104 protein-coding genes (1 of these 104 cut by a window edge) are annotated in these 115,343 nt (G+C 42.9%); 37 read left to right on the top strand and 67 right to left on the bottom strand.

The window, feature by feature from the left end:
- The 23 genes from EDI28_RS04180 to tagH form a co-directional block, all read right to left on the bottom strand.
- On the bottom strand, window positions 1–315 hold the 5' portion of the coding sequence (locus EDI28_RS04180; protein ID WP_128782554.1) for a carboxymuconolactone decarboxylase family protein. The gene continues 30 nt to the left of window position 1, outside the view; the window shows 315 of its 345 coding nt (coding positions 1–315); it begins with the start codon at window positions 313–315; its stop codon lies off the left edge, out of view.
- A 110-nt stretch (window positions 316–425) separates the two neighbouring features.
- Entirely contained in the window at window positions 426–689 is a 264-nt protein-coding gene (locus tag EDI28_RS04175) for a hypothetical protein (RefSeq protein WP_128782553.1), read from the bottom strand.
- 2 nt (window positions 690–691) lie between these two features.
- A complete protein-coding gene (locus tag EDI28_RS04170) occupies window positions 692–4,987 on the bottom strand; it encodes an RHS repeat-associated core domain-containing protein (protein WP_128782552.1) in 4,296 nt (1,431 codons plus the stop codon).
- Between the two features lie 19 nt (window positions 4,988–5,006).
- The gene (locus tag EDI28_RS04165) at window positions 5,007–5,954 is read right to left on the bottom strand and encodes a hypothetical protein (protein WP_128782551.1); all 948 of its coding nucleotides are present in this window, start codon (window positions 5,952–5,954) and stop codon (window positions 5,007–5,009) included.
- A gap of 7 nt (window positions 5,955–5,961) precedes the next feature.
- Window positions 5,962–6,249, bottom strand: coding sequence for a PAAR domain-containing protein (locus EDI28_RS04160; RefSeq protein WP_128782550.1), 288 nt, complete (start codon window positions 6,247–6,249; stop codon window positions 5,962–5,964).
- 110 nt (window positions 6,250–6,359) lie between these two features.
- Window positions 6,360–8,318, bottom strand: coding sequence for a type VI secretion system tip protein TssI/VgrG (gene tssI, locus EDI28_RS04155; RefSeq protein ID WP_128782549.1), 1,959 nt, complete (start codon window positions 8,316–8,318; stop codon window positions 6,360–6,362).
- Window positions 8,319–8,386: 68 nt separating this feature from the next.
- The gene (locus EDI28_RS04150; protein WP_128782548.1) at window positions 8,387–8,872 is read right to left on the bottom strand and encodes an Hcp family type VI secretion system effector; all 486 of its coding nucleotides are present in this window, start codon (window positions 8,870–8,872) and stop codon (window positions 8,387–8,389) included.
- A gap of 210 nt (window positions 8,873–9,082) precedes the next feature.
- Complete coding sequence (gene tssH / locus EDI28_RS04145) at window positions 9,083–11,722, bottom strand: type VI secretion system ATPase TssH (RefSeq protein WP_128782547.1); 2,640 nt, start codon at window positions 11,720–11,722, stop codon at window positions 9,083–9,085.
- A gap of 33 nt (window positions 11,723–11,755) precedes the next feature.
- Window positions 11,756–12,742, bottom strand: coding sequence for a type VI secretion system baseplate subunit TssG (gene tssG / locus EDI28_RS04140; RefSeq protein ID WP_164918468.1), 987 nt, complete (start codon window positions 12,740–12,742; stop codon window positions 11,756–11,758).
- On the bottom strand, window positions 12,739–14,568 hold the full coding sequence (gene tssF / locus EDI28_RS04135; RefSeq protein WP_128782545.1) for a type VI secretion system baseplate subunit TssF: 1,830 nt from the start codon (window positions 14,566–14,568) through the stop codon (window positions 12,739–12,741). The genes tssG and tssF overlap by 4 nt, the downstream gene beginning before the upstream one ends.
- A 2-nt stretch (window positions 14,569–14,570) precedes the next feature.
- Entirely contained in the window at window positions 14,571–15,044 is a 474-nt protein-coding gene (tssE, locus tag EDI28_RS04130) for a type VI secretion system baseplate subunit TssE (RefSeq protein WP_128782544.1), read from the bottom strand.
- 20 nt (window positions 15,045–15,064) lie between these two features.
- Window positions 15,065–15,865, bottom strand: a complete 801-nt coding sequence (locus EDI28_RS04125) for a type VI secretion system accessory protein TagJ (protein ID WP_128782543.1) — start codon at window positions 15,863–15,865, stop codon at window positions 15,065–15,067.
- A 16-nt stretch (window positions 15,866–15,881) separates the two neighbouring features.
- A complete protein-coding gene (tssC, locus tag EDI28_RS04120) occupies window positions 15,882–17,414 on the bottom strand; it encodes a type VI secretion system contractile sheath large subunit (protein ID WP_128782542.1) in 1,533 nt (510 codons plus the stop codon).
- A 60-nt stretch (window positions 17,415–17,474) separates the two neighbouring features.
- Entirely contained in the window at window positions 17,475–18,965 is a 1,491-nt protein-coding gene (gene tssC / locus EDI28_RS04115; protein WP_128782541.1) for a type VI secretion system contractile sheath large subunit, read from the bottom strand.
- Window positions 18,965–19,474: a type VI secretion system contractile sheath small subunit gene (gene tssB / locus EDI28_RS04110; protein ID WP_128782540.1), complete on the bottom strand. Its 510-nt coding sequence runs from the start codon at window positions 19,472–19,474 to the stop codon at window positions 18,965–18,967. The genes tssC (EDI28_RS04115) and tssB overlap by 1 nt, the downstream gene beginning before the upstream one ends.
- 62 nt (window positions 19,475–19,536) lie before the next feature.
- Window positions 19,537–20,631 carry a type VI secretion system protein TssA gene (tssA, locus tag EDI28_RS04105; protein ID WP_128782539.1) on the bottom strand — a complete coding sequence of 365 codons (1,095 nt, stop codon included), beginning with the start codon at window positions 20,629–20,631 and terminating at the stop codon, window positions 19,537–19,539.
- 44 nt (window positions 20,632–20,675) lie between these two features.
- Complete coding sequence (locus EDI28_RS04100; protein ID WP_233353263.1) at window positions 20,676–21,485, bottom strand: PP2C family protein-serine/threonine phosphatase; 810 nt, start codon at window positions 21,483–21,485, stop codon at window positions 20,676–20,678.
- Window positions 21,485–22,177, bottom strand: a complete 693-nt coding sequence (tagF, locus tag EDI28_RS04095; RefSeq protein ID WP_128782537.1) for a type VI secretion system-associated protein TagF — start codon at window positions 22,175–22,177, stop codon at window positions 21,485–21,487. Before tagF ends, EDI28_RS04100 begins: the two co-directional genes overlap by 1 nt.
- Entirely contained in the window at window positions 22,159–25,710 is a 3,552-nt protein-coding gene (gene tssM, locus EDI28_RS04090) for a type VI secretion system membrane subunit TssM (RefSeq protein ID WP_128782536.1), read from the bottom strand. Before tssM ends, tagF begins: the two co-directional genes overlap by 19 nt.
- A gap of 17 nt (window positions 25,711–25,727) precedes the next feature.
- The gene (tssL, locus tag EDI28_RS04085) at window positions 25,728–27,035 is read right to left on the bottom strand and encodes a type VI secretion system protein TssL, long form (protein ID WP_128782535.1); all 1,308 of its coding nucleotides are present in this window, start codon (window positions 27,033–27,035) and stop codon (window positions 25,728–25,730) included.
- 30 nt (window positions 27,036–27,065) lie between these two features.
- The gene (gene tssK, locus EDI28_RS04080; RefSeq protein WP_128782534.1) at window positions 27,066–28,391 is read right to left on the bottom strand and encodes a type VI secretion system baseplate subunit TssK; all 1,326 of its coding nucleotides are present in this window, start codon (window positions 28,389–28,391) and stop codon (window positions 27,066–27,068) included.
- 37 nt (window positions 28,392–28,428) lie between these two features.
- Complete coding sequence (gene tssJ / locus EDI28_RS04075; RefSeq protein ID WP_128782533.1) at window positions 28,429–28,899, bottom strand: type VI secretion system lipoprotein TssJ; 471 nt, start codon at window positions 28,897–28,899, stop codon at window positions 28,429–28,431.
- The gene (gene tagH / locus EDI28_RS04070; protein ID WP_164918467.1) at window positions 28,899–30,215 is read right to left on the bottom strand and encodes a type VI secretion system-associated FHA domain protein TagH; all 1,317 of its coding nucleotides are present in this window, start codon (window positions 30,213–30,215) and stop codon (window positions 28,899–28,901) included. Before tagH ends, tssJ begins: the two co-directional genes overlap by 1 nt.
- A 329-nt stretch (window positions 30,216–30,544) precedes the next feature.
- Between tagH and EDI28_RS04065 the strand changes: the two genes are divergently transcribed.
- On the top strand, window positions 30,545–32,611 hold the full coding sequence (locus EDI28_RS04065; protein WP_128782531.1) for a serine/threonine-protein kinase: 2,067 nt from the start codon (window positions 30,545–30,547) through the stop codon (window positions 32,609–32,611).
- Between the two features lie 68 nt (window positions 32,612–32,679).
- Window positions 32,680–33,042, top strand: a complete 363-nt coding sequence (locus tag EDI28_RS04060; RefSeq protein ID WP_128782530.1) for a hypothetical protein — start codon at window positions 32,680–32,682, stop codon at window positions 33,040–33,042.
- 81 nt (window positions 33,043–33,123) lie between these two features.
- On the opposite strand, the gene EDI28_RS04055 is transcribed toward EDI28_RS04060, so the two are convergent.
- A complete protein-coding gene (locus EDI28_RS04055) occupies window positions 33,124–33,429 on the bottom strand; it encodes a DUF496 family protein (RefSeq protein WP_128782529.1) in 306 nt (101 codons plus the stop codon).
- Between the two features lie 479 nt (window positions 33,430–33,908).
- Between EDI28_RS04055 and cspE (EDI28_RS04050) the strand changes: the two genes are divergently transcribed.
- The 3 genes from cspE (EDI28_RS04050) to EDI28_RS04040 all read left to right on the top strand — a co-directional run bounded on the left by cspE (EDI28_RS04050) (window position 33,909) and on the right by EDI28_RS04040 (window position 35,796).
- The gene (gene cspE / locus EDI28_RS04050) at window positions 33,909–34,118 is read left to right on the top strand and encodes a transcription antiterminator/RNA stability regulator CspE (protein ID WP_036824165.1); all 210 of its coding nucleotides are present in this window, start codon (window positions 33,909–33,911) and stop codon (window positions 34,116–34,118) included.
- A gap of 412 nt (window positions 34,119–34,530) precedes the next feature.
- Complete coding sequence (gene cspE / locus EDI28_RS04045; RefSeq protein ID WP_128782528.1) at window positions 34,531–34,740, top strand: transcription antiterminator/RNA stability regulator CspE; 210 nt, start codon at window positions 34,531–34,533, stop codon at window positions 34,738–34,740.
- Between the two features lie 321 nt (window positions 34,741–35,061).
- Entirely contained in the window at window positions 35,062–35,796 is a 735-nt protein-coding gene (locus EDI28_RS04040; protein WP_128782527.1) for a DNA/RNA non-specific endonuclease, read from the top strand.
- 337 nt (window positions 35,797–36,133) lie between these two features.
- Here the strand turns inward: EDI28_RS04040 and EDI28_RS04035 are convergent, their stop codons facing one another.
- The 4 genes from EDI28_RS04035 to EDI28_RS04020 all read right to left on the bottom strand — a co-directional run bounded on the left by EDI28_RS04035 (window position 36,134) and on the right by EDI28_RS04020 (window position 39,786).
- Entirely contained in the window at window positions 36,134–37,165 is a 1,032-nt protein-coding gene (locus EDI28_RS04035; RefSeq protein ID WP_128782526.1) for a lipase family protein, read from the bottom strand.
- A 228-nt stretch (window positions 37,166–37,393) separates the two neighbouring features.
- Window positions 37,394–37,834, bottom strand: coding sequence for a thioredoxin family protein (locus EDI28_RS04030; protein ID WP_164918466.1), 441 nt, complete (start codon window positions 37,832–37,834; stop codon window positions 37,394–37,396).
- Window positions 37,835–38,669: 835 nt separating this feature from the next.
- On the bottom strand, window positions 38,670–39,176 hold the full coding sequence (locus EDI28_RS04025) for a GNAT family N-acetyltransferase (protein WP_128782524.1): 507 nt from the start codon (window positions 39,174–39,176) through the stop codon (window positions 38,670–38,672).
- A 151-nt stretch (window positions 39,177–39,327) separates the two neighbouring features.
- Entirely contained in the window at window positions 39,328–39,786 is a 459-nt protein-coding gene (locus tag EDI28_RS04020; protein WP_128782523.1) for a MaoC family dehydratase, read from the bottom strand.
- A gap of 270 nt (window positions 39,787–40,056) precedes the next feature.
- Here EDI28_RS04020 and EDI28_RS04015 point away from each other — a divergent pair, with 270 nt between their 5' ends.
- Window positions 40,057–40,764: an SDR family NAD(P)-dependent oxidoreductase gene (locus EDI28_RS04015; protein ID WP_128782522.1), complete on the top strand. Its 708-nt coding sequence runs from the start codon at window positions 40,057–40,059 to the stop codon at window positions 40,762–40,764.
- A gap of 118 nt (window positions 40,765–40,882) precedes the next feature.
- Here the strand turns inward: EDI28_RS04015 and EDI28_RS04010 are convergent, their stop codons facing one another.
- The 3 genes from EDI28_RS04010 to EDI28_RS04000 all read right to left on the bottom strand — a co-directional run bounded on the left by EDI28_RS04010 (window position 40,883) and on the right by EDI28_RS04000 (window position 42,744).
- Window positions 40,883–41,173, bottom strand: coding sequence for a YciI family protein (locus EDI28_RS04010; RefSeq protein WP_128782981.1), 291 nt, complete (start codon window positions 41,171–41,173; stop codon window positions 40,883–40,885).
- A 181-nt stretch (window positions 41,174–41,354) separates the two neighbouring features.
- On the bottom strand, window positions 41,355–42,140 hold the full coding sequence (locus EDI28_RS04005) for an alpha/beta fold hydrolase (protein ID WP_128782521.1): 786 nt from the start codon (window positions 42,138–42,140) through the stop codon (window positions 41,355–41,357).
- 145 nt (window positions 42,141–42,285) lie between these two features.
- The gene (locus EDI28_RS04000) at window positions 42,286–42,744 is read right to left on the bottom strand and encodes a hypothetical protein (protein ID WP_128782520.1); all 459 of its coding nucleotides are present in this window, start codon (window positions 42,742–42,744) and stop codon (window positions 42,286–42,288) included.
- A gap of 277 nt (window positions 42,745–43,021) precedes the next feature.
- On the opposite strand from EDI28_RS04000, the gene EDI28_RS03995 reads away from it, so the two are divergent.
- Entirely contained in the window at window positions 43,022–43,234 is a 213-nt protein-coding gene (locus tag EDI28_RS03995; RefSeq protein WP_128782519.1) for a hypothetical protein, read from the top strand.
- Window positions 43,218–43,538, top strand: a complete 321-nt coding sequence (locus EDI28_RS03990) for a helix-turn-helix transcriptional regulator (RefSeq protein WP_128782518.1) — start codon at window positions 43,218–43,220, stop codon at window positions 43,536–43,538. Before EDI28_RS03995 ends, EDI28_RS03990 begins: the two co-directional genes overlap by 17 nt.
- Before the next feature lie 103 nt (window positions 43,539–43,641).
- Here EDI28_RS03990 and EDI28_RS03985 read toward each other — a convergent pair whose 3' ends face one another.
- From EDI28_RS03985 to EDI28_RS03945, 8 genes are all read right to left on the bottom strand, one after another.
- The gene (locus tag EDI28_RS03985; protein ID WP_128782517.1) at window positions 43,642–44,430 is read right to left on the bottom strand and encodes a hypothetical protein; all 789 of its coding nucleotides are present in this window, start codon (window positions 44,428–44,430) and stop codon (window positions 43,642–43,644) included.
- Window positions 44,431–44,579: 149 nt separating this feature from the next.
- Entirely contained in the window at window positions 44,580–44,945 is a 366-nt protein-coding gene (locus EDI28_RS03980; RefSeq protein ID WP_128782516.1) for a hypothetical protein, read from the bottom strand.
- Between the two features lies 1 nt (window position 44,946).
- On the bottom strand, window positions 44,947–45,381 hold the full coding sequence (locus tag EDI28_RS03975; RefSeq protein ID WP_128782515.1) for a hypothetical protein: 435 nt from the start codon (window positions 45,379–45,381) through the stop codon (window positions 44,947–44,949).
- A 167-nt stretch (window positions 45,382–45,548) separates the two neighbouring features.
- On the bottom strand, window positions 45,549–46,184 hold the full coding sequence (locus EDI28_RS03970; RefSeq protein ID WP_128782514.1) for an HNH endonuclease: 636 nt from the start codon (window positions 46,182–46,184) through the stop codon (window positions 45,549–45,551).
- Window positions 46,174–47,589 carry an AAA family ATPase gene (locus EDI28_RS03965; RefSeq protein ID WP_128782513.1) on the bottom strand — a complete coding sequence of 472 codons (1,416 nt, stop codon included), beginning with the start codon at window positions 47,587–47,589 and terminating at the stop codon, window positions 46,174–46,176. The genes EDI28_RS03970 and EDI28_RS03965 overlap by 11 nt, the downstream gene beginning before the upstream one ends.
- Before the next feature lie 107 nt (window positions 47,590–47,696).
- Window positions 47,697–48,581 (bottom strand): hypothetical protein, encoded by an 885-nt coding sequence (locus EDI28_RS03960; RefSeq protein WP_128782512.1) that lies wholly within the window; start codon window positions 48,579–48,581, stop codon window positions 47,697–47,699.
- 131 nt (window positions 48,582–48,712) lie between these two features.
- Complete coding sequence (locus tag EDI28_RS03950) at window positions 48,713–50,287, bottom strand: hypothetical protein (RefSeq protein WP_128782511.1); 1,575 nt, start codon at window positions 50,285–50,287, stop codon at window positions 48,713–48,715.
- 185 nt (window positions 50,288–50,472) lie between these two features.
- Window positions 50,473–51,660, bottom strand: coding sequence for a tyrosine-type recombinase/integrase (locus EDI28_RS03945; RefSeq protein ID WP_128782510.1), 1,188 nt, complete (start codon window positions 51,658–51,660; stop codon window positions 50,473–50,475).
- 202 nt (window positions 51,661–51,862) lie between these two features.
- Between EDI28_RS03945 and sbcB the strand changes: the two genes are divergently transcribed.
- From sbcB to EDI28_RS03910, 7 genes are all read left to right on the top strand, one after another.
- Complete coding sequence (sbcB, locus tag EDI28_RS03940; protein ID WP_128782509.1) at window positions 51,863–53,284, top strand: exodeoxyribonuclease I; 1,422 nt, start codon at window positions 51,863–51,865, stop codon at window positions 53,282–53,284.
- Between the two features lie 255 nt (window positions 53,285–53,539).
- The gene (locus EDI28_RS03935) at window positions 53,540–54,061 is read left to right on the top strand and encodes a winged helix-turn-helix domain-containing protein (protein ID WP_128782508.1); all 522 of its coding nucleotides are present in this window, start codon (window positions 53,540–53,542) and stop codon (window positions 54,059–54,061) included.
- Window positions 54,062–54,151: 90 nt separating this feature from the next.
- Complete coding sequence (locus tag EDI28_RS03930; protein WP_128782507.1) at window positions 54,152–54,490, top strand: CidA/LrgA family protein; 339 nt, start codon at window positions 54,152–54,154, stop codon at window positions 54,488–54,490.
- A 2-nt stretch (window positions 54,491–54,492) separates the two neighbouring features.
- The gene (locus EDI28_RS03925; RefSeq protein WP_199287376.1) at window positions 54,493–55,170 is read left to right on the top strand and encodes a CidB/LrgB family autolysis modulator; all 678 of its coding nucleotides are present in this window, start codon (window positions 54,493–54,495) and stop codon (window positions 55,168–55,170) included.
- 205 nt (window positions 55,171–55,375) lie between these two features.
- Complete coding sequence (gene cdd, locus EDI28_RS03920; protein WP_128782505.1) at window positions 55,376–56,263, top strand: cytidine deaminase; 888 nt, start codon at window positions 55,376–55,378, stop codon at window positions 56,261–56,263.
- Between the two features lie 145 nt (window positions 56,264–56,408).
- Window positions 56,409–57,311 (top strand): DMT family transporter, encoded by a 903-nt coding sequence (locus EDI28_RS03915; protein ID WP_128782504.1) that lies wholly within the window; start codon window positions 56,409–56,411, stop codon window positions 57,309–57,311.
- A 152-nt stretch (window positions 57,312–57,463) separates the two neighbouring features.
- Window positions 57,464–58,432, top strand: coding sequence for a TAXI family TRAP transporter solute-binding subunit (locus EDI28_RS03910; protein ID WP_128782503.1), 969 nt, complete (start codon window positions 57,464–57,466; stop codon window positions 58,430–58,432).
- A gap of 86 nt (window positions 58,433–58,518) precedes the next feature.
- On the opposite strand, the gene EDI28_RS03905 is transcribed toward EDI28_RS03910, so the two are convergent.
- Window positions 58,519–58,917, bottom strand: coding sequence for a hypothetical protein (locus EDI28_RS03905; protein ID WP_128782502.1), 399 nt, complete (start codon window positions 58,915–58,917; stop codon window positions 58,519–58,521).
- Window positions 58,918–59,134: 217 nt separating this feature from the next.
- Here EDI28_RS03905 and purT point away from each other — a divergent pair, with 217 nt between their 5' ends.
- A complete protein-coding gene (gene purT / locus EDI28_RS03900) occupies window positions 59,135–60,310 on the top strand; it encodes a formate-dependent phosphoribosylglycinamide formyltransferase (protein WP_128782501.1) in 1,176 nt (391 codons plus the stop codon).
- Window positions 60,311–60,365: 55 nt separating this feature from the next.
- On the opposite strand, the gene EDI28_RS03895 is transcribed toward purT, so the two are convergent.
- Together EDI28_RS03895 and EDI28_RS03890 are read right to left on the bottom strand one after the other, a co-directional pair.
- Window positions 60,366–61,007, bottom strand: coding sequence for a thiopurine S-methyltransferase (locus EDI28_RS03895; protein WP_128782500.1), 642 nt, complete (start codon window positions 61,005–61,007; stop codon window positions 60,366–60,368).
- A 357-nt stretch (window positions 61,008–61,364) separates the two neighbouring features.
- Window positions 61,365–61,658, bottom strand: a complete 294-nt coding sequence (locus tag EDI28_RS03890) for a hypothetical protein (protein ID WP_036826689.1) — start codon at window positions 61,656–61,658, stop codon at window positions 61,365–61,367.
- Between the two features lie 302 nt (window positions 61,659–61,960).
- Here EDI28_RS03890 and EDI28_RS03885 point away from each other — a divergent pair, with 302 nt between their 5' ends.
- On the top strand, window positions 61,961–62,353 hold the full coding sequence (locus tag EDI28_RS03885) for a nitrous oxide-stimulated promoter family protein (RefSeq protein ID WP_128782499.1): 393 nt from the start codon (window positions 61,961–61,963) through the stop codon (window positions 62,351–62,353).
- Here EDI28_RS03885 and EDI28_RS03880 read toward each other — a convergent pair whose 3' ends face one another.
- On the bottom strand, window positions 62,354–62,737 hold the full coding sequence (locus tag EDI28_RS03880; protein WP_233353262.1) for a spore gernimation protein: 384 nt from the start codon (window positions 62,735–62,737) through the stop codon (window positions 62,354–62,356). It lies immediately after the preceding gene.
- Window positions 62,738–62,967: 230 nt separating this feature from the next.
- Between EDI28_RS03880 and EDI28_RS03875 the strand changes: the two genes are divergently transcribed.
- Window positions 62,968–64,443, top strand: coding sequence for a multiheme c-type cytochrome (locus EDI28_RS03875; protein WP_233353261.1), 1,476 nt, complete (start codon window positions 62,968–62,970; stop codon window positions 64,441–64,443).
- Window positions 64,444–64,524: 81 nt separating this feature from the next.
- Here EDI28_RS03875 and EDI28_RS03870 read toward each other — a convergent pair whose 3' ends face one another.
- From EDI28_RS03870 to EDI28_RS03860, 3 genes are all read right to left on the bottom strand, one after another.
- Window positions 64,525–66,033: a peptide MFS transporter gene (locus EDI28_RS03870; protein ID WP_128782498.1), complete on the bottom strand. Its 1,509-nt coding sequence runs from the start codon at window positions 66,031–66,033 to the stop codon at window positions 64,525–64,527.
- A 278-nt stretch (window positions 66,034–66,311) separates the two neighbouring features.
- Complete coding sequence (locus tag EDI28_RS03865) at window positions 66,312–67,820, bottom strand: peptide MFS transporter (RefSeq protein ID WP_128782497.1); 1,509 nt, start codon at window positions 67,818–67,820, stop codon at window positions 66,312–66,314.
- Window positions 67,821–68,022: 202 nt separating this feature from the next.
- Window positions 68,023–68,775, bottom strand: coding sequence for an MBL fold metallo-hydrolase (locus tag EDI28_RS03860; protein ID WP_128782496.1), 753 nt, complete (start codon window positions 68,773–68,775; stop codon window positions 68,023–68,025).
- A gap of 178 nt (window positions 68,776–68,953) precedes the next feature.
- On the opposite strand from EDI28_RS03860, the gene EDI28_RS03855 reads away from it, so the two are divergent.
- Window positions 68,954–69,607, top strand: coding sequence for a glutathione S-transferase (locus EDI28_RS03855; RefSeq protein ID WP_128782495.1), 654 nt, complete (start codon window positions 68,954–68,956; stop codon window positions 69,605–69,607).
- A 14-nt stretch (window positions 69,608–69,621) separates the two neighbouring features.
- Here EDI28_RS03855 and EDI28_RS03850 read toward each other — a convergent pair whose 3' ends face one another.
- From EDI28_RS03850 to EDI28_RS03840, 3 genes are all read right to left on the bottom strand, one after another.
- Window positions 69,622–70,425 carry a class I SAM-dependent methyltransferase gene (locus EDI28_RS03850; protein WP_128782494.1) on the bottom strand — a complete coding sequence of 268 codons (804 nt, stop codon included), beginning with the start codon at window positions 70,423–70,425 and terminating at the stop codon, window positions 69,622–69,624.
- A gap of 151 nt (window positions 70,426–70,576) precedes the next feature.
- The gene (gene trpS / locus EDI28_RS03845) at window positions 70,577–71,617 is read right to left on the bottom strand and encodes a tryptophan--tRNA ligase (protein ID WP_128782493.1); all 1,041 of its coding nucleotides are present in this window, start codon (window positions 71,615–71,617) and stop codon (window positions 70,577–70,579) included.
- A 250-nt stretch (window positions 71,618–71,867) separates the two neighbouring features.
- Window positions 71,868–72,398 (bottom strand): GNAT family N-acetyltransferase, encoded by a 531-nt coding sequence (locus EDI28_RS03840; protein WP_128782492.1) that lies wholly within the window; start codon window positions 72,396–72,398, stop codon window positions 71,868–71,870.
- Window positions 72,399–72,520: 122 nt separating this feature from the next.
- On the opposite strand from EDI28_RS03840, the gene EDI28_RS03835 reads away from it, so the two are divergent.
- Window positions 72,521–73,762, top strand: a complete 1,242-nt coding sequence (locus tag EDI28_RS03835; protein WP_128782491.1) for a leucine-rich repeat-containing protein kinase family protein — start codon at window positions 72,521–72,523, stop codon at window positions 73,760–73,762.
- Window positions 73,763–74,406: 644 nt separating this feature from the next.
- A complete protein-coding gene (locus EDI28_RS03830; RefSeq protein WP_128782490.1) occupies window positions 74,407–75,855 on the top strand; it encodes a chitinase in 1,449 nt (482 codons plus the stop codon).
- Window positions 75,856–75,904: 49 nt separating this feature from the next.
- On the opposite strand, the gene EDI28_RS03825 is transcribed toward EDI28_RS03830, so the two are convergent.
- The 6 genes from EDI28_RS03825 to EDI28_RS03800 form a co-directional block, all read right to left on the bottom strand.
- Complete coding sequence (locus EDI28_RS03825; RefSeq protein WP_128782489.1) at window positions 75,905–76,405, bottom strand: GrpB family protein; 501 nt, start codon at window positions 76,403–76,405, stop codon at window positions 75,905–75,907.
- Window positions 76,398–76,682: a hypothetical protein gene (locus EDI28_RS03820; protein ID WP_128782488.1), complete on the bottom strand. Its 285-nt coding sequence runs from the start codon at window positions 76,680–76,682 to the stop codon at window positions 76,398–76,400. Before EDI28_RS03820 ends, EDI28_RS03825 begins: the two co-directional genes overlap by 8 nt.
- A gap of 150 nt (window positions 76,683–76,832) precedes the next feature.
- Window positions 76,833–77,678, bottom strand: a complete 846-nt coding sequence (locus EDI28_RS03815) for an enoyl-CoA hydratase/isomerase family protein (protein ID WP_128782487.1) — start codon at window positions 77,676–77,678, stop codon at window positions 76,833–76,835.
- Window positions 77,679–77,788: 110 nt separating this feature from the next.
- Window positions 77,789–78,484, bottom strand: a complete 696-nt coding sequence (locus tag EDI28_RS03810; protein ID WP_128782486.1) for a hypothetical protein — start codon at window positions 78,482–78,484, stop codon at window positions 77,789–77,791.
- Window positions 78,474–78,881 carry a hypothetical protein gene (locus tag EDI28_RS03805; protein WP_128782485.1) on the bottom strand — a complete coding sequence of 136 codons (408 nt, stop codon included), beginning with the start codon at window positions 78,879–78,881 and terminating at the stop codon, window positions 78,474–78,476. The genes EDI28_RS03810 and EDI28_RS03805 overlap by 11 nt, the downstream gene beginning before the upstream one ends.
- Before the next feature lie 3 nt (window positions 78,882–78,884).
- Window positions 78,885–79,664, bottom strand: coding sequence for a hypothetical protein (locus tag EDI28_RS03800; protein WP_128782484.1), 780 nt, complete (start codon window positions 79,662–79,664; stop codon window positions 78,885–78,887).
- A gap of 187 nt (window positions 79,665–79,851) precedes the next feature.
- On the opposite strand from EDI28_RS03800, the gene EDI28_RS03795 reads away from it, so the two are divergent.
- Window positions 79,852–81,456 carry an ABC-F family ATPase gene (locus tag EDI28_RS03795; protein ID WP_128782483.1) on the top strand — a complete coding sequence of 535 codons (1,605 nt, stop codon included), beginning with the start codon at window positions 79,852–79,854 and terminating at the stop codon, window positions 81,454–81,456.
- A 216-nt stretch (window positions 81,457–81,672) separates the two neighbouring features.
- On the opposite strand, the gene EDI28_RS03790 is transcribed toward EDI28_RS03795, so the two are convergent.
- Complete coding sequence (locus EDI28_RS03790) at window positions 81,673–82,440, bottom strand: alpha/beta hydrolase family protein (protein ID WP_128782482.1); 768 nt, start codon at window positions 82,438–82,440, stop codon at window positions 81,673–81,675.
- A gap of 685 nt (window positions 82,441–83,125) precedes the next feature.
- On the opposite strand from EDI28_RS03790, the gene EDI28_RS03785 reads away from it, so the two are divergent.
- Both EDI28_RS03785 and EDI28_RS03780 read left to right on the top strand, forming a co-directional pair.
- Window positions 83,126–83,599: a cell division inhibitor SulA gene (locus tag EDI28_RS03785; RefSeq protein WP_128782481.1), complete on the top strand. Its 474-nt coding sequence runs from the start codon at window positions 83,126–83,128 to the stop codon at window positions 83,597–83,599.
- Between the two features lie 196 nt (window positions 83,600–83,795).
- Window positions 83,796–85,202 carry a basic amino acid/polyamine antiporter gene (locus tag EDI28_RS03780; protein WP_128782480.1) on the top strand — a complete coding sequence of 469 codons (1,407 nt, stop codon included), beginning with the start codon at window positions 83,796–83,798 and terminating at the stop codon, window positions 85,200–85,202.
- Between the two features lie 90 nt (window positions 85,203–85,292).
- On the opposite strand, the gene EDI28_RS03775 is transcribed toward EDI28_RS03780, so the two are convergent.
- The 3 genes from EDI28_RS03775 to EDI28_RS03770 all read right to left on the bottom strand — a co-directional run bounded on the left by EDI28_RS03775 (window position 85,293) and on the right by EDI28_RS03770 (window position 88,716).
- A complete protein-coding gene (locus EDI28_RS03775; protein ID WP_128782479.1) occupies window positions 85,293–85,697 on the bottom strand; it encodes a hypothetical protein in 405 nt (134 codons plus the stop codon).
- A gap of 651 nt (window positions 85,698–86,348) precedes the next feature.
- Window positions 86,349–86,507, bottom strand: coding sequence for a hypothetical protein (locus EDI28_RS26860; protein WP_164918465.1), 159 nt, complete (start codon window positions 86,505–86,507; stop codon window positions 86,349–86,351).
- Between the two features lie 229 nt (window positions 86,508–86,736).
- Window positions 86,737–88,716: a methyl-accepting chemotaxis protein gene (locus EDI28_RS03770; RefSeq protein WP_128782478.1), complete on the bottom strand. Its 1,980-nt coding sequence runs from the start codon at window positions 88,714–88,716 to the stop codon at window positions 86,737–86,739.
- 634 nt (window positions 88,717–89,350) lie between these two features.
- On the opposite strand from EDI28_RS03770, the gene EDI28_RS03765 reads away from it, so the two are divergent.
- The gene (locus EDI28_RS03765) at window positions 89,351–90,298 is read left to right on the top strand and encodes a TerC family protein (RefSeq protein ID WP_128782477.1); all 948 of its coding nucleotides are present in this window, start codon (window positions 89,351–89,353) and stop codon (window positions 90,296–90,298) included.
- A 73-nt stretch (window positions 90,299–90,371) separates the two neighbouring features.
- Here EDI28_RS03765 and EDI28_RS03760 read toward each other — a convergent pair whose 3' ends face one another.
- Window positions 90,372–92,039 carry a L,D-transpeptidase family protein gene (locus EDI28_RS03760; protein ID WP_128782476.1) on the bottom strand — a complete coding sequence of 556 codons (1,668 nt, stop codon included), beginning with the start codon at window positions 92,037–92,039 and terminating at the stop codon, window positions 90,372–90,374.
- Between the two features lie 467 nt (window positions 92,040–92,506).
- Here EDI28_RS03760 and EDI28_RS03755 point away from each other — a divergent pair, with 467 nt between their 5' ends.
- Window positions 92,507–94,042, top strand: a complete 1,536-nt coding sequence (locus EDI28_RS03755; protein WP_128782475.1) for a YjjI family glycine radical enzyme — start codon at window positions 92,507–92,509, stop codon at window positions 94,040–94,042.
- Window positions 94,008–94,904 (top strand): YjjW family glycine radical enzyme activase, encoded by an 897-nt coding sequence (locus tag EDI28_RS03750; RefSeq protein ID WP_128782474.1) that lies wholly within the window; start codon window positions 94,008–94,010, stop codon window positions 94,902–94,904. Before EDI28_RS03755 ends, EDI28_RS03750 begins: the two co-directional genes overlap by 35 nt.
- A gap of 69 nt (window positions 94,905–94,973) precedes the next feature.
- Here the strand turns inward: EDI28_RS03750 and EDI28_RS03745 are convergent, their stop codons facing one another.
- Together EDI28_RS03745 and folE are read right to left on the bottom strand one after the other, a co-directional pair.
- The gene (locus EDI28_RS03745) at window positions 94,974–95,906 is read right to left on the bottom strand and encodes a LysR family transcriptional regulator (RefSeq protein ID WP_128782473.1); all 933 of its coding nucleotides are present in this window, start codon (window positions 95,904–95,906) and stop codon (window positions 94,974–94,976) included.
- Between the two features lie 80 nt (window positions 95,907–95,986).
- Complete coding sequence (gene folE / locus EDI28_RS03740; protein ID WP_128782472.1) at window positions 95,987–96,640, bottom strand: GTP cyclohydrolase I FolE; 654 nt, start codon at window positions 96,638–96,640, stop codon at window positions 95,987–95,989.
- A 204-nt stretch (window positions 96,641–96,844) separates the two neighbouring features.
- Here folE and moeA point away from each other — a divergent pair, with 204 nt between their 5' ends.
- Window positions 96,845–98,077, top strand: coding sequence for a molybdopterin molybdotransferase MoeA (moeA, locus tag EDI28_RS03735; RefSeq protein ID WP_128782471.1), 1,233 nt, complete (start codon window positions 96,845–96,847; stop codon window positions 98,075–98,077).
- A gap of 23 nt (window positions 98,078–98,100) precedes the next feature.
- Entirely contained in the window at window positions 98,101–98,847 is a 747-nt protein-coding gene (moeB, locus tag EDI28_RS03730; RefSeq protein WP_128782470.1) for a molybdopterin-synthase adenylyltransferase MoeB, read from the top strand.
- 79 nt (window positions 98,848–98,926) lie between these two features.
- On the opposite strand, the gene EDI28_RS03725 is transcribed toward moeB, so the two are convergent.
- The 3 genes from EDI28_RS03725 to EDI28_RS03715 all read right to left on the bottom strand — a co-directional run bounded on the left by EDI28_RS03725 (window position 98,927) and on the right by EDI28_RS03715 (window position 102,260).
- A complete protein-coding gene (locus EDI28_RS03725) occupies window positions 98,927–99,445 on the bottom strand; it encodes an OmpA family protein (RefSeq protein ID WP_128782469.1) in 519 nt (172 codons plus the stop codon).
- Between the two features lie 240 nt (window positions 99,446–99,685).
- Complete coding sequence (locus EDI28_RS03720; protein ID WP_128782468.1) at window positions 99,686–101,302, bottom strand: peptide ABC transporter substrate-binding protein; 1,617 nt, start codon at window positions 101,300–101,302, stop codon at window positions 99,686–99,688.
- 118 nt (window positions 101,303–101,420) lie between these two features.
- On the bottom strand, window positions 101,421–102,260 hold the full coding sequence (locus tag EDI28_RS03715; protein ID WP_128782467.1) for a CvfB family protein: 840 nt from the start codon (window positions 102,258–102,260) through the stop codon (window positions 101,421–101,423).
- A gap of 327 nt (window positions 102,261–102,587) precedes the next feature.
- On the opposite strand from EDI28_RS03715, the gene EDI28_RS03710 reads away from it, so the two are divergent.
- Window positions 102,588–103,931: a hypothetical protein gene (locus EDI28_RS03710; protein ID WP_128782466.1), complete on the top strand. Its 1,344-nt coding sequence runs from the start codon at window positions 102,588–102,590 to the stop codon at window positions 103,929–103,931.
- A gap of 183 nt (window positions 103,932–104,114) precedes the next feature.
- Window positions 104,115–105,599: a protein adenylyltransferase SelO gene (locus EDI28_RS03705; protein WP_128782465.1), complete on the top strand. Its 1,485-nt coding sequence runs from the start codon at window positions 104,115–104,117 to the stop codon at window positions 105,597–105,599.
- Window positions 105,600–105,718: 119 nt separating this feature from the next.
- On the opposite strand, the gene EDI28_RS03700 is transcribed toward EDI28_RS03705, so the two are convergent.
- Complete coding sequence (locus EDI28_RS03700) at window positions 105,719–106,609, bottom strand: putative PEP-binding protein (RefSeq protein ID WP_128782464.1); 891 nt, start codon at window positions 106,607–106,609, stop codon at window positions 105,719–105,721.
- Between the two features lie 509 nt (window positions 106,610–107,118).
- Here EDI28_RS03700 and EDI28_RS03695 point away from each other — a divergent pair.
- From EDI28_RS03695 to EDI28_RS03670, 6 genes are all read left to right on the top strand, one after another.
- The gene (locus tag EDI28_RS03695) at window positions 107,119–108,174 is read left to right on the top strand and encodes a 3-deoxy-7-phosphoheptulonate synthase (RefSeq protein ID WP_128782463.1); all 1,056 of its coding nucleotides are present in this window, start codon (window positions 107,119–107,121) and stop codon (window positions 108,172–108,174) included.
- A gap of 113 nt (window positions 108,175–108,287) precedes the next feature.
- Window positions 108,288–108,770, top strand: coding sequence for a YajQ family cyclic di-GMP-binding protein (locus tag EDI28_RS03690; protein WP_128782462.1), 483 nt, complete (start codon window positions 108,288–108,290; stop codon window positions 108,768–108,770).
- A 238-nt stretch (window positions 108,771–109,008) separates the two neighbouring features.
- On the top strand, window positions 109,009–110,244 hold the full coding sequence (locus tag EDI28_RS03685) for an HDOD domain-containing protein (RefSeq protein ID WP_128782461.1): 1,236 nt from the start codon (window positions 109,009–109,011) through the stop codon (window positions 110,242–110,244).
- 677 nt (window positions 110,245–110,921) lie between these two features.
- On the top strand, window positions 110,922–112,214 hold the full coding sequence (locus EDI28_RS03680) for an HAAAP family serine/threonine permease (protein WP_128782460.1): 1,293 nt from the start codon (window positions 110,922–110,924) through the stop codon (window positions 112,212–112,214).
- Window positions 112,215–112,432: 218 nt separating this feature from the next.
- Window positions 112,433–113,053, top strand: coding sequence for a DNA-J related domain-containing protein (locus tag EDI28_RS03675; protein WP_128782459.1), 621 nt, complete (start codon window positions 112,433–112,435; stop codon window positions 113,051–113,053).
- Window positions 113,054–113,184: 131 nt separating this feature from the next.
- Window positions 113,185–114,027: a pirin family protein gene (locus EDI28_RS03670; protein ID WP_128782458.1), complete on the top strand. Its 843-nt coding sequence runs from the start codon at window positions 113,185–113,187 to the stop codon at window positions 114,025–114,027.
- 164 nt (window positions 114,028–114,191) lie between these two features.
- Here EDI28_RS03670 and lpxL read toward each other — a convergent pair whose 3' ends face one another.
- Window positions 114,192–115,118, bottom strand: coding sequence for an LpxL/LpxP family Kdo(2)-lipid IV(A) lauroyl/palmitoleoyl acyltransferase (gene lpxL, locus EDI28_RS03665; protein WP_128782457.1), 927 nt, complete (start codon window positions 115,116–115,118; stop codon window positions 114,192–114,194).
- Window positions 115,119–115,343: the final 225 nt, after the last annotated feature.

The following is a 115,343-nucleotide window of genomic DNA, read 5'->3' as shown; positions in this document are numbered from 1 at the left end:
ACCTGACTCTATTTTCTCATCAGCCCAACTCAATGCTGCCATCACACAAGGAAAACCTAAAGTACTGGTTAGAAGGATAAGTACATGACGAATTTCTTCTGCGCTTGCACCGGCTTCTAGCGCTCTTTTGGTATGGCTGTGAACTGCACCTTCCGAACGAATTGCAGCCGCTGCCGCCAACTGAATGAGCTGTGCTGTTTTCTCATCAATTGGCCCTTCCTGCCTAACCGCCTGACCAAGTGTCTCGACGGCACTCAGCAAACCAGGATGACGCTTTTTCACTTTAAGGTACTGATTAGACGGATTATCAGCCATGAGTCTTTCCTCGCATAATGAAGTTAATCATTAGTATAGCCAGTTAGAAAATCAATACGCTGGCTTTCGGTGATTTTGGCACACCTTCGCTCGTCAGCTGGGCTCAAAATCTAAGCGCTAACCAACTGCCAATGACCACTCCTAGCTTCTTCTGGAGATAACAAAACAGTATCACTCGTTTCAAAAGCCCTATGGTCAAGCTTATCCCTCTTATGTAGCATCTTCCTTTCGCCAGTTATCGTCAATGTTTGCCTTATTTCACCGTCCAATATCAGAGCTAACTTTTTACCAACAACTTCGCAACCAGGCTCATAGCCAGTACATGCTAAGATTGTGACACCACCAGATAAAACAAACTTCTCTGTTATTTTCATTCTCACAGCCCTTTATCTCTGAGTATCTGCAATATCTTTATATCTTCGTCACTCAGGCCTAGCATACTCTGATGCCTAATCATAAAGTCTTTAACGTGCGTCTCTGCACTTCCAAAGCCACTAGTACCTAAGCGTTCAGTGATTCCTAACTTCACCTGAGTACCGTGAAGAAACTCTTCTAACAGTGCCGGTTTACTTGGGTTTTCTCTAAGAAGAATATGAGTATTATCAACTCCCCCTACCGACGCTTCTGCTCCAAAGTAATCAAGCATACGGAGTTCTTCTGAATCAGACTGGGCTATCACTACGTCACGCTTTCGTGATACTGCCGATATTAGTTCGGGTGATGCGGGCTCAACCCCCATTAATTCATCAGGGCTCCACATGTTAATTTTGTTTGGAACAAAGTCATCAAATCCGCCAGGTAATTCTCGCACAACTCTTGAAGAACTTGCTAGCTCTACACCTTCTGGTACTACATTTTTTGCGAAGCCTGGAGCTAATTTTCCAGTAGCTGAGCCCAAGCCTGCTGTAATCGTATCAAAGACTGCTGTCTGCTCATCAAGAGGTGTTAACTGGTTTCCTGTGAAAGGATTTAACTTCAGCCCATCTTCTCGTAACCCACTACGATAATAGCCAATTTGGTTACCAATACCTTCTAAAACATCTCCCACTAATGGGACATCTTCAACTATTGAGTTGGCCGTATTTAGTAAGAACCCTCTATCTACAGGCTTTGAGGTTACAATATTTTCTAACGGATATATCACCTTTCCACTTGGTAATGTAATTCCATTTGAAGCCTTCCCCTCCTTACAACTCAACCCAAGCGGATCTACCCATTGCACAGGATTGGGGGCATATTGATACGGATTTATTCCGCCGAGTAGCCCTATCGGATCTTGGTGGATAAACCGTCCGGCTTTTGGATCGTAGTAGCGAAATCGGTTGTAGTGCAGGCCCGATTCATCGTCATAATACTGGCCCTGAAAGCGCAGCGGGTTGTTGATGCTTTCAATCACTGGCGAGGCCAAACCTTCAATGCTGTATTCGGCCTGCCAGACGGTTTCACCTCTGCTGTCGGTGAGTGTTAACGGTGTACCAAGGTGATCAAGGTGGTAGTAGTAAACTTGCCCCTTCTTGATCAGGGCGACAGGCCTAAAGCTGTTTGGCTCGTAGATGTACCAATTATATTGATCGTTGCAGTGTTCGCCGATGAGCTGATCACCATCCCACAGAAAATCAATACGCTGGCTTTCGGTGATTTTGGCGCTTCTGCGCCCGAGGGCGTCGTAATAATACTGAGTATATTTACTGTTTTTTTTCAGGCTAGTCAGTTGGTTAAAGCCGTTGAACCGGCGCTGTTCATTGCCTTGTGGGGTATGACTTTTAGTTTGGTTGCCAAAACGGTCGTAACTATAGTGGGTGTCTTGCCATTGCAATAGCCTGTCACGGCTGACGTGTATGTCTTTGTTACCTTGTTGGCTACTTTGTTCACTCTGAGGATTACCGAAGCTATCAAAGTTAAACAGCTCTTCTGGATGGTGCGGTAACTGGCTTTGAGTAAGCTGATCGAGTTGGTCGAACTGGTAATGGATCTCGCCCTGCTCGCTGTCATGAATACCGACAAGCTGATCGGCTTGGTTATATCTGTATCCCCGTTGCTGCTCGGTATGGGCATGTTTCCAACACTGCTGTTGTAATCGCCCTTGAATATCAAACGATTGTGAAAACGTGACACCGTTACTTTGTAGGCGGCTGACTTCCCTCCTGCTGGTATCAAACTGACGATCAATTAATGGCTGCTGATCCCAATCAATACCCGCTAGTAACCCTTGTTTGTTATAGCGGTAATGTATCTGATGATTGTCAGGCAGCTGAGTGCAAGTACGACGCCCGGCGGTATCGTATTCATGCTGTAGCTGCCAATTGTCTTGCCAGATCTCACTTGGATGGCCGCTAAGGTGGTAACGAATACTGAGCTTGCGCCGAGCATTATTGGCGCGAAGCAAGCGGCCGAGATTATCATATTGAAAATGGTTCGACAGCGAGATACCCGCAGCACTGCAATGTTGTTCAATCACTCTGCCACAGTTATCGCGCCGAAGCTGGATGAATCGTTCACCCTGCTCGGCAAGGCTGATTAATAGCCCTTGACCATCATACTGATATTGCTGGGTACGCCCATCAAAGCCTACCGTCTCTCGAATCAACTCTTCACTGTCATAGTCAAGCTGATAGGTGACACCGTCACTACGTTCAATGGCTGTGAGGTTACGCTCTTTATCGTATTGGAATTTCAGCCAACTGCCATCAGGACGGATATGTTGTACTGGCTGCGCTAATCCTTGATAGACAAAGGTATGCGCTCGCCCGATAGAATCCATGAATACCGTTGGCCGCCCAGCCCAGTCATAGTCGATACGCTGACTTCGCTGTTGTTCAGGGTTTGTTTGAGGGTATTCGGCGATCTCGACTATCAGGCCTGAACGCTCTCGTTTGTATTGCGTCACCCAGCCATCAGAATTAATTATCCCGTTAATTTCACCCAATTCATCATAGCTGTAACGAGTTATCGCCTCACCATCTTGTGCTGCCGCCAGCAAACCGTGTTCATTCCACCAATATCGTTGGCTACGACCGTTCGATTGTTCAATGTGGATAACGCGTCCGTGACGGTCATAATGGAACTGCTTGAAGACTCCAGCCGGATCTTGCTGGCTCAGCAGGCGACCAAAACTGTTGTAATCATTACGCCATTCACGATTTTCGCCATCGACAATACGGATTACCTGTCCCATCCGATTGTAGCTATAGTGCGTTACGCTATTATCCGGTGCTTGTATCTCGCTTAGCTGGCCATAATGATTGTAACGAAGATTCGTTGTCGCACCACCGGGAGTAGTTTCAGCAACTTTTCGGGATTTGGCATCATAGCGATAGCGCCAAACATGTCCTTTGGGCGACACTTTTCGAATCAGTTTCCCTTGAGTATTATGTTCATAGCGCCATTGATTTCCCATGCTGTCGGTACTAACAGCAGTGTGATTAGCGATATCATAATCAAAACAATATTGGTAGTTACCCTCATCTCCCCATTGGGTAATGCATCTAGACGATGAACCCTTCCCCTGCCACTCAAAATAATGACTAAAGCCTGACGGGCGGATTCTCCGTGTCAACAGATGTTCTGTGTATTGGTAACTCTCGACTTGCTGCTGACGATTACTCGCCTCACATAAATCACCCTCAGTACTGTAGTGATAATGTGCCAGTACTGTCGGCGTACTACCTATTCCTACGAGGAGTTGCACCTCTATGAGGTTTCCGCCGACATCATAACGTAATTCAAACGTCTGACAGCCATTGGCTACGATACTTGTTAAACGACCTGCACTGGAGTAGCCGAAACGATACTGAAGTGTCTCATTTTCTCGTAATCGTTCAAGTAGCCACCGCTGATGCTGGTAGACAAAGCGTAATTGGCGGCCATCACTGAGTGTCAGTAAGTAATATCCGTGAGGGTCATGAAATAACGCAGCACCAGCTGTCAGCTGATAACTAACCGCCCCAACAGCAATATCATCAAACGCTAATATACTGCCTTTGTTGTCAATAAAGTGCCATTGTTCTCCTTCCCCGTCAGCCAATTGTATTTTTGTTAGTTCAAAGTGAAAATTGCTGCGCCAGCCGTAACCCAAGCCAACATTTTGCTGGCAAAGACTTGAACGATATAAGCGCTGCCAACAAATAGGCATACTGCCCGACAAGGTGATATCTGTTAGCTGTAGGATCTCTTCACCGGTGGCCATGGATACCGGGTCGCCGCAATACTCCATTTCATCTGGGCAGACAGGTATTGGGGCATCGCTAACACTACCTTTTCCGACAGTCCGTTTTTCTTCCTTCCCCCCTTGTGTCGCAACTTGTTTTGTCGTTTGGACTCCTTTTTCAGCAAACGACGGTTGGTGTACAACAACGGGCTCGATGGCCGGAACTTCATGTACCCTAAGCTTTCCATCAAATAGTGCTTTTGCCAGTATCTCCCGTGCATTTGCAAAGGATCTTCGACCACCAGTTCGGGCCTGAACCTCTGCAGGAAAATCTAGCATTCCCAACACTGCCAGTAAATCGGCTCCTTGCTGAGGTCTTAATCGCGCAAATTTATCGATATGCAGGCGAGCTAATTGCAGCGTTTCAAAACGGGATGACACCTGTTTTGAGTTGTTATTAGCGGTAGTAAATTGATATGCCTTGCCATCATTGGCTTTAAGCTGTAATTGCTTGAGTTCGTCCATGTTATCCCACAATCATTCACTATTGATGCCAGGCATACGATGCTGCACCTCGATACTGCTTTTTAGATATCTCAAGTTGCAACGTACTATGTAGGTAGTCACCACGCTGATAGCGCGTATAAAGATGTAATAGGTTATAGAGTCCGCTGCAGGCACCTAACTCACCAGTGACGGCTCCCGTCATCACAACCTGTGTACGAGTTCCAACAAATGGATACAGCAGGTGATAGGCATTCGCCCACTCTTTTACCCGCTCACTATTCCCGTTATACGGGGCATAAAACTGCTGGACTCCTTTTGCGTATTCCTTGGAATATCGTTCAAACACAGACTCTATGACGTTATTTTTTGCTATGTCTTTATTTTGTACTTCATGAGTAAACCAATTTCGTATTAGCCCTGATCCCGAGATACTGACTTTGACCAAAATGACACTCTCAGCAGCGATCCCACTCGGTAACCAAGCGTCATTGTTTTGTTCGTTTACGGATAATCGTTGGCTAAGGCGCGGATCACTGTCTATTGCCAGAATCCAAACATAAGGTGCTTTTTGCTCATGCAGTAAATGTTCAAGATGACGCCATGCAAAGATCAGAGCATTATTCCCATAGGGAAACAGATAACATTCAGAATGGAAGGTTAAAGCAGGAGCTGCTTGGCAAAGATTTGAAAACAACCGCTGGTAATACTCATCGTCTAGGCCTTCCTGTTCAGGTAAAAGTATTAACACCGGAGCAGACTGCCAATCCACCTCATGCCCCGTCAAAGCAATTTCTAACACTGTCGACAGACGCTGAAAATAGTCCTCATTTGAATAAGGGATTATCGGCAATGACAAGAAATTCTTATTAGTATCAACCTCGACTAACTGTGCTTGCAGGCGCTTTAAGGGATCCAGACCTAACACCACGTTATGATCGGTATCCTCACCTATCCGTAGGCACTCAAACTCAATATCTATAGGCATATTACATTCACCCAATGGTCACGGTAGGGTTACCAGCAACTATTTTCCCGTCATGGTTGGTTGAATCGCCCATCCGCGCCGCAGGTTTACCGTTGATTGATACCGACGAAGACCCTGCTTTAATACTGTCTGGCGGACCAATGCACACCAACATGTCACCTTTTCGTGCTGCGGGAAGGCCACCTATTAGAACATTACCTGAACCGGCTGCCACCGGTCCGCCGATATGAGGAACTTTTGCTGTTGTTTTAGGACACATATGAAAACAACTAATCGTTGCTGCTGGTTTTCCCATCTTTTTTCTTGCCGCAAGATAATTCTGAAATTAGCCCGGCACTCCCTACAATTCGAACCCAATTTGCACTTTTCAAACGGCAACAACACTATGCTTTAACGCCACTGAATCTAATTCAGAGCAATCGATCCAGCTTTCAGTGCAATGGTGCTTCCATTCACCTTAATACTTGATCCCTTAATATTTACCGAACCATCACTGGACAAAGTAATTGAGGCTCCACCAGCTTTGAGGACGATCTCCTTACCAGCGTTAATCACTAGTTCCTTAGCAATTTTGGCTTGAAGATTATTGTCGACCTTCAAGGTATAATCATTGGTAACGGTTTGATTGCAGTTATTCTCTACAGTGATTTGGTGGTCATTTTTGATGGTTTGTTGGCTGTTATTCTCAACCACAAATTGATAGTTATTCTTAATTGTCTGCCGATAATCATTTTCGACTAATAACTGTTTGTCGTTATTAACCGTCTGCCGACAGTCATTTTCAATCAGCTGTTGATAATCATTTTCAACCATCAAATGATGATCTTTTTCAGCATGGATAGAGAGCAGTTCATTGCCTTTATCGTCATCAAAACGGATTTCGTTAAAGTTATCCTCAGTTGCTTCTTTAGTTGAACGCGTTTTTACGCCACTTTGTGTTTTTTGGCCTGGCAAGTCATAAGGCGGCATTTGATCGCCGTTATACAATGCCCCGCTGATAATCGGCTGATCCGGGTCTCCATCCAGAAACTCAACTAACACTTCCTGACCGACACGCGGGAAGAAAAAAGCCCCCCACCGATTGCCGGCCCAGTTTTGAGCAACTCGTATCCAACACGAGCTGGTACTATCTGATACCCCTTCACGATCCCAGTGAAATAACACCTTTACACGGCCATATCTATCTATATAGATTTCGTCTCCGTCATCACCAGTGACACAAGCCGTTTGCGCACCATAAATACGTGGTTTTGGCGTTAGTTGTACAGGTCGATATAGCGTTTCCTTTGGAACACAAGAAAACTGATTTAGGATGGTTTGATACGCACTTTTGCTCGATCCCGTCTGGTTAGTGATCGCCACTTCCATATTCGTTTGGGTAATCAGAAAACTCTTGCCTTCAAGCCGACTGTCTTCATGGGATTTAAAAGTAAAGAACTGACCAGCACTAAAACTACGGCAATTACTTGCACCCGAGCAAAGCTCTGTATCTCTCTGAAGAGACTCAAGAGACGCATTAGCAATGTCTTGAGCGCGACTATTAAATTCAGATCCAGCTTGATACTCAAAAACCTCTAATGCAGATTGTTGCGTCACTAAACCCGCATCAGCATGCTCACCAGACAGTTTATCTGTTGGTGTAATGAAGTCATACCCCAGTTTAACACTGCTGCCCGGTGTCACCTCAAGCCCACCAGACCATGCATGAATATGCGCCTCCGATAAACTACCGGTTGTATAAGCGACCTGATTTTCTGCACACTCCCTATAAGCGGTTATATCATCCGCCAAAACAAGATAGTGGTTAGTCTTGTCATGCTTAAAAAAATAGAATATCCCTTCTTGTTCAAGCAAGCGGTTTACAAATGCCAAGTCTGATTCATGGTACTGAACTTTATAATCATATACCGGGTAAGTTTTTTGTAGCTCACTCTGAATTTTCACACCATGTTCTGAAAGTATTGTTTTTACAATATCTTCAACGTTGAGCTGTTGGAATATCCGACAATTGCTGCGCTGAGAAAGAAAAGAAAAACTTGGACTGATATCTAAAATATAATCTTGGTATTTGTCACCTTCCGCTACCGACGGCATTCGACTACCCGTAGAGCGTATTGCCGTAACATAGCCATTAAAAAACCGTTCCGACACGCTACCAGAAAGGTTATACAATAAAGTAATAGTTACAGACTTGCCAATAATATTCTTGGCATCGATTAATTGACCATTTGTATAAACATAAGCTTGAGTAGAAAAAAGCGTAGAAATCCCTTCCTGGATTTCTGCTTTTGTAATGTGTAAAACATCTTTCCCTAATGGGGTGTCAATACGGAGGATGTTTTTATCTTGTGTTGCTTTTTCCATTGTTATCAAGCCAATTTTTAATATTTAAAAACGGGATAGCACCACTATCCCGCAGCACTTTAAAGGGCTTAAGCACCCACACCAGTTTGGCCATTGTACTTATAAACAAATTGTGTCTGATCAAGTACATTTTTATCATCTGAAGGCGTCACAAGCATCTCCATTGCTGTATATGAAATGGTCAATGTTTCAACAGGACGATCATCCTGAATAGACACACTAAAATTTGAAATCATGGCATCTGTAAGTGTGATTTTCATGATTTCTTCAACACCTGGTTTACCTTGCTTGGTTATATAGAAAATTGCAGGTACACCTTGTCCGATGGTTGCTTCTTTAAACAATAATGTAGATGACTTATCCTGAAGTTTAGTAATTGTCATATCATAAAGACGCGCAGCGCTAGCTTCACGGTCATGTGAAGTACCTGTATATGAGGTAATTTCACGGCCTATACTCCAATCAACAGACAAGAGAGTGATCTTACCTGCAAACTTCGCAGCAGTTGCCTCCCCTTGAATCCCATTATAATCCAAATAAGTATTTGATTGCATGCTAATCTCCTAAAGCAGTATTAGTTCCTCTAAAAAGGAACAGTTTATTAAGCCGTCAAGTTTTATTGATATCTTTCAAATCACCAAGTCTCATTTAAATATCACCATGACATATAAATCTCATTTGAATTGGTAAGTATATAAAAATAACAGGTCAAATTATCACATATAAAACCAATTGATATTAATCACGATAAATCGAACTATGAATTACGTCGCATTTAATTTATCAGAACAAACAATTTCATTAAAAACAAATTCATAATTATTATCAACCACATCGACATAAATACTTTTAATCTCTTTCTTTGTGGCAATTAGTTCTAAAATTTCACTTGAGAGGAGAGGTAACAATATATTTTGCAGATTACTTTGAATCGCCCTTGCCCCTGAATTAATATCGCAGCAATGACAATTCAAATAATTTACAACTTGAACAGTATAATTAAAGGAAGCATCATAATGAGATTCGACACGCCTAGCGATACGGCGCAATTGTAAATGAATGATTCGCTCTAAAACATCAGAACTTAACGGTATATAAGGGATAACATTAATCCGCCCCAAAAAGGCCGGTTTGAATTCTTTCAGCATGTCACTTTGTAACGCTTGCTTTAGCCCATCAATTGAAGGGGCTGTATCTTCGTCTTCATGAAGATCCAATGTCGTCTCGGTGCCAACATTTGATGTCATGATAATGATCGTATTTTTAAAGTCGACATCCCGACCTTCACCATCTTTCAGCGTTCCCTTATCAAATACTTGATAGAAAATATCCTGAACACCCGGGTGAGCTTTTTCCATCTCATCAAGCAATACGACACTGTACGGCTTCCGCCTCACTGCTTCAGTGAGAATTCCCCCGTCCCCAAATCCGACATAACCAGGAGGCGACCCAAGTAATAGTGAAACCTTATGCTCTTCTTTGAATTCAGACATATTGATAACAGTGACATTATCTTCACTACCATAAACCTGTTCAGCGAGAGCAAGGGCCGATTCAGTTTTACCAACACCACTTGGGCCTGTCAGTAAAAATACCCCATCAGGTTTACGTTCGTCACCAAGATGCGCACGAGCGGTCTGAACGACATTTGCAATCTGGTCAAGCGCGTGATCTTGCCCGATAACACGCTCTTTCATTCTCTCACCTAAGCTCAAAATCGTCTCGATTTCGTCGCTCTGCATTCGACCTAAAGGTATACCCGTCCAGTCAGAAACAACCTCAGCAACTAACACTTCATCAACCTGAAGAAAAACCATCGGCTCGCTGTTTTCACTCAGTGAGTACTTTATCTCTTGCAGTTGCTGTTTATCTTCATCAGCAATGTCATCGACACCGGAAATCAACTTATGCGACAGCTCCTTTGCTTGCACCACCAAGCCAACTTCATCACGCCACCGGTTTTCAACCTGATTAAGATCGAGATCCGTTTGGCGCAATGTTTCCGTCAGCTTTTTTAATTTGTCGTTATGGTCAGCACCGGTAATATCTTCCCTTTCCAATACTGCTATTTCATCATTGAGCTGTTGATGGTAACGGATTAAATCTTCCATTTTTCCCGGTGTACTCACCTGGCTCATCGCAACCCGAGCACAAGCGGTATCCAGTAAAGCAATGGCTTTATCCGGAAGCTGACGTCCATTAATGTAACGACTCGATAATTTCACCGCTGCCTGTAGAGCCTTGTCAGTGATAGTGACATTATGATGTGCTTCCATCACCGGCAACAAGCCTCGCAACATCACCACGGCGGTCGCTTCATCAGGCTCTTCCACTTTGACCACTTGGAATCGACGGGTAAGTGCAGCATCTTTCTCAAAGTATTTTTTATATTCAGCCCATGTCGTCGCAGCAATCGTACGCAACTCCCCCCGTGCTAACGCGGGTTTCAATAAATTTGCAGCATCATTCTGTCCGGCCTGCCCGCCGCTACCGATTAGGGTATGAGCCTCGTCAATAAATAAGATGATCGGCATTGGGGATACCTTCACCTCTTTAATGATACTTTTCAGGCGGTTTTCAAACTCCCCCTTCATACCTGCACCAGCTTGAAGCAGGGCCAAATCCAACACTCGAATCGAAACCGCCTTCAGAGAATCAGGTATATCTCCTTGAGCAATACGCTGTGCCAAGCCTTCTACAACCGCCGTTTTACCGACACCAGCCTCTCCGGTCAAAATAGGGTTATTCTGTCGCCTGCGGGTCAAGATATCGATCATTTGGCGAATCTCACTATCTCTGCCTAGTATCGGATCGATTTCACCAGCCCGTGCCTGCTCGGTCAGGTCAACAGTGTATTGTGCTAACACTTGTGCAGATCGACTCTCCAGCCCTGTTCCCGTTTCAGCGTTAAGTGGTAATGCCTTAGTTTCATCTGAATTCTGAACGATAGAAGGCCAAACAAAAAGTAACTGTGCAGGATCAATTTTTTCCAGCTGGCTGGCATCGTGGGTCACTAGAGAGACCAGACTTTCATCCTTGAGCAACGCATAAATTAAATGGGCAGTACGTATTTGATCGTCACCGAAATCGATAGTCGCAGCCATCCAGGAAGCGCGCAATAATGTCACGATATGGGGAGATAACCCCGGTGTATTGCTGTTTCCCGTTTTCAGCCTTTCTAGCCCTTGCTGTAACTCATTTTGAAAATCCGGCAAACTTATATCGAAGTGATGCGCAATCACGCATAAGTCTCCCCTCGGCTCATCGATCACAGCCGATAACCAATGCTGGATTTCAACACTGAAATGACTACGGCTATTACATAATGCAGCCCCCGCTTCCAACATCGTTTTACAACTAGGCGATAATTTATCGACTAACGATTTCAACGTCATTGTTGACATGCAACGTTCCTTTATTGAATTAATATACTGAGCTCAACCCACCGGAATGCTGAGCTTTTTATCCATTAAATGGCGACTGATCATCAGTGCGCCCCCCAGACCTAACCCCGGACTGTTATCGGCAAGACTCGCGATAGGAAGATTTCGATATGTCGTTGTTAAACGCCACCTAACCTGGATACAAGAAGGAACATAATGTGCAACGACTTGCTTTAAAATTTGCATCAATCGCCCCTGACTCATCACAGCCCTGGCCATATCACGATTATTGACTTGTAGATCAACCTCAATGGCAGAAGATATATCCCAGACTTTCTGTCCGACAATGGTACTCATGCCCAGTTGCGCATGCTGCCCTTCAGGTTGCACTCGAGAACCAAGTTGGGTCTGGTCAGATTCGTCAAGTACCATCCAACGGCCGACAAATTCTCGGATCTCCACATCACATCCACTTAACAACTCAAGTATCTGACGTAGACTTTGAGTATTTCGGATTGGCATAGCAAGTAATCCACCCAGAAACACATCCAAGTTCTGACTTGCCCCTGTAAGGGCTTTAAGTACATCATCAATAGATGTGTTTTTTCCTGTCAGATAGTATTCATGCTGGATGGGAAATTGATATTTCTCCCACGCTCTATAATTCAAAGTAATTAACCGGTGATTAAACAAATCGAAAAACTCGCGAATAGCAACATCTTTCAATCGAGTTCGTTGCATAACCAATTCGGTGTAATGACGGGGCAAGGCACCACTTGGGCCAGTTAGCCCCATAAAATTAACATATACTTCTAGTCGTTTTATGCCATCATCACCTGTTACATCATTGATTGACTCTATAGCAGATCCCGGGAACCCCAAGTTTTGTGGCACTTTAAAACGAATCCGTTCGTTTTTTGGCAAAGTATCAGACCCTAATTCACTCTCCATAGAGCAACCGGCCAAAAAACGCTGCAACGTATATACGGCGCGATAAAAATCACTTTTATTAATTGCTTTGACTAACCGTTTAATATTCAAAGTAATACTTTTCCTCCAGCACAAGCCGGCCAACGGTGTAACCAATCTGATTGACCACGAATTCGAATGTTTAATCGAGTAAAGCTATTGATCGTCGTAAATTGAGCGAAAAAGTGAGACAAGACGCAACCGAAGAAAAATACATCGGTTCCCGACAGCTCGTTGTTACTAAATTCGAGCTCAATATCAGAGCCATGACAAAACCCCACTCGTCCGTTTTGAACTACTCTGGCATTAACTGGGGTAATCGTCATTGTGGTAATAGCATCAATAAGTACTTTACTTTGCGGTGTCTGCTCAAAGTCATAGAGCTTGAGTGTTTCTTTTAACGTTTGTAAACCATTGTCGCTGGAAAATTGATTCAGTGTTAAATGCTTGGCAAACTGCCAGCGTGTACTTTCTAACAGTTTTGGACGAATAGGGTTTGTTGGAGCGGTTAAGCAGCGAACTTCTTTCAAAGAGTCAGTTCGAAGAACAACACTCATGGCAGGCTGACCTCCGCCATAAGGCAAACGAACGGGTAAGTTCCGGTTGCTACAAAGGGCATTAACCGTCACAAGCCAATGCTCATACTCATCAACCTCAATACACTTTGCATCAGGATCAACTATCGTCAAATAACTATCACACCCCGGTTCATCATGCCCCCCCGCCCAATTCGATTGCTCGCGGCGCAGAGTCCAGAACATTTCATTTTCTGTCAGATAATTTGACTGTCCGCCACCGTAGAAAGGTGATACATCTACACGATTATCGTGTTGGTCAAAGGCCTTCACTTCCCTGATTTGGATTACTTCGCAAATATCCGCCTCGTCATAACGTGGGATCAATTGATGTTCGCTTTGTGTTAATTGCAAAGAAATCGGTTCAAGCTCTTGCTCAAATAGATTAATGATTGGAGTACAGCCTAACAGTATATTTTCGGCAGTTAATTGTTTCGGTAAAAAGTCATCGGTCTCTTCAAAATAGATATATAAATCGATCTCATGCTCGTCGCCGAACCATTCTGGTTCAAGATCTTGCAATTCAAAAAACAAAAATTTTTCTGGAAATAAAAAATGCTCAACCAATAACCGATAACCGCTAAAACTCTGTTTTTGATAAGGTACAACTTCATCCCTATCATCAAAGCCCACACTTGCAATATGACGAGATTGCAAATAATGACTGGCAATTGACTCCCCCCTGGGTGCAATAGATACACCTATCGTCGTTTGAAACAACAATTGGTAGAGTTTATAACTCAACTGAGCTTGCCCATTAAGATAAAACCGAAGATTATTAATACCCAATTCGCTCAATTGGGTATTGTCAAACTCGCAGCTTAATGTCAGTTTCAGTACCGACTTCGCACTTTGTTGAAAATTAGACCTAGGGGCTATAAACGGGGCATTTTCAAAGGTAGCGTGCGTCACTTCTACCGGCCATAACTGTGTATCGTAACTCGTCGTAAAGTGACAAGTCTTAAATCCATCAACACGGCTCTCAACAGCGCTACCCCGAGGGAGCTCAAACCCATTATCATTGATACTCTGCGTGGTCATTTTAATAATAGCCATCGAGGGTATCGTTGCATGATAATCAGGATACATCTGCCCAATCAAACCTTCGGTAAGTTCGGGAAAACTATCATCCAAACAACGGCGGGTTTGCGCTGTCAACAAAGCAAAGCTTTCTATGAGCCTAGATACATGCGGATCTTCCACATGCTCATCACCTAACCGAAGTCTGCCTGCCACTTTGGGATAACGTTTGGCGAAATCAGCCCCCATATGACGGATGAACGCTAATTCACGGTTATAATATTTTAATATTTCATCACTCATAGTTACGACTCACTTATTCGAATGCCTAAACAAACCGGCTCTACTTCCGAATCAAAAATCACTTCTTCCGGTTCCGGAGTTGCATGGAATAATGCATATATTCTCAGCCGCAATATCCGGTCTAGCGGCTGTTCCTCACTAACAACCGTGACCGTCACATCAAGAAACCTAGGCTCAAATTTCCTGATAGTTTCTTCAATAATACGACATAATACTTGTCGCCCATTCGTACTACTTAGCGGCATCGCCGAAAAGTCCGGCAATCCATAAGCAAATATCGAGCAGTCCAACTCTTTGCACCATTTCGGCCAGACAAGCCAACTCACTTTTGCATTCAACAAATTTTCCAAATCACGTCGGACGCTATGGCGCATGTCTTTCCACGTAAAAGGCTGAATAACATCCTTCCCCAGCTCCGGGGAGTCATCAATCAATCGATCGAGTAATGAGGGCAATAGCTGTTGACTTGATTTCATGGCTCCTTACTTCCTCAAATTTACACCAGAGCTACATCTGTAGTGTGCAGGTGATTTATCTGAGAAAGAGCCAACGCATCATCACCAAACAAAAACATTTTCTGACCGACACCAACACAAACATCGGTATCATTCACTGTCAGCCAATCCGTTTCTTTGCCCAGTTTTTGTGCATCAGTATTACTGGCTATATAAGTCATCGGAACAAAAGCTTCACCGCTCAATCCACCTTCGATATCAATTTCGACCTTGCGCCAAATTTGCTCAATCAAAGAGGTGACAGGCTTAAGCTCCAAGCTAATCAATGCGTCAAACGGTACTAAATAATATTGACCATTAGTTCCAAAGACTTCGAGGTAACCAGCTAATGTATCGTCTAAGTCACGCAGCCTTTCGCGTTCTATCTCATTGATAACTATTGCAACATCATTGCGGGCTTCTTCTAATTGCCTCGCACTTTCAACTAACAATCGATCATCATTCTCATTCACCGCCAATCGCAATTTAACCAAAGCAGCAAACGATTCATCGGCCTCCTTTACCAGTGAGGCAGTTGCAGCACCATTTTTAAAGTCTAATCGCGCTTGAGCAGCCCTGATCAACTGCCTTACATTGTTTACGCCAACAAGATACTCAGGGTTCTGTTTTACGAGCACATTTAGCTGCTTATCAGCTTTCTCTAACTGCCCATGAATACACAACACTTCAACAAAGCGGCTACGTAAATCCACATCCTTTGGCCTTTCCTGCAATTGACTCGCGAGATATTCGATAGCTTCCACTAACTTTGCCTGTTGAAGCAAATCATTTAGATTTTTCATATATGTTTCACTCTTATTAACTTAATTTAGGAGAAAGCTCAGTTATCAAACGAATAGTTGAAACCATTTGGTCTAATTGAAAATGTGGCCGAAGATGAATAACCGAATAATAATGCCCTGGTTGCCCGGATTTTTCCTTTATTTGAATGCGTGCTTCATTCAATGGATAACGAGAGGACATTTCATCCGAGACACCATCAGAAGACATTGTGTAATTTAACAGCCATTGCTGAAATTCTCTTTCCAGGCTTTCTGCAGTTGAAAATCCTCCCAGCCTATCTCGTCCCATCACCTTGATATAATGTGCAAACCTTGACACACACATTACGTATTGCAACATTGATGATATTCGTGCATTAACTTGCACTCCCTCCAATTCATGGTTCTCTGGCTGATTCACCGATGAATTACTTAAAAAAACCAAGTTTTCAGTATGTGGAACTGGCGAAACCGGAATAAATCCGCAATCAGAAAGCTGTTTTTCCAGCCGATCTCCAACCTGTAAATCAACAGAGGGTTTGCTCTGCTGAATTCGCCTTGTAGAACTAAAGCCACAGGTCGGAATATTAAAAAGCAGTCCTCTTTTATACTGTCCTGGCTCTTGACCACGGATCTGGCTAAACCAACCGGACGCTGTAAATGCTTTTAAGGCCACAGCGGCAAATCCATAAGCGCCATTCCCCCACAGATGATCTGACTGAGAATCAACAATTTTCTCTTCGAAATAAAATCCTTCTTTACGTGAACCATTTTGTTTGTAAGGTTCGCGCATCAAAATATGTGGAATCGTCAGCCCTAAAAAACGGGCATCTTCCATTTCTCTTAATCTTTGCCAACTTTGATAATCCACTTGCGAAAATTGTGATTGAATATCTGCTACATTTGCAAGTTCAGAATAATAATCAACACCAAACAATGATGGCTCTGCCGCTGTAATAAAAGGGGCAAAAGATGCAGCCGCTGTCTGGCAAATACCTCTTAACGTGTCAACACCATTAAATGGAAGGCCTGATGTTGGTTTATGCGATATTTTGTAGTCACCAATCAACAAACCAAAAGGCTCACCACCAGGCATGTTGAATTCATTATTATAAATCAACTTAAAAAATTCACTCTGATCAAATTCAATCGAACGGTTAATATCGCGATTCAATTCTTTCCATGTAAGATTCAATATCTTGATTTTACAACTCTGCTCACTATCGAATATAGCCAATTGATCAGTTAAATAACATAACCCGCGCCAACTTGCCTCCAACTTTTGAAACACATCATGATGGATAATTGCATTGACTTGATCATTAATTCTGTCATCAAGTGCTTTAATGGAACGTAACAATACAAGGCGAACACTCTCGCGGACATATGAAGACTGACAAAAGTCGTTATTGTCTTTTTCAAGCCAAATTCGTAATGCCCAATAGTCATCACTATTACTCAGAAATTGCTCAATAAGATCTGTTTGGGCATACCATGCTGAATCAGCAGCATTAGTGTTAATGCCTGAATCTAACTGTTCGGTATCTATAAAACGAAGTGTTGATTGCATCAATCCAAAATCCTAAAGAATAGAAAGTTAGCCTACCGCCAACTTTCTGAAATTTTCCTATCAACCAATTTCTGGAATTTTTGCAACCAAACGCAATGACGATGTCAGCTCTTCCATCTGCAACCAAGGGCGAAGCCATGCAATCGCATTATAGGCCCCAGGCTGGCCAGGAATCTCTTTAACATGAACTTTCGCAGCCGCTAATGGGTACTTGGCTCTGATTTCCTGCCCTCCTCCCTCTGACGAATTCACATACGACATGATCCAACGATTTAACCAAGCTTCAACATCATCAGCCTCCACAAAACTGCCTATTTTGTCACGAGCCATTACCTTAAGATAATGTGCAAAGCGTGAGGTGGCCATCATGTAAGGCAAGCGGGAGGAAATTGCCGCATTCGCAGTTGCATCTGGCTCATCATGGATTTTAGGTTTTTGGCAAGTTTGCGCACCGAAGAACACTGCATAATTGGTATTTTTATAATGGCATAAGGGCAAGAAGCCCAATTTACCCAGTTCTGCTTCTCGACGATCAGTAATTCCGATTTCAGTTGGGCATTTTAAATCTGGATCACCATCATCACTGACAAAAACATGTGATGCTAAGTTATCTACACGACCACCACCTTCTGCACCACGAATCGCAGTACAGAAACCGTATTTGGAAAATGCATCGGTTAATCTTGAGCCAAGTACATACGAGGAGTTCATCCAGCAGTAATCTTCATGATCGACATTTATCGCAAGTCCAGATGCAGCGTCAACACTGAATTCCTCATAACGGAATGCTTCGGTCTGCAATGAGTTTTTACCGTAAGGCATACGAGCCAAAACTCGTGGCATAGTTAGAGTAACAAAACGAGAGTCCTCACTTTCTCTAAATGAACGCCACTTAGTGTACTCTATCGATTCAAAGACCTTCTCCAAATCACGAGGCTTACTTAACTCGGCCCAATCATCAAAGCCAAATAACGCCGGAGAGGCGGCTGATAAAAACGGCGAGAAACCTGCGGCTGCCACATTCGACATCAAGCTAAGGGTTTCGATATCTTCCGGATGGTTGGTAAACTCATAGTCACCGATGAGTGCACCATACGGCTCTCCGCCCGGTGTACCAAACTCGGCTTCATAGACTTTTTTAAATACTTGGCTTTGATCAAACTCGACCGCTTTACTCAGATCCTTATGCAGATCTTTTTTAGTCATATTGAGCATTCGGATCTTCAAAGTTTGACCGGTATCTGTATTCATCACAAGGTGATTAACTCCGCGCCAACTACCTTCTAATTTCTGGAATTGTTCATAGTGCATGATTTCCGCAAGTTGAATTGAAATAGCCTTATCCAAAGCCGCTATAGCTTCTCTAAAAGTCACCGTAAGGTTCTTATTCCAACTCACCGTTCCTTTTAGAGCCTCTTCGGTTAATGTACGTAACAACTCTTCGGCACGTGAGCTTTCAGTTTGCTTAGTAGCAAAAATAGCCTGCTCCAATAGTGAACCAGTATTTTCTTCGGTTGCTGCATCAAGGGTCTCAGAAGTTTGCATATTCATTATTTTTTCTCCTTTGTACCTTGATTTAATTCATCCGATAACTTCTGTAAATCATTGGTATTGTTTAAAACCGTCTCTAGCAGATTCTCCAGATCTTCGGAGCGATCAACTTTTGTCATAAGATCCCGAAGCTTATTGCGTGTCTCCATCAACTTTCGTAATGGTTCTACTTGATTAACAATAGCGGCAGGTTCAAAATCCGCCATTGATGAAAACTTAAGAGACACATCCAGCTGGGTATTATCATCAACTAATTTATTATCAACTTTAAATTTCAGTTTCGGATTCATTCGATTTATAACATCATCAAAATTATCCCTATCAATCTGAATAAACCGACGATTTTTAAGTGGCTTTAAACTGTCAACATTTTGTCCGGCGAAATCACCCATTACACCGATAACGAAGGCAAGCTCTTTTTTAACACTCGACCCTTCAGTTTCAACATCATAGGTAATATGCACCCTTGGTTTACGTACCTGTGATAATTTCCCGTGGATACTTCCCATACTATTCTCCATTTTATTAATTCAAACCAGGATAATTCATCCTCATTATAGGATGTTAATTGTTACTCTTTATTTTCCAACGATATTCCGACAAGCTGGAAATACCCTTTTCTCGCTTCACCGTCCGATATAAGCTCTTCTAATAAATCGGGTAATGCCATATCACTCCAACGCACTACCTGGTCAATTGCGTATGCCATGGGAGAATGGGGCTCTGTTTTTTTAAAGAAGTCGGCTATTTCCATTAAGTTCTTAATCGCTTCTTTGCGCGAGCTTAACTGCTTAAAAAGTACTGACGCTTCCTTCTCATCCGCCATATTTCCGCTTGGTAATATTTTCACTTCTTCAAGCATTGGTTCTTGCAACTTATCATCCGCTAAGTAAGCAACAGCATCTAAGCAGGCCTGCAATCTTTTGGAAATTTGAGTCGTCGGTAAAAGAACACCACATGCGCTGTCCATTAAATCTACTAAGGTATCATAGGCTTGAATACTCTGTTGAATCTCTTGATACAGCTTTTGATAAAATTCCGACTTAGAAGAATGAACCGCATCAAGTACTTTTTCTAGTTCAATTCCACCCGCATTAATACGCTGCTTTTTCTTGTCTTCATCCAAACGGTCTATTTCTAGGGCTTGTTCATACTCCCACAAAGAATAAGCTTTCTCACCATTATGTTCGGTTATTGGTATACAAGCTATCGGCATTAACAAGGTGCCTTCACCTTCAACCCCATTCAAACCCACAAGGGGTGCAATGCGCGTTTCCACCCCATCTTCATCTGGCATCGGATATAAATCCTGCCAGAATTCGTCGATCAATACTGCTGCGGTTCTAAAACCAGTCATCAGGCCTCGAAAACCATAATTTCTCGCCAAAGCTTCAATTAACCAAGCAGTAAATTCTAGGTCCTTGCATTGTGAGATCAATAATTCTGGAACTTGTTCTAATATGTCACGCCATTGATAAGCATAATTAAGCAATGGTTCATTATCGACCAATGCATTTCTCTCTGCTGCTCGCGCTTTATTTCTCACATCTTTAAGTAAGAAATAAGGTGAATTAGGAGAAGTATCGGTGCGCGGATCTTCTCCCGTTGGTTGAAATTCTAATATTGGTGCTTTTAATGCATCAAAATCAATTAACTCATCGTCCATGATTAACCTGTGATTATGTATAAACAGTATTGGGATGTTTTTATTTATTGCCTAGCGTAGTTAAACAGAGGAACGGTATCATCACTCTCTGTTCCTTGCTGGTTATCCCCCCCTGTATTAGTGGCTCGAACTAATACACAAGTCACATTGTCTGAGGCTCCTCTCACGAGTGCGGAATGCATTAAAGCCAAGCCAGAATCTGAAATTATGTTCGATTGCATGCAGTGCGCCATATGAGCATCTGGTAACTCTTTAGTTAGCCCGTCAGTACAGAGCAGAAACTGATCTCCCCATACCAACTCCCCGGAAATTTGGTCAATCACGATATCAGGGCCAACACCAATAGCCCGAGTGATCACATTTGCCATAGGGTGATTTTCTGTTTCATATGCTCGAATTAAGCCCTGCTCGACCATATCCATAACCTGGCTATGATCTCTAGTTTTTTGCACTAACTGTTGATTTCGCTGCAAGTACAAACGACTATCTCCCACCCACAGGCAATGATATCGCCCATCTTGAACAAATAGCAGAACGGCTGTTGTCCCAATCGTTTCGCCCTGAAGATAACGTTGCGAATAGTCAAAGATTCTGCTGTTTGCTTCATCAAGTGCTTTTCGCATGTAATCAATACCTAGTGACTCCCGAGGTAACTCTTTGACGAACTGCTGCACAGTATCGACCAACATCCTGCTGGCAACATCACCAGCTTTATGCCCCCCCATACCGTCGGCAACAACCCAGACACCTTCAACTGTGCACTCCAAATAAGCATCTTCGTTATAAGGCCGTACCTTACCGGCATGGGTTTGTGCAAACGAAAAAAAACGCCAGTTTGATTCTTTTGATTTCATTACCATCCCCATTGCTCCCAGTTGCCATCTAACATGGCCGAAAACTGACTGACTAATGGCAAGCCTTTTGTCACCAGCGTACATTCAGGTATCTGCTCAGAGCCGGAGGTCCACCAGATACAATAACGATCAAATTTTTCCCGGAAAGCCTTATGCTGCAAGTGATCTGAATGAAAATCTTGTCCACCCAGCAATACCAACTGCTCACTATTACTCGTATCTATCATTATTACAGGGCGTTCAGGCTTCTCTTCAAGAAACCCGTCGGCCGTATTTAACGTTGAAATCCATTGCTTTAGATCGATCGGTTCATCTAATAGTTTCAAAACATGATCTTCTGTATTTTGGCTCCACTGCTGTCGAAGCCAATAACACACAGCAGGCCTATCCACTTCTGCCGCCACGGTAAAATAGAAATGCCGCCCGACTTGGTCAATGCTTGGCATGAACGTGCCAACCATCCCGCTATCACCGCACACCCCCGCTGACAAAGAGAAATGCCACACCGGACTCGTCAAATAATAATCAAGCCACTCTTCTCCGAGCTGCTCACGACTAACTGCAAGGGTTGCCTGGAGCCATTCATTCCAAGGTTTAACAAAATCAGGCGAGATTTGATCTTGTATGAAGTCTCCTCGCTCGGGAACCTTGCCAAAATACCCAAGTGAGGGCTTTACAGTTTCATCGGGCACGAAAACCTCTCAAGATCTTTTAACCAAAATGGATGGGCCACGCTACTCGGCAATAATTGAAGCTCAGCTCTATTTCCTTTGACTTCAACCTTCACGAGATGATCTTTACGGGTTTTGCTTCGGTGCCTTGCTGCCTCATCCAGCATTCTGAATAGCCCCCAGCTGCCAGCATAATTCTTAGTAATCGAATGGCCTGACTGTGGTGGCGTAAAGACCAAACGGACTTTTGAAGACTCGCCCTTCCATGGCCAAGTAAATTGCATAACCCGCGTAGGCCCGTGGCGGTACATCATTGATTGACCACCAAGTTCGAACTTGAAGTTACTGATATGCTGATCCAGATACACTGACTCGATACCAAACTCGACCCTTGGAAACTGACTTTCAGGTTCAAAAAATACATCCCGGATCCGCCTTGCTTGCTCAAAAGCACGCAACGAGGCCTTACTCACACCAATACTTTTTGTAAACCGCCAATTACGCTTCGATGTATCCACAAAGGGCTCAAGATAAGCCGTGAAAAATGTATCCATCGTACCGCCGTAGCCAAAGAATCGACCGAAATCTTTCAGGCGGACTTCCTTCCTCGCTCGACTACTAAACGGATATTTCCCTTTTATAGCCGCCTTATATTCACGAACAACAGTATCTTGCCAAATTGTATTAAGGTGTATTTTCGAACCTTGCTTTGCCAGCTTCCTCGTTTGGCGTTCTAACTGATTAACCCATTGATTAAACGGCAATGGCAGGTGATCTTTCACTTGGCTTAACGCACTGTTTAAGTCACCCTGGGTCTCTCCCCTCAATAAACTTTTATAAGCGGCACTGTCTCGATCGCCCGTTGCTCTTAGTTCTGCCAAATAATTATGCAATAACACTAAAGATTCGTTTAGCGCACTGAGATCGTTTTCGTTAAGTGCCAAGAATTCAGAAAACTTATTTTCTATTTCCTTACCTGGTAACTCTAACTCTACAACTGGCATCTCATTTGGCAGGTAACGTGCAATTCTTGATTTTCTTTGCTCAAGCGCAACACTCGCAGCATTACCAGCTATCGCTCCGGCAACTTTGGCGTTCTTACTAACGGGTAATGTCGTTAGGCGAAGTTGTTTCTGTACACCAAGAATCAAACTTTCTAACGGCTGCTCAGATCCAGCGAGTACTTTTGCCTGCGCCAGTCCATCCTTTGCATTGCTATAAGATTTCAGCCTTACATCACCAAGTAGCTGAGTCCACTCATAGACATAGTCTCGGTAATATTTATCATTGACAGATTGGGTTACCTGTTTGCGAGCTGACTCGCCAAGTAATAGCTCATCACCATATACCCAGCTATCCTCCATAAGATTTTTAACAATTCGCTTATTCTCAAGCTGAAAAATGCCATGAAAACCACTGTAGGTGTATAGGCCAGAGATCCCCTCGGAGAGAGATTTACCACTACGCCGTTCGAAAATACCGTGGCTTTCAGCTCCCAGCACATCAGTCAATCTAAAATCAGGTACATGGCTATCGATATATTCAATTTTCAACCGCTGATAGGCTCGCTCAGACAACGGCATTTGTGTCAGTATGTTTCTTGCCGTTTGTATCGCATCGTCATCAGCGCCAACACCCGTGATTCCACTCTTAAGTACATTCTTTGTATGCTCCATTAAAGATTGACGAAGCGGTATATTGACTTCTCCCGGAAACATTCGCTCAAAAAAAACGGAGAACCAGCTAGTTACCTGATCTTCTTCATAATGCTCAGCATCAAACAACATCAAGTACGTTTTCAATGTCTCGTAAAGGTATTCAAGATAACTGTCATTGGTTGCCATTTCTTGCTGTAGAGAGTTAACTAGGTAAGGTGCAAAATATCCTTGCAACCCACGCTCGTAGGCTGCTTTCGCTGGCTGCCCTATCTTATCTCCCTGATACAGACCAACACGCTCAACCTCATCAGCATCAAGCATCCTTTCGCTATAACCAGCTGGAATATTCTTTAGCTGGTCTAGCGCATGTACCAATGTCACTACATCAGTGTCCTCACTCAGTTCAGGTGAAATAAGTTGCTGGTATTCATCAACAGCGGCGCTGGCCTGAGTGATAAGCGCTTTATTCCATCGATAACTATTAAGCCAAAGAGCACTGGCTACTGACATCGAGACAACACATGACGCTAGTACGCCGCGTCTTAACCACAGGTTCTGTTTTTGATGATTTCGATTATCGGTACCAAGATACTGTTCAGGAAATATGACTTCTTCAAACAAGCGCTTGATGAAATAACCTTTTGTATCAGAACCTGGCTGCTGTAGGGGGATCTGACCTAAACCCAATCCCCCTGAGTTTTCGGCCACAACCCGGTCGATTGGCATACCTTCCTGGGTTGCACTTGCAATAAAGACGCCACGCAGCATTGGCGCTTCCTCAAACGTATTGGGTGTAAATACCTCTTTGAGAAAATCATCGGCTGCCGCCTGAAGGGACCTAAGCTGTTTCGGGAATTCATAAACCAGTGTCCGCTTATCTATATCTCGTACGCTTTGCATGCGAGTATTCATTCTTTCCACAAGGCGTCGGAGCATACAGTGAAACTCACGATTAAACAGCGCAACAACACCCCGCTCAGGATCATCAGCTTTTTCAGGGAAGGTCATGCCCCACACTTGTTCACGATCTTCATGACTTAAATCAGAAAAAAATTCACTAAAACCGGCGACTAAGTCTGCCTTGGTCAAAACCACATATACAGGGAAATGCATCCCAAGCTGATTTTGAAGCTCTTGAATTCGATGTTTGATAGCACGAGCATGAAGGGTCCGCTCTGTTCGAGTTTGTGTCAGCAAGCTAGCGAGGCTAACTGTCACAATCGCGCCATTGATCGGCCGACGAGTACGATATTTCTTTAACAGGCCGAGAAAACCAAGCCAAGCCCTCGAATCTTGCTCACTATTGCTATCTTGTGTCGTATACCGACCAGCGGTATCTATCAGCACAGCCTTGTTGGTAAACCACCAATCACAGTGTCGAGTGCCACCAATACCAGCTAGTGGGTCATTTCCCAATTTATCTTTTAATGGAAACTCCAAGCCTGAATTATTGAGTGCTGTGGTTTTACCTGTTCCAGGCGGACCAATAAGGATATACCAAGGTAGTTGATAAACACTTTGTCCCCGAACGAGCGAGGAGCTATTCAATACTTCTAGTGCCTGCACAATTCGAGAGCGAAGTGTATCGATCTCTTTCTTAGATGCGGAATCTGCATTATTCGACTTGTCGCCATCTAACAAAGTTTTGACAGCATTTTCATTCTGTTTCTTACTTTTCGTTCGAGAGCCAATGTTTATCGCTCCCCACAATAGCGCAAGAACAAGCAAAACAGTCAATCTTGATACCGGGCTAGACAATGGCTCAGATCCAGCCACCGCAACCAACGGGCCACCGAACCAAATCAATAGCGAAATGGCTAATAGCCCCAGCAGCGAAATAGCCCATTTAGAACAGAGAATATCTCCGAGCCACTTAAAAAATCCCTTCTTGAACATTAGTACTGACCAATCCTTTATTGTAAATACAGTAAGTCAATCTCAACACGACGATTACTCGCCCGATTGTCAGGACTGTCGTTCGGTTTTCTTGGCTTTGAATCTCCTAACCCTTCAGGCCATAAGCGACCATGTAGATCAGTTCCCAATGCCATTGAATTGGCAACTGCAGTTGCTCTGGCTAAAGACAGATGCCAATTCGAAGGGTATCTGCTGGTAAAAATAGGCTGATCATCGGTATGGCCTGTAATCAATATCCGACCACGTGTTGACTCCAGCGTCCTAGCAACTTTAGAGAGCAAAGGAATTAAAGCCTCTTGCACTTCGGCACTACCAGATAGAAATAACTCGCTAGATTTAATAATGACTCGTACACGATCGGGCAACTCGACCAGCTCGAGCACTCCTCTTTCAACTTCGCTTTGCAATAGCTGCTGCAAATATAATGAGTCTGGAGCGCTTGATGGCTGTGCTATAGCTTCTTTCGGTTCCCACCGGACCAAGGTATTTATCGCATTAAAAGTCAGATTGGATTGGGTATTAATTGTGTAGCTAAACGCCATATAAATCGCCAGCGTCATGGCAGCAATCACAGATACAAGTACCCATAAAGGAATTCCATTTTTTGGTTCCGTGCCATGTATAACTGAAGCACTCCACGCAGGAGAGAGATCTGTCTCCACTTCGCCCTGAAGACTAAGCAAAGCCTGATAAATTTTTTCACGATAGGTCTCAAGCTTCTCTATACCACGCTCTTCAACGCGCATCTTGCCAACAAACCCCAACGACAAGCATAGGTACTGCAGTTCGAGTAACTGCGAATTAGCTTGTGGCTCGGTCAGTGCGCTATCCAGAAGGGTATAAAAATACTCACCGCCAAACGTTTCTGCATGAAACGTTGAGAGTAAACTCTCTGTCGACCAATTGGACTGCTCTCCCCAAACGGTATTTAGGACTGTTTCATCAATAAAAGAGCAAATACAGTATCTTGCTGCCTCAGTTTTCTCACTCGCTATCGATAAGTGGCGTAACCGAGCCTCATAGTCATGTACCAAATCAATACAGCACTGCTGAAAAAAAGACACATCACTATGATCAGCGGTAGAGCGAATTTGGCCAACAAGAGATAACAGCGATCCCGCCTCTTCGATCAGCGGGTTATCACCCAAAGGCATCAACCCGCTAAACTGATTACCGGTCTTAATCTTTGTTAGCACGACGGTTTGTTCAGCAGTATGGGCATGATCCGGCTTCGCCGCGTTCTTGGCTTCAGCTGTCTTGCCTCGCCCCCCTGGACGAGGTTTAATAAACGTTGCCTCTGACATTATCCTAATCCTTTAACCACACTCTTTTTCTTAATTTATTGCCCATAACTGCATATCTAAATCTGGATATTTCCCTGACAAATGCAGAGCTATACCGCCACTGGCACTCAATCGTTGCCAATAGTCGTTACTTTTATCTAATTGAAAATAGTGATAACCCGCATGGTAAGGTATTTGCCGAGGTGCCACAGGCAAAGCAGTCGTCGCAATACCTGGCAGCTGGTTATTGACCAAATCACGTATATGTTCCACCGGCCCAATTTTCACTTGAGCCGGGAACCGCCGGCGCAATTCTTCATTTGGAATATCCGCTTTGACGGCAAGCACGAACATGGATCGCTCTAACAGCCCTTTATCAGGAACAGCAGCAACACGAATGCCAAACTTTGTCGCTTCGATAGGTAGCTGTATTGCCGTTTGTTCAAGAACAGCGCTCATATACTGATTTAACACTGTCATGAGATTGCCCAGTACCATTGTTAGATCATCATGTAGGTACACCGGCAATTCAGGCGGGCGCTTGGTATCGCCAGAAAAAGTAGCCAACTCTCCTGCCATTGAAAGTAAATAACGGCAAAGCGTTTCTGGATGTAAGCCGTCGGTGACTTCAAAATGATTTAGCAAAGGTTGATAACGATTCAGTAACTGAAGCATTAGAAAATCAGCGATTGAACTTGCCGTTCCCTGTCCTTGGCTTAACCGACCGGCAACACTGTCTGCCCGTAGCTTGACCATTCCACTTAACTCGGTTAGGAATCGTTTTATAACCCTATTACGCTGAACATTTAGGCATGGCGGGATATATTTTTCGTCAAGGATCACCCTTCCTTCATCATTTATTTCAATAACGCGAGCAATTGGCAGCGTGACATAGCCAGACAAGCTGTCACTGGACAGCTTCAATTCAAGCGCTACTTTAGCGAGCTGCAATACATCCGTCGCATCACTTCCGACATTAAAGTCAGCGACTTCATGATCTTCAAAACGATACCGTGTCACCTGTGAACTGTCGGAAGCTGCGATATTCATCCCGCCAACCTGTTCGATCGGGATAGTCAGATAGACAATTTGTTCTCTAACGCTTTTATCGAGTTGAAGAGGTAGAGGTAATGCATCGCGCTTAGGACTAATGATTGCACTTCCATCTTGCATCCGAGCGTAAATGCTTTCGAATCCAAGTTTGCCATGGTTCAATAGAGCTTCATCTACGGTCAACTCAAAAAAACCCCATGAATAACTAGAAGCTTGGCTAACAAGTTCATTCAGTTCATTCAGCATGAAGCGCTCTTGCTGTTGAAAATGCTGTGGGCGCAGAAACATCCCCTCGCTCCAGACAACTCGGCTATAATCGCTCATATTTGCATATTCCTTGCAACTGCAATGTTGTTATTGGCTATTTTATAAATACCGCTAGCTCACCAACATTGATGTGTACTGTTCGATATTCACTTGAATCGATTTCAACAACTTCACGCCAACGCGCATTTTCGATATCTCGATATGCCACTAAAATACCCGCATAACGACTTCCCGGAGCCAAGCTCAGTTCATATTTATGTTCAGAGCCAGGAGCGAGTTCAAACTCATTTTTCAAAATCAAGTCAGGGCCAAGATAATTTTCCGGATCGTCATATAATGCAAAGAAATCCCGAGTCTCAAATATTGTTTTTGAAGACAATTCAAATACTTTAACCACTACGGGTGATGATCTGCCTTTCAAGTCGGGATTTACATCATGAGAAACATCAAATTTTAGTATTGTATAAGCAGGAACAACATAGTTTGCAACTGTACAGGCATTAACAAATAATAAGAGAACAGTTACAAACATCAACTTACACTTTATTGTTTTCAACAAATTCATTATTTAACCTCTCGTAAACTTGCTTCATATGATTTAACAAAATCATCCCAACAATAAATTTCACTCGAATTTTCAAGATCATTTTCAAGGCGCCTGTACATTGCTTCGTATGCATTCCAACTTTTTATCTTTGAACTACCCGGAGAAAATCGAAACCATACATTTTGATCGGCGCCTATCTCTACAATGGATTCTGGAGAAAGTGTTTTCATTATTCCTCCCACCGCACCATCTACTCCAGCCAGCAATGCTTTCTCATGTTTTTCTATATCCAGAAAAGCTTCTTTGATTGCTTGTTCCGGTGGTAAAAAGCTAGTACTTTTCCGGCTGAATAAATTATGAATGGCATCTTCGAGCGTGGCAGAAAATTTCAATGGATTGTTTTCTTGGCGTTTAAAGTGTGTCTGATTCAAACGGCTGGTTTGCTTAAATGCTGCACGCTGATGCAAAGAGTCCATAAGTCCGGTCATCAGGTACTGCATTGAAACACCCAACTCATACCACCATTGTTCATCAGTTTCTGGTGAGATCATGCCCTGACTAATGCCAAGTCCACGGATAAAAGCATCTAAGCCATCAGGCATATCATCGGGCCCACAGTTCACCTCATTAGTAGACCGACTATTATTCGCCAATAGGCCATCCTCAAAGGCATCTTCATGGCGCCTCTCTGGCTGGTTCAATGCGAGAACACCTGATTGCAGCTCTACGGGCTCCGTCGTTAACATAGCGCTCCAATCTTCAGGAATAGGCAAGTCATGAAGTAACTCCGGCAGCGGTGCTTCAGTAGAAGGCGCGATAAAACTGTCTTCGGCGTGAGTAGAAAATACGGTTAACGAACTTGCCATCTCTGAGTTTTCAAAATGGCTTTCATTAGATTGACTTAAACGACTTAATTCACTGGTAGAAATACCAAAGTCACAATCATCCTGAAACTTTTTATTTCCAAAGCTCAATTTTTCATTCGGAGCAGTAACGTGAATATGATTAATTAACACATCTATTTCATAATCACCAAATGCAATACAATCACCATCAGCAAGGATATGAACGGTTTTTCTCCCTAATGGTTTAACTGATCTGTTAATAAATACACCGTTGGTAGACATATCAACAATTACCAGTTTCTCTCCCTGCTTCTCAATATAAGCATGCTTACTTGATATAACACGTTCAGGATCCGGAAGGAACCAATCACACTGTTCAGAGCGCCCGATAACAAACGTTTGTTGTTTATCATTAAACAACAAAGTCTTTTTCGATTCAAAATCTGAAGTGAAGCGATGATAACTCACAACCGAAAATGTTATTTCCATAGCAAAACTGCCAACCATTAAAATATATTGATAAAACTAATTTAAAACAAAACGTAAAAACAGATTTGTAATTTAAGTGTCATGCCACTATAAAGCGTTTCTTTACCGCGATACTAAAAATAACCTTTTGAAATAGCAACGAGAGGTTTTTACTCAATTTTATTTATTCCACACACATCATAAAATCAAGTTCAACACTGTTGCATTGAGTGTGAATAACTCAGTACTTCACCGCATTCCTCTTATTATCAAATAGGAAGATAATAGTTTCATTGTTATTCAGGACGCCATACAACGGCTGAAATAGATTGTGTGGGGAAATCATCGACATGGAAAACACTGATAAAATTAACATTTCTAAAATAAAAGATGCGGTAACAGACCAGCAAGGTGCAGATAACTCAGCGTCCGATAAAACACGTGTGTCAACCAGAACTACACGGCAAACAGGAGATTTATCCTCTTCACAATCACCAGCAATATCAAATAACATCTCCCTTAAAGGAAATATTATTAAGGGCCGATACAGAATTGAAGCGCTTATTGGCCACGGCGGGATGTGTGATGTCTATCAGGCAACCGATTTATTATTAGAAGCATCAGGAAGTTCCGCTCCCTATGTGGCACTCAAAATATTACAAAGGGAGTATCTAAACCAACCCGGCGCCGCCAAAATACTCATTCGTGAGGCACAAAAAACCCAGCAGCTAAGCCATCCCAATATTATCCGTGTCTATGATTTTGGTGGCGAAAAGCAAGCCCACTACCTCGTTATGGAATGGCTCGATGGCGAAACGCTCGAAGAAGTTATCCGTCGCTCCCGCCCGAACGGGTTAAATTACAAAAGCGCGGCCAAAGTTCTTAATCAGGTAATTGCGGCACTCAAGTATGCCCACAGCCAAGGGGTCGTACACGCCGACTTGAAGCCAAGCAATATAATGCTAACCCGTGACGGAACAATTAAGCTATTCGACTTTGGTGTATCCAGAGCATTTAATCTACATGCTGACGATTACTCGACAGAAGTTCAAAATGAAACCAATGCACTAAGCGGTTATACCCCAACTTACGCGTCGCCCAACCTATTACAGGGTAAAGAACCTGAGGCAAAAGATGATATTTTTGCCTTTAGCGCCATCGCCTATGAGCTATTAACCAGTCAGCACCCCTTTATGCGCAAACCTGCCGATCTTGCGCAAAAGTCCCAAATGAAAGCAAAAAAACCTCGGCATTTAAGCCCCTACAAATGGTACATTCTTCGCCAAGGGCTACATTTTCAGGCTGATTCTCGGCTGGAAAGTTTCTCAGATCTGGACAAACGTATCAATATCCACTTCGGCCCTGTTGTTACTGCCTTGGTCGCGGCATGCTGTGTTGCCGTTACTATCGGATATGGTTACCAACAAAATAATATTAAAATTGAACAGCTTTCCGCCAACTTACAACAATCTAAGCAAACCGTCCTGGATGTTCAAAAACTCACCAAGCTCTCGGCTTCCGAGCTCCTTACTGTGATTCCTACTTTATCCAAGCAGAAGCCTTTGTTGATCGATGGCCTACTTCGCCACAAGCAGCAACAAGTGCTGACGATATATGAACATCGTATTAATACAATCCTAAATAATCGAAAAGAACGCTATCCTGACTATTATGCTGTAGAAAAAGAACTCCTGGCGGCACAGGCTCTCTATCCAGATTCAAAAACATTACAGGCAATCTCAGAAGATATTAGTACCAGTTGGCAATCCACTGTTGAAATGCTAGTACAGCGGCTCAACGCAGCACTAGAAAAAGGGCAATATCAGCCATCTGATAATACTGATATTCACCAGCTCCTTGCCGATTTGACGTTAGTGAAAAGGAACTACCAGTTTAAGCCGACAGCCAAAGCTCACGAGACTTTTTCAAGCGCTTTTGATCATGCCACTAAAATGCTCGATTTATTAGCCCTCAAACAGCTAATCAATGTTGGTGAATTAATATTTGCTAACAGCCCGACTCAACAGGAATTACTGGCATCAGGAAAAAAATTGAAGGGTTCGATTCAGATCCTGGCTGACTATCAAGCCCAACTCAATGAAGGTTATACCCCTGAGTTTCCATACAAAGCCGCCGCTCTGTATTATAAAAACAGCTTTGATGAATTAAATGAAAAACTCAGCAAAATCAAAAACGTCACACAGCTAGACTCCTTGAACAAAGACGTAGAAACCCTTGCCGGAAACTTGCCGAATGACTTCTCTCATCTCATTCAAATGCGCCTTTCGTTGGCTACCCAGTACCTAGACTTTTCAGAAAATCTCCTCAAGGCCAATAAAGTACGCACAGCGAACATGGTAATGAAAAAGGCCAACAACCTATTTACAGAAGTTGAAAAAGCACGCTCGGCATATTAACGCTCGAACATTGTTTCACTAAACAAGATATTAAGGGACTTATATGCGGGCTTTAGGGAGATTCGACCGTGCACTTTGATACTTCACTAACCAGCGCCAAATTCAATCAAACACTACTGGTTGACGCTGTGGGGTTCTGTTATGTCATCGCTCCTGTCCACCGGGCAGTAGACGGCGATCTGGGTCTCGCAAAAGAGCAGTATAAAAACAAGTACTGGGCAGACCGGTTACTACGAACCCACTGTAATAGGTGGGGTTATCGCTTTAATTTACATCGGTTATATCGCCAGCTTTGCCCCAACCCACTTCAGCACCATAAATCCAGTGACGAGATGATCAATGAGCTGAGTGATCGTATGGCGCACGGAGAGTTTTTAGTATTCTGCGTTGATAACTTGATGCGATCACCAGCTGGTAATAACACCACCTAAAGCTACCAATACAGATGTACCTATTGACCGATACAAAAAAAGCCCGACCTAAGTCGAGCCTTTCAAATTGACCAGCAGAAATTAGTGCTTAGCAATCTCTGTTTTCTTCAGATCTTTAACGTTCTTGCTCACTTCGCGACGCTCTTTAGATAGCTCGGCACTGATGATAATGTGATCATCAACGCGATCTTCGTAGTCGCCTTTCATATTCTCTACGATTTCAACGATTTGATCGTGAGTCATGTCTGCTTTGATGTAATCAAGCAGGTTTTCTAGCAGCTCAACACGCTTGCGGTTATCACGGACCTTACGATCGTTATCCAGGATTTCACGTTTCAGTTTGTTTTTGCGGCGTGTCTGGCGAACAAGCTCTAGGATAGTGTTCATTATTTGTCCTTTTATGAATCTACAAAGCCTAACTGACTTTGTTATAACAGAAAAATATGTTGTTACTCAAGTCACATTACCAACAGAAAAAAATTATCAACGATTCTTTGATTTAATGCAGCAAAGTGCTAGGTAGGAAAACTTCATCATTCCCACTTATCGTTACAATATGCGCAATGTCTCAAACGTAAGAAAACGCTTTTAATTCATCTGTCTATTGATTGAGAACGAGGTCCCGATTTCAGCTAAATCCTGTGAATCGGACCACAAATTTATCACTTAACTATTTGCAATTAGCATATCAGTGCCTACTCTTTCATTAGACCAGTAGTGTTTGGCAATGATGCAACAATGTAACGAAAACTCTTCATGTATAGGCTCTTGTTTAAGAATGTTGTACTGAAGCAATCTGTTTCAATTGTCACCAAAGTTAAATAGTTATTGGCGCTTATTGTTGATGTAGAAATTCAGGAGACAACATGTCTAAAGCAACAGGTACCGTTAAGTGGTTCAATGAAGAAAAGGGTTTCGGTTTTATCACTCAAGATAACGGCGGTGCTGACGTATTCGTTCATTTCCGTGCTATCACTGGCGACGGATTCAAAACACTTGCTGAAGGCCAAAAAGTGGCTTATGAAACAGAGCAAGGTCCAAAAGGCTTACAAGCGGCAAACGTAGAAAAGATCTAATCTATCTTCTACTTATGCAAGTAAAAGGGCTATTTGGCCCTTTTTTAATCTGTGCAATTTGTTTTTATATAATTTTCTTTTTCCCCCGCTATCAAGTCATTTGTCACTAACACATTGTAAAAACCAGAGATTATCCTACGCACGAATGATACCGATATCACATTTTCTTCGATAAGCACTTAAAACTTAAAGTAATTGCTTGCCCTGACCTATCCCTTATGGCTTAATAGTCTCCGGCCTGTAATGCAGACCTATTTATGCAACAAATTGAAATAGAAAACTTCGTTCCACCGCTTTGCAAAAAGCGCAGTTGTCCTGAAGAGCTTCATTATTCTTTTGTCCATAAGTAATACATTATGTTGGCTTAAGTACGCAAAAAGCGTAATTTTAATTTTTTTTCAGGAGACATGTCATGTCTAAAGCAACTGGTATTGTTAAGTGGTTTAACGACGAGAAAGGTTTTGGTTTTATCACTCAGGACAATGGCGGCGCTGACGTATTCGTTCATTTCCGTGCTATCGCTGGTGACGGTTTCAAATCTCTAGCTGAAGGCCAGAAAGTATCTTTCGACGTTGAACAAGGTCAGAAAGGTCCTCAAGCTGCTAACGTTGAGCGTATCTAATTTGATACCAAGCGTTTAAGCTTTGAAGAAAGGGTGTCTTAGGATGCCCTTTTTTGTACCTAAAATTTATATTCACTGTCCCCTCCTCTCTGATGCCTTCTTTGTATTAGTCGATTAATATCTCAGTTTCAACACTTCATGTAAGTCACTCAATAATCATTGCTCTAAGTGATTAATATTGTTGATAAAGTGCTTTATATCCCACGCTATTAACTCGATTAAAACACTAGTCACAATTTATCTATTTATCAATACAGTTTCATTCGCCAGGCTAATAATATCTTTCGTCCTATAAATACAAACAATAAGGACGACAAAATAATGAAACACATCCTTTTCGCGATAATAAGCCTTGCTCTTTCGACATCGGCCGCAGCGGCAACCTGTAATCAACACCTAGATGTTGGTACACCGAATCAAAGCGATCAGATCCTCTGCAGGGATGGTTATGCCGCAGGTTACAACTACCAGAACAAAGTTTCTAATTGGGTGGCGTATCACATCACCGAAGAAAGCGTGAATGCCTTCTACGAACGCTCTAACAGCTTCCGTACTGATGCTGAAATTCCAACCGCCTATCGTGCAAAAAGCAGTGATTACACGAAAACTGGCTATGACCGTGGCCACCTAGCTCCTTCTGGCACCATGGATTTCTCGCAAGAGTCAATGCAGCAAAGTTTTCTGATGTCTAACATGGCTCCTCAACTACCGGGTTTTAACCGCGGAGGCTGGAAAGCCCTTGAAGAAAAAGTGCGCGAGTGGGCCAATACCTATGATGAACTATATGTCATCTCTGGCCCGATATGGGACGGTAATGAAACCTATATTGGCAATGGTGTATATATTCCAAATAGCTTCTATAAAGTTATTCTGGATCCAGCCTACAACGATGCAATTGCTTTCATCGTTCCGCACCGCAAGGTGTCATCTTCTGAGCTTTCAGGGTTCATCACAACAGTTGATGAAATTGAGCAGCTAACCCAGCTAGATTTCTTCAGCGCACTGCCAGACAGTGTAGAGAATGAAATTGAAGCCGTTCAGTGGGAAATGTGGTAACAGTACACATATAGAATAAAGCTCGTCATCTGGCGAGCTTTAAGTAAAACCCGTTAGTTGTTCAATTCACAGAAACGACAAACTCATAGCCCCCGTAATAACGCCATGAATGGTGGGCTTTAGTGTCTTCCTTGCTATGATTTTCTTGATGCATATCATCCGTCAAGTTGTTAATCTATAGCCTCTATTAACCTGTCTGGTAATCGTCATGGAAACCCTCAACCTATGGTTAGAGTTCATCAATGAACTCCTAAAGCTAATCAGCTAGCTACCAAAACAAGGCTTCATGTGCCGGTAGCTACTGTCTCAGCCTAGGAGCAGTAATCGCTGAGTGTGCTTAGTTAACGATAGGGCCCAATATCTCGCGTATCATCCTAGGAAGCGGCAGTAAATCTTCTAGGGGTATATCATCTTCCATCCCCATTAGTTCCGGGTAGCCCTGTACGTGCTGATAAATCGCCTGAATGATGTAAGGTACTGCCAGAATCTTATATTTTCCTTCCAAAGGTGGCTCACTGGCATTAATCTGCATATATTTCTTACCCTTGGATTCACGGATCATTCTGCGTAAAAACACGGCTAGCGGAAGACTGGGCACAAGCGGAAAGTACAAGCAATAAAGTTTCTTTAACGTTTTAGTATTCCAGGCGTGGGGGACAATATCTAACGAGTTAGCAATTCGATCACATTGATCACCAAGTCTCTGGTCGGAATACTCAGCAAAATCTTCATTTCCCGCAGTTGGCCCCGCAAAAGCCACCGTTGAGATATTGGCATTTTCAGATAATCCTGTCCCTTGAATGTCTTTCAGCCATAGCGCCATAGTTGGAGACAGTGCCCCACCCAAACTATGACCAGTTATGCAAATATCCCCTTTTCCATCAGCTCCCAACTCGCTATTGAGAAACTCCAATATTGTTTTCTTCGCTCCCGGCATTCCAGATTCTGGTCGGAGTGCTTGTAGGATCATGAGTCCAAAATTGGTGCTTTCAGAAATTTGAGGTACTAAATGTTGCGGGGGATTACCAAAGGGCCAGTCCTTTAAGTTTTTTGCTTGAAAGTCCCATATCACCCAATTTGGTATTGAAACAGGGTTCGTCCCCCGAATAGCGATAACATACTTGGAAGGGTCTTCAATATTACGAACAGCATACATTAAGCTATCGTCAAATTTAGTTCCTGGGAGAGCAAAAACTGCAGGCCCCCAAACAACTTCCCATTGATTTTTGATCGGTTTCCATGATCTTAAGGCTTCATTGAATTTTGTTAGGATTATTTCGGCATTTTTCTTATCAGTCCCTTCCAGAGCGAAGCCAAAATAAGACATATAGCTAAATGTCAGCATAATTTGTTGTTTTGTATAAGACATACTCATTCCCTGAACATCATTTTAATAACTCCGCTAGTCGGTATGCTATTTACAATACCAATCAGCATTTAATCTTAATCAAGGGGAATAATAGTAAATCAGATATGCACCGTGGTGACTATGGTCACACAAAGCACTTTTACAGCTAAATATGCAGACTAACTAACGTTTTCATTTGTACCAATGTTTGAAGCATGTAATCGTTACGCGATGCTCTTGGTCATCTCGCTAGGCACTTTTCTCGATAGTATATTTCGCTAACAACCTCTTAAATTCATCTTCAGTAGAAGGAACAGGAGTAGACTCAAGTAGCTCCCCATTTGCCGAAACAATCATAATGTGAGGAAAGATATGTATATCAGGAAACAATGAAAAGAAGCCCTCGTTATAGTTCTCTTCACTGTAATTGACCTTAATAAGGACAAAGTCGTTTTCTAATACCTCATCAAGTGAAGCATCCTTTAAGTTCTTCTCAAATCGATGACAATAGCTGCACCAATTACCACCCGCGATAACAAATATGTTTTTTTGTTCAACAGAAGCCGAGGTTAATGCGCTCTTGAAATCACTTAATGCGTCCCTTGATGGATCGTAAATATCATCAGGCTGAGCAATCGTAACAAATGAAAACAGTAACAAAGGCAACAGTAAAACTCGTTTCAACAACACAATTCGTTTCCCTCTAAAAATATAACGCACCAAGCCCATGCAAAATTTAAATCTAACAACGATCATAACCAATAGCGAATTACTTAAAGTGGTGAGTTGTCCTCGTAACCATCAAATTTATTTCCACACCTTGAACACTTATAATGACTAGTTTGCGTTGAGCTACTTAACATTTCCGTAAACAGGCCAATTACCATATTCATCGCTTTCAGATAGATATTCGATGAGCCTATCTCTTTGGGCTCTAAACGTTCTGATTCAATTTCATCATGTGGGGTAACCATTTCACATTCTGAGCAATACAAGCGATATTGGTACTTCTGCACTATGATTTCCTTTAAAGAGAATTTCTACTATCGACAAAGAAACACAAACGAATTCAAACCAGTGAAGCCACTATGCTCCAGAATAAAAACACATCACTTTTAATAACTGGCCTTAGTTTAGTTCTAACAATATAAATAAAAATGGAATGCCAATGATTGGGCGGAACACCATGTTCTGTAAACCCTGCTCTCGCATCGCTCATTTATCCATCGATATACGAAGAAGTATATTGATCTAAATTCAGCAATATACGACCAATAACATTTGTCATACACATATTAAAAGCAAATGATTATGCATATAAGCATATGAAATGTAAGGTGTAAATAACTTCCTTGCTATTTATACCTAGACGTTCTGACAACTCACCAGCATATAACCAATATGCATCACGTCGCTATTCTCACCCCTTTTTTTATTGTAAATACAACCCATATTTTTGATAACGTCGAGCATGAGGTGCGCTACTGAACCTACCAGGTGTAACAGGTCCACTTGGTTGCCTTTGTTATGTGCATTTTGCTAATACTGATGTGTTTCTTGATCCTACTGTTCTTTTTTCGGGATCATAAAATGTATCAATAATCTCAAAACCAGCCTTACGCATCATCCCCGCTGAAGGCGCGTTCTCTTCATGCCTTTCGACAAATACTTTAACCGCATTCCGGCTACGGGCTATACGGACACACTCTTGAAGTAATTTACTGCCCACGCCCTGACCGCTCTGACATTTACTAACCACGACTTCCTTCACGTAAGCGATGCCGGAGAAATCCGTGTATTTTGCCAATTTAGCGGGAAATGCATCACTATGAATAACTACTGCAAAACCTATAATTTCGCCCTCATTAACTTCAGCCAAAACAGCTGATGCTTTCCCTTCATCGATCAATGAAAATTGGGTGGATATACTTTCTTCAGTAATGTAGTTCCAATTATTGACCCCGTCTCTTATCAGGAGAGACCTCATATTCAAATAATCAATTTTATTCAGTTTTCGACAATGTATTTTCATTTCATACCTACTCTTTGACACATAACACCTGCAATAAGGTATCCCCCACTGAACCAGCAACGCACGCAAAACTCTAAACTGAAACCACCGAGCGTTGAGCGTCACCCTTAATCGCTTTGTTATATGTTTAAAGCGATATTACTTCTGTCAGCTAAGATACAATCTGCATGGCTAACCACACGGCCATTAACGCAGGCTTTTTTTCACCTTCAATTTCAACGACAACTTCCGTCTTAAATGTATATTGACCAGGGCTCTTTTCTTCTACACCAATCAATTTAGCATGAGCACGAATACGGCTATTCACTTTTACAGGATGAATAAAGCGCACTTTATCAAACCCATAGTTGACACCAATATTAGCGCCCTCCAGAAGATAGCCAAAACTCTCGGCAAAATATGGAAGCATTGATAAAGACAATAAACCGTGTGCAATCGTAGACCCAAACATTGTACCCTGCGCTTTTACTGGGTCCGTATGGATAAATTGATGGTCTAAGGTACAATCTGCAAATTGATCAATCTGCTCTTGATTTACGACAAACCAATCTGTCGGCTCAATATCAACACCAATATACTTTTCAATATCATTCTTCGAAATAACTTTCATGACTTCCTTCTTAAGTTGAACTCGAGTTCTGTAAGTCACCAAGTGTATCAGACGAGCATCACTTAACTGGAATGACTTCGAGTATATATGCTAATCGAGGGATACTCTGACATATAACGCCTGCAATAAGATCTTCCTCACTGAACCAGCATAGCGCACCGAACTCCATACCAAAACCGCCAAGTGTAACAAGCCACTTTGAAGCTTTGTATGGCTGTATCTGCGCCCATACCCTATGCTTAGTGGATATAAATCATATCGGTAAACTCGTTGAAGATACTAATTATCGGTGGCTCAGGCGGTATAGGTGCCGCTCTTGTAAAGCTGTATCTAGCATCAAAGCCTGAAGCTATTATTCATGCCACTTACCGGGCCCATAAACCAATATTAGAAAACACCCGTGTTAACTGGTTCAAACTAGATGCTGCTTCAGAGCAAGATGTTCGCTCACTAGCCGATAGTATTCCTAGTCTTGACATATTGATTAATGCAGCGGGAATTCTACACTTACCAAACCGTAAACCAGAAAAGTCTGTTAATGATTTTAACCCTGACTTTTTTCATCACAATCTTAACTCAAACGTTGTACCGACCATTAATCTTGCTAAGTACTTTGCTAGCCACCTGAAATCGAAGCAAAACACTTATTTCATCGCACTTTCGGCGAGAATCGGGAGTATAGAAGACAACAAAATCGGGGGATGGATTAGTTATCGATGCTCTAAAGCTGCACTGAACATGGCAATCAAAACCATTAGTATTGAATGGAAGCATAAAGCACCTAACTGCTGTGTACTCGCATTTCAGCCAGGAACAACCGATACCCGTTTATCTAAGCCATTCCAAAAAAACGTCCCTTCAACCAAACTATTTACTCCTGATTATGTGGCTCATTGTTTACTAGATCTATTAGATACAGTAAAACCAACAGATTCAGGTAGGTTCTTCAGCTATGATAGAACAGAGATACCATGGTAGCGTAGAAAGACAGCTAACGCTTGGGATCAGCTGCTACACACTGAACTAACAAAGCATACTAAACTTCAAGCCAGAACCGCCGAGTGTAACGCATCACCCTTGATTGCCTCGAATGAATCTACTGCTGACGAAGAAAATCGAGTTCTTTTGATGTTTTAGATGGAATAAATTCTGTGACTTCATATTCGGCTAAACCGTGCTGCTTGAACGGGTCATCGTCTAATATTTGGGTTAACTGCTCTAGGCTATCAACGTTGGCTAAGATTACACCACCAATTCTTGGAACCTTCCGACCAGAAGCAATAAAAGAACCTTTCTTATATTCTTTTTCTAGATAGTCAATGTGAGCATCTAAGTACTTCTCTACTTCACTCATTTCACAGACATATGTTAACGAAACTACAAACATCACTTTACCTCCATTGATATAAGTAAGCATACTGCACTTGTTGAATATTAATCGCAAGTCGGGTGATTGTTATCTTTTCTATAAGGCTAAATTTCGTAAAGGTCACAGCGCCTGCAATAGGTGCACCTCACTGAACTAGCAAATCCCACCAGACTCCATACCAAAACCGCAGTCAAACGCATTACCTTGAAACCTTTGTTAGGTTGATAGCAGCAGTAATTGCCGTAGCCAGCCCTTCTGGATTCTCCCATGCCATTGAATGTCCAGCACCTGGTACAATTTCAATATTGATATTTTCTCTCTCTAATTCCATTAGATCCGGATCTGGTAACGAGTGATTACCGAATATGAACGTTTTAGTAGCCTTTAACGAATAAAGCACCTTTCGCCAACTTGGTGATTGCCCTTCTATTAAGGATATAGATTCTCTATAGATAGCTATCGGTGAACTCATTGATAAGCTTGCAGCCCAACTTTCATTTGACTCTTTTTTACTCTCTTGGATTATTTTATTATGCCCAACATTCAAATACTCTTTCTCATTATAAGAGGCAATACTTTTACTGAAAAAACCACCGCCAGAGTCAAGGTTTGCCTCACTAAGAATTAGCCCCTTCAATCGAGTTTCATCAAATCGAGCTGCTAGATTTATGGATATAGCACCACCCATACTGTGTCCATATATGAAAAACTCACCGATATCTAAATGGTTGATAAGCTGTTCAAGATAATCTGCATGTTCTTCTATGGAATAGCTAAATTGATGAGGCTTATCACTAAATCCAGAGCCTAATAGGTCAACAAGTAATCTTCTATGTTGTTCAAGGCCGCACATTGACGCGACTTGGGGATAATCAAAAGAAGATGCACACCCTAAACCATGTATGAAAATAATGGGAATTCGATCGCCAGGTAAGTCATGATACCGAAGTTTTGCATTATCTTTTTCTACTATATATTCCTTCACAAATGTTCCTTCAATACTTTATACGGCAACAAGCAACCTAACGCCTGCAATAAGGTGTGCCCCGATGAACCAACAAAGCACACCGAACATCAAACCAAGACCGCCGAATGTAACGGATCACCTTGGTTACTTTGTTATACGGAATTTACTCTTCAAGAAATATATCTGAATTCAAATTTATACCTTGTATCAAGTAACTTGAACCAATGCGTACTAGAGTAAAGGTTAATACACCGTCACCATTCTCAAATTTTGCTTTAACTGTGAAAATTGCAATAGTACGACCTTTACCACTGGTTGAAGCCGTCGATGTTGACTTAACGAATATAGGCTCATCAAAACTCTTTAAACTACCAACTTTCGATATATACGCAATTATTCTTCGCCCCTTCTCACTTTCGAAACTAGCTAAACCTTCTGGGCTAACTAAATGCTTAAATTTGTCGACGTCCCATGTAGCAATCAAAGGCATACTTGTTTCTATGAAAGGAGTTACTTCTGCTGTTAACTCGTCAGTTTCAGATGCTGACCAATAGAGCAACCCGCTAAAAAAGATCATAAAAACAACGACTAAGATTCCTACAACCTTTAGAAACTTCTTCACATATTCTCCTTTTCATATAACGTCATATTATATTCTGCGAACTCAGTTCATCTATCTTCCGGATACCCAAAAAGGATTAACGTACAGAATGGTTTGGTATGAAACCATACACGCCAGAAGGTGTAAATAGTTTCCCGTCATTAATGCCTAGTAAAGCCGTCAATTTTTCTGATTCGTAACCGAGTTCGGGGGTAGCGCGAAATAGCGACCACAAGAAGCATTCGACTTTTAACCAATTTACCTGACCAGTAAATTTTCAAATCGGGAAAACATTGCAATGAGTAAAACACTAAGACCACGCTGGCTAACCTGCACCGTTTGCGACAGTAGCCAAATCGAAGTAACCACCGAACTTGGCAATGACGAATGGCTATATGACGGAGATATAGCCAAGTGTCTCGACTGTTGCGCCACTGGATTTATTGAAACAGATGGCGTAGATGCCTGGTTCGAAGCTGATGAGGAACAGAAAAATGCACAATTACACTAACTACCCTACTGTTGATGTCTCTTATAGTGTCAAATCAGACATTAACGTGACACCGTCACAGTTAAAAACTGAAGAAGTAACAACACAATCGGAGCCAACAGTATCAACCTTAGATGAACAGTCATCAACGCTATTGATCAGCCATAAAGAAGTGTTGGAGATGTTCCAAGTTTCCAGCAAAGCCACCATCTACAAATGGCGTAAGTCACGCGGCTTTCCAGATCCAGTTACGATGATGCCACTGCGGTGGTTGAGATCGGCGGTTGAGGAATGGAAAGAAGGTATCGGGGGATGTGGGCGGTGATGTGGACAGCGGCCGGGTGGCCGCTTTTTATGATGCTAGTAAAGGTGTGTGCAAGCAATATCGATCCTTATACAAACTACCTTAATCACTAAACACAACGTTCTCAAGTGAGTTTCATACTTGTGGTTCTTTTCAGTAAAGCTAAGATATCTGGACGAACTTCAGATAACACATTATCCACCATTTCCTGAATGAACGAAGCAACCCAATGCTGGCTTCCTTCCGGTGGTGACATACTCGCGTCCAGATAATCTATATAAACCGAAGACATCATGTAGTGCTCATTAATTATAAACAAATAAGCTATATTCAAGATAAATACATCTCGAATATCACTCCTAAGCTGCTCCAAGTGATGGATACGCTCCTTCATATGAATTTTACCTTCATTGAGCATTAGCAAAGCGAAGTAATTATAATGCATATTGTCATTACAACGATCTCTTACACCATCATAACGATCATCCGAATTAAACAACTGATTCAATTCTGATAAAAGCGGGGATTTCTTTAGGTACGTGGACATTTTTTTCATTCTTGGCAACGCTTTTCTACCATGGAGCCAGTCATTGATTTCTTCAATAAAAAATCCTTTTTGCCCTGCATGATCATTAATGTATAGGTTTGTGTATGCGTTGATCATGGCTGAGTCATAGTACTTTCTTAGTAAGGCATATGCATCATTCAACTTGCCATCTTTCAACACCAAATGAATAGACTCAATAGTTCCTTTCATCGACATGAAAACATAGGTATCAATGTTCATTATCGCAGTAGTTCCAGTTGTCGAAAAACTCATAACAGAATCCGACAAATACTCATAAAACTTCGCATAATAGGTCAGCTCACTAAATACTTTATGAGAGACATATCTATCGTCTGTTGATTGCACAATATACTACCTTTTTATACCTACCTAACGCCGCATTAAGATGTGAGCAACGCTGCCACCTACCTACACCATTAGGCCGTAAACACGAAATTCAACCTTGAACTGAAAATGCCAAGCGTAAGGAATCACTCTTAAATGCTTTGTTATAGCTATTTACGCTTTAGAATGTCGTTCATAAAACCATCAATATCGACATCACGATACTGTATTGCTTTAAGTAGGTCCCAAGAATTTGAAGTTTGAGGAAATTCAAAAATTGAATCCTCACCGTCAACGAAGTCAATAATTGTTCTATTCTGCCAATGATACTCATCTTCATCTGTATAGTATTTATACAACTCTTCATATATACGCAAATTTTTATTATTATATTCGGTTGTGTATACATGCTTTACCTTACTTCCATTGATCATCAATGAACTAGGCGCTTCTTCTCGTAACCAAGTAATTGTTTTTTCTTGGGTAAGCTCAATCAAATGGTCTACTAATTCTACAAATTCTTTTAATGTTGCCATATCATTTCCCTGCCATTAATTCTCTTTTAACATTCTGAAGCTCAGCAACTACAACATTGAGACTTTTGGATACATTTCGAGCATGCTTTGATTCAGGTTTGAATCTTCCACCCAAAAAATCTCTAATCTTATAAATTCTTGTTTGTCTTCGTGCTTTTGTGAGATCGGAATTCAAATCACCTGATGCACCTTTTTGGACAGAACGTAAAGCAACGTCCGCTAATGCAACTAATTCATCTACCTTATCTTTATTTAAATCGTATGAATTCAAACACGATGTTATATCAGATGAGATTATTGTTAATCTATCTCCAAATTCTTCCACCCTAGAGCGAAAGAGAAATTTCTTTTTAATATAAAACATCATTATTAAGGTAAACCCTGAAATAGCGATTCCAAAAATTGATGCCAAGCTACCATAATCCGATAAAGACATACTAGTTAATTCGTTCCAACTATACATTTTGATAGGCACTATAATAAACCAAGAAAATTATACTCATAATCTAAAAAACCAGCTAAAACTACAGATAGATATAACGCTAACAATATGGTGCGCCACGATAAATACATCAAAACCGCCGAGTGTAACGCGTTGCCTTGTTATACTGCACCTCTAATAGCAAGCTCTGCAATATTTCGCCGAATTTCTTTCTTTAGCACTTCACTTTCCACTTTTTTCAATTGCTCAGACAATAAGAATATACGGTCATCATCTTGCACACTCGCCCCAAACTCTGAGAACTCATAAAACCTATTAAGCTTGCAGACCTCAATCGTTTTTTCACCTTTTTTCTTCAATGCAACATAATAAAATCCCTCCTTAATTACAAGTATGTTATCATAATATTCATCGAAGTGAGGGTGGATAATTAGATAACAAGAACAATTTTTAGGATACTTTTGTTTGGCTCTGCTACTTGTAACTTTCTTGTCAGATTTAGCTGAATTACAATCTACACAGGACATACATAAATTAAGAGGTTCAAACATAAAATTTGGTACACTTGAACGTGGAATAATATGCTCAATATCCCAGTACCTACCATGGTTTGATTTTATTTTTTGTCTGCAGTATGGACATGTGTTTTTCTGTTCACTTAAGTAATGACCCTTTATTTTTACTTTTATATTAGCAATATCATCATCTGACCAGCTTTCAGATGAATAATTACTGTCACTAATTTTATTTCTTATCTGTTTATTTTCTTCATCAGTAAACTCTACCCTATTTAGCATTTTTTGATACCTTACTCCATGCTAAACTTAGAATGTCGATAAGTTCTTTTACGCTATCTCCTTCATCCATCCCCTTTGAAAATCTCACTAAAGCGTCAAGCTTTAATTTGTCTGTTTTGTCAAGATTTCCACTTTTACTTAATTTTGACAATAATGAAACAACGATCCTATTTAGGTACTCATTATTGTTCCCTGAAATACCAAATACTTCTGCCAATTGGTAATCAGAAGACATATTTTTATATTCATTAGCTTTCTTAGCTAAACCAATATCCATATTTAATATAAAACAGTTCTCATTTGACAGTTCAGAAATTATTAAAGGCGAGTGTGTTGCAATAATAAAATGGCACTTTTTAAAATCACTAAAAAATTCTATCAAAATTTTCATGAACTCTTTTTGCCATCGAGGATGCAAACTAATTTCAGGTTCGTCTATACAAACAATAGAGTTATCAGAAATTGAACCTGAAATATTCAAAAGCGTAAGAATCATACACTTTTGCCCAGAACTTAATTCAGATATTTTTATGACTTTATTTTTGCTATCTGTAAACATAATGTCAGAAGCATTGATCAGTCCAATATCTAATAGAAGAATCAAATCATTCTTAGGTACATTTCTATTTTCTGGATTAATTGGGCTTGAAAGAAATGGATAACAATTAACATAAGCATTATATGCTTTTGATATGAGCCCATTAACCTTATCTAATTTCTCATAAATAGTAAAATGATTGCGAATGATAAAATTAACAAAGTAACCTTCATCTAAATTCTGAAGTTCAATCTTTCTGGTTTTATAGTTATACTCCATAAAATCTGAATTTTTTGTGGGAAGTTTTGCTTTCATTTGCATGCTTGTTTTTGCATTCAAGTTAAGTAATGAAAATAACTTCTTATTTTTGAAAATCCGATCACTTGATAACATGGAACGAGACAACAAATTAAGGTAATTAGATTGATTTAGAGAGTTCTTTGACACCTTCAACCCTATATAAGTATATCTATGATCATCATGATATCTGTATGTCTCATTACCTTTATATTCGATAGGGAACTTATCAAAAGGAGTGGTGGTAACAGCTATAACTTTTATTTCACTATCAATTGAATTTACTTCCTTCTTATTCGTACTAACAAATGACTTTGACTCACTCACTGGCGAATAAAAGCTTGCTTTGTAACCATCAAGATCAAAATCCAATTGTCTGCTATAATTTTTTGGGATCCTACTATCTTCAATATTTACATTTTTTACATTATTAACAATTCGTTTTAGCAATCTACTTTTTCCAGTACCATTACTACCTACAATTATAGTAAAAGCATTATTTTTATTACAATATTCCGTATCAACTAGCTTATATCTTTTTTTATCTAAAAGCACCGAGTTAATAATCATTTTCTACCTATAATTTATATAACGTCTAACATAAGGTGCGCCACACTGAACTAGCCAAGAACAGAGAGCTCCAAACCAAAACCTCCGAGTGTAACGCATCACCTTGATTACTTGTATGCTTCACTTAACCAATGGTAATACTCTTGTTCATCCATTTCTTCATGAGCCCGCCGCTCTTCTATTTCCTGAGCAATTCGAGTTGCACACTCAGAACAAGCCATTAAATCATCATAGCCATAAGAATTATAAATAATTGCCTGTCCTTCACAGTAGTCTATGTCTAAGCTGTTATGAATAGACTCTAGTTCTTCTTCAAAGCACAATTCTTGGCAATGAGGACACTGCTTTACTGATTCTGTATATGTGCACACATAACAAGTATCTATCTCGTCGTGAACGACAAATGTATCAGACAAACAATTTGGACACGTCCAAAGCAGATGATCTTCTATACCTTCGTCTTCCACCCTTTGAAGAGCATTACTTATCAGTATTTTTTTGGATTTCTCGATGACAACGAGGCTCTCGATTGCCTCAACTGACAAGATATCTTCCACTTGGATATCAAAATGTCTTCTTTGCACTGTTGCTATTAATGAAAACACCTTAAAGAACTGAGCTTGTGCATGATCAACTGATAATTCAAATTCAGAATGGGTAATTTGATTTCTTAGCTTTATGGCTGATTTCATTCCTTTCTTTTCATTTTCAGTAAACGATATATTCCCTATCTTTGGGTTTGATAACCGCTCAATGGTTTTAGTAACACTTACAGTATTTTTTGGATTATCGATATTCTCGTAAATAAATAGATGGTGAATATTTTTCAATATAAGTTTGAGACTCAACTCTAAAGATTGCACCAAATTTAATATTGCAAACTGCCAATGACGAACCTCATCTTCCGCTCCGATAGCTTTATCTACAGCCTCTACTAAAAAGGACTGACTATTCTCCAAAAGATTTAGTTTTACTGATTTATTTATTGCCAAGATATTTCCCTTATACTACTAAAGCATAACGCCTGCAATAAGGTGTGCCCCACTGAACTAGCAAAGCACACCGAACTTCATACCAAAACCGCCGAGTGTAACGCATCACCTTGATTGCCTTGTTAGGCAAATTATTCAACTAAGCTTTTTAAGCCATACCACTCACAATTCCAATTTCCAGACTTAATGTTAATCGTTACAACGTTATAATCTTTATTCGGTACCGGTAAATATTGACGGCTATTTAACAAGTCAGCGACACTGCTTAAACTGGAGCAACTTTTGATTAAACTCATTAAATTACCAACTTTAATCACCGGAATCTCTTCATCTTGAATCCCATCTGCACCAATCCAGTTGAATGAACCGACTATTGAATAGTAGTTATAACTACTGTCAATTTTTAAAATATTACGATACAAGTTTTCATCATTCGATTCTAGTAGAGAACGAATAACCTTTGCTTGCTTAATACCTTTTTTGATTTCTTGTGATCTTTGATTTACCTCCCGAATTTCCGCAGGCTCGATAAACCACTTTAGTTCTACTGTTAATACGAATTTATTTTTATCATCAATTATTGCCATATCTAAGTCTGTGCCTGAAACCTTTCCAGACTCACACCTATACCCAAATATAGCTAACTCACCTTTAAGTTCTTCAAACAGGATTTTCTCTTTATCATCGACTAAAGATGAATAAATAGCTTTATCTTCCACTATTTGATTAAAAAGAGCACAAGCATTTCTCTCAACATCTGAATTAATGAATAGGAACGGTGATATAGCAAGATTACCATCTTCAAGATCAAACAGAGGCTGAGTTGCAGCATCAGGATAATTAATACCCTTAGAACCAAATGTTAAGTATTCTAAAACACTTATAACTGTAGCTTTTTCCAATTCTGTTGACTCAGTTAAAATTTTAATCAGTTCATTTTTTGAAATAATCCAAACTCTTTGCGAGTATCCATTTTCAGGAAATTCTTCAGCGCTTAAAGTTGTTATGGCATAGCGAGCATAGGATAGAGCAGAGATTGCGATAGCAATTTCACGAAACTCACCAAATGTGAACCGTGAAAACTGCCAAGATTCAGGTAAATGATATCTAGCCGCTTGAGAGCCTTTAAATATATTTATTACTAATTTTGACAAAGTCGCAGTCCATGATATCGCCAGTTTATTTCCAATGTAAAATGTGTGCTCTCTGACTGCATCTAGAATTGCTAACGTATCCACATTAGATCTTTCATTCGCACCAGTCTTATGAACAAATCTATTATAGGCTTCGTATGGGACACCTTGAGACAAATCTTTGTTGGTTTTTAAATCGTAGCCTTCTATATCAAGTGAGAGCTCTTTTCTATGAACAAGCGGAAAAATAGAGCAGAAATGATTGTAATCATAAGCTCTTCCATACCATTCATGAGCTGCATTCGCGTTGGACTGTGAGTAAGCAGCTTTAAGTGCATACTTTCTTCGAGTACACGTCTTAAAACAGACTCTTAGTGGATGAGTTATAAAGTTAATCATATTATCAACACCAGCTGACTTGTCATGAATAGATCCTTCCATAACTGACAATTCATAATGCTTATGTTCTAAGTATGACAATAGTTCCCAAATTGATTGGGAGTAAGGTATTGATGTAAGAATATTATCTTCAAATGCAGAATCTATTTCATATTCTATTTTTCTTATGTTCACTCAATTGTCCTCAATTTGCCTAACATTATGTTCTACGGACTCAGTTCATATGTCTTCCTGATATCCGGGATAAACGAAGAAGAATAATGTTAAGCATTCGCATAGCACCAACCGGCTACGGCTAGAAATATACCTCAACCGAATAGCTCAGTATGAAACCATATGAAAACTAAGGTGTAAATATTTTAACCGTCATTATTGTCTAGAAATGCTGTCAACTTATCAGCATATCGTTCATATGCCTCTAACTGGCCGTCTAACCAATCATGCTTGTTGTAAACGGCCAGTACGCCGCCCAGCTCATGACCTAGCATCTTCTCTACTACGTGTGGCATTACACCGAGTTCAGAGGCTCCTGTGGACAACGAGCGCCTGAAATCATGCGTTCGCCAGTGTTCTAGTGGCAGGTTCTCACGGATTCGCCGTATATAACGGTTGGCTGCTGCGATACTGATTGGGGTATTGAGGTCTTGCCCTGGGAATAGCACGTCGTCGTATGTCGCCATAACGCGTTCTAAGATGGATCTAACTTTGGTGGGGATTGGGCGACGGATTGGCTTGTTGGTTTTACTGAGCTCTTTGGGGACGGTCCAAATGCCCGCTTTCATATCGAAGTGGGAACGGCGGGCAAGGCGCAGCTCTGATAGCCGGTTGCCCCATAGCATGGTGAGTTGGTGAAGGGTTTTGTTAGAAGTGCTGGCTCGGCTACGTTCTATCGCTAGCCAGATTTGGGCTAATTCAGACCAAGTAGGAACGCGGCTGCCATTTTCTGGCCGCATACCGACGTTCTGTTTCTTGATTCGATCCAGGTCGGTTCTTTCAATGATGAATTTGCTTTTGCAGAAGTTAAGGCAGGCGCGGAGTGTGGTGAAGATGGAATTGGCTGTTTTGGGCTTTTCGGCGCTGATTGAATCTAACCACTGCATCCATTCTCGGGCGGGTATGGTTTCAACGTTTCTGTCGGGGAAGGTGCCAAGGAAGTAGTTGTTAGAGAAGGAACGGTACAATGCTTGTGTCCCCTTCTTTAAGCTGGGGACGAAGTGTTTAAGCCAGTAGTTCACGCAGTCGTCTAAAGTGACGAAATCTTGCTCACCACTACCACCAACCCCGTTCGCAATTTCGGGATTTCGGCCTGATTCCCTCAATTCCATCATGATTTTATGTTTCCGCCTTGCCTCTTTCAGGGAAGTTGCGGGATACTTACCAATCTTAACTCTAAGGTTTGTACCGTTAAATCGGCAGCGATACTGAAAGGTGATAACCGCAGAGGATGTGATGCGAGCTATGAGCCCTTCACCATCGTTTAGCTCTGTTGGACCATCATAAGTTTCTTGCTTGGAAATCAGTTTAAGTTGTCGATCGAGTATGCTCATACTAACACCTTGTTTTCGTTCCCTGAATGGACACTAGTTTTGGACGCAAGGCGCAACATTTTGGACGCAGATTTGGACGCAAATGCAAATCCCAAACGTAATTGCGCAGGAATTAACTACTGTATATTTGCACAGTATAGCATTGAAAAGCCACTGTTAGAACAAACACTTAATATGAATTCGGTGGTTTCTGGAAAACACTATGAATAAGACAAATGAGCCAACTTTGTTTTGGCTGGATTATGAAACATTTGGCGCAACACCTTCAACTGACCGCCCGTGCCAGTTTGCAGGTGTGCGTACCGATATGGATCTCAACATCATCGGTGAACCGCTGGTTATCTACTGCAAACCGCCAGTGGATTACCTTCCTTCGCCTGAAGCGTGCCTGATCACCGGCATTACTCCTCAGGAAGCCCACGAGAAAGGACTGCCGGAGCCGGAGTTTATTGCTCAAATTCACGCCGAGCTCTCTAAGCCGAATACCTGTGTGATTGGCTATAATAATGTACGCTTCGATGATGAGGTTACCCGTTACACCCTGTATCGTAACTTCTTCGACCCATACGCATGGGCGTGGCAGAACGGTAACTCACGCTGGGATCTGCTGGATATTATGCGTACCTGCTACGCATTAAGGCCGGAAGGGGTCAACTGGCCAGATAACGAAGATGGTTTGCCGAGTTTCAAGCTGGAGCACTTATCAGTAGCCAACGGCATCGAGCATGCCAATGCCCACGATGCGATGGCCGATGTTTACGCCACTATTGAACTGGCGAAGATCCTGAAGCAAAACCAACCTAAGCTGTTTGACTACCTGTTTAACCTGCGTCACAAGCGCAAGCTGCAGGAGCTTATTGATATTGTCGAGCTAACGCCACTAGTACATGTATCAGGTATGTTCGGTGTCGGGTGCGGCAATACCAGCTGGATTGTGCCAATGGCCTGGCATCCGGATAACAAGAATGCCGTGATCACGGTAAATCTTGCAATGGACCCTACTCCGTTGATTGAGCTAGATGCCGATACCTTGCGTGAAAGGCTGTATACCAAGCGAGCTGATCTGGGGCCTGATGAGCTGCCGATCCCACTTAAGCTAGTTCACCTTAACAAGTGTCCGGTACTGGCTCCGGCCAAAACGCTGAAAGCAGAAGATGCAGAGCGGATTGGGATCGACCGTCAACAATGCCTCAAAAATCTACAGCTGTTGAAATCTCATCCCGAGATCCGTGAAAAGCTGCTGGCAATCTATGGTGTCGAGCGCGAATACAGCGCCAATAACAATGTCGATGCCATGCTGTACGATGGTTTCTTCTCGACAGCCGATCGCTCGACTATCGATATTATCCGCGAAACTGCACCAGAAGAGCTTGCAAAGCTTGAACTAAACGTCGACGACAAGCGCATAAGGCCGTTACTGTTCCGTTACCGTGCCAGAAACTACCCGATGACGCTGGATTTCAAAGAACAGCAACAATGGAAGCACCATTGTCAGGACTACTTTGAATCCAATCTGCCGGCCTATATGGAAAACCTTGAGTCTATAGCCATGACCCACCAAGCCGACGAGGCAAAAATGGCGATCCTCAAGGCGGTGTATGAATATGTAGACAGCTTGGTGTAGAGAGCCAGTAATCGCATTTATCACAATGCATTGATTTATTGCTGGCTAACTCTCCGTAATACCTTGTTATTTTATCCAAGCCCTCCGGCTATCGAAACCGGAGGGCTTTTTATTGAGACATTATCCTGTTTTCGACGTTTGAACTTACCGCGATTGCCAACAACACTTATAACGAAGGTATCTGAATGAAAGTCAGATTTTACTCATGCAGCCTAGCAGTCTGAGTCCAAATATATTTGAATTTAAGTGGTTGATATGACAACAAAAGCATTAACACGTTGCTATCGTTTTGAAACTGTGGATTTTGAACCCGATCTGCGTTTGTTAGTATGGCAAGACAACACCGAGACCGAACTAACCGTTCACGAATCGCGCCTGTTGGAGACACTGTGCTATTTTGCCGGTGAAGTGATCTGTGCACAGTCACTGTTTGATAAAACATTCACTCAGCTTGATCCCTACGATAACGAGAACAACAACCACTTCGATCTGAACACCTTGCTAATTTCTCTCACCCAAAAGCTCGAAAACAACGGTAGCATGTCGATTCCGATTGAGGTTATTCCTAACTTTGGTTTTCGTGTTCCCCTGCCCGACAAAACATGCCGACTTGTCCATACCTTTAACAAACAGCCGCGGTTGTCGGTTGATAGCGCACCGGAACAAAAACTAGAGTCAGCCACTGAGCACATCGTGAAATACAGCTTATTGCACAAGATTTCCGTGCTGTTACTCGCTGCTGCCGGTGTTGCTATCGTTATCGTTTCAAACTTCTAGAAAGTAGTACTTTTCCGTGCGATTTTTTTGTGGCTTAGATCACATTTGTTTTGTATGATGAATGAGTCTCCTCGTTTGGAATAAAGGCTCATGGCGTATCTACGTTCCTTTTCTATCATTCTTGTTTGCCTGTTTATTGGCAAGGCGATACAGCATGTAACTCAGCTGGCAATACCCGGCAGTATTATTGGCATGCTGCTTCTGTTTGTCGTTCTTTCTATGGGGCTTATCCCTGCTTGCTGGGCGAAAGAAAGTTGCCACCTGCTCATCCGGCACATGGCATTGTTGTTCGTCCCTGTGGGCGTCGGCCTGATGAACTACCTTGATTTACTCTCCGCAAATACCTTACCTATCTTACTCAGCACCATTGGCAGCAGCCTGATTGTTTTTCTGGTTATTGGCGTGGCAACTCACTACAAGGAAAAATAATGATCTGGTTGGCTGCTACATTAGTTATTTTCTATCTTGCTCGGTATATCTCAAAATACATTCAACATCCTGTCGTTAATCCTCTGTTGATTTGCCTGCTGATTATCATCCCTCTGCTGATATGGTTGAATGTCCCTTATGAAACCTACTTTGAACAAAACAAATGGCTGAACTACCTGCTTGAACCCGCTGTTGTTGCACTCGCATTTCCGCTTTATGAGCAACTGTCACAAATCAGACAGAAATGGAAAATCATTTTCACCGCCTGTCTTACCGGCAGCGTGTTGTCCATGGTTACCGGTGCCGGAATTGCACTCTCTCTTGGTGCCGATCCCCAACTGACTGCGAGTATTCTGCCAAAATCTGTCACCACGCCTATTGCGATGGCCGTTTCAGAGCAGATTGGCGGCGTCCCTGCGATTGCTGCTATCATGGTTATCATCGCAGGCTTGTTTGGAGCCGTATTAGGTTACCCCCTATTCCGGTTGGTCGGTATTGAAGCCCCCATCGCCAAAGGCCTGACAATGGGAACGGTATCCCATGCACTTGGCACGGCCAAGGCAGCAGAAGAAAACTATCAGGATGGTGCGTTCAGCTCGTTAGCTCTTGTTATATGCGGCGTGATGACTTCTCTCCTCGCTCCGGCGCTTTTTCCGCTGATCTTGAAAATATTCAGCTAGAAAGCAAAGTACGCACTTATATTAGGTAATCGTATACATCGTTAACTCATTGAAAAATAAAGATACAAGAAATAAAATCTGTGTGACACCACTCTCAATTGTGTAATGAGTGTAACGATGTTTACCTATCTGTGATAAAGATCACACATAGAATTAATCCCTACGCCTACAATGTTTCTCCATACACAATACGGAGTAACAACTCATGCATACTAAAGTGATGGAAGCTTTAGGCGCTTTACCCTCTGATCTGGCGACTGCACTTAAGCCTGTTTTAGAAGATGCGAACTTTGATGCAACTTTGAGCCCAGAAGTGTTCGACCAACTGCTCACTAAAACACAGATGACGGACAGTGAATTGCGTGTTGCTCTGCTTCCTGTTGCTGCTGCCTATTCCGTTGCTCCGATTTCCAACTTCTTCGTAGGTGCCATTGTTCGCGGTGAATCCGGTCGTCTTTACTTCGGTGCCAACATGGAATTTGTCGGCGCATCGCTGGCTCAGACCATTCACGCAGAACAGTCTGCAATCAGCCATGCCTGGGTTAAAGGCGAAGCGGGTATTTCCGACATCACCATTAACTACAGCCCATGTGGCCACTGTCGTCAGTTCATGAACGAGCTGACTACAGCAAATAGCCTGGTTGTCCAGTTACCTGAACGTGCCGCGAAAAGCCTACAGGAATACTTGCCTGAGTCGTTTGGTCCGGCCGATCTGAATATTACCGATGCCCTGCTGGCTAAAGTTGATCACGGCATGAATACGGATGCTACCGAAGCATTGATTAAGCAAGCTTGTGCAGCAGCAAACGGCTCTCATGCTCCTTACACCAAAAACTTCAGTGGCGTTGCCCTGAAAGCGAAAGACGGCAAGACTTTCATCGGCATGTATGCCGAGAATGCCGCTTTTAACCCAAGCCTTCCACCGCTTCAAGTTGCGCTTGTTAACATGAATATGGCCGGCTACCCGCTATCTGAAATTGAAGAAGCCGCACTGGTGGAGAAATCAGACAGCACAATCAGCCACCTGGCTGATACACAGAACACACTGGAAGCACTAAACCCAGATGTACCGCTTACATATGTCGCGGCTTAATCTAGCTGCATAGACGTTCTGTCTAATAATCTAACTATCAAAAAAACCGCCCGATGGCGGTTTTTCTTTTTAAATCAGTTTCATCCTTTCATTTGCAGGGGTATGATGCCGTAAGATTTTATTACCAATACTGTCATCTTTATTCATGTCACATCATCACAATCCGATCCAGGGCGCCAGCTGGATGTTAACCGCAGGGCTTGCCTTCGCTATCGTCAATAGCTTGGCTCAGTACTTGAGTGTCATGCTTCACCTGCCGTCGACAACCGTTGCGCTAATACAATACTTCATCGCCTTGATAGCCATTTTTCCGTGGCTAAGAACCCTTGGCCTTCGGCAAGCGTTGCAAACCAAGCATTTTGGTATGCACTGTCTGCGCGTATTTCTTTCTGTAATAGGCATCCAGCTCTGGCTGTGGGCACTTGCCTATCCGGTCCCTATCTGGCAGGGCATCGCGCTGCTGATGACTTCGCCACTGTTTGCGACTATCGGTTCAGGACTCTTCCTGAAGGAAAAAGTGGGAACCGCACGCTGGGCAGCCACATTAGCAGGCTTTGTGGGTGCGATGATCATTCTTGAACCGTGGGGAGACACATTCAGCTGGGCATCCATGCTACCTATCGGTGCCGCCTTCTTCTGGGCATGCTATTCGCTGATGGTAAAAAAAATGTCTGTTGATGACTCGCCAACAACCATGGTGGTCTATCTGCTGCTTCTGATCACACCTTTCAATGTATTTCTCGCGGCACCGGACTTCACTATGCCAACACAAGGGCTAACTTGGGCTCTGCTTGCTGGGGCCGGTTTGCTGACGGCACTGGCTCAATGGGCCATTGCGAAAGCCTATGCCGTTGCCGATGCATCTTTTGTCCAGCCCTTTGACCATGCCAAGCTTCCCCTGAATGTATTGGCTGGCTGGATTGTCTTCGGCTGGGTTCCTCCGGGCCGCCTTTGGCTTGGTGCCGCAATTATTGTTGCCTCCGTCGCCTTTATTACCCAATGGGAAAATAAAAAGGCCGTCGTTACAAGAAAGCCTGCCAAATCCTGACAACCCTAAGAAATCCCCGCCTCGGCGGGGATTTCTTTCCTCGGCAGTAACGTTGTTCACCAACTTGTTTTACGAAGAAACTGAAAGAGTTACGCTATCTCTCCTATACTTTCCAATCGTACGGAGAAGTTTGTTACTCAGAGGATCCTGATATGAAGCAACTTGGTTTAACGTCTATTTTTCTCAGCATTATTTCTTTGCTCTTTTCGATAACCGCTCGCGCAGATTCATTTATCACCATTGGCACTGGCGGCGTGACTGGTGTCTATTACCCTACAGGCGGTGCCATTTGTCGGCTGGTCAACAAAGATCGCAAAGACCATGGCGTACGTTGTTCAGTAGAAAGTACTGGCGGCTCAATCTACAACATCAATACAATCCGCGCTGGTGAACTCGATTTGGGTATCGCCCAATCAGACTGGCAGTACCATGCCTACAATGGCACCAGTAAATTTGCCAATAACGGCCCTTTCAAATCGCTTCGCGCCGTTTTTTCTATTCACCCCGAACCATTTACTATTGTTGCCAGAGCTGACTCCGGCATAAAAACGTTCACAGATTTAAAAGGCAAACGCGTTAACATCGGCAACCCGGGCTCCGGCCAGCGAGGAACCATGGAAGTGTTGATGAAAGCCCTCGGCTGGACTCACAAAGACTTTGCCCTAGTCTCCGAACTCAAAGCATCCGAGCAATCAAAAGCCCTTTGCGATAACAAGATCGATGCAATGATCTATACCGTAGGCCACCCAAGCGGTGCTATCAAAGAAGCAACGACGTCTTGTAATAGCGTTATCGTAGAAGTGTCCGGTCCGGTGGTCGACAAGTTAGTTACAGAAAATGATTTTTATCGCATTGCGACAGTGCCCGGAGGGATGTACAAAGGCACAGCTCAAGATGTGAAGACCTTTGGTGTCGGAGCCACATTTGTTTCATCGGCGCAGGTAGATAAAGAAATTATTTATCAGGTAGTTAAAGCTGTATTCAGTAATTTCGACACGTTCCGAAGACTCCACCCTGCCTTTGCCAACCTGAAAAAAGAAGAAATGGTTAACGATGGCCTATCAGCACCACTACACGATGGTGCCAAACAGTATTATCAGGAAGCTAAATTAATTAACTAACTAATATCGACCCGCGTCAGATTCAGAATGACAAAAAGGCTGGGGACTACCCAGCCTTTTCACAATTTACGCTGTCCTGAATAGTATTAGAAGCGGTAGCGAACACCCAGCGCGCCTTCTAGCTCAAGATCGACATCTTCAACAACATAAAGTGTCGGGCCGACTTCGCCATACAGCTCGAACTGGCTGACTGGTACCTGAAACCCAACGCCTGAGCGCACACCTAGCTTGTCATTTTTGTCGTCGACATATTGTGCCCCTACGAAGGTATACATGCTGTTAAGCTCTGGCTTGTTTACCAGCGTGCCTAAGTTAAAGGTTTTATCTACCGCAACACCAAAATCATCTAGGCCGATCGAGAATCGCAAGTCATTCTGCTTGTATTGGATACCACTCATCGGGCTGCCGAAAAACACGCCAACGCTTTGTGAAGCATGTGCAGAGAGTGAAAGGGTAAGAGCCAAGCCTAGTAATATTTTTTTCATCGCAATGATACTGCCGGTAACGAATAATGGGCATACGTTAACCAAAAACAACCACAGACTCGATAGCTCCCCTGTAATCATGACAGAAATTTTACAAAGCAAATACCGTGTCAGATCCTATAGCTAGACCTATTCGCACACCAACGCAAACGTTTGCGCGATAATTAAAATCCTGTATGATCAGCCTCAGTATCAATACTTATCGTAAGGAAACTCGATGTTAGGTTCGGCTACTCGCACAAATGCAACCCGTGTTCTACTACTAGGATCCGGTGAACTAGGAAAAGAAGTTGCGATTGAATGTCAGCGTTTAGGTCTTGAAGTTATTGCCGTTGATCGCTATGCCAACGCCCCGGCAATGCAAGTTGCCCACCGCAGCCATGTTATTGACATGCTCGATAGCGATGCGCTCAAGCAGGTTATTCACCAGGAGCAACCGCACTATGTTGTGCCAGAAATCGAAGCGATTGCGACCGACACACTAGTTGAACTCGAGGCCGGTGGCCTGAATGTCGTACCAACAGCCAATGCCACCAAGCTCACCATGAACCGTGAGGGGATACGACGCCTTGCTGCCGAGACACTGGCAATTCCGACCTCCCCTTATGAATTTTCCGATCAGTTTGATGATTTCGCCGCCTCTGTCGAACGCATCGGTACGCCGTGTGTCGTCAAGCCGATTATGAGCTCTTCCGGCAAAGGGCAAAGCGTGATTAAGACACCAGCCGACATCGAGTCAGCATGGCAATATGCCCAGGAAGGCGGTCGTGCCGGCGCAGGCCGGGTAATCGTCGAAGGTTTTGTCGAGTTCGACTACGAAATTACCTTGCTCACCGTAAGAGCTGTCGATGGCGTTCATTTCTGCGAGCCGATTGGACACCGCCAAGAAGATGGCGACTACCGCGAGTCATGGCAACCACAGCAAATGTCAGCGGCTGCCCTTCAGGCCGCACAGCAGGTAGCCGAAAAAGTGGTGAATGCACTCGGAGGCTATGGTTTGTTTGGCGTCGAGCTGTTTATCAAAGGCGATGAGGTTCTGTTTAGCGAAGTCTCCCCTCGGCCGCATGATACCGGCATGGTCACACTCATCTCTCAGGATCTCTCTGAATTCGCCCTGCATGTGCGTGCTTTCTTAGGCCTGCCGATTCATTCCATTAACCACTTCGGCCCGTCGGCATCGGCAGTAGTCTTGTCCGAAGGGGTATCTGATAATATTCGCTTTGATAATCTGGCAACCGCACTGGACCGCCCGCAAACCCAGGTTCGCTTGTTCGCCAAACCTGAGATTAATGGCCGTCGCCGACTAGGTGTGGCATTGGCTCGTCGCGACACGACCCAACAGGCTGTGAGCGATGCGGTTCAGACGGCTTCAGACGTAAAAGTCATTTTCTAACGGCAATAACTTCAGCCTAAATAGAAAAAGGAGCCAACGGCTCCTTTTCTTTTGGCTAGACCTCGATCAACCACACTTCTTCCGCAAAACGTGACAAGCCACGTTTACGACGAGGGTGTGACTCGTCGGCATCGTCTCGATCAAGGTGAGTGATCTTACAGCCAGCAAACAACTGCTCGACTTCGCCCTTGGTGACACTAAACGGAGGACCATCCATTTCTGCCTGTGGGTAATCTAACGTCACCAGCAAAATACGACCACCAGCCTTCACCATCGATAGCAAATGCTCTGCATACATCTGACGCAGTGTCGGCGGCATCGCAATCAATGCTGCACGATCATATACGATATCGACAGGATCGATGCGTGTTGCAAAAAAATCGCCGCAATGAATGGTAATCTCATCGAACTCATATAACGTTTGGCCACAGCCTATCGATGTCACTGTCGGAATGTAAAATTGCTCCGAGAAAAAAGCTTTAACCGCAATATCGCTCAGCTCGATACCAATAACGTTATCGTGTTTCTCTGCCAGCCAAGTCAAATCAACCGATTTACCGCACATAGGCACCAATACTGTGTCTGAGCGGGTTGTATTTAGCCTCGGCCAATACTTGGCCAGTACTGGATTGATGTCATTCAAATGAAAACCTATGCGGTTTTCCGCCCAGCGGCTATGCCAAAATTCTGCATCCATTATGTTCGAATCTCTTTACTGACTTTACTATTTATAGAGTGATCTCAACATAGATCTTTCGATTGATCCAGCTTTGGCCAAACACCCCGCCTGTCATTCACTCTTAATAATAGCCAGAAAGCCTCTCAGACGGCTTTTGAGCGCCAGTATCAACCATAGACAGACCAGAGTGCAAAATACCAACGAATCGCAGCAGAATTAACCACAGGGATTATGACCCTAATTCTCCAGATGCAAAAAAGGATGCCTAAGCATCCTTTTCTACTCATCCGACTTCGACAAGCAAAGCTAGACTTAAAATCTGTTCTTCAATTTTTCTTTATGAGAGTAATTGAACAAACGAAATAAACCGGACAGTTATGAAATTCTGAACAGCTTAATCGAATCACGGCGCACAGTTACACCACGGAAAGTTACTGGCTCAAGCAAAGTCATTAGTTGCTTAGAGACAAAGAACTTACCACCGTAGCTACGATCACCACCACGATTTACCCAATCTGCAAATTCATCTGCCAAGTTGAACATAGAGTTTCCGACAAGCAGAACTAGGACTTTAGCGACTTCACTGTCATTCTGTTTATTAAACTCCGCGTCACGAACTTTCTTACGGTATTCGTCGACAATTCTTTCAAGGCACTCAAATCTGCTCATATACACCACCACAAAAAAAGAGGAGCGGATACTACTGCTCAAACCCAATGAAATCAACCCATGCAGGGTGATTTAGTGCGATAAAAGCTATATTTTTTTCATGTCCATAACAAGTTTCAGCATTCTTGTCATATAAATTACGATTTAGATCATGTTTTAAGCACACACTTGTATACCCCAGCAGGTCCACTTCCAACAAGCGAATTGGCTGAAACGAACACCTTGAGGTCGTATGACTATAAGTATATTCTAAATGTATGTTTGATTCATTTCAGTCAAACTTGTGTTGTAGAGAAAGCAATATGACCCAATCAGACAAGGTAATTACTCTATTCGGCAGCCTTAAAACCGAATATAAAACTATAGAGGCAATGGTGAAGATTTACTGTAAAGATCACCATATAACGGCCACACTTTGCGAACAATGTGAAGATTTTCTCCAGTATGCCCATACGCGGCTTGACCGATGCCCCTATGGTGAAGAAAAGCCAACTTGCAGGATCTGCCCTATTCATTGCTATAAGGCAGACTACAAATTATTGTCCCAAAAAATCATGCGCTATGCCGGACCAAGAATGCTGCTGAAGCACCCTATATTAGCAATTCGGCACCTAATAGCAGAAAAGCGACCTATTCCAGAAAAACCAGCTGCTGGCGCTTCCAACCGTCATAAACGAAAGTCACTGGGCCAATAATCAATGGCGGTAGTAATCGACAACCTGTAGTTTCGACGGCTCTGCATCACCTGACACATCCAATGTAAACGTGTTCTCATCCTGGATCATCACTGACGAGCCTAGCTTACCGGTTACGCTGACACCTTCAATTTTGTCAAAACTGCGGGTGCCACTATAGTGCATATTTACCGTTACGTTTGCCTGTTGGTTAGCAACCAATTCAAATTGACAAATTCCTGTCTTGCAGTAAACATCAACTTGGCTGAGTTCTTTGATTTTAACATTATCAACATTTTTTACAGGCGTAACGGTTAGCTTCAGTTCCTCGCTACAGCCCGTCACTGCAAATGCCGACAATATAAAACCAGACATAACCATACCAATTACAAAAGCTCTCTTCATTTTCATCTCCTGAAAAATGTTCATAGCAATCATATCGCTCATTATATGTGCTTCATTCTAATTGATTATTGCGCAATTCCGCCATTTCAAGATCGAAGAATACTCAGGCCACAAAACCACTCCAAATATATGGATATTGCAAATTCGCGACATTTTCTCCTTTTTATCCGACCTAAACTAAGTCTGGTTTACTAGGCATATTCATAATAACAAGTTCAACGGGTACTCCTATGGGCAATAACCGTACACGACCTAACCAGCAGGTATCAGTGCTATTCATCAGAAGTCTGATTATGATTGCTTGCCTGTTCATGTTCATTTCACTCAATAGCCATGCCACTTCAGACATACAAAAATGGCAAAAACCCCACAAACTAGAAACTCAGCAACAAATCGAGCAGCAACTGCCCTTTTATCCATCACGGACAACCACCAACAGACAGCAGCTCACACCTGACATGTTTGAAAATTCAGAGATCTGTAAGGGGTGCCACAGTGAGATCTATCAGCAGTGGGAACGCTCAGTGATGGCCCATTCCTGGGAAGACCCTATTTACAAAGCGTTATTCAAGCGAGCCAGTAAGGCAACTGAGGGCCAGGTTGATAACTTCTGTATTGCCTGTCACAGCCCGATCGGAATGACCAGTATGAATGCAACGGCAGCAATGCTGGAAGGCGATCAGCACTTACCAGGCGTGAATTGTGAAGTATGCCATAACATTGTGGGGATCAGCGGTAATGACAACGGTGCGTATATTCTTTCTCCCAACAAAGAGAAGCATGTAAAACTGGGTCCTCGACCTGATGCCAGCTCCCCTTACCACCAGACCGAGTACTCTGATCTTCACACCAAGTCGGAATTCTGCTCGGTCTGCCATAACGTTTCTCACCCGTTCAACAGCACGCCGATTGAACGTACCTATGACGAATGGCAAGAAAGTGCCTACAACGAACAAGGAGTACAATGTCAGGACTGCCATATGACGCCTGGGCCGGGAATGAAAGACAACCCCGGTAGATCTGCCATCATGGGCAAGGAACGCAAACACATTTATTCCCATGAATTTACAGGCGGAAACTCTACCCTTCACCAGTATTTCAACGATCCGGAAAGTGCCGAACTAGCCCGCGAAATGCTCCGTTCGGCGGCTACCATAGAGTTTGTCGAGTTCCCCGAAACACTGACGGCAGGTCAGCTAGCCACCGTGAAGGTCAAAGTCGCCAATGTCGGCGCAGGACACAAGCTACCAACCGGCTTTCCGGAAGGACGCGAGGTCTGGATAGACTTTGATGTGAAAGCCGCGAACCAAGTATCGATCTATCGCTCCGGTGCGGTGGTTGACGGCCATACCGAACCGGGTACCCACAGTTTTAAGGTAACTTTGGGGGATGCCAACGGCAATGTTGTCGATCTCAATGTCTGGGAGGTAGACAGAGTACTTTCTGATACCCGTATTCTGCCTTATGGGTATTCGATTGTTGATTACACCTTCCTTGTTCCGGAAGATCTGTCAGGCGACGTAACGATTAATGCCAATTTGAATTACTGGCCGTTCCCACAACAACTGGTCGATGAATTACTCGGAGAAGGAAAGCTAAAAGTTGATATCGTCAACATGACTTCGACTAAAGCGACCATAGCGGTATTAGATAAAGAATCAAAAAGCGCGATAGCAATGAAGATAAACAAGAAACAACTGAAATGATCTCGCGACAAAAACAAACGCCAGCTGTTGGCTGGCGTTCACCTTTTACCGCAGTGCTTTTGGCACTGTTATCGCGATAACTTAATGGTCAGTCACTATATCCTGTCCATTTTCTTGCTGTTCTAGCTCTTCACCCTTACGGATTAGTTTTGCAATCACTTTAGAAAGCAACAATGTCACAAAGGCCATCACAACGGCAAGGATAGCAAGATTATAGAAATAGCTGGCGTATACGCCTTCAATAATCTCTTGTGTTAATACCTGACCTTTAGGAAGTGCAATTCTGGTCGAAATTACCGCAGCCAAAATACCACTGAGCGACAGCGCAACAGATCGTAGTCCAATTGCAAAAGCCGACATATAACGTGGCACCATCTCGAAGATAAAACCAACACCCAATGCACCAACAATCAGTTCAGCCAGCGACTGGAAGAAATGCACCCAAAGAATCCAATCGGCTGCGATCTTGCCGTCTTCACCAACAAAATTAGTCGATAAGCCTAAGATAGCAAAAGCAATGGCACTAAAGACAAAAGCGGCGGCAAACTTGGTCGGAATCGTAGGTGAGAATCCTTTTTTTTCCAGCCAAGCGTAAATATAAATAACAGGCGCACCAAGAATAAAACACCACAACGGGTTAAACGCGGCGTTAGATTCAGGGCGGATCGGAATAAAGCCCATTAACTGATCGCCCATCAAGTTGATGGCGTAGATGTTCATCGATGTGAGCATCTGACCATAATAAAAGTAGAAAACAATCAGAATAAAGATGGTGATTAGCACACCGCACATCTTATATTTATAGGCAGCTGTTGCTCGGGTTATTTCATAAATAAAATACATGATTGCGCAGGCACCCAACGCATAAAGCAGATACTTACCGGCATCAAGGTTCGAGAATATCCAAAAAACCAAACCCAGCATGGCAACTGAACCCATGATGAAGCAAGCCCATGTTTTAAGATCAACTACACGGCGGTCAATATCGTTACCCACAGCTGCAAATTGCTTGCGGAAGACAACAAACAGTACCAAAGTAAGTGACATTAAAGCAGAAGCAATATAGAAATTCCCTTGATAGGCTAAGAAAGCAACTAAAAACGGAAATAGATATTTGGAGGAAAATGAGCCCAAATTATTAATAGAATAGTTTACCGTAAGGCCCTGCTGGAAAGCATCCCGGTTAGTTTCTGAGTAAGAATTTCCGAGTAGCACTGTCGGACTCGTCGCCGAAAGACCGCGAGCATAGCCAATCAAGGCAATAGAGAAAATGCTCAGAGGTATATTAAGGTCGCTTGCACTTAACCCCAAGAGGAAAAACCCTATGGTGTAAATGGTATAACCTATGTACACCGCCCTGAACGACCCAATATACCGATCAGCGACGAAGCCACCAACGGCTGAGAAAACAGGTCCCACTGCACCAAAGGCCCCCATCATCATGATGGTATCGGCTTCGCTGTAATTTAACTCTTGTAAAAAAAACTTCGTTAGTAGTACATAAGTCCCATAAAAAGCCGCACCCCACAAAAACTGGCGTAAGATTAAAACTCTAGCCATAAATGGAAATCTAGCGTTTGCATCTTGCATGTCATACTCCTTTAATATTATACGCCGCAAAAGGTAGCATGATGCCAAATATTACTTCATGATCACCCCTGCGTTATTAGACCAATAGCATATTGAGTGCATGCTTTGTTACATTTATGAGATGTTGATATGAAATGTATCAATAGAGGGAGTCAATATAGGAAAGAAATGACACATAATATTTCAGGGGACCAAGAGCACCAACCTATTGGCTGATGCTCAAGAGTTTAGCCGTTACTTTTTATGATCAGCGATTAATGATCAACTATTTTGACAAGTTAATGGTCAGTCGCTACATCTTGTCCAGCTTCTAGCTGTTCCAGCTCTTCACCCTTACGGATCAGTTTCGCGATAACTTTAGATAGCACCAAAGTCACAACAGCCATTACAACCGCGAGAATCGCTAGATTATAGAAATAACTGGCATAGACACCTTCGATAATTTCTGGCGTCAATACCTGATCTTTTGGCAACGCTATCTTAGTCGAGATTACCGCCGCTAAAATACCACTTAGTGACAAGGCAACAGCCCGTAGCCCCATTGAAAATGCAGACAGATAACGCGGCACCATTTCAAAAATGAAACCGGCACCAAGTGCCCCGACAATTAGCTCAGCAAAAGATTGGAAGAAATTCACCCATAAAATCCAGTCTGCTGAAATTTTACCGTCTTCGCCCACAAAGCTAGTTGATAACCCCAATAATGCGAACGAAATTGCGGTAAGACCAAAAGCGGCCACGAACTTAGTTGGAATTGTCGGTGAGTACCCTTTCTTTTCTAGCCAGCCATATATATAGATAACCGGACCACCCAGAACAAAACACCATAATGGGTTAAACGCCACATTTGATTCAGGACGGATAGGAATGAATCCCATCAGCTCACTACCCATTAGATTAATGGCGTAGATATTCATTGAGGTAAGCATTTGACCATAATAGAAGTAAAAAACCATGAAAATGAAAATCATGATCAACACACAGCACATTTTGTATCTATACGCGATGGTTGCTCTTGTTATTTCAAAAATGAAATACAGAATGACAAACACGCCTAGCGCATAGAGAAAATACTTCCCTACCTCTAAATTATCAAAGATCCAGTAAACCAATCGAAGCATAACAGCAGAGCCAATAATAAAGCCCGCCCATACCTTCATGCTTACAGGGCGCTTATCTAAATCATTACCTGCAGCAACAAACTTTTTCCGATAGGTGAAAAATAGAACCAGAGTTAGCATCATCAAGAATGATGAAATGAAGAAGTTACCTTGGTAAGCTAGATACGCAACCATGAATGGGAATAAGTATTGCGATAAAAACGATCCCAGATTGTTAATCGAGTAGTTAATCGTCAGGCCCTGCTGAAATGCCTCACGGTTTGTCGCAGAATATGAGTTACCAAACAATACCGTCGGACAGGTTGCTGATAGTCCCCGTGCATAACCTATTAATGCGATAGAAAAAATACTCAGCGGGATATTAACTTGCGCAGCACCCAACCCGAGCATAAAGAACCCGATAGTATAGGCACTATAGCCAATATACACCGCTCTGAATGAGCCGATATATCGGTCAGCAACAAAGCCCCCAACGGCTGAAAACACAGGGCCTACAGCACCAAATGCACCCAGCATCATGATAGTGTCAGCTTCACTATAATTAAGCTCAACCAGGAAAAACTTCGTCAATAAAACATATGTACCATAAAAAGCGGCTCCCCAAAGGAATTGGCGGAGGATTAATATCCTGGCCGTAAAAGGAAACCTAGCGTTTGCATCTTGCATATTATACTCCTTCAACATTATGCACCGCAAAAACTAGCATAATGAGAAAGATAATTTCATGATCGAAAGTATGATACTAAACAAATAGCACATAAATTATGCACTTTCTTTCTTATATGAGATCTTGATACGGAATAGCAAAAATGAGAGCGCTTAATACAAAATAAATTAGAATATATAATCCATTCATGCCCAAACTACCTCAAGATGCTTTTCCTAGCGCTTTATTTAACTTTGACTTTACAGAGCGCCAATGGGTCATTGGAATTTTTGGGGCTCGGTCCAGCAAATACTTGTAATCTCGATCCGAGGGAAACACTTCACCGCCATGGGCAAGAATAATTGAGGTAGGTGATAAGGCGATGATCTTCTTGACTGATTTAAGATATCTGTTGGGATAGAAGACGGGAAACGGCGGTATATAATGCCCTTTTACTTTGACCATCAAATCAGCAACATAGACACAATCACTGGGTAAATGATGCAGAGACAGATCTCGGTCGGTATGTCCCTGAGTATCAAGGGCCATCCAGTCCGGAAATCCGGGTAACGGATCTCGATCATTTAACCTGTAGTCAGGTACAAGCTTGCTTGAGTACCAGATATTCCGGCGAGGTTTTCTCATACGCTTTGCGACCCATTTCGCCAACAGCATATCGGTAAAATGCATCAGCTTCCCGTCAATGCCGGCGTACCATTGGCCTGGGACATTCGCCATTGCGATTTTACAACCGGTTAAACAGCGTAGGGTATTTGCGGCCCCGGCATGATCCGGGTGCATGTGCGTAACAACAACCAGTGCTAGATCGTTAAAACAACGATGCAATTTACCCACAATATAATGTTTAATCAGTGGAATATCCGCACGGCTACACCCGTCGAGCAACAGCAGTTTGTCTTGGTATTCAGCTAAATAGATCGACTGAATATAGCCTTCCAGTTTGTGTAATTTCATATGCGCTGTGTTTTCATCCTTGAGAATAAGTCGCATCAATTAACCCAGTATGGTTCAACTCATCCGACCATTCAAGATCACACTGCATCCAATCCGCACTACTATAAATTTATACTCAAGCTACCTCGATACCTAAGATTTAAAGTGAATCCAATGGGCTAATTTCAAGGAAAGACAAATGTCACTACCAATACTTTATTCTTTACGACGCTGCCCTTATGCCATGCGAGCAAGAATAGCCATATTGCTTGCCAAACAGCCGGTATTATTACGTGACGTTGTAATGAAGAATATTCCCGAAGAGTTATTGGCCGTCTCCCCTAAAAGGACGGTACCAATATTACTGATCGAAGATTCACACGTTATAGATGAAAGCGTAGATATTATGATTTGGGCGTTAAATCAAAGTGATCCTAATAACTTGCTTATTAAAAATCACCCTGATGCTTTTCCTACAATGCAAACCCTGATAAACCGCAACGATAATGAGTTTGTCGAATCTCTGGAGAAGTATAAAACCGCAGCCCGCTATCACGCCCCCGAAGAAACTAGTCATCGTCAGCAATGTGAGCGTTTTCTTTCCCCACTTGAACAGTGTTTGGCCAAACAAGAGTACTTAATGGGTGCGAGCCCGAGCTTAGCTGACTATGCGCTGTTGCCTTTTATTCGCCAATTCTCGCGTGTTGATCGAAAATGGTTTGTAAAGACACCATACTCAAACCTGAACCGTTGGCTAAACACCCATTATCAAAATCCTATTTATTCAAAGGCCATGACCCAATACCCTCAATGGGCAGATACCCATCAAGAATTTTTATTTGGTGATGAATAACGACACATGCAGTCTCAAGAGGCGCACTTCGTCGCGATTACCAAGCCGTGATTGCTCGAACCTAGCAGCGATGGCTCATGACAAACAGATAAATGGTAACTTAGCCAAGATTGATATTGAGTTTCTGTCAGCGCATTGAGCTCTTTTCCGATATAACGGCCAAAACCGTCTGTCGCAATATGCTTTTTCATAGCAAAGCCACAGCTTTGCGTTAAACGCTCTATTTCTGCTGGAGTGGAAAAATACCCCGTCCGGAAAAACGTATCAACCTCGGGTGCCGTTATCAGCCCAGTTTCATTCAGTGTTGCAAGTACATCTGGCGTAACAAGAACTGGCGACATCTTGGCAAGCAGACCAGCGACAAAGAAACGGCTGACATAAGCAATTGCCAATATCCCATTAGGCTTGAGAATCCTATTGGCTTCACGCAGTACCGCCTCACGATCGCACTGTTGCTGGAGGTGATATAACGGGCCAAGGACTAGAACGATATCCTGCGACTGATCAGGAATAAACGAAACCGCCGTTGCATTCGCCTCATGTATCGATAGATTTGTAGCTTGTTGTTTTGCATTTGCTCGAAGCTGTTCCACCAGCTCAGGAACAAGCTCAACGGCCGTAACATCTAGCCCTTGGTTGGCATAATAGAGTGAATAGCGCCCCGTCGCCGCCCCTAATTCTGTCAACGTCTTTGCTTGCTGGGTGAATTCGGCCAGTTGATCTATTGTCGTATCAAATTCGATTCGAGTGATATTCTGACTAGTAAGACGCTGCTCTTCATCATAATTTGCATAATATTCTAAATATTCATCTTGCACTGATAACTCCTTTGGCGACTGCCATTCCCGAAAGTCCTACCTCCGACCCGAGATAGGAACAAAATACGTAATGCTCAAAGATATATCTAAGCAAAATTCAAACTGTATCCGAGTAGGTCCAAACTAAGCCTAAGCGAGGTCTAAGCTGTCCTTACTGAAATAAATTAAGGCCAAATGCATTTTTTACGTCTTTTAACACCTGACTTGACTCATCTTGTGATTTCTCACTGCCTTTTTGTAGGATCTCGATTAACTGCGCTTTATCAGAAATAAATGTTTCTCTACGCTCTCTCACAGGCCGAAGAATTTCTTGCAAACATTCCTCGAGTATTTTTTTTGTCGTCCCGTCCCCTAGCCCGCCTTCTTTATATTTCTGTTTTAGATCATTAACATAATTTAGGTCTGAATGAAAAGCATCTAGGTATGTAAAAACAATATTTCCCTCTACTTGACCAGGATCTTCAATTCTCAAATGATTAGGATCGGTGTACATTGATTTTACCGCTTTGGATATATCCTTTTCACTTGAACTCAGCAGAATGCAATTACCCATCGATTTAGACATCTTACTTTTACCATCAGTACTGGGCAGACGAGGGACTTTGCTTAATAACGGTCGACATTCCACTAATATTTCATCTTGCGCGATACTATTTAGCTTTCTGACAATCTCATTTGTTTGTTCAATCATCGGCAACTGATCATCGCCGACAGGGATGAGTGTAGCCTTGAATGCTGTAATATCGGCCGCTTGGCTAATTGGGTACATCAAGAAACCGGTCGGAATCGAGCTCCCAAATGATTTGCTGGCAATTTCATTTTTCACCGTTGGATTTCGCTGCAATCTCGCCACAGAAACCAAGTTTGAGTAGTACATTGTCAATTCAGCCAATGCAGGAATCGCTGATTGTAAACAAATCGTTGTTTTAAGAGGGTCAATTCCAACTGCAAGATAATCAGCAACCACATTCAAGATATTAGACGACACCTTATGTGGATTATTCCCATTGTCTGTTAGTCCCTGTAAATCGGCCACCAAAATAGTTTGTTCATACTGATGCTGTAGCTTAGCCCTCTGCTGAAGAGAACCGACATAATGGCCTAAATGCAGCTGACCTGTTGCCCTGTCACCCGTTAATATTTTTTCAGCCTGAGCATCAGATTTTGAGTTTTGATGAAGTTGACTATGCATAATATGGCTCCTAAGTTGACCGTCGGAGACATAGTTGCGTTATTCATTGGCAGTCTTCCGACGGCTATGAATAAATATGATTCAGCGCCGCTCTATTGAATAGAGCGCCACCAAGAAATTGAGATGTGATGAAACGAAGGATTTAAGTTCATGGCCTCAATCTAACAAGCAACAAATTATCATTCAAGCTAAAATTTCCGAGATCAATAAACTTATCAAAGCAACACCTCAATTTACCTCTACTAAGCAATTATAAGCTTAACTTACTGTAAATCACCGTACTAGATAACTCACCTGAAGGCAGCCTCCGGTCGTTGACCAGTGTTGCATCTAGCTGGTAACCACATCTTTCAGCAACGGCACGGCTTTTACTATTGGTATCGGCAGCCCGTATTTCAACACGTTGTGCATTTAGCTCCGTAAACACATAGCTTTCCAACAATGAAACAGCTTCAGTTATGTATCCCTTGCCGGTTTCGGCTGAATTCAACCAATATCCGATTTCAAAAAAAGGAACAGATTTATCTCGAATTATTAACCCTATAGCCCCAAGAAACTTAGAATCACTACTACGCAAAATGGAAAGCCGAAGTTCTCCTTCAAAGCGCTCATAGTTATCGATGGCTTCTTGCATATTTTTAATCGATTCGGGCTCAGTTAAGGCATATGGTACCCAAGGCAAATACTGGCTAAGTTCATCTTGGCTTTCCCGAATGGCTTCAAGCATGGGCTGTGCCTGCGCCATAGATGGAGCGACCAGTTTAATTCTTTCACTCTGCATATATAAATACATCCTTATTCTTATTGTTTAATGGCACATTCACATCGCCAACTTACCATTTGCTCGTCTTTCTTGTAGACTACAGGCCGTTTTTGTATCCAACTTATTCGCGGCCCATCATTTTGCATACACTCTCTCAGCTGAAATCTGGTGAATTATCAGGCACTCAGCACTTAAAAATATCAGAAAACCTAACATCATTCCCAGAAGAAATTTTGTCTTTGGCTGATAGCTTAGAAATTCTTGATTTATCCGGTAATCAACTAACGTCACTGCCAGACGAACTCGTCAAGCTTCAAAAGCTTCGCATAATTTTTGCCTCTAACAACCTTTTTGAGACCCTACCAGAGGTGCTAGGTAAATGCCCTAACCTTGAAATGGTCGGTTTCAAAGCAAACAAGATCACCGAGGTTCCGGCAGACGCATTACCGGCAAAACTACGCTGGCTCATCTTAACGGATAACCAGATCGAGACTTTGCCCGACACATTGGGCGAAAGACCGCGGCTACAAAAACTGGCATTAGCCGGTAACCGATTAACAGAACTACCGCAAACCCTAGCTCAGTCGACTGCTCTCGAGTTGGTACGTATCTCTGCCAACCAATTAGCAGAATGTCCGGAACAGCTTCTTAGCCTGCCCAAGCTCTCCTGGCTGGCATTTTCAGGTAACCCGTTCAGCCAATCAGATCTCAGCATTCAATCTGTACCGGAAGTAGCTTCGTCCAGCTTCACACTGCATGACGTTTTAGGGCAAGGTGCATCGGGCGTTATTTCCAAAGCAACTTGGAACCAGAAACAAGCCACCTTCCCTGATGATATTGCCGTAAAAGTCTTCAAGGGTGAAGTAACCAGTGACGGCTATCCCGAGGACGAACTGCAAGTGTGTTTGAAAGTCGGCAGTCATCCAAATCTGGTACAGTCTTTGGCCCAAGTTAACGAAGAAGAGTATTCAGCATTAATTATGGGGTTGATCCCTTCTCATTTTAGTAATTTAGGTTTTCCGCCATGCTTGGATAGTTGTACCCGTGATACCTTTCCTCCGGGCTTTACGCTATCAATAGATGAGATCCACAAAATCGTGGCTCAAATGCAGAACGTATTTACGCACTTGCATTCAAACCAAGTGAGCCATGGTGACCTGTACGCACACAACACATTGTTTGATGCAGATGCGAATATCATTTTCGGAGACTTTGGTGCTGCAACGATGTACCACATGCTGACAGAAAAGCAGCAAGAGAAAGTCAAACAGATTGAACATCGCGCATTTCATCATTTCATCGACGATCTTTTGAGTGTTTGTGCCGCAGAAGATCAACAACATGAGAAGTACAACCTCCTTAAGCAGAAAATAACTCAATAAAGAATAAAAAACACATCGGCGTTATTTGTAGAAGTCAGGTTTAAACCCCTCTCAAGTAATGCCGCTTAATATAGCCAAGCACTGTGTTGAACAATATTTCCACCCTACATGAGATTACTCTAATTATTTGTAACGAGTATGTATGCTGTCATTAATCTATACCCCGACAAAAATAGAACCCAAATAACATTCACAGCTAACAACAATACAACTAGTAATTTTTCCATTTGATATCCATCGCATATATTCAAACAAGCACACGATTCTCTCTATGGAATTTGTCGCGGATATAACAACCAAAGCAATCTATTCACCTAAGCACTAACAAAAATCACGCGCCTAACAGACGGAAAGACTTCAAAAGCCACCCCTCACAGATAATTCAACAAAATAATACAGTATTGAGTTTATTCTAATTCACATTCTATAGTGATGCCACTGCGTTGGTTAGACGGTAACTTCGACTGAAACCAATTAATTATCTTCAGTCTCTCTACCAAAGGCGAACATGATGATTAAAAAGGAAGCATCTTAATCCTTAGTTTACTGTGTCACTAACTCATCCTCTCCTAGGGTATACAAGCTGCTCAACCAAAAGGCCAGTAATAACAAATCCTATATTTGTTCCTTACAAGGAGTTTCACATGTTAAAACTAAAGCTTCTATCAACGTTGATAGGCTGCAGCATTGCAGCGAGCAGCTTTGCAATGACCCCCCAACCCGATCCGCTAAATCCTACGGGTTACGTTATTTCTGCAGCTGAAGTTAAAGCGGCAGAAGAAGCAAAAACCGCAGACCCAATGTACAAAGTCTGGGCTAAAGCACTCGCAACACGTCCTAATAGTATTGTGGAAGCCATTGAACCCGGTCTTGCCAGCAATCCTGACAACGTCAAGCGGGTCGAACGTGTCTTTTCACAGTCTGACTGGGATTTCCTAACCCACATGGCTGCACCTGAATACACCTATACCCGCTTCTTACGTGCTATCGGCAAGTTCCCTGCATTCTGCGGAGAGTATACCGACGGGCGAAATTCCGACGCGATTTGTAAAAAATCAATTATCACGGCGTTTGCCCATTTTGCCCAAGAAACGGGCGGCCACATTTCTAAAGACAACTATTGGGATAATCCACTGGGGCTGGAGGAATGGCAGCAGGCTCTAGTGCACGTACGTGAAATGGGATGGTCAGAGGGACAGCCAGGGTATACGACGGGCTGTGGCCAAAATGACTGGCAGAATAAACGTTGGCCATGTTCGCCGGGTCAGGGCTACTTTGGCCGCGGGGCCAAGCAATTGTCTTATCATTTCAACTATGGTCCCTTCTCCGAGGTTATGTATGATGGTGACGCAACCGTTCTGTTAAATAATCCAGCTCTGGTTGCTGACACATGGCTAAACCTTGCATCAGCTATTTGGTTCTTCCTCACCCCTCAAGCACCGAAGCCGGCAATGCTTCACGTAATTGACCGCACTTGGACTCCCTCACAGCGTGAAATCGATGCTGGAATCGGTTACGGATTTGGTACCACGATCAATATCATTAATGGTGGCATCGAGTGTGGCGAACAAAATAGATATAAAGGCCAACCAGTTAACCGCATTCGCTACTGGGAGGGCCTATCAGCTCACTATAATATCCCTATTGAAGCCGATGAAACTAATACCTGCTGGCAACAGACCCCTTACGGCGGCCTTAATCTAAATGGTGCCACAGACGTGCTTTATACAAACTGGGAGGCTAACTGGAAATATTACCCCGAGCGTCCCGAAGGTGTGTCATTCGAATGTGAACTGGTTGGATATCAAACCGCTTATTCTGCTCTTGTTCCCGGTGACTATAAAAAGTGTGTTACCAACTTCTATGAATCACATGCTAACTGGCCGCAAGTTCGCGTAGTCGGTATCATGCCGCCGACAGATCCCGGTACCAATCCAGGAACAGATCCTATCGGTAATAACTGGGATTCAAATGCGGTCTATAACACAGGAGATCGTGTCGTCGTAAATGGCGTAACATATGAAGCAAAATGGTGGACACAAGGTGACAACCCTGAAACCAGCGGTACGTCAGGCCCTTGGAAAAAAAGCTAAGCCCAGTTGATAGTAATAAGCCGCCTTCCTTGAAGGTGGCTTTGCCTTTCTACTGACCACACAAGTGATATTTAATGAAGTCATTTTTCCCTGAACAATAACGATCAATGTCATTGTTACATTCAAGTGCAGCTTGCTTCTTCAGCTCTCCGTACTCTTTAGCAATATCAGGGTACATAATCAAATAATCTCTAAACGTGATATGTAATTCGCCATTATTATCACCTGCTTTAAAAACATGAATATGGTGGGTTCGATTGTTACCACCCTTTTGGAAAAATCGGCGCTCAGAAATCCCGAACTCACCTTTTGCTTCATACCCCAGCGAAATAAATTCTGACGTAAGTAGATCTACAAAATTTATATCAGTGACTTCGACTAGAATATCAATAATAGGCTTGGCTGCTAAGCCCGGTACAGCCGTACTTCCTATATGGTGGATATCCACGGCAATATTACCCAGCACATCCTTAATTGCCTTCGACTCTAATTCGAACTGCTTTGCCCATTTCGGATCATAGCTGACAACGTCTATAATTCGTTTACTCACTGTTTTTCCTATCGCTCATGCCACTAGCACCATCGATTTCAGGATGACCGATAAGACGACCATGAAAACTTGATAACCCGATAGTGCGACGTGTTTTCTCAGCCCAAACAATACCCACAATCAAGCCAAGCCCTGTGCAGATAGCAATAATAGGCAGCGAAACTTCATCCCAAACAACACAGGTAAGTGCACCAACAAAAGCGCCAATTAACATGGGAGACACAGCAACTTTCAACCACAACAAGACATGCACAAAACCAGCAACAAATTTCAGCATAATGGTTACTCCCTCTCTATTACACTTAAATCATTCGTACAAGCGTACTAAGGCTCACATCATATCAACCATGTTGAATACAAACTTAATGCAAACCCAATTAATCATACAAAAATGAATAAAATGAATAACTTAGAGTTGCGGTAGCACCTACATTAGGCGTGACCAAAGTGGTCTTAGCGTCCATAACGAAAAAAACAAAGCCGATGGCGCATACTTCTTTTTGCTCCACAAAAAACGCGATTGTTCTTTTAAAAATGCCGCACCTAAAAATGCGTCTGCAAGCTGTTCAGATTCTCGCGCGTTAGTTGTTTTAAGCTCTTCCAGCTGACTACCGGCCAGAAACTTACGTTGTTCCTCGTTAGCAACCCAGCTTTGGGCAATACGTTCTGCTTCTTCCATTAATTGTTGTTGCGGCACTACCCTTTGAACCAATCCAGCATCTAACGCTTCTTTCGCGTTAGGTTTCCAGCCTTCAGCCCCTAACATGCGCTGAGCGGTATCTTCACCCATTAATCGAGGAAAATGAACACTAGAGCACCCTTCAGGAGTTATACCTAAGACGGCAAAAGGTGTAGAAAAAGTCGCATTTTCTGATGCGATGATGCTGCTTGCTAATGTGGCGGAAGTTACGCTGGCACCTATCGCCGGGCCATTCACCGCAATGAGTAGAGGCTTGCTACAATTTAAGAACGTATCAAATAGCGCCTGATTGTTTTTTACAATTAACTCGCGCAGCTTTTTAGGGTGCATTAACTTAAGTGAGCCACCTAGATTGACTCCCGCGGAATAATACTTCCCAGATCCCGTAAAAACGACGGCCCTGACAGAGTCATTAGTGTTAACTTTAGAGAATACTTCACTAAATGCATCCATCATTTCCAACGTCCAACCATTTAATTTTTCAGGACGATTCATGGTAATAATGAGTACACCATCGTTGAGGCTGGTTAAGAGGTGACGAGCAGCAATACTTGTTAAATTCAGGTCGTTCAAGGTAATTTTCCTGCTAAAACAATATCGTTCCTTTAGACTACTACACCAAAAACCAGATTATAAGCAACAAAGGTCACAATAACACGAATGTTAATTCCATAAAGGCATAATTAAGGCGTTATCTTCATATACAATCTATCTAAACGATCTTTCAACATCGTCAAAATGCTGGTATCAATTTCTCTTTCTAATTCATCACAATAGTGATGATGTAGCAAAGCTTCAATGTCTTTAACCAACACAGGGATTGCTTGGCGATTTGAACTATCCCAGTGCCACCTATCAGCATTTTGCAGCAAGGCAATTAAGTCGCTTCTGTCAGTCAATAAGTTACTGATTTCTATTAGACAGTTTGTATGATAATTCGCAGTATTTTCAAGGTGTTCGGAAAAACGTAGCAACCAAAGCCTGGGTTGGGATTCGAACATCAAAAAACAGGCATCCCACTCTTTGTTTTCATCTATACGTTGTAATAGCTCCTCCAACGCATATAGCTGATTGCTTTCCAGAGCCTGAACTTGAATATGCCCCATCTCATCCGAATGATAGATCGACGCACTAAACTCATAGTGCTTTAGTAAGTGAACAGGATTATTAATATCATAGACATCTATATCAGGCTTATTTGCCTGTAACTCTTGTAATCGTTTTAATTCACTGCATACCTTATCGATACGTTTTAAAATACGAGATTTTTCATCACAGCCAGCAAAGTAAAGTTCAGCTTTTAGAGTCGGTAATAAGTCAAGTAACGCTTCAGTCTGATCTCGGATTGTTTTTTGTTGGGCTGATAATTCATTGTTCATATTTTTTTACCGTTAAGTTGTATTCGGCATAAGGCGTCGCAGACACACCAATACTAATCCAAGTGTGGGTATCCTTCACTGTTATCATATCGCCAAGTTTCCCTCTTTGCCTATCATAGCCCTCTCCACGTAGAGAGTACCCGGCCTCACCTTCTATAGACTCGATGAATATAATGAATGTTTCGCCATGAAACCCTAGGATGTAATACTCGTTCTCATGCTCACCGCCAACAATATCCTGAGTACGAAAAGGCTGGGCAGGATCTACGATATGAACGTAGTAGTAATCCCGACTAAGAGCTTCAACATGGCGCAAAATCTGGCTCTCTGAAGCTGCTGCCGGTAGGGGCAGACTTGCGAGCAACACCGTACAAATTCGGTAAAACCATCTATTCATCTGTTAGCTTCCAAAAAACACATACTCGGTTTCGGTTTCAAAGAAAAACAGTGGATTGTCATTGTCCAGCTCTAGCTGAATGGCGTTATGTATTAGAGGGTTAATGGGGGGCTCATAGTTTTCATCAATATCGATCTGTATTTCATCATACATAACCCCAACATGCGGCTTATCTGAATGTTCCAAAATATCGTCTAGTGCAATGCTTATATGCCAATCAGCTTCATTCATAACAATCGCACCGGAAACGGTACTCTCTCGGCACATAGCCAGTGAATAGATCAGTTTGTCACCAATCAGAACATCTACATTATCAGGGCGTATATCATCCCAATTCAATACCTCCATGTACCGGAGATAGTGGCAAAACAAAATAACAAAGGCTGCAACAGCCTCCTGGCACCTGGGTTTAGGCAGAATAAAATAAAAAGGCTTGCCCGCCTCACAGATTAAAGGCTCATAAATCAGTTCTTCGCCATGAAACTCAGTCAGCTTCAGCATGATTTGAGCAGTCGATTCAGGCTGATTCAAGATGCATTCTATAGGAGACTCCCAAATATCTCCGCTTTTGCTGGCATCCAGCGCACTCCGTATTCCCTTCCCCTCGCCGTATAGCGCTTCAAAGTAACCAACGAGCCTACCGCCTTCCAGCCATTCAAGCATATCCCGGATGTCGATTAGCTTGGAAGAATGAGGCGAACGAAAATGCAGTTCACTCTCGATATCTTTAAGTAAACATTGCACCTCTTTAAGAGTATTATTTTGTTTCTCGATTAAGCTCATTCTTCCCCCATTTTGACTATTGATATTTTTACTTCTACACAATCCCCTTCTGTGACTTACCTCTCACATCTGTTATTTGCTCAATAAATCTGTATAATTCGCCGCCTATTCATTCGCGCTTTAATTTCTATTGACTTGGCATATCGAACTAAGCGATTAGCCAATCTTAATATCTAGGGATACTTCTTTGATTTCAACCGCTAACATCACCATGCAATTCGGCGCCGAGCCTTTATTTGAAAACATTTCTGCTAAGTTTGGTAACGGTAACCGTTACGGCTTAATCGGAGCCAATGGATGTGGTAAATCAACGTTCATGAAGATTCTTAGTGGCTCACTGGCTCCAAGCTCTGGCAATGTGTCTATCACCCCAGGGTTAAAACTTGGCGTACTGAGTCAAGACCAATTTGCTTTTGAGCAACACAATGTTATCGACGTAGTCATCATGGGTGACCGTAAACTATGGGAAATCAAACAAGAACGTGACCGTATATATTCATTACCAGAAATGAGTGAAGAAGACGGTATGGCGGTTGCTGAGCTTGAAAGTGAATTCGCAGAAATGGACGGCTACACCGCAGAAAGTCGGGCTGGCGATATTTTGCTGCAAGCTGGTATCGAAGAAGAGTTTCATTTCGGTTTAATGCAACATGTTGCTCCCGGTTGGAAGCTAAGAGTGCTATTGGCGCAAGCACTTTTCGCTAACCCTGATATCTTGTTGTTGGATGAACCAACCAACAACCTGGATATTCATACGATCAACTGGCTTGCTGAAGAGCTAAACCAACGTAAATGTACGATGATCATCATTTCGCACGATCGCCACTTCTTAAACTCGGTATGTACCCACATGGCAGATATCGATTACGGTGAGCTTCGTATCTACCCAGGTAACTACGAATACTTCCTTGAAGCATCAGGCCTGATCCGCGAACAGTTACTGGCTGGCAATGCTAAAAAATCGGCAGAGATTAGCGAATTGCAAGATTTCGTAAATCGATTTGGTGCAAACGCCTCTAAAGCCAAGCAAGCCAGCTCTCGTGCGAAAAAGCTGGATAAAATTAAGCTAGACGAAGTTAAGTCGACTAGCCGCATTAGCCCATCGATTGATTTTGGTGAAGGCAAGAAGCTGCATCGCCAAGCACTTGAACTACAAGATTTGGGCCACGCATTTGAAGATGAGCTACTGTTCGAGAAAGGTAACTTACTTCTGGAGGCTGGTACTCGCTTGGCGGTGATTGGCGAAAATGGTGTTGGTAAGACGACATTTCTACGCTGCCTAGTCAACGAACTAGAGCAGAATCACGGCGTTGTAAAGTGGTCTGAAAATGCTTCTATTGGTTACTGCCCACAAGATAGTACGGCTGATTTCGACAACGACTTAAGTATCTTCGATTGGATCTCACAGTGGCGCACCACGAAGCATGACGATTTGATGGTTCGTGGTATTTTAGGTCGCTTACTGTTCACAGCGGATGATGCAAATAAACAAGCTAAGAACTGTTCTGGTGGCGAAAAGAATCGCTTATTGTTTGGTAAGTTAATGATGCAAGACATCAATGTTCTCGTTATGGATGAACCAACAAACCACATGGACATGGAAGCGATCGAAGCGCTTAATAACGCACTTAAAAATTACCAAGGTACGCTTATTTTTGTGAGCCACGACCGCAAGTTTGTATCATCTCTTGCCACTTCTATTATCGATGTGAAAGACAAGAAGCTCGTTAACTTCCAAGGCACTTATGATGAGTACCTTGCACATCAACAAAAAATGTTAGACGTCGCATAAGCATTACAGTCTAAAGCAAACAGCATAGAAAGAGGCAGTTGTTGCAAACTTAGCAACAACTGCTAAGGCTTTTTTGCCTGATGACATGGCTAACTTAGTTTTGGACAAAAACGTTTTAGGTGTGTTGCTCTAAACCGTTTCGATCAGATTAGAAAAAGTACTTTGAAACCTTAAGCGTTTGTATGGCTGTTTATTGCTACAGATTTACTTTTTAGCCTACAAATTTTTATTCAACCATTTCATCGTATGATCTCGCATGTCGTTGGAAAAGTAATGCGATTCATCAGCTAAATTGAACTCAATTTCAGTATTGTTTTTATCGTATTTACTCTTCACTTTTTCATAAAAGTCCTTCGCGAAATTGGCAGGAACCCAATCATCTTTCTCACCATTTATGATCAACATAGGGCGACTTTCATTTTCTATAAGGTACAAACATGGATCAATCTCTGCCATATACCTAATAGCTAACTTCTCATCATCACTAAGAATCTTATTAACTGAATCGGCTTCTAAGGCGAACTTCTCCAAGCCGACAAAGTCAGGAGAGCCGATAATTGGTACCGCAACTTTAATCCGTTTATTTTTGGTCAAAGAATAAAATGTGGACATTGCCCCCATAGAGATACCCACAACCGCAATCCTCGATGGATCAATCCTCATATCTTCCTGATAATGCTCAATGAGTGTATTTATGTCATCTGAATTCTGCTTGATAACACCCGTCATTCTTTTGATAAATCTCGAATGACTACTAACGTTTTGAGCATTACCATCATCTCTTTCGCCGTGTTTATCTGCATCAAAGCAGATAACAGAATAACCCTGAAGAGCTAAATTTAAAGCTAGATTAGAGCCTTCATATTTATCATTGCTCCAACCGTGACAGATGATGACTAAAGGATTATTTACCGACTCTTTTTTACAATAGAGCAGATATGTAATCTCACCGATCTTACTTTTTTCTACTACAACACCTTCCATGAACGCCCCATATATTTCAATATATTCGTTTACAAGCACCATAAACCGTCAGACTTCAGAAAACAGCTAACGCTGATTAGTCGAAAAGTTGTCGTCTTTTATCATATTACAATGCAACACCATTTATATTAATTCAATTAATAATCAACAACCTAAGTCACATGAAGGGAATTTTGGGCTGCCAAATGTCGCCTAATAACAGAGATTCTGATTTACCAACTAGCTCGGATAAGTTTTAGTAGTACAAACTAAGATTAACAGCACATGAATGAGTAAAAGGTCTACCGAATAATGGGGCAAAACCGTGCCAGAAAGCGCGGTCGAATAAACTCCTGCTAGATACAGTTGTTGTCCAATCATTACTTACCTTCAATGTAGTTCCATTGGATGCTTACAAAAAAGCATGCCACTCACCATTACTAGCGTGAAGTAGTTCAAACTTCAAAGCTCTCATTTTCTGGTTGTTTGAAGCGGACAGTTGGACAACTCATTTCTCCAAATTTTCTCCAGTCACAAATTCACTTTATAAACAATAAGATAATAAATAAGCAATCCCATTTAACCGGACAAGATCCCAAATGAGACTGGAACTGACAACACAAAAAATGCTTGCAACCCTGTCCGAATGAAACTACTGTATGGACATACAGCATGTATAAATAACCACTGGTAAGGATGACGAGCAATGACAGTACTATTTGACAACCTACAATCAGTTTCTGCAGCACAAGTCTATAAATCGGCTTTTGCTACCCATACCAGCTCGCCGTCTTTTACCCAACCAGTAAAGTGTCCGATTGAAGTTTGCCTCTCTGATGAAAAGCAAACTCAACTAGCTTATTTTCTTCGTATTCTCAAACAAGCCAGTCAGCAAAGTCGGTGGATCATGTTTATTGGTGACGAAGCCATGCTCGACAAGAACCTACTTCAAAGTGCAGAAATCGATTTAAACAAAGTGCTGTTATTGAGAAACAAGAAAGGCCTTACAGATCAGAAACTGATGGAAAAAGCACTTAGCACCGGAAATTGCAGCGCTGTGATTGCAACTGGCGATGTGGAAAACTTTGAGAGTGATGAGATCCGCCAAGCAGCTGAAAACGGCTCTTCATACGCATTTATCATAAACCGCCGCAGCAAAATGAAATTGACTTTTCATTAATATTTCCGCACAAAATACCCCTGTAAAAAGCCACTAACGCTTCATTTTTAGTGGCTTTCTTGATCCAGTACAAATAATAGTGTTATTAACCACTTTTTGAGCAATATACATCGCATTTCTTGTGCAATAAATACTGAAAACATAATAAAATGCCCTTTAACGACAAAATACTAGTCATTAAAACCGGATCTTCGAAATGGAAAAGAAACTAGGCTTGGGTGCGTTAACAGCGCTCGTTATCGGTTCAATGATAGGTGCAGGCGTCTTCAGTCTTCCCCAGAATATGGCCAACGTTGCCAGCCCTGCAGCAGTGATGATTGGATGGACAATCACAGGAGTCGGGATGGTCTTTCTCGCACTTGCCTTTCAGCATTTATCCCAACTAAAACCTGAAATAGAAAGCGGCGTATTTGGTTACGCCCAAGCCGGCTTTGGTGACTTTATCGGCTTTTGCTCCGCATGGGGTTACTGGTTAAGCGCCATGCTTGCCAATGTCTCCTACTTAGTTATTGTTTTCAGCACACTAGGAATGTTTTTTGACCAGCCGGATATGGTGCTATTCGGTGACGGAAATACCTGGTTAGCTGTTACCGGAGCTTCGGTTCTGCTCTGGTTGGTCCATACACTCGTACTCCGCGGCGTACAAACCGCAGCAGTGATCAATATGGTAACGACGATCGCAAAACTGATCCCGCTATTCCTTTTCATTTTATGTGCACTGATTTCCTTCAAATGGGATACGTTCATTTTTGATTTTACCGGTCTTCATTTTGGCGAGCAGCATGATCTGCTGTCCCAGGTAAAAAGTACAATGCTGATCACCGTTTGGGTATTTATCGGTATCGAAGGTGCTGTTGTTGTTTCTAGTCGCGCAAAGAACCGTAAAGATATTGGCCGTGCAACTATTTTAGGCCTGCTGACTGCGCTCTCTATTTATGTCTTGGTTACCTTATTATCCATGGGCGTGATCAGCACTGAAGAGCTTGCAACCTACCAGAATCCGTCTATGGCTCGGGTCTTGACTGAAATCTTGGGTCCATGGGGCTCAATCATTATCGGCTGTGGTTTGTTAATTTCAGTATGCGGCGCTTTTCTGAGCTGGACCGTATTGGCTTCTGAAGCACCTTATCTTGGCGCTAAAGATAGTATGTTTCCCAAAAGCTTTGCCCAACAAAATGAGGCTGGCAGTCCGGTAAAAGCCCTGTTCTTTACGAACTGCTGCGTTCAACTTTCATTAATTTTTGTGGTTTTTGCTGGCAGCACATATGACATATTACTCGCTATCGCATCAGAAATGATCCTAGTGCCCTACTTCCTTGTAGGAGCCTACACTCTAAAGCTGGCTATTCAGCGTAAAGACCGTGGCTCTCTTCTATTGGTAGGTTTTGGTGCTAGCCTTTACGGCATTTGGTTACTTTATGCTTCAGGTTTAAACTACTTGCTGCTCTCAGCCCTGTTGTACTTGCCTGGCCTCTATTTTTATACCAAGGCGAAGCGGGAACAAAATACCACGGCCTTCATTGGAACCGAGAAAGCAGCGGCTAGCCTATTGACTGTGGCGGCCTGTCTTGCCGCAGGCATGCTTTGGCAAGGAATGATTTAATCATTTTATTGTCCCCCAGAAAAAAGCCAGCTTGTTAGCTGGCTTTTTATTTTCATTCTCTGATAGACAAGAATATTATTCAGTTTCGTATTAAGACTCAACCATATGGACTCTTAATTCTTCACCGCTATCTGCGACCATTGTGATCCTACAACCAGCTTTACTTTCAATAAGATCAAGCTGCTCGCTTTCTAGCGCATACGGTAAAGTAATCAACAATTCGTTAATCTGCTCTGATCGAGCTAATCGCAACAAACGGATCAGGTTGTTCGAATCACTGATGTTGGTTGACAACACTTTTAATGCCTGCAACTGTAGTTTTTCTGACTCAGTTAATTCATTGGGCAAAGAGGATGTCCATGAGATCTCAAATGCCGGAACTAACGTTTTTAATGCATCAATAAAAGTCAGCCTATGTTTACAAGATGCAGATAGGAACGATGTGTAATCAAACACAACATTACTATTTTTTGAGATTTCAACTGATGTTTCCATAATCATCCTTAAAAGAAACATAACCACTGTTGTTTAGAACTCAGTGTAACGATTGGCATCTACTTGTAACTATATTCAACTATACGACTAACTTGTTTCTGAGGAATTGTTTATTTATCAAAATTTGCGTTCGATCTTACTTTTATGGCCTAAAAACCAATATTAAAATACACTAAGAACAATTGATTAACATCAATAAAACCTTAAAAACATCTGCTTTACCTTGTTGAAATATTAACCAATTTTACGATATTCATGAATATATTATAAAAAACCGCTCAAAAACCACATTAAAAACAACAAAAACCAAACATAACCGCAACAGGTCTTTTTTGGTTGTTCATTGCTTTAGTAAATATAAATATCAGGATAAATTTATACTTTACTGGTATTCCATTTGAAATTTATAGCTATGCAAGATCCTGAGAGGTAGAAATAACAGCAACACCATCTTTGATACATAATAACCCTCTACGCTTTGTTTCTTATTCACACTAATAACTAGCCATGAAAAATATGATATTTTTATCTATTCGTGCATAGAAACAAAAAGCCTTTACATCACGATGATCAAAAGGCTCGATATATTGTGTAAAAAAAGGGGCATGGTCTTAACCATCCCCCCTTTCTTTTAATCACTAGAGCAAGGGCCTAATGGCGATCATCCGACATTACATCATCTTCAATATGCCGGTAGTCACCTTTTTCTTTCTGCTCCCACCTTGCGTCGAGAGTCGCCAGCTCCCTTTTCATTTCTGATAGCTCGCGCTCCATGTAAGAAATATTCCGTATCAGCATTTTTCTTTCCATGTTCTATTCCTTATGAAATTAAGCTCATTAAGATAGTATCAATTTGAATGGATTAAAACGCGGCTATCTATTCAAGAATCTTTTTTTGCACTGATTAAAAAAGCAACATTCAGTAACTGTTAAGTATCGTATCTGTTTGAAATTTTGCCAAATTAAAATACCTTTTGTTTGTCAACCTTCTGTCATTGAAGTGTAGTGTGCTTTTTATATTAAAAGAGCTAAAAGGTACCTACACTTTGAACTGGTTTATTGCCTTCTGTAGTTCACCGTTATTATGGTTGAGTTGTTGAGTCTCTGTGACAGCGGCCTCCATCTGGGCACTCGTTTCGTCAGCCATTTCATTTACGCGGTTAACATTACGGCCAATCTCTTGAACAACCTCGGTTTGCTCCGATGTTGCACAGGCAATTTGCTCTGTCTGAGCCTGAATATTAGAAATTGCAGTCATTATATTATCTAAGGCATCACCCACATTACGCGATTCGGTTGTTGTTTGTTCTGCCTGACTGCGATTTCGTCCCATTACAGAAGTAACATTCTGTGTATTGGATTGCAGCTGCTCGATAATTTTCTGAATATCGATTGTCGACTGCTGCGTTTTACTCGCGAGACTTCGTACTTCATCAGCAACTACGGCAAACCCTCTGCCATACTCACCAGCACGCGCCGCTTCAATTGCGGCATTCAAAGCCAACAAATTTGTCTGGTCAGCGATATCACTGATGACACTGAGCACTTGACCAATCTGATCCGCATCTTGACGAAGGTTTAGCACCAACTCCTCGGCATTGAAAATCTCCTCAGACAGTAGTTCCACATTTCGAATTGCAGACTGAACCGTATCATGGCTTGTAGACACCAACAGCTCAGCGTCTTGAGTCATCGTTCGCGTCTGCTCGGCGTTAGCAGAGATTTCACGAACAGCATGCCCCATTTCAGTGGCAGCAGTCGCTATTTGGTCTAGTTCATCTTTTTGTACCTGAACGGCATCATTGGTTGCCTTGATTGTTTTTTCCATTCCCTGGCTATTTTGCTCGACATAACCGGCTAATTCGCGGCTGTGCTGAATTAACGTCTGGATTTTGCCGGCAAAATCATTAAACGCCAGGGCAACACGTCCGATTTCGTCTTCACGGTCCATGACAAGTCGCTGGGTCAAATCGCCATCACCATGGGCAATATCCCGCATGGCCATTGCCGCATGATTCAAAGGGGCCAGCGACTTTATGCAAAACAAACCCAGCGCAACCGCCAACACAACAACCCCCAGCACGGCGAATATAATGGCTTGCTGGCTGGCTTCGCTGACAGGCTCTTCGACCATCGACATTGGCACCATTAGCGCTAGCTTCCAATCCATTTTCGGATACTCGAGAGCAATATCCTGGATGGCGACCAGTTGCTTACGACCTTGCCATTCAACCTCTGAAAACCAGGTTGCTGTTGTGCTTTTAGAATGGCGGAGTTGAGTAAAACCTACATTATCGCGATCAAGCTTTTCGAGGGTTAAGTCCTTAACCTTGTCAGTGTCCATTCCTGAGAATAGCAACACCTCTCCATTACCATTAAATAGGAAGGGCGTTCCTTGGCCTAGATAGCGAGTTTCATCCAAAAGGGCCTTTTGCAGAGCCGTTATTTTCAAATCGGCACCACCGATGAATTTTAATTCACCAGAAGCATCATAAACAGGCATATATATAGCCCCATTTAGATTCCCGTTTCTCACGTCAATTGCTGTTGTTAGCCAAGGCGTTTTATTACTTATTGATGTTTTCCACCATGGTCGCTGCTTTAAATTTATTGCGGGGTCAAAATATTGCCCAGATGCATCAAAATATTCGCCTGTTTTCTCCAGCGCAAAAAATAAACTGAATAAATTAGGGTCAACTTTATTCATCTTGTTTATGTATTTAACAATTGAGCGATACTCTTTTGAATTTAATTCATCATCGTGACTGTCTCTTTCTTCTATAAAGTCCTGCAAATCAGGGCCATTGAGAAAAGTATCCACAACAGCTTGATATTTAAGTACATAACCTCTTGCAAATTGAGCCTTTTCACTCACTTGCGTTGCTAGTCCATTGCGAATATTCGTTTGAGTTAAATCTGAAATTTTATTCACTGCCATCCATGTACCGACTGATGCGATGAGTAAGACTAACAGTGAAACACCCGCTATTATTTTCTTAACAAGAGATAGACCTGCCATTTCTAAGCCTTTATATCCAATAAAAATAGCTAAAATAGTATCTACAGACCATGCTGTATTTACTTGTTAGCAAAAAGATTGAAAAACGTAATGATTACCTATCGAACAACATCAAATAATAGTAACAGTATTTACATAAATACCAATTAGTTCTATCCAACAGAATTAATAGTTAATTTTTGAATCTATGAGCAACATCACGAATACTTATATCGCATACATTGATGGCATAAAAAATCGCGTCTAAAAGACATGCTGAGTAATAATTCAAACCGCATATTATCGTCAAAAAATAACACTTACATTTATCTGCCTTTCCAACGACATTTCGACAACTGTTTCACTCACTGAATTAAGTGCAATTGAGTGGTAAATAGTATTAGCGTTCAGCTCACAGTTCTCATAAAATACACCTGTTTGGGGAGTAGTCACCACTTGTTCGCCTGTCGTCATCCCGAAGCCTCATGCTTCCGGCAGTCGAGGATGGATTTGCTAGGTATTCCATACTTTTAGCACCATTCTGACGAGACCAACGCCATTATTTATGCACTATTGTGCTGTTTGTTAATGCGCGGAAGGTCAGGCTATTCTCATCCTACCCACCCCTTCTGTGCGTACCTGGAAGGAGAAAACCATGAGCCTTTTTAGCTATGAAGGGTTCGCTGTTCTGATTGTCATCATGCTGGCGCTGGACTTGTACCAAACCCGTGGCGGTAACGTCACCATAAAAAAAGCCGCTGTCTGGAGTTTATTCTGGGTTGCGCTTGCTTTGACGTTTAACTTTGTTATCTACCTGTACTGGCAAGAAATGGCACCGGTCAGCAGTTACACCAATAGTGAGGCTGCAACGGCGTTTCTAACTGGCTACCTGCTAGAAAAATCACTCAGTGTCGACAACTTGTTTGTCTTTGCACTGATTTTTGGTCAGTTTGCCGTTCCTGAAGCGATACGACCCCGGGTATTAATGCTTGGTGTCGTTGGCGCCTTGATACTTCGCGGGATCATGATTGCTGTCGGTGCCGAGCTACTTACCCAATTTCATTGGGTGCTCTATGTCTTTGCTGCATTTCTGTTGTACACGGGCTATAAACTGTGGAGCGAGGATGAAGACGAACAGGATGACTTCTCTGATTCACTGCCGGTTCGACTGGTCAAGAAATGTTTCCGAGTCAGTGATTCCTATCAAGGAAACAAGTTGCTCGTTAGAGATAGTCAGGGGTGGATAGCCACGCCGTTAATGATCGTGATAGCTGTAATCGCCCTGACAGATGTGATGTTTGCACTGGATTCGATCCCGGCGATCTTTGCAGTTACCAAGGAACCTTTCCTTGTATTCACCGCAAATGTTTTTGCTTTGCTCGGATTACGTTCGCTGTATTTTGTTCTCGAAGGTATGCTAACACGATTCTGTTACCTGCGCCCGGCGCTGGCATTCATCCTCAGCTTCATTGGTATCAAGATGTTATTGATGGAAACCCGTTGGGCAATTCCGACACCGATTTCATTGTGTGTCATTGTACTGACGATATCTGCTGCGATTATTGGGTCGCTCTGGAAAACTCGAACTGTCCCCGCCTCATAAAAGGCTACAGTATTATAAACACAACCTGAGCACACAACGTGCTCAGGCCATTTTCAAAATTACTTTCACTTTCTTAGTAACTGAAATCTTTCAGGGTTATATACTGTGGCTCTACACGCTTATCACCAGGTCGGTCATAACCGTAAATATCTTCACGCAACTGAAGCTGCTCGTTTTCATCGATCCAGGCGGTCACATACATAAAGTCAACATTCACCCTTCTTGCCAGGCTAACCGTATCTTGCTCATCGTCATTGACCATTTGCTGATAAGGCGCCATACCCGAGCGACGCTGATGCTGAAGGATGATCTCTGCCAGTTCATCAGCTTTTTCAACCCTGACACAACCTGAACTGAAATTGCGTTTCGCCTTATCAAATAACCTTCGCGATGGCGTATCATGCAAAAACACCGAGTAATCATTTGGCATCAGGAACTTCACCTTACCTAACGCATTCGCCGGACCCGGGCCTTGCTGAAATTCATAGGGGAAAGTTTCTGGGTCTACCGTGCTCCACTCAATTTGCTCGGGCAAAATAACACTACGATCACGCCAGCTTTTTACAATCTTCAGGTTTTTTTCAGCCAGGTAATTAAGTGACTCCTTTACCTTGGGAATCACATCTTCCTGCTTGATGGTCGTCGGAACATTCCAATAGGGATTGACGACCATAGTATTAAGTGACGATGAAAACAAATAAGTCGGACGGCTTGTTCTGCCGACAATAACCTTAGATTCGAAAAGTACTTCATCTTGCTGGGTTAGTCTCAACATATAATCTGGAATATTAACCTGAATTAGCGGCCTTCCTGTTTCTCTCGATCCAAAACGACTTCGTTGGAGGTTAAGTGCGATAACTCTGGCAACCTCAGAATATGGCAGAGTCAGTTGTTTAGCCGTTGCAGGGCCAATAACGCCGTCATCTTCAAGTCCGTTCCGACGCTGAAAAGCTCTAATAGCATAATTGACTTCCCCAGAGTTATTGATGACTTCCAGCTCCGACAATACCTCATAATCAATTTGGCTGATATCGCCGTAGCTATACAATACATCGAGAAGCCGATGGCCATTGGAAATAAACTGATCCTGTTTGATTACACGGTTATGGCTCGATAGTTCAAGCTGATGCGGCAGCTGGTTGCGAAACCATTCAGCCAATGCAACCGAACGTTCAAACCGTTTAATCTGGGGGCGAAGGCGGTAAAGCTCTTCCTTAATCGAAGCGGCAGAAAACGGGAGATTCAATTCAGCATAAGATTGTCGCGGAACAACCAATAACTGATGCTTAAATAACCAGCTAGGGTTTTCCTGGAGCTGAGCAATAACCGATTTATAGACCAACAACGAATCTGTTGCGAGAAGATCAAAACTGCGCTGATCCTGGTATTGAGTAAGTTGTTCAAGCTCCGCAAGCCGTTCATCAACCCCAGGAACAAGCTCGGCATAAGCCAACGACTTTAATTGAACAAAAAGCTCCTGTCGTAAAGACTCTTCAGCCCAAACCGGAGAGTAATCATTAGCTGTATAACCCTCTTCTATCAGTTCGGGAAAGCAAACATTATAGGCATGGTGATATGACTGAATTGATTCTGCACACAGCTTGTTCTGACTAGTCAACTCGTGCTGATTGAGAAATTGCCACCCAAGCTGATTTTGAGTTGCCGAAGCTGCCGTAGTAAATAACACGGTGAAGGTGAGAAAATTTAAACCATGACGAATTACCCAAATAATCTTGAACATTACAAACCAATCCTTAATTAAGGAAGAATACGCTTAATGCTCTCAATCCATGATTGCCTATATCACCAAATTCAAACAGAATAATTACAACGTCCTATATAATTTAGACTGCACTTTAATATTTAGACAATAAAGTGACATAGTGACAAATTAATAGTGTTATAAATTAAGACTAATTTATATAACCGTTAATAATTAGTAGTTTATATCTGAATTAACTATTAACCACTATTTATATTTACTAGTACTTTTTTATTATAATAACTGCTTTAAAATAGTTTTATGGATTATGGCAATGTTGTAGCTTAATACGTTATATAAATCAGCATCCCTATCAAGCTGAGTGCAGTTGTGAACCTTAGTGACGGATTTCCATTTCAGAAACACATAATTTTAAGACTTTCACTTCAGGAAATAACACAAAAACGATAATGTTATATCCATAAGTTTTAGATGGGTATTCGTTCATGACCATACAGGCCAAATTTCATCAGATCATCACCGATCCAACGCTTTCACCGAAGCAAAAGTCCAACTATCTGGCTTTGGAAGCCGATGCCAGCCTACCCTACGTCGCGATTTCTGAGCCTGTTCAAACAGCCATAGATACCGGAGTTATCTGTGATATGTTTGAAGGCAACGCACCATTCAAACCACGCTATGTACTGCCTGACTACGCCAAGTTCCTTCAGCAGGGCTCGCAATATTTGGAACTATCAGTATCAGAAAATCTGGATGAAGCGCTCAATGCTCTGACGATTCTTTACCACCATGTTCCATCGGTTACCAACATCCCAGTCTATCTCGGACAACTTGACGACATACTAATGCCCTTTACAGAGGGCGTAGATGAAGACACTATTTACCGGAAGCTGAAACTATTTTGGATCATGCTCGATCGCACACTTCCCGATGCCTTCATGCACGTCAACATTGGACCAACAGACAATATTATTTGCCGGACCATCCTCCGTATTGATGCCGAACTAAAGCAAGTCGCGCCAAATTTGACTTTCATGTACGACCCAGCAGTCACCCCGGATGAATTACTGCGCGTGGCAACAGGGAATATCTGCGAATGCAGCAAGCCACATATTGCCAATTACCCACTTCACGCCAATACGTATGACGAGAAAGGCTTCGGAATTGTAAGCTGCTATAACTCGCTACCGCTGGCTGGTGGCGCTAACACCCTAGTTCGTATGAACTTGAAACAAGTGGCACTTCAAGCGCAAAGTCAGAAGGATTTTCTGACCAAAGTGCTACCTCACTACTGCTCACTGATGTACGAACTGATTGAAGCGCGCTCGACATTTTTACACCAGCAATCACACTTCTTTGATAGTTTCCTCGTCAAAGAGCAGCTAATCGAAGAATCCCGATTTGCACCAATGTTCGGAATATACGGTATGGCCGAAGCCGTAAGTATCTTGCTCGAAAAAGATAAGATAACAGCAAGCTATGGCCATGACGACCTAGCCAACCAGCTCGGTTACCAGATCTCCGCCACACTGGATAAAATTGTAAAGACAACTCCAGTAACCTACGGCTACAACGGACGAGCATTGTTGCACGCACAAGGCGGGATCAGTTTGGATCTTGATGTTACACCGGGTGTTCGCATTCCTTATGGTACTGAACCGGATCCGGTCAGTCATATTCAGGCATTGGCCGAGCATCACCAATATTACCCATCCGGGATCAGCGACATCATCACCATTGATGAAACTGTCAAATCCAACCCCGAGGCCATGTATCAGCTTTGCAAAGGGGCATTAAGTTTGGGTATGCGCGAATTTACGGCTAACGTCGACTCTAACGACCTGATCCGCGTAACTGGCTATATGATCAAGCTATCTGACATTGCGCAGTTCAAAGAACACGGCTCCCGTACCAATACCACAGGTCTCGGTGCTGAAGCTGCCAGCAATACCGGCATTCTTAATCGTAAACCAAGAGTGGCTTCGCATGAGCAATCACCTTGCTACCGCAACGGTCAGTAAAACCCTTAACTTCTCTTGCGTTGACGGGCCTGGAAACAGGCTCGTTATCTTTCTGCAAGGCTGTAACTTTCAATGTAAGAACTGTCATAACCCACATACGATCGGGATATGTGACCATTGCGGCGACTGTATTGAGCATTGCCCGGCCAATGCACTCAGCATGACGACTGCAAGCCCGGCAGGTAAAACGCAGGTCCGCTGGGATGCTAACGCTTGTACCCATTGCGATACCTGCCTTGCTGTTTGCCCACGCCAGTCAAACCCAAAAACCGAGCAATATACCGTTGAAAGAATGCTGGCCGTGATCCGGAAAAACAGCCTGTTTATCTCAGGGATAACAGTCACAGGCGGCGAAGCCACCCTGCAACTTAACTTCATCATTCATTTATTTGAGGCGATAAAAGCATCTGCAGATCTTCAGCATCTAAGCTGCATGATTGACAGTAATGGCAGCCTAAGCGAAACCGGATGGAAAAAAGTTCTCCCTGTTCTCGATGGCGCAATGATCGATTTGAAAGCATGGCAACAGGAAACACATCGATGGCTAACTGGACGAGAGCATCACAGGGTATTTCAATCTATCCAACTGCTAGGTCAACATAACAAACTACACGAACTTCGCCTATTATACATTCCGACCGTTACTGACTTTGACGTGGAAATCGATGAATTAGCGAAATATCTCACGCTATTGCCGACAGACACCCGCATCAGGCTCAATGCTTTTCAGCATCATGGCGTAACGGGCGAAGCGCTTGATTGGCCAACATGCGAAAAGAGTGAAATAACCCTGTTTGCGGAACAATTAGCCGTGCGGGGAGTTCGAAATATTGTGCTGCCGGCAGTGGTAATTAGAAGCTAAAGAAAAACACCTCCCTCTTTTCAAGGGGGAGGCAGGGAGGGGGGTTAATATTACACAGGAGTAAAATACCTACTCGTTTTCCAGCTCTCGACAAGATTCCAAGATCTGCTCGTAGAGCCACCGGTGGGCAGGATCATTCATACTCGGCTGATTCCACACCAGACTATAAGACACCTCGCCGTAATTAAATGGCAGGGGTTTCATAATCAGCCCCTTTGCCTGCATCGCGGTATTTGCCCATTGTTTTGAACAGGTAAACAGCAAGTCGCTATGATGGCACATCAGCGCAGCCCCGCCAAAGTCAGAAACACTCACGGCAATCCGACGCTTACGGTGCTGCTGTGCTAGCTGCATTTCAAAGAATGGAACACTCAAATCCTGATCCAGGATGCCGACATGTCCATAGCTAAGGTATTCGTCAATCGTCAGCGTATTATTCGCTAATGGATGGTCAGGGCTCATCATGCACACCATCTCGTCATCAACCAGCGTTTCCCATACAAGATTGTTGTGGGTGCTTGGCGGCTGACTGCGATCATGCGGCAACATAATGAAATCTAACTTACCTTTCGTCAGCCCCTCAAATCCCATACTGTCCTTAGACCATATTTCCAACCGGAGATTAGGAGCCAGGGCCAGAACTTTGGCACTCAACTTAGCGGCAAGCAGCTCAAAGGTACTCTCTCGCATCGCGAGAGAAAAGCGTCCTTCATAACGAGACGGGTCAAAGGCTTCCTGAGTCAGCATTTGGTTCATCTCGTTGATCATCTGATGAACTGTTGGCCCAAGACGACGTGCAAGCGGTGTGGCAACGAGCTGATTGCCATGACGATAAAAGAGCTCGTCATTCAGGCTTTCCCGAAGTTGCGTTAGGGTTTTGCTCACCGACGAAGGGCTCAGACATAAACGTTCAGCACTAACAGTAACGCTCAGGGTATCCAGCATCACATGAAGCGTGACCAGATGTTTCATGCTAATACGGGAAAGCTTAATTAAATCCATAGATAACCAAGGCTCAGAGACAAAAAAGCCAGTCGGCAAACCAACTGGCATTTGGTAACAGTGGAGCTAAATGCTCACGTCTAGCGAAGACCGTTCAGGAACTCGGCACGGGTAGCTGGATTACGTTTGAAAATCCCGCTGAGTGCAGTTGTAGTCGTCGAGCTTGTCGCATCCATGACGCCACGAGCTTTAACACAATAGTGTGTTGCTTCCATGGTTATTGCTACATCATCGCTTTCCAGTAATGTCTGGAGGGCAACCAGGATCTGCTGTGTCATGCGTTCCTGAACCTGAGGTCGCTGAGCGAAGAAGCGAACAATACGGTTGATCTTCGACAGACCGATAATCTTCCCGCGAGGGATATAAGCAACGGTTGCCTTGCCATCGATAGTTACCAAGTGATGTTCACAAGTACTGGTCAGGGTAATGTCTTTAACTCGAACCATCTCATCACAGTTCATCTTGTTTTCGATAACTGTAATTTTGGGGAAATTGGCATAATCAAGGCCAGAGAAAACTTCATCCACATACATCTTGGCGATACGATGCGGGGTTTCCATCAGGCTATCATCTGATAAGTCTAACGAAAGAAGCTCCAAGATCTCACGCATGTGATACTCAATTCTCTCTTTCTTCTCTTCGCGGCTTACCACCCTGTCCGTCATGGGTGTTTCAAGTCCACGCTCTTCCAGTGCCTGGCGCACCTTCAATGCAGATTCGCTTAATGCTGTCATTCTTTCCCTCCAACCGGCGTGGGCGCAATGCTATTTACGTGCCCACTCTAAAACTGCCAGCGATAATTCAGCTCGCAGGATACCTGTAAATGACAAAAAATACACTACGAATTTACTAAGGTATTAGTGATGAACCGTTTTTTTTGTCATAATAATTCCTTATGCAAATTATAATAAGCTAATGACTTATAACGGATACCACTTATGGGATGTTGTGACGCGCCAGGCCTGATGCCTGTAGAATCCGCTCTGACCAAGATTTTGGCAGAAGTTAAGCCACTTGAAACAGTACATGCTGTTTCTTTGTCTGAAGCGATGGGACAGGTAATCGCTGAAGATATTCTCTCTCCAATTAACGTACCGCCTTTTGCCAACTCGGCGATGGACGGCTATGCACTACGTAGTGCTGATCTCAAAAAGACAGACACCTTGACTCTGGCAGGCAAATCATTTGCCGGAATCCCATTCGAGGGGGTATGTACCGAAGGCCAGTGTATCCGCATTATGACGGGTGCCCAGATGCCAGAAGGTGCCGATACGGTGATCATGCAGGAAGAAACTGAAGTCGATGGCGACAGTGTTCGTTTCCTAATCAAGCCACCAGCCAATGACAACGTGCGCCCTATCGGTGATGACGTTTGCTTGGGTGATATCGTTGTTGCCAAAGGCAACCGTGTGACTGCTCGCGAAATGCCTTTACTGGCTTCACTGGGCATTGCTACTGTCAATGTCTACCGTCGTCCGAGCGTTGCGTTCTTCTCAACGGGCGATGAGCTCCGCTCTGTTGGTGAACCGCTGGAAGCTGGCCAAATCTATGACAGCAACCGCTATGGTATCCGTGCCCTATTAGAAAAATTTGGCTGCGATGTCATTGATCTTGGGATCATTCCAGACAACCCTGAAAAATTACGTGAAGCATTTGATGAAGCCACTAAAGCTGATGTGCTGGTCACCTCTGGTGGCGTAAGCGTAGGTGAAGCTGACTACACCAAAGATATTCTCGATGAACAGGGTGAAATCGGCTTCTGGAAAATTGCCATGAAACCGGGTAAGCCTTTCGCATTCGGTACCATTAAAGACACTTGGTTCTGTGGCTTGCCGGGTAACCCTGTATCGGCAATGCTCACTCTGTATCAGCTAGTTCAGCCGATGATTGCCAAGCTTGCGGGCCATACCCAGTATCAAGCCCCTCAGCGCCTGAAAGCAAAGGCGACAACCGTATTCAAAAAACGTCCCGGGCGTACTGACTTCCAGCGCGGTATCTACCAGATCAACACCGAAGGCCTGATTGAAGTTGCGACAACGGGTAACCAAGGCTCTGGCGCCTTCAGTTCAATGCATCAGGCTAATTGCTTTGTAGTACTTGAACAAGAGCGTGGCCGAGTAATGCCTGGAGAGGACGTAACAATCGAGCTATTCAACCACACTATGTATTAACCTTTATCAAACAGGAACACACCGTGGTAGAACTAACCGATGCAGAAATGCTGCGTTACAACCGTCAAATCATTCTCAAGCAGTTTGATTTTGATGGTCAGGAAGCGTTAAAAGCATCATCGATGCTAATCCTTGGTGCTGGCGGGTTGGGCTGTGCGTCTACCCAATATCTGGCAGCTGCCGGTATTGGAAAGCTAACCTTAATCGATGATGACAAGGTTGAGGTATCCAACCTACAACGCCAAGTGCTGCATAACGACAGTACAGTAGGCGCCTTGAAGGTTGAATCCGCCAAGCAGGCACTCATCACTATCAACCCCAATACTCAGGTTGAAACGGTTGCAAAGCGCCTTGACGACAATGAACTGCTAGCCCTTATTGAGCAACATTCGATTGTGCTTGATTGCAGTGACAATGTAGCAACGCGCAATCAACTGAATCGTCTGTGCCACCAAACGAAAACGCCTCTGGTTTCAGGAGCGGCTATTCGCATGGAAGGTCAGATCAGCGTCTATACCTATCAAAATGACGAGCCCTGTTACCAATGCCTGAGTGCCCTATTCGGCGAACAGGCACTAAGCTGCGTTGAAGCAGGCATCATGTCGCCTGTTGTCGGTATTGTGGGTGCGGTACAGGCAATGGAAGCAATAAAGGTTGTTGCCAACATGGGCCAGCCGCTAAGCGGAAAGATATTGATGCTCGATGCGATGAGCATGAGCTGGCGAGAGATGAAGCTCGTCAAACAGCCGACCTGTTCGGTTTGCAGCTAAAATCCTTACCCGCATAAAAAAGAAGGAAGCCATTGGCTTCCTTCTTTTATACCAATCAGTGTCAGTATCTACCCGCTGACTACTTGAACAAGTCAAATATTGGTGTGATCCGAACTTCGATGCGCCGATTCTCCTGACGCCCCGATGCTTGTTCATTGCTTGCAATTGGGCTCCACTCGCCTACTCCGTAACTATTGACTCTCTTGGTATCAATACCTTCTGAGACAAAGAATTCAGTTACGGCAACAGCCCGTTGCTCTGACAGCCGCTGGTTAAACTCTGCAGAGCCTGTGCTGTCGGTATGGCCTACGACAAAAATGGTGGACTTGGGGTTCTGTGACAGAAAATCTGATATTTTTTCGAGCACTGCGTGCCCTTTATCTCTAACTTCTGCACTTCCGTGTCGAAAGCTTTTATCGCCGCTGAGAATAACGATCACTTGCTGCTCTTCTCGATTAACAATGCCTTCCTCGGCAGTAATAAAGTCCTCAAGCTGCTCTTGAGTATCATTCAAAAACGCATCAACTTTCTTTTGAGATGCACAGCCAATCAGAAGTACCGACATCAAAAATAAAATGACAATTTTCGCTTTATGCATCGACCTAACCCTATCCAACTTATTCGCTGGCAACTCTATCAAATAACGAAGATCCGTCGTGGGCAGAAATAGCGATCGTGGAGATGCTTCACAACATATGTCATTCTTATCGCAATGGTTTCACCAGAATCGATAATATAGCCGACAGAATTTAACTGGCATTTTGCTCAACAAAAAAGCTGAGCATAAATGCCCAGCTTTTCCGTTATTTATATTCTAGATAACGAATTATTCATAGTGCTACTTCGTTATATACAAATCACGACTATAACGACTTTCAGACGCATTTTTCAGCGAGTATCCACCAACCTGAGGTTGTTTCAGAACCGTTTTAGTGTAGTGGTAAACGGGAATTGCCGGCATCTCCTGTGCGAACACCTCTTCTGCCTGCTGATAATACCCGTTACGTTCCTTATTTGAAGGAGCTATCGCAGCCTGCTGCATTGCCTTATCGAATGCATCGTTACTCCACTTCGAATAGTTCATACCACTGCTTTCAAAATATGAGAGGAATGTAGAGGCCTCATTGTAATCACCCATCCAGGCATAACGGGCAACGGTAAAGTCTTTCTGGCCAAGCTTCTGTAAAAATGTCTTCCACTCCTGATTGGCAAGCTCTACCTGAACACCCAAGGCTTTCTTCCACATTGACGCCATCACAATTGCCAGTTTTTTATGTGACTCATTGGTATTATATACAAGTTCAAACTTAAGCGGGTTTGACTTGTCAAAACCGGCTTCCGCCAACAACTGCTTCGCTTTGTTATTTCGTTCTTTCTGGCTCATTTCCTCCCATGCCAGATCAGGAGCTTTATAACCGGCAACGGATTGAGGAGTCACTGTATAGGCAGCTGGTTGACCTTGTCCCAAGATAACCTCAGTAATTACATCTCGGTCAAGCGCATAAGCCAGCGCTTTGCGCACTCTTGCATCATCAAACGGCGCTTTATCAATATTGAACAAGTAATAGTATGTTCCTAACGAAGGCACCGTCAGCAATTCATCAGGGCGTTGCTTTTTAATGGTATTGTAAAGCTCCAGCGGAAATGAGGATGTAATATCAATTTCACCAGTAAGAAAACGATTATATTCAGCTTTGAGATCTTGAATTGGCAGGTAAGTTACTTTATTGATAACGGTCTTTGTATCATTCCAATATGACGGGCTTCGCTCCAGAACTAACCTTTCATTGATAACCCACTTCGAGAGGTTATAGGCACTACTGGTTACAATGTTCTCAGGTTTGGTCCATCTGTCACCATAAGTTTCAACAGCCTTGCGGTATACCGGAAACATCGATTCATGAACCAGCATTTTGGTAAAGTGCGGTACAGGCCTGTCTAACGTTATCTGTAGTGTCGTATCGTCTATCGCTTTTACACCGAGGCTGTCTACTTCCTTGTCACCGAGGCTAATCGCATCCGCATTGTTGATATGCGCAGTGGAATAATACCAAGCATAGGGGGCTGCCGTTTTCGGATCAATAACCCGCTTGAAGCTGTACTCGAAATCATGAGCGGTAATAGGTTCACCGTTAGACCACTTAATGTCTTCGCGCAAAACGAAGGTGAACACTTTTCCGTTCTCGGACGACTTCCAGTGGGATGCGAGCGCCGGAATGATGTCACCATTGAGATCTTGGGTCACCAAGCCTTCAAACATATCCTGGATCACCCGGGCACTGGCATTATCAGAGGAGTATGCAGGATCAAGCGTCGGAACTTCGTCACCGTTACCACGAACAATTTCCTGTACCGTTGCTAATGTTACATCAGCAGGTACATCAGCAGCTATCACTGGAGCTGCAACCATTAGCGCGATCAAAGCCGCGAGTTTTGACAATTTACTTCCTTGCATACTATGCCCTCGTTTATAAGCTTCAACTTGACGCTACAAACATACATGCATAACAGGCAGTATAATATGCCAACAGTCACAAAAAAGCCGGTGATATTCACCGGCTTAGAAATAAATATTAGTTATCGTTCAACCTGATACCGCCCCGTTCAATAACTATCAGACCTTTCTTGTACAGACCGCCGATTGTTTTCTTGAACGTTGCCTTACTGGTACGGAACTCCTTAAAGATCTCTTCAGGTGAAGACTTATCGCTTAGTGGGACAAAGCCGCCTTTACGTTCTAGTGTCGTCAGGATCTTATCAGCTAGATCGTCAACCTTGCCTCGGCCTGCTTTCTGCAACGACAAGTTGATCTTGCCATCAGGGCGGAGCTCTTTAATATAGGCCTTCAATTTTTTGCCCGGGAACAGTTTACCGAATGATTCAGTTTTGAAAATCAAGCCCCAGTGCGCATCTTCAATCACGGCTTTGTAACCAAGATCGGTTACTTCAGCAATCATCACCTGTACTTCCTGCCCCAGCTTATAATCCGCAGGGGTTTTGTCTAGGAAGCGGTTGAACTTCGTCGAACCTACAATACGACCAGAGGCTTTGTCAGTATAGATACGCACCATGATGTCCTGACCGACTTCAAGGCGACGGCGCTGTTCACTAAATGGGACCAGCAAGTCTTTACTCAACCCCCAATCGACAAATGCGCCGATACCGCAGATACCGACAACACGCAATAGAGCAAAATCATCTACTTGCGCCAAAGGCCGATCAGTCGTTGCTATAATGTCATCTTCAGAATCAAAGTAGATGAAGACTTCGATTTCATCTCCCAGTTCAGTGCCAGCCGGAACAGAGGATTTCGGCAACAGGATATTGCCAAAGTCTTCACCACCATCAAGGAAAACGCCAAAATCTACTCGTTTGACGACCTCTAACGTGTTGTATTGTCCTATTTTAATCATTTATTCGACACTCTCTGGGTAAACAAAATACGATTTTCATATCCATGTATCTGGTAAATTTCGTTGTTGAAACACGGCAATCGCTATCATCATATACTTTAGGCCGCGCATTATACGTGATGTTGATTCATCACGCCTGACCTATCTTCATCTAATTGACTGTTTTTCACTCTATCGATGCGATGAACCATCATTTGAACGGCTTATAAATTGTTAATTCATCTAAAATTAGTCCTACCACTGATATTATTATCGAATATAAGTGATAATCAACAACTGGCGACCCAGCATTACGGCATCATTTTCTCCACGAGGTATTAAAACATAGTGATCACTGTTGAAAAAAAAGACGGACATAAAGTTAAAATTTCCCATGTCATTCAAGAAACGACCAATCGACAGCTTGACCTCTATATTTTTGTGCCCGGTGAATTGGGCCTGAACTCAAAAATCATCTCAGAAGACGAGTTCTACCATAATGCCATTCTCGGGAAACGTACTTATTACAGTGATGTGAACCACCTCCCTCTGGTTCACAGCCGCCTTGCCAGTCGTGGCAAACTCTCAAGCGAGCAATACCGTCTAAGTCTAAGTTTATATGCTTATCAGTATGCGCTGGCCTTAGAACAAACGGCTCATCAGCTACTGGAAGATAAGCAAGATCGTACACTAGCCGAAGTTGAAGAAGTCGCAGAACTGGCAGTACGTATCTTGAAAAGGTTGCGTCGTAGTGTACCGAGCGACAAGAAACTCTTAAAATACTACGAAAACATTGATAATTACCTGTCGTGGTTTACCGAACAGCGCTGTCTGTCTCTTGTCTCTCACCTACCTCGCGGCAATGATTACACTGATATTAAAGCACTGCTAATCGATATCTGTGAGAATGAAACCCAACACCGCCTGAACAATGATTATAACTCCAGCAAGGCAACTCAAGATCAAACTCGGATGTCCAATAAAATGCGCCTCCTACGCCGTTTGATTGAATATCCGGTCACGATGAAAGAAAAAACTATCGAGCTCGGTAAAAATACCAAGAAAGTTGTTACTGGTTTTGCGGCTGGTTTTGTGATGATTTTCGTCACCCTTATGTTGATACAGGCTCGAGGGGTTCTGGGCGATATTACGGCTTCATTCATTCTTGTACTGGCATTTGTCTACGCCGCCCGTGAAGTATTCAAAGACGACCTAAAAACCATGCTATGGCGCTGGGTACGTAAAGGGAAACCAAAGTGGCGCAAGCAGTTTTTTGATGCCAACTCAAACCGGTTGATAGGCCGCCAACTTGAGTGGTTGGAATATGTCGGTTACAGCAAGCTTGATGATGAAATCAAAAAAGTGAGAAAGCACAAGGTTTCCCAGCGGGAAGAAACTATCTTGCATTACAAAAGCACCACGCGCATGTCCACAACCAAGTTTCTGACTGGTTATGAACAAAGTCGTGAGGCCATCATGCTTGACCTCAGAATGGTAACTAAGCTGATGGAAAAAGGCTCGCAAAAAATCTATCAGCTGAAAGACGGCCAAGTGTCGAAAGAGTCGGTAGAAAAACGCCACCTGATTAACTTGATCACACGAGAGACAGATGAAGATATGACGGTCCGTATCCAGCGTTGGAAGATCATCATGAACCGCTCAAGAATTGTTGATATCGAACCCATTACCTAACGGCTCACCTTTCTTTCCTGTCAGGCTATTCTTAAATTAGATATCCGAACCACACAGGATGCTCGTTTCATCGAGGATGACTCGCCATCTTAAATAGCCCTACTTTTTGTATCTTGTTACGAGAAGGTAACTTAGGTATATGTTGTTATCCAGACAGTAATAAACAGCAGATAGGCTGGCTCAATGCGAACTCTCTCAGAACTGACGTTCAGTAATACCTACAGTGAACTGCCCTCTGTATTCGGCACCCAGATCAAACCACAACCGCTAACTGACCCTTTTCTCGTCAGTGTTAATCCAAAAGTCTGTACACTGCTTGAGCTTGATCTGGATGAGGCAAGTACCGATTATTTCGTTGACCTGTTTACCGGCAATGATGAACTGCACGGTTTCTCTCCTATCGCGATGAAATATACCGGTCACCAATTTGGTCAATACAATCCGGATCTTGGCGACGGACGCGGCTTATTGATGGGCGAGGTACTGACAAGCCAGGGGGAAAAATGGGATATCCACCTCAAGGGCTCCGGCACCACACCCTACTCTCGGCAAGGAGATGGCCGCGCAGTGCTTCGTTCCAGTATTCGCGAATACCTGGGCAGTGCGGCAATGCATGGGTTAGGAATTAGAACGACTCATGCCCTTGCCGTACTTAGTAGCACAACTCCGGTCTACCGCGAACAAGTCGAGCGAGGAACAACTCTAATTCGAGTTGCCGAGAGCCATCTAAGGTTCGGTCATTTTGAATATCTGTTTTATACCAACCAGCACGCTGAGCTAAAATTACTGGCCGACTATCTGATCAGACACCACTTTCCTGATCTGCTGCAACAAGAATCGGACAGCACACCAAACCGCTACGCTATTATGTTTCATCGAATTGTCAGCCTGACCGCCGAAATGATTGCTGACTGGCAATCTGTCGGGTTTGCTCACGGCGTGATGAATACCGACAATATGTCAGTGCTAGGGCTCACGTTTGATTACGGCCCTTACGGCTTTTTGGATGACTACAACCCGGGCTTCATTTGTAACCATTCAGACTACTCCGGTCGGTATGCCTTCAATCAACAACCTTCAATTGCTCTTTGGAACTTGTCGGCGCTGGGCTATGCCCTATCACCACTCATTGATAAGAGCCTGATTGACGAGGCACTTAATACCTATCAAGCGCAGCTACAATTGCACTACAGCAAAAGAATGCGCAATAAGCTGGGGCTAACTGAAAAACGAGATCAAGACTCCGACCTATACAGTGAGATGTTTCGCCTATTAGCCAACCAAGGCGTCGACTACACGGTATTTTTCAGAACACTTTCGACAATCCCCAAAGAAGAGCTGGCAAGCAGCATTCCTCACTTTGAAGGCCTCTTCAGTTGCACGACGACTTTATCACAATGGCTGCAGCACTACGCAACACGCCTTGAGCTTGAGTCGATCAACGATCAGGAAAGACTCAGGCAAATGCAGCAATCTAATCCTAAGTACATATTGAGGAACTACCTTGCCCAGCAGGCCATTGTACTTGCCGAACAGGGCGACTTCAGTATGGTCGATAAGCTCCTGTTAGTGCTTACGGATCCTTACTCAGAGTACCCTGAGTATGAAGACTATGCAGCACTGCCACCACAATGGGGAAAAGAGCTTGAAGTAAGTTGCTCTTCATAAACTGCTATTTTTAAACTGTTATTCACGAGAAAATAAAAAACCGGCATAAAAATCAATTGCCGGTTTTTCTTTATCATCACATCAAACTATGACTTCAGGTTACTGCTGCTAACTAGCCTTCACTGACTAATTACAGATCGCACATCATGGTCCAGCAACCATTTCTGCAGCTTTGGTGCCTTATGGATATAGTGGCTGACAACCTCACACACTTTACCTGCACTTTCTGCTGTATTAACGGCATGCCTTACCAACTGCAATACCGCTTCGTTCTGATCATCGTGCAGATAATTTAGCGATTCATGATTCTGATCGAGACCCAGCGCAAACTGTCCCAGCTGATCGATATCAATGACTAAACCATCAAAATACGGCAAGAATTTTTCGGTCAACAACGCATTGGCCGGTAGTTCACACATCAAGTGGACCTTTAAGCCTTGCGCACCTCGGCACAGCCCCCGCTCTGCCAGTAAATCAATCGCCGTAGCCGCTTCGCTGTACGTTCTCACAAAAGGAATAACCAATTCTATATTGGCCATCCCTTCTGAGTTCCGCGCTCGCTTAATCACTTCACACTCCAAATCAAAACTCTTTCGGTGTGTCTTGTCAGCAAAACGGGATACGCCACGAAGTCCAATCAACGGATTCACTTCCGTTGCTTCCAGCTCACTGCCCACCAAAGCTTGTCGGCAATGCGAGTCAGCACCAGATAGCCTAACCCGAAGCGGCTTGTCACCAGCAATCTTCGCAGCCTTAACCAAGATATTCGTTAGTACTGTTACATACCATTCTGCCGGGGTCTCGAATTCACCGGCGCGTTCCAATACCACCTGCTGTTGCTGTTCTGAAAGCTTGGCTGTTTCCGAAACCGCATAGGGATGGATACCAATAACATTACTAATTAGGTCATCCATTGAAACCAAGCCAATAGCAGGGTCCTGCTTCTCTAACTGAGAGGGATCTTTTAATAATTCTGTAAAATAAAAACCAGAATGAGTTTTGTTTGTCATACGGCACCACTACAACTTATTTACGCCAAAATCAGGAGGTTGTGTTCTGCTAGGGGAAGTACCAATACATTCGCTTTGCACTGAATTAAAATACAAGACAGCCATCACAATCGTATGTACATCAAGATAACAACCTAACTGAACAATAACCACTAAGTGCTTGTTAACAAGCTTCCTAAGGTCATCTCATGACATTACTTTTTCATTCACACCATGGCAAGAAGAAAACACCAACATTGAAAATATATTTAGTTTAAGTGCATAGATCGTTACATGACATATTCTCATTCCCGTTTTCCCCAGGAGCAAGCGTTGGGGGACACTTTTCTTCGGCCACATCGCCTGAGCTTGGCAACGATCACTGATCATTACACTCTCTATGCTTACTAAAGGGCGGACAATTGAGATAAAAACCTATGTCATATCACAAGTTTGGTTTATTCCTGCGGTCTTTTGGGCTATCTTTACGCGTCGTAATTTTTTGATATACCGAGATAGGCAAACGTATTATGCCAATGAAAACAGATGAACTCCGAACGGTTAGCCTAGGGTTAATGCCAACACCTGCAGACGTTGAAGCCGCTTACCCAATTACAGATAAAATCGCAGAACATATCGCGAAGTCTCGCCGTCAGGTTGAAGCGATTTTAACGGGACAAGATTCTAGGCTTCTCGTAATCGTTGGTCCTTGCTCGGTACATGATCCTGAAGCTGCCCTCGACTATGCCCAGCGCCTGATGAGTATACAAGACAAATACAAGAACGAACTTTGTATTGTTATGCGCACTTACTTTGAAAAACCACGTACTGTGGTTGGTTGGAAAGGATTAGTTTCTGATCCGCATCTTGATGGTAGCCTTGATCTCGTTACAGGTTTACATACTGCCCGTAAACTGCTGGTTGATATTAATAAACTAGGTATGCCTACAGCCACCGAGTTTTTGGATATGATCACCGGCCAATACCTAGCCGACCTTATTTCGTGGGGTGCTATTGGTGCCCGTACCACCGAATCTCAAATCCACCGAGAGATGGCGTCCGCCCTTTCCTGTCCGGTTGGCTTTAAAAACGGTACCGACGGTAATATCAAAATAGCCGTGGATGCAATTCGTGCCACACGAGAACCCCATGTATTCTGCTCTCCGGCCAAAACTGGCGAAATGACTATCTACCGCACTTCTGGCAACCCATATGGCCATGTCATCTTACGTGGTGGGAAAATGCCAAATTACCATCAGGAAGATATTAGTGCGTCGTGTGAAACATTGGCCTCTTTCAACCTACCGACTCGACTTGTCGTCGACTTCAGTCATGGTAACTGCCAAAAACAACACAAGCGCCAGCTTGATGTAGCCGCAGACATTTGTGATCAAATCAAAAATGGCAGTAACTTCATTGCTGGTATCATGGCCGAAAGCTTTATTGAAGAAGGCACACAGACTGTCGATAGCAATAAGCTTGATGAACTAACATACGGCCAATCGATCACAGATCCATGTATTAATTGGGCAGATACCGTTACCATGTTCGATATGCTGGCTGATGCGATTAAAGCACGTAAATAAGCTATAACTAGAAGCAGTACAGCGACGGTGTATATCGGCGAACCCGTCACAGCTGACTAAATTTTGATATACTCGCCGGATGAATATGACAATTACGGATTAGGATTGAGCAAATGCCATCTTTTGATATTATCTCTGAAGTCGATTTAGTTGAAGTACGCAATGCAGTAGACAACTCATCACGTGAGCTTGAAACACGTTTCGATTTCCGAGGTGTTGACGCAAGTTTCAAGCTAGAGAAAGAAATTGTAAAAATCACAACTGAATCTGATTTTCAGCTTAATCAACTTGTTGCAATTCTCCGTAGCAACCTTGCAAAGCGCTTTGTTGATGCACAGTCAATGGAACAAAAAGACGTTGTTCGTTCAGGTAAATCATTTGCTTGTAATGTTGAATTCAAGCAAGGCATTGAAACAGCAACAGCAAAAAAACTTGTAAAAGCCATCAAAGATTCGAAGCTTAAGGTGCAAGCTGCAATTCAAGGTGACAAGGTACGTGTTACTGCTAAGAAGCGTGATGACTTACAAGCAACTATGGCACTCGTTCGCGAAGCCGACCTCGGCCTGCCTTTCCAGTTCGATAACTTCCGCGACTAAATTGCTATCTAAGTAACTACTCTGTATATAAAGGAAGGCATCAAAGCCTTCCTTTATTGTATATCTACCATATAACTGCGCAATCCTTGCTCATTTCCCCTCCATATACTGGCAGATCAAACAATAGCGTTATATCAATATTCCATATTTGTTGGCTATGTCATATAGTAGCGCCATACTTATAAGAACGATTTTCTTCGAACATTATTGATTGATTTTGCATCACCGAGGGGGAGACGTGATAGAGTCGCTTTTTTCTGACAAGCGCTACACAAAAGAAGCGCAAGCTGCAGCATCAGAAATTAGTCACCAAGTACAAAGGCGGCACGCTAAGTGGATGGTGAGCTTACAGTATTTAGTCAATCAAGACGATGTTGACCATATATTAAGCAGAGAAACTGAATTTTGTGACACAATTATTCTATATGAAAAGGAACGTATTACAGATAATCAACGTCTCTTATTAAATTGTGAGACCGATAAGGTTCTGGAAAGAAGAGCTGAGGATATTGTCAGACAAAAGCGCCAAAAGAAGATCCTCGAACTGGTTCAAAAAACAGCACATAATGTAATGGAATCTCGTTTTGAGAAAATAGATATTACACGGTTACTAAATATACATTCAGGGTTCGGTGATTTTGCCTCATTTGCTTATTCGCCGACCCTTAATTTTCAAAAACTTGGCTCGTTAGCAATTATTAATAATTCGCTAGGGGCTAATATTTTAGAACTTGTTAATAACCCACAATTTTGTAAACAAATGGGCAAAACACCCAGAAAGATCTCTGATCCTAAAACCGCGATCGGATTTATTGGTATTAACAATTGTCGCATGCTTTACCCTGTTCTGATGGCAAAGCCAATACTCAAGTGGGCGGATGACAATACCAAACTTATCGCACCCAAGATGTGGCAGCATGCTATCACAATGGCCAATGTCACCCGTATGCGTTTGGAAGATGCCAACTACAAAGAACCAGACGAAGGTGTATTATTGGGGATGGTTCGGGGCATGAGCCAATTTGCCATATGCAACCACTTTACCAACTGTTTTGATGACGCACTGGAATTGGTTATGACACGATTTCGTGAAAATGAGCAAAGAGAAGACTACTTTGCCTGCGCCGACATTACCTACTCAATGGCGTTTTTACCCGCTATTTTAGAAAAGTGGGAAAAACGACTTACACAGCGTATTGTTGATTACATCGACTGGGGACCTCGATTACTGCATTTAAAGAATGCTATTCAGGAAGATCTTAATGATGTACCTGTATATGAACGTAGTTTGCATGGTGTTGCTCTGGGTCAGGCCAAAGTATTCACCATCTATGACATGATGAAAAAGAGCAACGCCTTTCTCATTGATCAAGCTCCCTATTGGTTTGCATATATGCAAATGGATGGAAAAATTCTTAAAAGCATTAGCAACCGTAGCCCCGGAAAATTTATTCTTTCAGTTAAGGATGAATAACGAACACCGAATAATTTTTACTCAATAAAGATATTATCGTTACTCTGAAAAGTGGAGTAACGATTTTTCATTTATATTATATAATCATTCATAGGTTGCACTGCTAAATAAGTACTTATCGATTCATCTGCTAATTATATTTATCACGTGAAAATATAACTCCTCTTTAATTAGCGTCTCTAAGTATTAACAAATATTCATCTTCACTTGTATTTTTCCATAACTACTCTTTTTAGGTATTGATACATATGCATATTATTTATGCAAACAAACGGCCAATGGCCTGAAATTAATAGTTGTACCACAAGGAATTCCCTATACTTCTCCCGTTGTCTAGGGTTCCATTAGTATTTATAAGGTTTTATTTATTTAGCGATATACAGCAGACATTGACACCAGCAGCTTAATGCCACATGGATATACATAATAAGACCCAGGACCGTCACTTGGATACTTAGAATCGCCACTGAGCGCTCTAATTATTCAACTCCCCATTCAGCTTCTTTTCTTTGTTCACCCGAACGCCGGTATAGCACTCGAGAGAGCTCTCAACTGAGACTCAACGAGTACTAAACCATGCGCTGCTTATATTCCTTCGCACTTAGCGAAGCATGGAAGATATACGACTTGAACCCTTTGAAGGCTATAACGTTATACCTATAAAGGAGATGTCCATTATGGACACTGTGAAAAACAATACTGCTAATACTTCAGCAAAAAATGCTTCCAAAATTGGTTGGAGCAAAAACGATACAGTATGGGCTCTTGGCCTCTACGGCACTGCAGTAGGTGCAGGTACTTTGTTTCTGCCAATAAATGCCGGTGTAGGTGGTCTTATTCCCCTCTTGGTAATGGCAATTTTAGCCCTGCCAATGACTTACTTTGCTCACCGAGGTATGACACGCTTTGTATTATCAAGTTCTAACCCTGGTGCCGATATTACCGAGGTTGTAGAAGAGCATTTTGGTCCTGGCATGGGGAAAGTAATCACCCTGCTGTACTTTTTTGCCATCTACCCTATCTTGCTGGTTTATAGTGTAGCGCTTACCAATACGGTAGAAAGCTTCATGCAGCATCAGCTGAGTATCGAACCACCATCAAGAGCCATTTTAGCATTGGCACTAATCATTGGTTTGATGGCTATCGTCCGATTGGGTGAGCAGCTTATCATCAAAGCCATGAGTATTTTGGTATTCCCTTTCGTAGCTGTGCTGCTTATGCTTGCGTTGTATCTTGTGCCTCACTGGAATGGCACTATCTTTGAACAAGTAATACCTGCAGAAGGCGGTGCGAATGCTATTTTTATGGCGGTTTGGCTGATCCTTCCGGTTATGGTGTTCTCATTCAACCATTCACCGGTCATTTCATCATTCGCGGTCGCCAAGCAAAAAGAATACGGTGCAAATGCCGAGAAACAGTGTTCGCGCATTCTGTTACGAAGCCATATTATGATGGTTGCAACCGTTATGTTCTTTGTTTTCAGCTGCGTCCTTAGCTTATCCCCGGCTAACCTAGCTGAAGCAAAAGCTCAGAACGTTTCGATTTTAACCTATCTGGCTAACCACTTTGAAACACCGACTATCGCTTACGCAGCCCCTGTCGTTGCTATTATTGCCATTACCAAGTCTTTCCTTGGCCATTACATAGGTGCAAGCGAAGGCCTCAACGGTCTTGTTATTAAAATGGCACGTAGCCAAGGCAGAAAGGTCGGTCCGAAAGCACTTAACACGTTTACTGCATTATTCATGCTATTAACAACTTGGGCCGTTGCCACAATTAACCCAAGTATTCTGGGTATGATTGAGAGTCTGGGAGGCCCGGTCATCGCTATGCTGCTTTTCATCATGCCAATGTATGCAATCAAAAAAGTACCTGCGATGCGACAGCATTCAGGTGCGCTGAGCAACATCTTTGTGACGATAATTGGTCTTATTTCAATTTCAGCAATCTTCTACTCACTGGCTCAATAAGTCAGACTCTGCTTAACTATCAAGGTCACCGTTTGGTGACCTTGATAGTTAAGGACGGCTAACTCTGCGACCCTCTTCGGAATAATGTAACATCACACTAACAGGCTCTCCCTGACTATAAATCCATCGAAAATATTCCGCTCTACAAAAAGGGAGGAAGTTTCTTCCACACTTTTCTGCTAGGCTATCTTTCAACCTCAATGAGAAGCATATGAGCAATGGATCTAGACAACGACTCTGAATATGATAATCCTTTGATCTGGCCGATCATTTCACTCCTGCAGGAAAAGCCTACGGGCTGGATGATCCATACTCTTGCCGATGCACTAAGACGGCAAGATCTCCTCAATACGTTAGACGACGATCCTGAAAAGGATCTTTTCAAACGTAATTTCCTATTAATGAATGCCCTGTATCAACTACAGGAAATACTACTGCCTAAACAATGGCTTCAAGCGCAAGCAATGGATATTCGCCTGTCTCACAACATGGCATCGGCACAAAATCAGATCGATATTGATGACCCGCTAAGGGGTTACTACCTCGACTGGCGAAACTACAATACCGATGCGCAAGCAGTCAAAGCCCTGCTCTCTTCATTCTGGCGCCGCTATCAAAGCCATATCGGCTCTTCCAAAACCGATCCCACTACATCGTTATCAAGCTCAAACCAACAAGATCTCGCAATTCTCGACTTACCCGCAGATGCGACTGCCAGCCAAATCCGCCGACAATGGCGAAAACTTGCACTTCGCTGGCACCCTGACAGGCCAAATGGTGACACTGAACAATTTCGTAAGATTTGCGAAGCATGGCAAAGACTAGACTCTAATACCTAAGCTCTATCTTGCTACTCAAACTCATTCAACTTTTTCAAACAAGCTGTTCATTTTTATCCTCTGTTAACCTCGAAGCAGCCCTCCTACACTAACAACATACCCATAAAGCGGGCTTAATATTCGGAGGGCTTATGGCTATCAGACGTATAAAGCAAATCATCGACTCTCACCCATCTTCCGATGGTGACGGGGTTAAAATTCAACGGGCACACGGTTTTGATAATATCCAATTCTCGCCATTTCTGATGATTGATGAGTTAAAGTCGGAGAGCCCCGACGACTATATTGGCGGCTTTCCTCCTCACCCTCACAGGGGGATCGAAACACTCACCTATATGCTACAAGGCCATTTCCAGCATAAGGACCATATGGGAAATACCGGTGAACTGCGAAGTGGCGGTGCTCAATGGATGTCTGCCGGACGTGGCGTTATTCACAGCGAAATGCCCATGATGACAGACGGTAACCTACATGGTTTTCAGATCTGGATAAACTTGCCGGCAACCAAGAAAATGCTACCCGCGCAATATCATGATTTTCAACCTGACGTGATTGTTGAAAAACAGTTCTCGGAACAAAATCTGATCCGTGTAATTGCTGGCGATTTAACCATCAAGGGAGAGACCCTAACCGGACCATTACAGAAAACCGGTGTACCGACTACAATAGCAGATTGGCGCGCAGCGGAAGGAGAGTCTTTTAATAGCTGTCTGAATCCTGATTTTCAAGCCATGCTTTATATTTATCAAGGTGCTATAGCAATAGAAGGGATCACCGCTCAGGCTGGCCAGCTGGCTATTCTTGATAGCGGAGAGGGACTGTCAATTCGGGCAACCGAAGATACCGGAGTGTTGCTCCTTTCCGGCCTTCCAATCGATGAACCAGTGGTGCATTACGGTCCGTTTGTGATGAATAGCATGGAAGAAATTGAGCAGGCATTATCGGATTATCAACACGGCAGACTAGTTGAATAAAAACGGTAATATAGCGGGTAAAGGAATGAAGAAAGAGTTGAAGCGAGCTAAAGCTATAAGCTGCCATTTATTCAAGAAATACGCGTATTCAGGAAGAGCAAGGAAAACGCCGTCACACTTTTCCTTGCACTACCTCGATGTATCCCTTCCCTTATACGCTACAACTAGTAAAGCGACTCTTCGCCTTCTGGTCGAGTCTTAAAGCGTCGATGAAGCCACATATACTGCTCCGGCGCTTCCATAATAGATCGCTCAATGGCCTTATTGACATATACCGCAGCGGCTTCAGGCTTATTATGAGGAAAATCGTCCAATGGCGGGAAGACTTTCAACGTATAGCGCCCCGAGTCCGTATTACGAACCATAGCAAAAGGAACAACAGCACAATCTGACGCGTCCACCAGCAAGCTCGTTCCTGTAGTCGTACATGCCTTTTCAACAGCAAAAAGTGGTGCAAACGTCGAACGACGACGGCCATAATCATGATCAGGTGCGTACCATACACGCTCGCCCTTTCGCAATGCACGCAGCATTCCTTTGACATCTTTTCGATCGACCATGTATTTATTCGAGCGGATCCGGCCATTGAACTGAAAGTAATCAAAGCATGGGTTGGTGTTTGGACGATACACCCCGACACCAGGAACTTTAAGGCCGAATGCCCTGGCTCCCAACTCGAGATTTAACGAATGCACGGCGATCAACAGCACACCTTTTCCCTGTTTTTCTAACTGCTGAAGATATTCCAAACCTTCATACTGTACATGACGCTCAACACGCAAATCTGGCCAGAACCATGCCATGCCCGTTTCAAACATGGCTAAACCAGTATTATCGATATTCTTCTGGATTAAAGCTTCACGCTCATTCGTGGACATATCAGGAAAGCAAAGCTCAAGGTTACGTTCAATTGTCTTGCGGCGTTTCTTAACCAGTCCCATACCCAGACGACCTAATCCCTGACCTAGCCGGAACTGGATAAAATAAGGCAACCAGCTAACTAAATACATCGTGCTAATTAATGTCAACGTTAGCCAATATCGAGGGTGGAAAAACGCCTTTTCAAACGTAGGTGCGGTATATTTACTCATATCAAAAAAACAATCCCATGGTTATTACTATGACTTCATCATGGTCAAAAAAAGTAAGTCATTACCCATATCGAACATCGTATTTTATTAATTTGAAACCAATCATGCAAGATTGTTACAACAATTCTATCTGCTCATACAGGTTATATTCAGAAAATAGTCTTCAAGTACAACGATTTAGCTATGACAGTTTATATCAAAATAACTGTACGCTGCACAATTAAA

It is taken from the genome of Photobacterium chitinilyticum (genome assembly GCF_004104355.1).
Taxonomy (GTDB): Bacteria; Pseudomonadota; Gammaproteobacteria; order Enterobacterales; family Vibrionaceae; genus Photobacterium; species Photobacterium chitinilyticum.
This window is presented reverse-complemented; position numbering and strand designations above follow the sequence as displayed.

Excerpts from the sequence above, each read along its gene's own strand:
- EDI28_RS04175 (WP_128782553.1), bottom strand. The coding sequence starts at position 689 with ATGAAAATAACAGAGAAGTTTGTTTTATCTGGTGGTGTCACAATCTTA.
- EDI28_RS04170 (WP_128782552.1), bottom strand. The coding sequence starts at position 4,987 with ATGGACGAACTCAAGCAATTACAGCTTAAAGCCAATGATGGCAAGGCA.
- EDI28_RS04165 (WP_128782551.1), bottom strand. The coding sequence starts at position 5,954 with ATGCCTATAGATATTGAGTTTGAGTGCCTACGGATAGGTGAGGATACC.
- EDI28_RS04160 (WP_128782550.1), bottom strand. The coding sequence starts at position 6,249 with ATGGGAAAACCAGCAGCAACGATTAGTTGTTTTCATATGTGTCCTAAA.
- tssI (WP_128782549.1), bottom strand. The coding sequence starts at position 8,318 with ATGGAAAAAGCAACACAAGATAAAAACATCCTCCGTATTGACACCCCA.
- EDI28_RS04150 (WP_128782548.1), bottom strand. The coding sequence starts at position 8,872 with ATGCAATCAAATACTTATTTGGATTATAATGGGATTCAAGGGGAGGCA.
- tssH (WP_128782547.1), bottom strand. The coding sequence starts at position 11,722 with ATGTCAACAATGACGTTGAAATCGTTAGTCGATAAATTATCGCCTAGT.
- tssF (WP_128782545.1), bottom strand. The coding sequence starts at position 14,568 with ATGAGTGATGAAATATTAAAATATTATAACCGTGAATTAGCGTTCATC.
- tssE (WP_128782544.1), bottom strand. The coding sequence starts at position 15,044 with ATGAAATCAAGTCAACAGCTATTGCCCTCATTACTCGATCGATTGATT.
- EDI28_RS04125 (WP_128782543.1), bottom strand. The coding sequence starts at position 15,865 with ATGAAAAATCTAAATGATTTGCTTCAACAGGCAAAGTTAGTGGAAGCT.
- tssC (WP_128782542.1), bottom strand. The coding sequence starts at position 17,414 with ATGCAATCAACACTTCGTTTTATAGATACCGAACAGTTAGATTCAGGC.
- tssC (WP_128782541.1), bottom strand. The coding sequence starts at position 18,965 with ATGAATATGCAAACTTCTGAGACCCTTGATGCAGCAACCGAAGAAAAT.
- tssB (WP_128782540.1), bottom strand. The coding sequence starts at position 19,474 with ATGGGAAGTATCCACGGGAAATTATCACAGGTACGTAAACCAAGGGTG.
- tssA (WP_128782539.1), bottom strand. The coding sequence starts at position 20,631 with ATGGACGATGAGTTAATTGATTTTGATGCATTAAAAGCACCAATATTA.
- EDI28_RS04100 (WP_233353263.1), bottom strand. The coding sequence starts at position 21,485 with ATGAAATCAAAAGAATCAAACTGGCGTTTTTTTTCGTTTGCACAAACC.
- tssM (WP_128782536.1), bottom strand. The coding sequence starts at position 25,710 with ATGTTCAAGAAGGGATTTTTTAAGTGGCTCGGAGATATTCTCTGTTCT.
- tssL (WP_128782535.1), bottom strand. The coding sequence starts at position 27,035 with ATGTCAGAGGCAACGTTTATTAAACCTCGTCCAGGGGGGCGAGGCAAG.
- tssK (WP_128782534.1), bottom strand. The coding sequence starts at position 28,391 with ATGAGCGATTATAGCCGAGTTGTCTGGAGCGAGGGGATGTTTCTGCGC.
- tssJ (WP_128782533.1), bottom strand. The coding sequence starts at position 28,899 with ATGAATTTGTTGAAAACAATAAAGTGTAAGTTGATGTTTGTAACTGTT.
- tagH (WP_164918467.1), bottom strand. The coding sequence starts at position 30,215 with ATGGAAATAACATTTTCGGTTGTGAGTTATCATCGCTTCACTTCAGAT.
- EDI28_RS04065 (WP_128782531.1), top strand. The coding sequence starts at position 30,545 with ATGGAAAACACTGATAAAATTAACATTTCTAAAATAAAAGATGCGGTA.
- EDI28_RS04055 (WP_128782529.1), bottom strand. The coding sequence starts at position 33,429 with ATGAACACTATCCTAGAGCTTGTTCGCCAGACACGCCGCAAAAACAAA.
- cspE (WP_036824165.1), top strand. The coding sequence starts at position 33,909 with ATGTCTAAAGCAACAGGTACCGTTAAGTGGTTCAATGAAGAAAAGGGT.
- cspE (WP_128782528.1), top strand. The coding sequence starts at position 34,531 with ATGTCTAAAGCAACTGGTATTGTTAAGTGGTTTAACGACGAGAAAGGT.
- EDI28_RS04040 (WP_128782527.1), top strand. The coding sequence starts at position 35,062 with ATGAAACACATCCTTTTCGCGATAATAAGCCTTGCTCTTTCGACATCG.
- EDI28_RS04035 (WP_128782526.1), bottom strand. The coding sequence starts at position 37,165 with ATGTCTTATACAAAACAACAAATTATGCTGACATTTAGCTATATGTCT.
- EDI28_RS04025 (WP_128782524.1), bottom strand. The coding sequence starts at position 39,176 with ATGAAAATACATTGTCGAAAACTGAATAAAATTGATTATTTGAATATG.
- EDI28_RS04020 (WP_128782523.1), bottom strand. The coding sequence starts at position 39,786 with ATGAAAGTTATTTCGAAGAATGATATTGAAAAGTATATTGGTGTTGAT.
- EDI28_RS04010 (WP_128782981.1), bottom strand. The coding sequence starts at position 41,173 with ATGTTTGTAGTTTCGTTAACATATGTCTGTGAAATGAGTGAAGTAGAG.
- EDI28_RS03995 (WP_128782519.1), top strand. The coding sequence starts at position 43,022 with ATGAGTAAAACACTAAGACCACGCTGGCTAACCTGCACCGTTTGCGAC.
- EDI28_RS03990 (WP_128782518.1), top strand. The coding sequence starts at position 43,218 with ATGCACAATTACACTAACTACCCTACTGTTGATGTCTCTTATAGTGTC.
- EDI28_RS03980 (WP_128782516.1), bottom strand. The coding sequence starts at position 44,945 with ATGGCAACATTAAAAGAATTTGTAGAATTAGTAGACCATTTGATTGAG.
- EDI28_RS03975 (WP_128782515.1), bottom strand. The coding sequence starts at position 45,381 with ATGTCTTTATCGGATTATGGTAGCTTGGCATCAATTTTTGGAATCGCT.
- EDI28_RS03970 (WP_128782514.1), bottom strand. The coding sequence starts at position 46,184 with ATGCTAAATAGGGTAGAGTTTACTGATGAAGAAAATAAACAGATAAGA.
- EDI28_RS03965 (WP_128782513.1), bottom strand. The coding sequence starts at position 47,589 with ATGATTATTAACTCGGTGCTTTTAGATAAAAAAAGATATAAGCTAGTT.
- EDI28_RS03945 (WP_128782510.1), bottom strand. The coding sequence starts at position 51,660 with ATGAGCATACTCGATCGACAACTTAAACTGATTTCCAAGCAAGAAACT.
- sbcB (WP_128782509.1), top strand. The coding sequence starts at position 51,863 with ATGAATAAGACAAATGAGCCAACTTTGTTTTGGCTGGATTATGAAACA.
- EDI28_RS03935 (WP_128782508.1), top strand. The coding sequence starts at position 53,540 with ATGACAACAAAAGCATTAACACGTTGCTATCGTTTTGAAACTGTGGAT.
- EDI28_RS03930 (WP_128782507.1), top strand. The coding sequence starts at position 54,152 with ATGGCGTATCTACGTTCCTTTTCTATCATTCTTGTTTGCCTGTTTATT.
- cdd (WP_128782505.1), top strand. The coding sequence starts at position 55,376 with ATGCATACTAAAGTGATGGAAGCTTTAGGCGCTTTACCCTCTGATCTG.
- EDI28_RS03915 (WP_128782504.1), top strand. The coding sequence starts at position 56,409 with ATGTCACATCATCACAATCCGATCCAGGGCGCCAGCTGGATGTTAACC.
- EDI28_RS03910 (WP_128782503.1), top strand. The coding sequence starts at position 57,464 with ATGAAGCAACTTGGTTTAACGTCTATTTTTCTCAGCATTATTTCTTTG.
- EDI28_RS03905 (WP_128782502.1), bottom strand. The coding sequence starts at position 58,917 with ATGAAAAAAATATTACTAGGCTTGGCTCTTACCCTTTCACTCTCTGCA.
- purT (WP_128782501.1), top strand. The coding sequence starts at position 59,135 with ATGTTAGGTTCGGCTACTCGCACAAATGCAACCCGTGTTCTACTACTA.
- EDI28_RS03895 (WP_128782500.1), bottom strand. The coding sequence starts at position 61,007 with ATGGATGCAGAATTTTGGCATAGCCGCTGGGCGGAAAACCGCATAGGT.
- EDI28_RS03890 (WP_036826689.1), bottom strand. The coding sequence starts at position 61,658 with ATGAGCAGATTTGAGTGCCTTGAAAGAATTGTCGACGAATACCGTAAG.
- EDI28_RS03885 (WP_128782499.1), top strand. The coding sequence starts at position 61,961 with ATGACCCAATCAGACAAGGTAATTACTCTATTCGGCAGCCTTAAAACC.
- EDI28_RS03880 (WP_233353262.1), bottom strand. The coding sequence starts at position 62,737 with ATGAAGAGAGCTTTTGTAATTGGTATGGTTATGTCTGGTTTTATATTG.
- EDI28_RS03875 (WP_233353261.1), top strand. The coding sequence starts at position 62,968 with ATGGGCAATAACCGTACACGACCTAACCAGCAGGTATCAGTGCTATTC.
- EDI28_RS03870 (WP_128782498.1), bottom strand. The coding sequence starts at position 66,033 with ATGCAAGATGCAAACGCTAGATTTCCATTTATGGCTAGAGTTTTAATC.
- EDI28_RS03865 (WP_128782497.1), bottom strand. The coding sequence starts at position 67,820 with ATGCAAGATGCAAACGCTAGGTTTCCTTTTACGGCCAGGATATTAATC.
- EDI28_RS03860 (WP_128782496.1), bottom strand. The coding sequence starts at position 68,775 with ATGAAATTACACAAACTGGAAGGCTATATTCAGTCGATCTATTTAGCT.
- EDI28_RS03855 (WP_128782495.1), top strand. The coding sequence starts at position 68,954 with ATGTCACTACCAATACTTTATTCTTTACGACGCTGCCCTTATGCCATG.
- trpS (WP_128782493.1), bottom strand. The coding sequence starts at position 71,617 with ATGCATAGTCAACTTCATCAAAACTCAAAATCTGATGCTCAGGCTGAA.
- EDI28_RS03840 (WP_128782492.1), bottom strand. The coding sequence starts at position 72,398 with ATGCAGAGTGAAAGAATTAAACTGGTCGCTCCATCTATGGCGCAGGCA.
- EDI28_RS03830 (WP_128782490.1), top strand. The coding sequence starts at position 74,407 with ATGTTAAAACTAAAGCTTCTATCAACGTTGATAGGCTGCAGCATTGCA.
- EDI28_RS03820 (WP_128782488.1), bottom strand. The coding sequence starts at position 76,682 with ATGCTGAAATTTGTTGCTGGTTTTGTGCATGTCTTGTTGTGGTTGAAA.
- EDI28_RS03810 (WP_128782486.1), bottom strand. The coding sequence starts at position 78,484 with ATGAACAATGAATTATCAGCCCAACAAAAAACAATCCGAGATCAGACT.
- EDI28_RS03805 (WP_128782485.1), bottom strand. The coding sequence starts at position 78,881 with ATGAATAGATGGTTTTACCGAATTTGTACGGTGTTGCTCGCAAGTCTG.
- EDI28_RS03800 (WP_128782484.1), bottom strand. The coding sequence starts at position 79,664 with ATGAGCTTAATCGAGAAACAAAATAATACTCTTAAAGAGGTGCAATGT.
- EDI28_RS03790 (WP_128782482.1), bottom strand. The coding sequence starts at position 82,440 with ATGGAAGGTGTTGTAGTAGAAAAAAGTAAGATCGGTGAGATTACATAT.
- EDI28_RS03785 (WP_128782481.1), top strand. The coding sequence starts at position 83,126 with ATGACAGTACTATTTGACAACCTACAATCAGTTTCTGCAGCACAAGTC.
- EDI28_RS03780 (WP_128782480.1), top strand. The coding sequence starts at position 83,796 with ATGGAAAAGAAACTAGGCTTGGGTGCGTTAACAGCGCTCGTTATCGGT.
- EDI28_RS03775 (WP_128782479.1), bottom strand. The coding sequence starts at position 85,697 with ATGGAAACATCAGTTGAAATCTCAAAAAATAGTAATGTTGTGTTTGAT.
- EDI28_RS26860 (WP_164918465.1), bottom strand. The coding sequence starts at position 86,507 with ATGGAAAGAAAAATGCTGATACGGAATATTTCTTACATGGAGCGCGAG.
- EDI28_RS03770 (WP_128782478.1), bottom strand. The coding sequence starts at position 88,716 with ATGGCAGGTCTATCTCTTGTTAAGAAAATAATAGCGGGTGTTTCACTG.
- EDI28_RS03765 (WP_128782477.1), top strand. The coding sequence starts at position 89,351 with ATGAGCCTTTTTAGCTATGAAGGGTTCGCTGTTCTGATTGTCATCATG.
- EDI28_RS03760 (WP_128782476.1), bottom strand. The coding sequence starts at position 92,039 with ATGTTCAAGATTATTTGGGTAATTCGTCATGGTTTAAATTTTCTCACC.
- EDI28_RS03755 (WP_128782475.1), top strand. The coding sequence starts at position 92,507 with ATGACCATACAGGCCAAATTTCATCAGATCATCACCGATCCAACGCTT.
- EDI28_RS03750 (WP_128782474.1), top strand. The coding sequence starts at position 94,008 with ATGAGCAATCACCTTGCTACCGCAACGGTCAGTAAAACCCTTAACTTC.
- EDI28_RS03745 (WP_128782473.1), bottom strand. The coding sequence starts at position 95,906 with ATGGATTTAATTAAGCTTTCCCGTATTAGCATGAAACATCTGGTCACG.
- folE (WP_128782472.1), bottom strand. The coding sequence starts at position 96,640 with ATGACAGCATTAAGCGAATCTGCATTGAAGGTGCGCCAGGCACTGGAA.
- moeA (WP_128782471.1), top strand. The coding sequence starts at position 96,845 with ATGGGATGTTGTGACGCGCCAGGCCTGATGCCTGTAGAATCCGCTCTG.
- EDI28_RS03725 (WP_128782469.1), bottom strand. The coding sequence starts at position 99,445 with ATGCATAAAGCGAAAATTGTCATTTTATTTTTGATGTCGGTACTTCTG.
- EDI28_RS03720 (WP_128782468.1), bottom strand. The coding sequence starts at position 101,302 with ATGCAAGGAAGTAAATTGTCAAAACTCGCGGCTTTGATCGCGCTAATG.
- EDI28_RS03715 (WP_128782467.1), bottom strand. The coding sequence starts at position 102,260 with ATGATTAAAATAGGACAATACAACACGTTAGAGGTCGTCAAACGAGTA.
- EDI28_RS03705 (WP_128782465.1), top strand. The coding sequence starts at position 104,115 with ATGCGAACTCTCTCAGAACTGACGTTCAGTAATACCTACAGTGAACTG.
- EDI28_RS03700 (WP_128782464.1), bottom strand. The coding sequence starts at position 106,609 with ATGACAAACAAAACTCATTCTGGTTTTTATTTTACAGAATTATTAAAA.
- EDI28_RS03695 (WP_128782463.1), top strand. The coding sequence starts at position 107,119 with ATGCCAATGAAAACAGATGAACTCCGAACGGTTAGCCTAGGGTTAATG.
- EDI28_RS03690 (WP_128782462.1), top strand. The coding sequence starts at position 108,288 with ATGCCATCTTTTGATATTATCTCTGAAGTCGATTTAGTTGAAGTACGC.
- EDI28_RS03680 (WP_128782460.1), top strand. The coding sequence starts at position 110,922 with ATGGACACTGTGAAAAACAATACTGCTAATACTTCAGCAAAAAATGCT.
- EDI28_RS03675 (WP_128782459.1), top strand. The coding sequence starts at position 112,433 with ATGGATCTAGACAACGACTCTGAATATGATAATCCTTTGATCTGGCCG.
- EDI28_RS03670 (WP_128782458.1), top strand. The coding sequence starts at position 113,185 with ATGGCTATCAGACGTATAAAGCAAATCATCGACTCTCACCCATCTTCC.
- lpxL (WP_128782457.1), bottom strand. The coding sequence starts at position 115,118 with ATGAGTAAATATACCGCACCTACGTTTGAAAAGGCGTTTTTCCACCCT.